The organism is Kitasatospora sp. NPDC049285 (assembly GCF_040678815.1).
Lineage (GTDB): Bacteria > Actinomycetota > Actinomycetes > Streptomycetales > Streptomycetaceae > Kitasatospora.
The window spans coordinates 226,812-342,154 of sequence record NZ_JBFAQR010000001.1 but is presented as its reverse complement, the minus strand read 5'-3'; the positions used below and the strand labels follow the sequence as shown (position 1 = coordinate 342,154).

The window sequence follows — 115,343 nt, the reverse complement described above, 5'->3', positions numbered from 1 at the left end:
GATGCCCACCCCTCATCGGTTCAAAGCAGGCCGGATGTATCGTGACAGGAATGTCCCCGAATGCGGGGGAACCGAAGCGGAAACGGTAGGGGCAATGGCGGGGACCGGCGAGGCACTCGAAGTCTGGATCGACCAGGATCTCTGCACCGGCGACGGCATCTGCGCGCAGTACGCGCCGGAGGTCTTCGAGCTCGACATCGACGGACTCGCCTACGTGAAGGGCCCGGACGACGAACTGCGCCAGCAGCCCGGCCAGACCGCGCCGGTGCCGCTGACGATCCTTCAGGACGTGGTGGACTCGGCGAAGGAGTGCCCCGGCGACTGCATCCACGTCCGCCGGGTCGCCGACCAGGTCGAGGTGTACGGGCCGGACGCCGACTGACGGGGTCTCAGGACCCGGGACCGGCCGCCCCGGGCGGCCGGTCCGGCGGTCAGCGGGCGGGGGTCTTGGTGACGGCCTTCGTCCACTGGCCGTCGTGCTCGGTCCAGGACAGCTCGATCAGCAGGTCGGGGGCGAAGCGGGGGACGTCGGGGGACGAGTAGCCGCGGGCCTGGCCGCGGATCGAACCGTCGCTGCGGATCGCCAGCGCGGTCAGCGAGTAGCCCTCGCTGTCCGGCAGCAGCGTGGCGGCCACCTTCGGCGTGCCGTTCTGGCCGTTCTCCAGCAGGAACACCCCGTCCGGCGGGGTTCCGCCGTCGGCCTGGCAGTGCGCCGCCGCCACGGTCACCGGACGGCCCTTCAGCACGGCGCTGGTCTGCAGGCTCACCGCGACCGGGAACGGGCCGCAGTCAAGCGGAAGTTCGGCCTTCTCGGCCACCGGGGCCACCGCGTCCGGCACGGCCGCGGCGCCGCCCTTCGGGGCGGGCTGACCGGCCGTCACCACGGCCCCGGTCGCCGAGTTCGCGCCCAGCGCCCCGCCGACCACCGCCGCGCACCCCGCGGCCACCAGCGCCCAGTGCTTCAAACCCGCCCGCGCGTGCCCGGGTATCCGACGCTCCGTCACCGACTCCTGACCTCCCGCTGCGCTGGCCCTTGGTCCGGGAATCCTTGCACACGGCGGGGTCCGAGTGGTGTCGGGGGTGTGCAGGTCCCGGGACGACGAGATCCGCCCGGGGCGGGGGTTCCCTCCTCGGGCGGATCTCGGGGTGGATCGACGTCAGTCGAGGTCGCGGGCGTCGTGGGACGCGGCCTCGCGCTGGGCCTTGCGCACGGCGGCGCGCTCGGCGAGCGTCAGCTCGGGCTCGCCGCCGGCGTCGTAGTCCTCGCCGTAGGAGCCCTTGGCGGGGCGGCGGCGGCGGAGCGGGGGCTCCACGCCGTCGGCCAGCCGGCGGGCGGTGAGCAGGAAGCCGGTGTGCCCGATCATGCGGTGGTCGGGGCGGACGGCCAGGCCCTCGAGGTGCCAGGTGCGGACCATGGTCTCCCAGGCCTGCGGCTCGGTGAAGGTGCCGTGGTCGCGCAGCGCCTCGACGGTGCGCGACATCTGCGTGGTGGTGGCCACGTAGCAGCAGATCAGGCCGCCGGGGACGAGCGCCTTGGAGGCGACGTCCAGGCACTCCCAGGGGGCGAGCATGTCGAGGATGACGCGGTCGACGTCCGCCTCGACCAGGTTGTCCTGGAGGTCGCCGACGGTGAGCTTCCACGCGGGGTGCGGTCCGCCGAAGTAGCGCTCGACGTTGCCCTTCGCGATGTCCGCGAAGTCCTGCCGGCGCTCGTAGGAGGCGAGCATGCCGGTGTCGCCGACGGCGCGCAGCAGGTAGGTGGAGAGGGCGCCGGAGCCGACGCCCGCCTCGACCACCCGGGCGCCGGCGAAGATGTCGGCCATGGCGAGGATCTGCCCCGCGTCCTTGGGGTAGATCACCGCCGCGCCGCGCGGCATGGACAGGACGTAGTCGGGGAGCAGGGGGCGCAGCGCGAGATACGGGACGTTGCCCGTCGTGCGGACGACCGTGCCCTCGGGAGCGCCGATCAGCTCGTCGTGCGGGAACGCACCCTTGTGGGTGTGGAACTGGTTCCCGGCCTGGAGCGTGAACGTGTAGTGGCGGCCCTTGGGGTCGGTCAACTGGACCTGGTCCCCGACCTGGAAGGGCCCGCGTCGGCGGGCGGCACCGGTCGGTTCGGACATGGGGGCCATCCTACGGGAGCCGGAGGCCTGCCCCCGACCACATGATCAGCTCAGGCCGCCGGGCGTCCCTGCAGGGCGGCGGTGAGCCGGCGTTCGAGGTCGCTGAGGGCGAGCACGCCGTAGGTGGTGCCGTCGGGGCGGACCACCAGGTACTCGGTGGCGGGGTTGCGGCGCAGCGCGTCGAGGACCTGCTCGCCGGCCAGGTCGACGGGGATGGTGAGGCCCGGTTCGAGGTCGCGGGCGACGGCGGTGACGGCGACCCAGGGCCGGCGGTGTTCGGGGACGGCGGTGACCGCGGACTCCTTGACCACGCCGACCGGGTCGCCGCGGCCGTCGACCAGCACGATCGCGCCGGCCTGGGCCTCGCGGGCGCGGCGCATCGCCTCGCCGAGCGGGGTGTCGGCGGGGACGTCGATGCTGCGCCGGGCGAGCTCGCGGATGCGCAGCTGGGGCAGCACCTGCTTGAGCCGGGCGTTGCGCAGCGAGTTGCCGGCGCCCTGCCAGATGATGAAGCCGAGGATGGCGGCCAGGACGCCGTCCAGCATGGCCTCGGTGGTGGAGCGTTCGGCGTTCTGGGAGGCGCCGATGATCGGCAGGCCGAGGACGACCAGGATGGCCAGGGCGCGGCCGGCCCAGACCGCGGCGAGGGTGCCCTTCATCGGGTTGCCGGTGACCGCCCAGACCACGGCGCGCAGCATCCGGCCGCCGTCCAGCGGGAGGCCGGGGAGCAGGTTGAAGGCGGCGACCACCAGGTTGGAGATCATCAGCCCGGCGAGCAGCACGCCGGGGACGGTAGCGGGTTCGACGGACCGCAGGCCGAGCCAGAACGCGCCGCCGAGGGCGAGCGAGAGCAGCGGGCCGACGAAGGCGAGCCAGAACTCCCGCCAGGGGGTGTCGGCCTCCTTCTCGATCTCGGAGACGCCGCCGAGGAACTGCAGCTGGATCCGGCGCACGCCGAGCCGGTAGCGCAGCCCGACCAGCGTGTGGGCGAGCTCGTGGACCAGCACGGAGCCGTAGAAGGCGACGGCGAAGGAGAAGGCGAGCAGGTAGCGCACGTAGCCGAGTTCGGGCAGCACGTCGGCGAGCCGGCTGCCGAAGATCCAGGTGATCAGGGCGGCCACCAGGAACCACGACGGCGTCACGTACACCGGCACGCCGAACGGCCGGCCCATCAGGATGCCGCCTCTGGGCTGGTCCCCGGTCCCCGGCTTCTCGGGTGCCCGCCCCTTGGTATCGCTCACCGTGCTCCCTTCCACTCCACCCTCGACTGGTCCTCGTACGCTACGTGATCTCCCCGCGGATCGACGGTGCACCCCGCACACCTTTCCTATACCCAGCCCTCCCGGGGGTTCGCCCGGGTTGTCCGTTCGGTGCAATAGGGTCGGGGCATGCAGGACACCGACCCCGCTCCCGCCGTCCGGCCGGCCTCCGCTCCGACCGGGCTGTCGCCGTCGCGGGCGGGCGACTTCATGACCTGCCCGCTGCTGTACCGGCTGCGGGTGATCGACCGGCTGCCGGAGCCGCCGAGCCCGGCGGCGACCCGGGGAACGCTGGTGCACGCGGTGCTGGAGCGGCTGTTCGACCACCCGGCGGCGGACCGCACGCCGGAGCGGGCGCGCGGGCTGCTGACCCCGCAGTGGGAGCGGTTGCGCGCCGAGCGGCCGGAGCTGGCCGAGTTGTTCCCGGAGGACCCGGCGGGCCTGGCGGCCTGGCTGGGCGACGCCGAGAAGCTGGTGGACCGGTGGTTCCGGCTGGAGGACCCGACCCGGCTGCACCCCGTGGAGCGCGAGCTGTACGTGGAGACGGCGCTGTCGTCGGGCCTGCTGCTGCGCGGGTACATCGACCGGGTCGACGTCGCGCCGAGCGGCGAGGTCCGGCTGGTGGACTACAAGACCGGCCGCGCGCCCTCGCGGGACTTCGAGGGCAAGGCGATGTTCCAGATGAAGTTCTACGCCCTGGTGGTGTGGCGCTGGAAGGGCGTGGTGCCCAAGCGGCTGCAGCTGGTCTACCTGGGCGGCGGCGGGGACGTGGTGACCTACGACCCGGACGAGGCGGACCTGCTGTCGGTCGAGCGGAAGTTGGAGGCGCTGTGGGAGGCGGTCTCCCGGGCGGTGGCCACCGGCGAGTTCCCGGCCACCCGCAACCGGCTCTGCGACTGGTGCGATCATCAGGCCAGTTGCCCGGAGTTCGGCGGCACTCCCCCGCCGTACCCGCTGCCCATCGCTGTTGTGACCAACCCCCGCAAGGAGTCGTAGGGTGACGATCCGTGTGCTGCTGGTGGACGACCAGCCGCTGCTGCGTACCGGTTTCCGGATGATCCTGGAGGCGGAGTCCGACCTGGTGGTGGTCGGCGAGGCGGGCGACGGGCAGCAGGCGCTGGACCAGGTCCGCGCCCTGCAGCCGGACGTGGTGCTGATGGACATCCGGATGCCGCGGATGGACGGCGTCGAGGCCACCCGCCGGATCGCCGGCCCGGGCCGCGACGGCCCGGCGAAGGTGCTGGTGCTCACCACCTTCGACCTGGACGAGTACGTGGTGGAGGCGCTGCGCGCCGGGGCCAGCGGCTTCCTGCTGAAGGACGTCCCGGCCGAGGAGCTGGTGCAGGCGATCCGGGTGGTGGCGGACGGCGCGGCGATGCTGGCCCCGTCGGTGACCCGCCGCCTGCTGGACATGTACGCCACCAAGCTGCCGTCCGGCGACGAGACCCCGCCGCAGGCGCTCACCGTGCTGACGGAGCGTGAGGTGGAGGTGCTGCGGCTGGTGGCCCGCGGGCTGTCGAACGCGGAGATCGCGGCCGAGCTGTTCGTCTCCGAGACCACGGTGAAGACCCACGTCGGCCACGTGCTGACCAAGCTGCAGCTGCGCGACCGGGTGCAGGCCGCGGTGTACGCCTACGAGAGCGGCCTGGTCCGCCCGGGCGCGCTCTAGGGTCCGCCCGGAAGCCGAACGGCCCGTCACCCCTCGCGGGGTGGCGGGCCGTTGGTTCGTGCTCCTGACGGAGCGTTACTTCTTGGTGCTGCCGATCTCCCAGAACCGGAAGACGCCGGTGTTGTCGACGGTGGCGTCGACGCCGGTGATGTTGTTCTTGGAGACGTAGAACGACTTGTTCTGGAACAGCGGGATCATCGGCACGCCGTCGGCCAGCATGTTCTGGATCTGGGCGTACTGGCCGCCCGCCGAGCGGTCGGTGAGCTTGATCGACTCGGGCACCAGCTTCTCGCTGATCTGCGGGTTGTCCCAGCCGTTGTGGAACGCGCCGCCGTCGACCACCAGCGGGCTGATGTAGTCGTCCGGGTCGGCGTAGTCGGGGGTCCAACCGACGGTGTAGGCCTGGTAGCTGCCGTTCTTCCAGCCGGCCTGGTAGGCGGTCCAGTCGGGCTCCTGGGTGACCGTCACCTGGAACAGGCCGCTGGCCTCCAGCTGCTTCTTGAAGGCCTCCAGCTCGCCGGCGCCGGCCCGGGCCCGGGACCAGGTCAGGTTGAGCTTGACCGGGGTGGTGACGTGGGCGTTGGTGAGGATCTTCTTCGCCTTGTTGACGTCCGGCTCGCCGTACTTGTCGAAGAAGGCGGTGTTGTGGCCGGTGATGCCGGCCGGGACCACCGAGTACAGCGGCTGCACGGTGCCGGCGTAGACGTCGTGGGCGAGCGCCTTGCGGTCGATCAGCTGGGCGACGGCCTGCCGGACGGCGGGGTTGCCGGCCACCGCGTCCTTGGCGTTGAACACCAGGTAGCGGGTCTCGCCGGTCTCGCCCTCGGCGACCTTCAGGTTGCCCTTGCCGGTCAGCCCGTCGTTCTTGATCTCGGCGGCCGCGGACGGCTCCAGGCTGTTGTCGGTGAGGTCGACGTCGCCGCTGTCCAGCGCGGACTTCAGCGCGTCCGGCTTGTCGAAGTACCGCAGCGTGAACTTGGTGTTCTGGAGCTTCGCGGAGCCCTTGTACTGCGAGTTCGGCACCAGGACGATCTTCGCCGGGGCCTTGCCGTTCATCTCCAGCGAGTCGATCTTGTACGGGCCGGAGCCGACCAGCTTGGTGTTGTCCAGCAGCCCGTCGGCCGGGAAGACCTGGTGGTCGACGATCGAGCCGGCCGCGGAGGCCAGCTTCGCCGGGAGCACCGCGTCCGGGGCGCCCAGGTGGAAGACCACCTCGAGGTCGCCCTTGGCCTCCACGGAGGTGATGGTCGACAGCAGCGCGGACGGGCCGGACGGGTCGTTGATCTTCTTCATCCGGTCGATGGAGAAGACCACGTCGGCGGCGGTCAGCGGGTGCCCGTTGGAGAACTTCTGCCCCGGCTTGAGGGTGCAGTGGTACGTCATGGTGTCCGTGCTGGTGAACTCGCACGCCTGCGCGGCCTCCGGCTGCGGCACGGTCGCCCCGGCCGGGAAGGAGAGCAGCGACTGGAAGGTGTTGTTCAGCACCAGCCAGGAGCCCGCGTCGTACGCACCGGCGGGGTCGAGCACGCTGGTCACGCTGGTGGTGCCCATGGTCACGGAGCTGCCGCCGTCGCCGCCGGAGGCGGCCTTCTCGACGGAGGCACAGCCGGCGGCCGTGGTGGCGACGAGCGCGGCGCAGCTGAGCACGGCCAGGCGGTTCGGCGTAGTCATGCGGGGTGGTCTTCCTTACTGCGTGCGGCCGGCTGTCGCCGGTGGCCCGGCGTCCGGCGCCGGGGTGGGGCGGCGGCCGCGGGTCGGTACGACCGTGCGCTCGCCCGCGGGCCGGGGTCTCCCGGCGGCGGTGCGGCGACGCGGTGTGGGGACTGATCGGATGTAGCGTGCCACATCGGCTCCGGACGGTCACCGGCCGCGCGAGGGGCCGGTGACCGGGGTCCGGACGATCATTCCGGGGCGTCCGACGAGTTGTCAGGCAATGCCCGATTTCGCCCCTGATGACGGACACGTTCCGCATACCACCGAATGCGGAACGACACCGGCATACCACCCGGCCGAGACGAACGTCACACCCTGGTGCCGGCCAGAGTGTGCAGCAGCTCCAGGTCGACCTGCTCCAGCGAGGACAGCACCAGCCGGCCCGGGGCCGGCTCGATGGCGGCCACCGAGGGCACCGCGATCACCGGGCAGCCGGCCGCCTCGGCGGCCCGCACGCCGGTCGGCGCGTCCTCGATGACGACGCAGCGGGCCGGCTCGGCGCCGAACCGGGCGACCGCGGCCAGGTACGGGTCGGGGTGCGGCTTGGTGCGCGGCACCTCGTCGCCGGCGATGGAGAAGGCGAAGTTCTCGGCCCCCAGGCTGTGCAGCACGATGTCGATGATGTGCCGGTGCGAGGCGGACACCAGGGCGGCCGGGACGCCGTGCGCGGCCAGCGTGTTCAGCAGCCGCTCGGCGCCGGGCATCAGCGGGACGCCGCCGCCGAGCAGGTCGACGAAGCGCTGGTTGATCAGCACCGTCAGCTCGGCCGGGCTGAGCTGCACGCCGGTGCGGCCCCGCAGGTAGTCGATCACCCGGGTCATCGGTCCGCCGACCACCTGGGCCCGGTCGGTGGCGTCCAGCGCGTGTCCCAGCTCGGCGAAGAGCGTGACCTCGGCCTGCCACCAGAAGTCCTCCGTGTCGACCAGGGTGCCGTCCATGTCCAGCAGCACGGCCTGCAGGCCGGTGCCGGAGCCGCCGACGCGGATGGGGGTCGAGACCGTCGTCATGCCCGCCGTCCTTCCGAGAGGTCGCCCGGAGCGCGTCCGGGGATGGCACAGGCCGGCCCGCAGGTGAGCGGACCGGCCCGTTCAGGATCATCAAGCTTACGCCCGGGGCTGGTGTTTGCACCGAACGCGCACGAGGCGAACGGATGACCCCGGGTTGAAGATCTACCTGGCGTTGAAGTACTTCGCCTCGGGGTGGTGGATCACGATCGCGTCGGTGGACTGCTCGGGGTGCAGCTGGTACTCCTCGCTGAGGATCACTCCGACCCGCTCGGGCTTCAGCAGCTCGGCGATCTTGGCGCGGTCCTCCAGCTCCGGGCAGGCGCCGTAGCCGAGCGAGAACCGGGCGCCGCGGTACTTGAGCGCGAACATGTCGCGCACGTCCTGCGGGTCCTCGTCGCCGAAGCCCAGCTCGAAGCGCACCCGGGCGTGCCAGAACTCGGCCAGCGCCTCGGCCAACTGCACGGACAGGCCGTGCAGTTCGAGGTAGTCGCGGTAGGAGTCGGCGGCGAACAGCTCGTTCGCGGCCTCGGAGATCCGGTTGCCCATGGTGACCACCTGCAGGCCGACCACGTCGCGCTCGCCGCTCTCCTCCGGGCGGAAGAAGTCGGCCAGGCAGAGCCGCCGGCCGCGGCGCTGGCGGGGGAAGGTGAAGCGGGTCCGCTCGGAGCCGTCCTCGCCGTACAGCACCAGGTCGTCGCCCTTGGAGTTGGCCGGGAAGTAGCCGTAGACCACGGCGGGCTCCAGCCAGCCCTCGGTCTGCAGCCGGTCCAGCCACATCCGCAGCCGCGGCCGGCCCTCGGTCTCCACCAGCTCCTCGTAGCTGGGCCCGCCGCTGCGCGCCGCCTTCAGGCCCCACTGGCCCTTGAACAGCGCGTCCTCGTCCAGCCAGGACGCGTAGTCCTGGAACGGGATGCCCTTGACGATCCGGTCGCCCCAGAACGGCGGGACCGGCACCCGGTTGTCGGTGGCCACGTCGGAGCGGATCTGCCCGAGGTTGACCTCCTCCGGCTCCTCCACCTCGACCCGGGCGTGCCGGCGCTGCTTGAGCTCGGGCAGCACGGCGCCGGGCACGCCGCGCTTGACGGCGACCAGGGCGTCCATCAGCCGCAGGCCCTCGAAGGCGTCCCGGGCGTAGCGGACCTCGCCCTGGTAGACGGCGTGCAGGTCCTGCTCGACGTAGGCGCGGGTGAGCGCGGCGCCGCCGAGGATGACGGGGTAGTCGGCGGCGAGTCCGCGCTGGTTGAGCTCCTCCAGGTTCTCCTTCATGATCACCGTGGACTTGACCAGCAGGCCGGACATGCCGATCACGTCGGCCTTGTGCTCCTGCGCGGCGTCCAGGATCGCCGAGACGGGCTGCTTGATGCCGAGGTTGACGACGGTGTAGCCGTTGTTGGAGAGGATGATGTCGACCAGGTTCTTGCCGATGTCGTGGACGTCGCCCTTGACGGTGGCCAGCACGATGGTGCCCTTGCCCGCGCTGTCGGCCTTCTCCATGTGCGGCTCCAGGTGGGCCACCGCGGCCTTCATCACCTCGGCGGACTGGAGCACGAACGGCAGCTGCATCTGGCCGGAGCCGAACAGCTCGCCGACCACCTTCATGCCGGACAGCAGCGTGTCGTTGATGATCTCCAGCGCCGGACGCTCCGTCAGCGCGTCGTCCAGGTCGGCTTCCAGGCCCTTGCGCTCGCCGTCGATGATCCGGCGCTGCAGGCGCTCGTCCAGCGGCAGGGCCGCCAGCTCCTCGGCCTTGGACGCGGCGTTCGAGGCCGCGGAGACGCCCTCGAACAGCTGCAGCAGCTTCTGCAGCGGGTCGTAGCCCTCGGCGCGGCGGTCGTAGACCAGGTCGAGGGCGGTGGCCCGCTGCTCCTCGGGGATCCGGTTCATCGGCAGGATCTTGGCGGCGTGCACGATCGCCGAGTCCAGGCCGGCCTCCACGCACTCGTGCAGGAAGACCGAGTTGAGCACCTGTCGGGCGGCCGGGTTGAGGCCGAAGGAGATGTTCGACAGCCCGAGCGTGGTCTGCACGGCGGGGTGACGGCGCTTCAGTTCGCGGATCGCCTCGATGGTCTCGATGCCGTCGCGGCGGGACTCCTCCTGGCCGGTGGCCAGCGTGAAGGTGAGGCAGTCCACCAGGATCGAGGACTCGTCGACGCCGTACTCGGTGGTGAGCTGCTCGATCAGCCGCTCGGCGATCGCCACCTTGGTCTCGGCGGTGCGGGCCTGGCCCTCCTCGTCGATGGTGAGGGCGATCAGGCCGGCGCCGTGCTCCCGGGCCAGCGCGGCGATCCTCCCGAACCGGGTGTCCGGGCCGTCGCCGTCCTCGTAGTTGACGGAGTTGAGCACCGCGCGGCCGCCGAGCGCCTCCAGGCCGGCCCGCAGCACCGGCGGCTCGGTGGAGTCCAGCACGATCGGCAGGGTGGAGGCGGTGGCCAGGCGGGTCGCGACCTCGGTCATGTCGGCGACGCCGTCGCGGCCGACGTAGTCGACGCACAGGTCGAGCAGGTGGGCGCCCTCGCGGATCTGCTCGCGGGCGATCTCCACGCAGGCCTGCCAGTCGCCGGCCAGCATCGACTCGCGGAACTTCTTCGAGCCGTTGGCGTTGGTGCGCTCGCCGATCGCCAGGTAGGAGGTGTCCTGCCGGAACGGCACCGACTGGTACAGCGAGGCGGCGGCCGGCTCGGGCTTCGGCTCGCGCACCGCGATCGGGCGGCCCTGCACCCGCTCGACCACCTGGCGCAGGTGCTCGGGGGTGGTGCCGCAGCAGCCGCCGACCAGCGCCAGGCCGTACTCGCGGGTGAACGCGTCGTGCGCGTCGGCGAGTTCGACCGGGCTGAGCGGGTAGTGCGCGCCGTCCTTGGTGAGCACCGGCAGGCCGGCGTTCGGCATGCAGGACAGGCCGACCTTGGCGTTCTTCGCCAGGTAGCGCAGGTGCTCGCTCATCTCGGCGGGGCCGGTGGCGCAGTTCATGCCGATGAAGTCGATGCCGAGCGGCTCCAGCGCGGTCAGCGCCGCGCCGATCTCCGAGCCGAGCAGCATGGTGCCGGTGGTCTCCACGGTGACCTGGGCGAGGATCGGCAGGTCGAGGCCGGCCTCGGCGAGCGCGGCCTTGCAGCCCAGGATCGAGGCCTTGGTCTGCAGCAGGTCCTGGCTGGTCTCCACCAGCAGCGCGTCGGCGCCGCCGGCGATCAGGCCCGCCGCGTTCAGCCGGAAGCCCTCGCGGACCACCGCGAAGGTGGTGTGGCCGAGGGTGGGCAGCTTGGTGCCGGGGCCGATCGAGCCGAGCACCCAGCGGGTGCGGCCGTCCTCGGCGGTGTGCGCGTCGGCGGCCTCCCGGGCGATCCGGGCACCGGCCTCGGAGAGTTCGAAGACCCGGTCCGAGATGTCGTACTCGCCGAGCGCGGCGTGGTTGGCGCCGAAGGTGTTGGTCTCCACGCAGTCCACGCCGACCGCGAAGTAGGCGTCGTGCACCGAGCGGACGATGTCCGGACGGGTCACGTTGAGGATCTCGTTGCAGCCCTCCAGCTGCTCGAAGTCCTCCAGCGTGGGCTCCTGCGCCTGCAGCATCGTGCCCATCGCGCCGTCGGCGACCACCACCCGGGTGGCGAGAGCCTCCCGCAAGGCGTCGGCGCGGTCCTGCTGAGTGGACGTGGGTACGGCGATGGCCATGAGGCTGCTCCCTGAGTGCGACGGCTGTCGGCTATGCGGCCCCACCTGGATCGGGGGCGCACCCCGCCAGGGTATCGGGCCGGTGCCCGGGCGGCGGAACCCGTTTCGCATCGTGGGCGTCCTTGTCCACCGGAAGGGAGCGTGACCATGACCGAACCGGGGGGACGGCGCCGGGAATTGCGGCCGTCGAGAGCGCCGAGCTGGTCCGAATGGCGGACGCTGCCGGGCCGGGCGCGTCGCCGCTGGGCGGGCCGGGTCCGCTGGTCCTGGCGGCGGCGCGCCGTCACCGCGCTCGGCCTGGCGCTCGTCCTGGCGGTACTGCCGCTGCTCGGCGCGGCGGTCGCGCTGCGCTGGGGCTACGCGGGCGAGCCGCCGGCGGACGCCCGCACCCGCGGCCGGGACGCGCTCTGGCTCGGCCACGCCTGGGTGGACGGCCGCCGCTCCCCCGCCGACCTCGGCTCGCTGGTCGCCCGGCTGGCCGGCACCGGCATCCACGACCTGTACGTGCACACCGGGCCGCTCGGCCACGACGGTTCGCTGGACCCGGCGCTGGCGCCCGGCGCCGCGGACTTCGTGCGGCGGGCGCACGCCGCGCTGCCCGGGGTGCGGGTGCAGTCCTGGCTGGGCGACGTGGTCGCCCCGGAGAAGGACGGCCTGCACCTGGACGATCCCGCGGTGCGCGGCCGGGTGGCCGACTCGGCCCGGCAGGTGCTCGACCTCGGCTTCGACGGCGTCCACCTGGACCTGGAGCCGGTGCACTCCGGTTCGCCCGGCTTCCTCGCCCTGCTCGACGAGGTCCGCGGCGTGACCGCGGCGCGCGGGGCGCCGCTGTCGGTGGCGGCCCCGCAGATCGACCCGTGGCCGGGCGTCGGGCGGGTCTCGCTGGCGCTGACCGGCCACGGCAAGTGGTGGTCCCGCGGGTACTTCGCCGAGGCGGCCCGGCGGGTCGACCAGATCGCGGTGATGTCCTACGACACCTCGATGCCGGTGGAGTCGCTGTACGGCGGCTACGTCGCCCGGCAGACCTCGCTGGCGCTGGCCGCCACCCCGCCCGGCACCGACCTGCTGATGGGCCTGCCCGCCTACTGGGCCGACAGCTCCACCCACCACGGCGACGCGGAGACCGTCCGCGCCGCCGTCCGCGGCGCCCGCCTCGCCCTCGGCCCGGACGCCCGCCAGAACTTCGGCCTGGCGCTCTACGTCGACTTCGCCGCGACCCCGGACCACTGGGCGGCCTACCGCGACGGCTGGTGCATCTGACGCCCCGCCAGGACCTGGCGTCAATCCCTAGCGGGAGCGGCGCAGGCGCCAGCGCTTGAGGGCGGGGAGGCGGCGGAGGGCCGCGCGGTCGTGGTCGTCGGGCGGGAGGCCGAGGCGTTCGCGGACGGTGCGGCGCTCCTCGGACAGCTGCGACAGCGGCCGCAGGCCCGGCGCGTCGGGGAGGGGCGCGTCGGGCTCGGCCAGCCGGAGCACCAGGGCGAGGGCGGTGTCGTAGTTCGCCAGGGCCTCGGGGAGCAGTCCGGCCCGGTCGAGGTGGCCGGCCAGTTCCCGGTGCTCGCGCCAGTCCGCCCGCCGGTCGGTCAGCCGCTGCGCGGCCGCGGCGACGGCCCGCCCCTCCTCCTCGCGGCCGGCCCTCAGCAGGGCGTACGCCAGCACGGGTGACGCGGCGTCATCCGGGTCGCCGCTCTGCTCGGCGACGGACCTCAGCAGTTCGACCGCCCGGTCGTACGCACCGGCCGTCGCGAAGTGTTCCCCGGCCTGGGAGAGGAACGCCAGGCGGTCCTCCGGGCGGGCGTCGGCCGCGGCCCGTTCGAGTGCGCGGGCCTCGGCGGCCCAGTCCCAGTCGGCTTTGGTCATGGTGGTTCTCTCGTGGTCTCGGAACGGGGCGGGTGCGGGGGCGCCTCGACGCCCCCCCACCCGGGTGGGGTCAGCGGCGGTGGCGCCGCTGGGTGGCCAGGAACAGCTTCATCAGGAGGCTGTTGCGCGGGACGTTCAGACCTCCCGCCCGCAGGACGCCGCCACAATACGTGGCGCAGCTGTTGTGCATGTAGTCGTACGTGCCGATGCTCTTCGGACGCTTCGCGTAGGCGCCGTCCATCGCGCCGTGTGCTCCGTGCGTGTTGGGGACGTGGATGTCGAAGGCCCGGTTGAACGGACCGTGGCGGTTGGTGGACGGCTCGGTCTTGGGACCGGGCTTGAGGTTGCCGTTGCTGGCGTAGCCGTGCGCGTGGCGGGAGCCCTCCTCGCCGTGGACCTGGATGCTGTAGTGCTCGTTCCCGGTATGGCCGTAGTGGAAGACGGTCGCGTTGGGGGCGCCGCGGCGGCCGGCTCGGGCGGCACCGGCAAAGGCCCGTCCGGCACTTCCGCCGCGCCTGATGCCGCTGCCGACGTGCTTGGACAGCTTGCCGAGCACCAGGCCGGTGGCGACGTCCTTGAACGCCTGCTTGTAGTGGCCGTGGTACACGTCGCCGGCGACGTGCGAGGCGTACAGGCCGGTGTTGACCGCCCGGGCCCCCTTGCCGATGGCGCCGACCACGCGGGCGGTCTTGCTGGCGGCGGCGACGCCGCGCAGCGCGATGGCGCCCTCGCCGACGGCGGGGATGTAGGACGCGACGGCGAGTACGGCCATCGCGCAGTTGCCCCAGCCCGGGTGGGTGGCGCAGCTGACCACGTCGGCGGCGCCGGAGACCTGGTAGACGAAGTTGGCGCCGGTCTCCAGGGCGCTGACCGGGTGCTCGACGACGTTGGTGACGGTGCTGGAGACCGCGTGGGCGGCCGACTTCAGCCACTTCGGCCAGTGGCCGTCGGGGTCGGTGAAGGCCAGCGGGTCGCCGTCGGCGTAGGCGTAGCGGTCCTGGGCGATGCTGGGGTTGGGGTCGGACCACCACGGGTCCATGCCCTCGACGGCGTACCGGTCGGGCAGGTCCGAGACCACGTGGTCGGGGCTGTAGGTGTCGCGGGAGGTGAAGGTGCTGGTCGACGGGTCGTACCAGCGCGCCAGCATGTCGACCTTGCCGGTCACCGCGTCGGTGTAGTCGGACTGGAAGCCGAGCGAACGCCGGGTGCCCGCGGTGGCGATGGTGTTGCCGAGCGGGTCGAAGGCGGCCGAGTCGGCGAGCGCGGTGCCCGTCGGGGCGAGGTCGCCGACGAGGTCGTCGTGCTGGTCGGTCAGGGCGATGGTGTGGCTGCCGCCCTGGGCGATGCCGGTGATCACGCCGCCGGGATCGCGGGAGTAGGCCGCGGTGCCGTCGGAGGCGACCAGGTCACCGGTTCCGGAGTAGGCGAGCGTGGTGGCGCCGGTGGTCAGCAGCCGGTCGAAGGCGTCGTAGTCGTAGGACTGGGCGCCGTCGTTTCGAAGCCGGTCGAAGGCGTCGAACTGCATCGCCTCGGTGGCTCCGCCGTGCGGGGTCTTGCCGGACATGGTGCCGCGGGCGGTGTACGTGTAGCTCGCCGTGCCGTCGTCCAGCAGCCGGTTGCGGGCGTCGAAGCTCTGCGTCCGGTTGCCGATCTGGGTGCGGTTGCCGGCGGCGTCGTACCCGTAGGCCGTGGTCGTGGTCCCGTTGTTCCAGGAGGTCAGGCGGCCGGTCTGGTCGTAGGTGTAGGTGTTGGCGGCGGCCCCGGCGAAGCCGGTGGTGGTCTTGCCGGTGAGCTGGTCGTCGAGGTTGTAGGTGTAGGTCGTCGAGGCGACGGTGCCGCCGCTGCCGGCGGTGACGGTGTCGCTGGTCATCCGGTGCAGCGCGTCGTAGCCGAAGCTGCGGCCGGCGTTGCCGACGCCGTAGCCGACGCTGACGGGCTGGGAGTCCCGGTCGTACCCGTAGCCGGCGGTGGCGCCGGAGGCCGGGTCGGTCATGGTGGCCAGTCGGCCGGCCTTGTCGTAGGTGTAGGACGAGGTGCCGGCGGCGTCGGTGCGGGAGGTCATCTTCCCGGCGCCGTCGTAGCCGAACGAGGAACTCGCGCCTCCTACGTCACCACCACCGCCGACCACGCCGAGGCCGCCCTCGGCGGGCTGTTGATCCGCGACTGCTCGCTGATCGTCACCGCCGCCGCCGACCCCGCGATCGCCCGCGCCGTCACCGAGGCGGCCGGCGCCCACCCCGCCCAGCACTTCCTGTTGATCGCCCCCGACCCCGCCACCCCCAACCTGCAGACCCTCCCCGAGGGCCCCGACCTCCCGACCAGGCTGCGCGACGCCGTGACGGCGAGCGCGAAGCACTCCTGACGGAGCGTCGACAGACGGATCCGCCCGGGGGGCGTCTCACCCCCGGGCGGACCACCCGCACGCCACGGCCCTAGCGGCGGAGCCACACCGCCGTGTCGGTCGGGAGTTGACCGTCCGTCAGTTCGCTGCTGGCGAGAACGACTTCGGCGTCGGTGGGGAGCGGGAGCGCTCCCGCGGTGAGGTTGACGAGGCAGTGCAGGTCGTCGCGGGTGAAGGAGAGGACGCCGGGCGGGGCGTCCGCGCTCCAGGTGAGGGGGCCGGTGATGGTGCGGCGGAGGTGGAGTGCGGTGCGGTAGAGCTCCAGCATGGAGGCGGGGTCGCCGGTCTGGGCGGCGACGGTGAGCGGGGCCCAGTCGGCGGGCTGCGGCAGCCAGGGGTCCTTGCCCTCGCGGGTGAAGCCGTACGGCGGGTGGTCGCCGGTCCAGGGCAGCGGGACGCGGCAGCCGTCGCGGCCGGGGTCGGTGCCGCCGGAGCGGAAGTGCATCGGGTCCTGCAGGGCGGCCAGCGGGAGGTCCTCGACCTCGGGCAGGCCGAGCTCCTCGCCCTGGTAGACGTAGAGCGAGCCGGGCAGCGCCAGCGTGAGCAGGGCGGCGGCGCGGGCCCGCCGGCGGCCGAGCACCAGGTCGGTCGGGGTGCCGAAGGCCTTGGCGGCGAACTCGAAGCGGGTGTCCTCGCGCCCGTAGCGGGTGATGGTGCGGGTGACGTCGTGGTTGGCGAGCACCCAGGTCGCCGGGGCGCCGACGGGCGCGTGCGCGGCGAGCGTGGTGTCGATCGACTCCCGGAGCGCGGCGGCGTCCCAGGGACGGGCCAGGAAGTCGAAGTTGAACGCGGTGTGCATCTCGTCCGGGCGCAGGTAGCGGGCGAAGCGCTCCGCGTCGGGGACCCAGACCTCGCCGATCAGGACCCGCGGCGGGCTGTAGCCGTCGGCGACCGCGCGCCAGGTGCGGTAGATGCCGTGCAGGTCGTCCCGGTCGACGTAGGGGTGCGGGCGGCCGGGTTCGACGTCGGCGAGCTCGGGGTCCTTGGTGAGCAGGCCGGCCGAGTCGATGCGCACGCCCGCGGCGCCGCGGTCGAACCAGAACCGCAGGATGTCCAGGTGTTCGGCGCGGACCTGCGGGTGCTCCCAGTTGAGGTCGGGCTGGGCGGCGGCGAACAGGTGGAGGTACCACTGGCCGTCGGGGAGCCGGGTCCACGGGCAGCCGCCGAACTCGGACTTCCACTCGTTGGGCGGGAGCTCGCCCTCGGCGCCGCGGCCCTCGCGGAAGTGGAACAGGTCGCGCTCCGGGCTGCCGGGGGCGGCGGCGAGCGCGGCCTGGAACCACGGGTGCCGGTCGGAGACGTGGTTGGGCACGATGTCGACGATGGTGCGCAGGCCCAGTTCGGCGGCCTCGGCGATCAGCTGCTCGGCCTCGGCGAGGGTGCCGAAGGCGGGGTCGACGTCCCGGTAGTCGGCGACGTCGTAGCCGCCGTCGGCCATCGGCGAGGGGTACCAGGGGTTGAACCACAGCGCGTCGAAGCCGAGTTCGGCCAGGTAAGGCAGGTTTGCGCGCACTCCGGCGAGGTCCCCGATCCCGTCGCCGTTGCCGTCGGCGAAACTGCGCGGGTACACCTGGTAGATCGCCGCGTTCCGCCACCACTGCTCTGACACGGTCAGGGTTTCCTTTCAGAAGTTGTCGGTGCGGGACTCAGCCCTTGAGGCTGCCCGCGGTGAGGCCCGCCATGATGTTGCGCTGGAAGACCAGGAACAGGGCGATGGTCGGGATGGAGGCGATGAACAGGCCCGCGATCAGCGAGTTCTGCGGCATGGAGGTCGCCGCGGTGTTGACCCCGACGTTCAGCGTCTCGTGCGCGGGCACGGTGATCAGCGGCCACAGGAAGTCCTTCCAGACCGCGACCAGGCCGAAGATCGACACCACGCCGAGGATCGGCCGCGACAGCGGGAGCACGACGGACCACAGCACCCGGACCGGACCCGCCCCGTCGATCGCGGCCGCGTCGAGCAGCTCGTTGGGGATCGAGTCGAAGAACCGCTTGAGCAGGAAGATGTTGAAGGCGTTGGCCACGGTGGGCAGCCAGATCACCCACGGGGTGTTCATCAGGTTCCAGTGCACCAGCGGCAGGTCGAGCACCGTCAGGTACTGCGGGATCACCAGGGCGGCCGCGGGGATCATCATGGAGGCCAGCATCATGCCCAGGATCACGTTGCCGAGCACCGGGCGCAGCTTGGACAGCGAGTACGCGGCGGCGACGCAGAACACCAGCTGCAGGAGCAGCGCGCCGCCGGCGTAGACGACCGTGTTGAGCAGCAGCTGGGCCATCCCGAGCCGGTCCCATGCCTCGGTGAAGGCGTGCGTGCTGGGGTTGCTGGGGATGAGCGTGGGCGGGGTCTGGACCAGTTCCTGGGAGGACTTGAAGCCGCCGGTCGCCATCCAGTACAGCGGGCCGACGAAGACCACGGTGGTGATCAGCAGGGTGAGGGCCAGCACGATCCGGTAGGTCCGGCGTCCGCCGGGCTGGTTGAGGCGGACAGGTGAGATCAGGGTGCGGGTGGCGGCACTGCGGGCGGTCTTGCTCATCGTCACTCCTCCCCGCCCCGGCGCTCCAGCCACAGGTAGACGGCCGAGAAGCAGCCGAGTACCAGCAGCAGGACGACTCCCAGTGCGGCCGCGGTGTTGAACTTGTCGTAGCTGAACGCGTAGTTGTAGAGCAGGTAGACCACCGTCGTGGTCGAGCCCTGGGGTCCGCCGCCGGTGAGCACGAAGGACTCGGTGAACATCTGCATGGTGGCGACCACCTGCAGCATCAGCATCAGCGAGAGGATCAGGCGGGTCTGCGGCACGGTGACGTGCCAGATCCGCCGCAGCACGCCGGCCCCGTCCAGTTCGGCGGCCTCGTAGAGCTCGCCGGGGATGCTCTGCAGGGCGGCGAGGTAGACCAGGGTGGCGCTGCCCATGTTGGCCCAGGTCGAGACGATGACCAGGGAGAACATCGCGGTGTCCTGCGAGGCCAGCCAGGACGAGGTGGGCAGGTGCAGGGCGTGCAGGATCTGGTTGAACAGGCCGTAGCCGGGGTCCATGAAGTACTTGAAGAGCAGGATGCCCGCGACCGGGGGCAGCATCACGGGCAGGTACACCAGGGCCCGCAGGTAGCTCTGCGCGTGCCGGAACTCGTTGATCACGATCGCCGAGACGAACGGCGCCACGAAGCCGAAGACCAGCGCGACGCCGGTGAACTCCAGGGTGTGGCGCCAGGCCGGCCAGAACTCGGGGTCGGCGAAGATCTGCCGGAAGTTGTCGAAGCCGACCCAGTGGGTCTCGCCGTAGCGGACCTTCTGGAACGACATGACGATCTCGCGGACCATCGGGTACCAGGTGAACAGCGCGAAGCAGAGCAGGGCGCCGATCAGGAAGGCGTGGGCCCGCAGGTTGCGCGCCAGCGAGCGGCGCAGGGCACCGCCCGGCGGCCGGGTGGCGGTGCGGGCCGCTTCGGCGCGGGCCCGGCCGCGAGTCAGCGTGGTGGTCATGGGGGTGACTCCTCGTCAGGGTGCCGGCCGCCGGCCGGACCGCGGGGAGGCGCGGTCCGGCCGGACGGCACGGGTCACTGGTTGGCCAGGATCTGGTTCGCCTGGGACTCGGCGGTGGCGAGCACGCTGTCGAGGTTCGCGTTGGGGTCGGTCATGGCCGCCGACATGGCGGTGTCGAGGACCTTGTAGAGCTGCTGGGCGGCCGGGGGCTCGGTCAGCGTGGTGGTGGGGTTCTTGACGTAGGGGTCGTAGTTGGTCAGCGGCAGGTTGCCGTTGGTCTTCAGCGACGCGGTGATCGCCTGGATCTGCGGCGAGTCGGCGCTCCAGAAGTACGGCTGCGGGACGGCGATCGCGACCGGGTCCTTGCTGCTGCCGGCCAGGGTCTTGGCGCGGGCGAAGTTGAACTGGCCGGCGTCGGGGGTCTGGTACTGGAAGTTGATCCAGGCGATCTCGGCCTTGATCTGGTTCGGGGTCTGGCCCTTCTTGATGTAGTACAGGTCGCCGCCGCCGAGGCTGTTGCCCGGGCCGCTGGCGCCCGGCATCGGGCCGAGGCCGTAGGCGTTCTTGTCCGCGCCGAGCACCTCGATCAGGTGCTTCACGACGTCGGGCGCGCCGAGGAACATGCCGACCTTGCCGGTGGCCAGCGGCGGGAAGGCGTCGGCCCACTGGGTGACCGGGGTGGCGCTGATGCTCTGGTCGGTGAAGCGCATGTCGTGCAGGCGCTTGAGGACCTGCTTGCCCTCCGCCGAGTTGAAGGCGGCCTTCTTGCCGTCCGCCGAGACCATCTTGCCGCCGAGGCTGTAGAGCTCGGAGGTGAAGTGCCAGCCGCCGGTGTTGCCGCCGCTGTAGTCCTCGTAGCCGGAGATGCCGTTGCCCAGCGCGGCGATCTTCTTGGCCGCGGCCTGCACCTCGTCCCAGGTCGTCGGCGGCTTGTCCGGGTCGAGGCCGGCCTGCTTGAACAGGTCGCGGTTGTAGACCAGGCCGGTGCTGTAGTAGTTGATCGGCAGCGCGTAGACCTTGTTGTCGACCGTCATGTTCTGCTTGACGCTCGGCAGCATGGACGAGAAGCCCGGCACCGTCTGGTCGTTGACGTACTTGGTGATGTCCTGCGCGTCGCCCGAGTTGAGGGTCTGCTCGCGGTCGGTGAAGTAGGCGTGGAACGCGCCGGTCTCGTCGTGCGCCTTGTACTGCGCGGTCTGCTGGGCCGGCACCTCGCACTGGCCGACGTACGGCTTCGCGTTGATGGTGACGTTCGGGTACTTGGTCTTGAAGAGCGCGAGGTCGTCGGCGTAGTTGGCCTTGCCCGCGGCCTGGTCCGCACCCGGAGCGCAGTCGATGGAGATGGTGACGGTCGCGTTCGGGTCGAGCGGCTTGCCGTCCGCCACCCCGCCGGCGGCATCGCTGCTGCCGGCGGAGGAGCCGCTGCTGCTGCAGGCGGCGGCGGTCAGCAGCATCCCGGCCGCGAGCGCGACGACGGCCATTCTGCTCGATCTGTTCAGCTTCATGCGTACCCCATGGGTGGGAGAGGTTTCGGTGAGGCCGGGCGAACGCCGACGTGTGAGGAACGTAGGTCCTTGAACGTCTCTACGCAAGAGGTTGACGAGAAAGCGAAAAGTTACGACTACGCATCGGACGACAATGTTCTTGCGCGCATCTGTTCTACTTTTGCGCATGAAGAGCAAGCTTTCCCTGGTGGCGCAGCAAGTGGGAGTCAGCGAGGCCACGGTCAGCCGGGTCCTCAACGGCCGGCCGGGGGTCGGCGCCGCCACCCGGGTCGCGGTGCTCACCGCCCTCGACGTGCTCGGCTACGAGCGGCCGACCCAGCTGCGCGGGGAACGCGCCCGGCTCATCGGGCTGGTGCTGCCGGAGCTGCAGAACCCGATCTTCCCGGCGCTGGCCGAGGCGGTCGCGGGCGCGCTCGCGCAACGCGGTTTCACGCCGCTGCTGTGCACCCGGACCGCGGGCGGCCTCGGGGAGGCAGGCCACGTCAGCATGCTGCTCGACCAGCAGGTCTCCGGCGTGGTCTTCGCGGGCGGCCACTGCGCCGAGGCCGACGCCTCCCACGAGCACTTCGCGCAGCTGCGCGAACGCGGCGTCCCCGTGGTGCTGTTGAACGCCTCCGTGGAGCGGCTCGGCTTCCCGCAGGTCTCCACCGACGACACGGTCGCGGTGGCCCAGGCCTTCGGCCACCTGAGCACGCTGGGCCACGAGCGGATCGGCCTGATGGTCGGCCCTGCGGACCACGTGCCGTCCCGCCGCAAACTCGCCTCGTACACCCGCCAGTACGCCCTGCAGGGCCGCGAGCCGCGCCCCGAGTGGGTCGCCCACGCCCTCTTCGGCCTGGAGGCCGGCCACGCCGCCGCCCGGCGCCTGCTGGACGCCGGCGTCACCGGCGTCATCTGCGCCAGCGACCCGCTCGCGCTGGGCGTGGTCCGGGCCGCCCGCCGGGCCGGCCTCGACGTCCCCGGCGACCTCTCGGTGATCGGCTACGACGACTCGGTCTTCATCAACTGCACCCGCCCCCCGCTGACCACCGTCCGCCAGCCGATCCAGGAGCTGGGCCGGGCGGCCGTCGACCTCCTGGTCGGCCAGATCGACGGCGGCGCCGTCGCCCCCGGCGAACTCCTCTTCGAGCCCGAACTCGTCGTCCGCGGCTCCACCGGCCCGGTCCCGCGCCGGGTCTGACGCCCCGTCGGGCCTCCGACGGCGCACCGTTCCCGGACATGCCGAACAGGGCGGGCGCTGTCAGGGGCGCCCGCCCTGTCCGGGGTCGGAGGGGGTTACGGGTTGACGGTGATGTGCATCGTGGACGTGGTGTTGCGGATGTCCACCGCGTTGTTGCTGAGCGTCAGGCGGTTGAAGGTGACGTCACCGACGGCCGGGCCCTGGCCCGACTCCGGCATCTCGTTGGCCCAGAGGCCGAAGCCGGACTTGGCGTCGTAGGCGTCGCCGCTCTTCTGCGCCCCGCTGATCGACACGTTGGTGAAGACGGTGTCCTTGATGGGGTTCTGCGGCTGACCGCCGACGTAGTTGGTCTGGAACATGATGCCGCTGTAGGTCGGGTCGACGATGTCCACGTCGCTGACCCGGATGCCCTGGAACACCTTGGAGGCGGAGAACACCCAGATGCCCGGGAAGGTCTGCGCGCCCCAGAAGTGGCCGCCGGCCCGGACGATGGAGATGTTCTGCAGGTTGGTCGGGTCCGTCCCGAAGCCGTTCATCGGGTAGCCGAAGTCCAGCGAGGAGATGGTGATGCCCGAGTAGCAGAGGGTGTCCGCGATGTGGATGTTGCGGAAGGTGTTGGCGAAGCCGCCGTACACCGCGACGCCCGCCGCGCGCCAGGTCAGGATCGACGTCAGGTTCTGGAAGACGTTGTTCTTCTCGTCCGCGCCGCCCGCGTCGATGGCGGAGAAGAGCGCGAAGGAGTCGTCACCGGTGGCCCGGGCCTCGTTGTTGGAGACCAGGTTGTCGGTCGAACCGTTGGTCATGTTGATGCCGTCGGCGAAGGTGTCGCGGATCCGCGAGTTGGTGATCGTCATGGAGTCCGTGTTGGCGCCCCAGTACATGCAGACCATGTGCTCGGTCCAGATGTTGTCGATCGTGATGTTCGCGACGTTGGAGAAGTCGAAGACCTTTCCGGGGCCGTCGATCCGCGAGGTGTAGTTGCCGAAGTAGGCGAAGCCGCTGAAGGTCGAGCCGTTGGCGGTCGACTCGGCGCGGAAGCCGACGTCGGTGTTGGACTGGCTGGTCGGGGCGTAGAACCGGGTGAACCACGGACCGGCGCCGATCACCTTGACGGCCTTGCCGTAGACCTGGAACTTGCTCGCGGTCTGGTAGTCGCCGGCCGGCAGGTAGACGCCGACCAGGGTGCCGGTGGTGTCCATCCGGACCTTGTCCAGGGCGTTCTGCACGTCCTGGTGCGAGAAGCCCGCCGGGACCACGTACTTGGCCGGGTCCGGGTTGGCGATCTGGGTGGCCTGCTCCAGGCTGACGAAGTCGATCGCGTACTGGCTGGTGTTCGCGGTGTCCTTCTGCAGCCTGATCTTGCTGCCCGCGTGCACCGTGGTGCCCAGCAGGACGTTCGCCTCGTCGTAGATGTGCCGCTGGCTGCCGGCGCTCGGGGTGTTGCCGGGGCTGGTCTCCGAGCCGTACAGCCAGGCGTACTTGGAGGTCAGGTCGATGGACTTCAGGAAGGTGCCGTCGACGTAGACGTTCAGCGTGGCGTTGGTGCCGTCACCGCCCGCGGCGTCCGGGATGGAGAACCGGGTGACCAGGGTGTTGGTGTCCGCCTTGGCGGTGAACTCCACCGACGCGCCGGTGTTGTTCAGGGTGACCGCCTTGCGGCCGGAGGCCTCGCCGGCCAGGTCGCCGATGGTGCGGTTGGGTCCGACCACCTGCGCCCCGCCCGCCAGGACGCCGTCCTCGGCCTCGTAGGTGTCGAACGGCATGTTGGCGCCGCGTCCGACGTACAGGGCCTGGCTGGAGGTGTTGTTGGTCTGCTTCACGGGCAGCTCGTCGGCGTCCGCGGCGATCACCGTCTTGACGGTGTAGCGGCCGTTCGCGGCGGTCCAACTGCCCAGCGAGACCGGGCTGCTGGTGGCGCCGGGGGCGAGCGTGCCGGTGTAGGCCCCGGTCAGGGTCTTCACCACGCTGCCGGTGGTGGCGTCCGTGACGGTCACCGTGATGCCGTGGCTGCCGGACGCGCTCGCCACCGTGCCCTGGTTCTTGACCGCGACGGTGAAGTTCACCGCGCTGCCCGCCGAGGGGTTGGACGGCGACCAGGTGCTGGGCGAGGCGACCAGGTCGGAGGAGGCGACCTGGCTGACCGTCAGCGGGCTGGTCAGCGCGTTGTTGGTCTCGTCCTGCTCGATGACCTGGTTGCCCTCGTCCACCTTGGCGGTCAGCTGGTAACTGCCCGCGTTCTGCGCCGGGATCTGCGCGGAGACGGTGGTGGAGGCGCCGGCCGCCACTGCGCCGACGTTGGCGCTGCCGACCTTGGTGGTGCCCAGGTAGAAGTTGACCGTGGTCGCGCCGGACGGCAGGGTGCCGGCGTTCTTCACCACCGCCGACAGGGTCGGGGTGTCGGTCTCCACCGGCGCGGCCGGGCTGCTGCCGACCGAGGTGACGGTAAGGTCCGGGTTGGCGGCGGGCACGCCGACCACCTGGAACTCGGCCGCCTGGCCGGCGGCGGCGCCGGAGTTGGCGGTGAACTTCAGCTGCACGTCGGCGACGGTCGCGCTGACCGGGATGCTGACGGTGTTCCCGCTCGCCGGGTCGAAGGTGTAGCTCTTCGCCGCCACCAGACTGGTGAACCCGGACGCGCTCTGCTCGCGGCCGAGCACCTCGATGGTCTGGGTGCGGGTCGACCACGCCGAGGCCGGGTTGAGCTTGACCACCACCGAGCTGGTGTTGGCGTTCGCGCCCAGCTGCACCCCGAGGGTGTTCGGGTAGCTGCCGCCCGCGCCCTCCCAGTAGGTGCTGGTGTCGTTGTCGTTGGCGTTGGTGGCCACGTACGTGAAGGTGTACGAGGACGCGGTGATCGGCTTGCCGGCCGCCAGGTTGGTGCCGGTGCCGCCGCCGCTGCCGTTGCGCACCACGGTGTTGGAGGCCGCGGACTGGTTGCCCGCCGCGTCCTTCGCCTTGACGTAGTACGAGACGGTCGCGGTGTCCGGCTGGCTGTCGGTGTACGTCAGCACGTTGCCGGCCACGCTGGTGCGCAGCGCGCCGTTGGCGTACACGTCGTAGCCGGTGACGCCGACGTTGTCGCTGGACGCGCCCCAGGTCAGCTTGATCTGGCCGGAGGCGGGCGAGGTGTACGCCAGGCCGCTCGGCGCGCTGGGCGCCTGGGTGTCGCCGGTCTGCCCGGTGCGGGTGACGGTGTTGGAGGCCGCGGACTGGTTGCCCGCCGCGTCCTTCGCCTTGACGTAGTACGAGACCGTCTCGCTGTCGGAGCGGCTGTCGGTGTACGTCAGCACGGTGCCGGACACGCTGGTGAGCAGCGAGCCGTTGGCGTAGACGTCGTAGCCGGTGACGCCGGTGTTGTCGGTGGCCGCGTTCCAGGTCAGCTTGATCTGGCCGGCGCCGGGCGAGGTGTAGGCCAGACCGGTGGGGGCGGTCGGGGCCTGGGTGTCGCCGGTCGCCGGACCGTACGCCTCCAGCTCGGCGAGCTGGCCGGCCGGCCAGGCGGTGTTGGCGGTGAAGGTCAGCCGCACGTAGCGGGTGGTCGCGGTCGACATGTTCAGGGTGACCGTGTTGCCGCTGGCCGGGTCGAACGCGTAGCCGGCCGAGGCCACCAGGTCGGTGAAGTTGGTGCCGTCGGTGGAGCCCTGCACCTTCAGGGTCTGGGTGCGGGCGCCCCAGCCGGACGGCAGCTTCATGACCAGCTTGTTGACCGGGACGGCCGAGCCCAGGTCGCCCTGGATCCACTGCGGGAACGCGTTGTTGACGCTCTCCCAGTAGGTGCTGGTGTTCCCGTCGCCGACGTTGGCCGCCACGTAGGTCTGGGAGTTGCCGCTGGCCGTGAAGGTGCGCCCGGCCAGCAGGTTCCCGGAGGCGGAGCTGGCGCCGTAGACCTCGAACTCGGAGATCTGGGCGGCCTGCCAGCCGGTGTTGGCGGTGATGTTGACCCGTACGTAGCGGGCGCTGGTGGCGGCGAAGTCGATCGTCACCTTGTCGCCGCTGCCCGGGTCGAAGCTGTAGCCGGTGGAGGCGGTGATGGTCGAGAAGTTGGTGCCGTCGTTGGAGCCGAGCACCTGAAGCGTCTCGGTCCGCTGGCCCCAGGAGCCGGGGAGCTTCAGCACCACCTGGTCGATCGAGGTCGCCGCGCCCAGGTCCACCTGGACCCACTGCGCGGAGGCGATCCCGTTGCTCTCCCAGTAGGAGTTCTGGTCGCCGTCGTTGACGTTGGTCGCGGTGTACGCCCCGTTCGCACTGGAGGCGGTGACCGTCTTTCCGAGCGCGAGGTTGGGGCCTCCCGCCGCCTGGGCCGCCGTGAGGAGCGGTCCAGTGATCATGAGCATTCCCAGTACGGCAGACGACGCCGTCAGCCGCACGAGTATGCGCTTCCTCATGATGTCCCTTCGCAAGGTCGAGAAGATGACAACGATCTGTCCATCTTTTGCGTGATGGCAGCCAAGAGTTACAGCGGCGCTACGGGCATGTCAACGGATCGGTCCAAGACTCCGCATACGAAAAACGGGCGGGTGCCGAAGCACCCGCCCGTTGGCGGACCTGCTGTGACGCCCCGCCAGGGGGCTTGTGGGGCCTTCCGATCAGCCTCGGTCGCGGACCGGGGCGGTCGAGCCGCGGACCACCAGCTCGGGCTCGAACAGCAGCTCGTCGTGGGTGACCCGGACCCCGGCGATCTCGCCGACCAGCAGGTCCACCACCGCGCGGCCCATCGCCTCGATCGGTTGCCGGACGGTCGTCAGCGGCGGATCGGTGCACATCATGAACGAGGAGTCGTCATAGCCGACCACCGAGACGTCGTCCGGCACCGCGAGCCCGGCCCGGCGCACCGCGCGGACCGCGCCGAGCGCCAGCGGGTCGCTCGCGCACACCACGCCGGTCACCCCCTGGCGCAGCAGCCGGGTGGTCGCCGCCTGCCCGCCCTCCAGGCTGAACAGCGCCCGCTCGACGTGCTCCTCCGGCAGCTCCAGGCCGAGCCGCTCCATGGTGGCGCGGGCCGCGGCCAGCTTGCGCTGCGAGGGCACGTGGTCGGCCGGGCCGAGCACGATGCCGATCTTCCGGTGCCCGAGCTGCCGCAGGTGGCCGACCGCCTGCTCCACCGCCACCGCGTCGTCGCAGGACACCCGCGGGAAGTCCAGGTGCTCGATCGCCGCGTTCAGCAGCACGGTCGGCAGGCTGCGCTCGGCGAGCCGCTGGTAGTGCTCGTGCGGGGCGTCGCCCTGGGCGTACAGGCCGCCGAAGAAGACCACGCCGGAGACGTGCTGCTCCAGCAGCAGGTCCACGTAGTCCGCCTCGGAGACCCCGCCCGCGGTCTGGGTGCACAGCACCGGGGTGAAGCCCTGGCCGGCCAGCGCGCCGCCGACCGCCTCGGCGAACGCCGGGAAGATCGGGTTGCCCAGCTCGGGCAGCACCAGGCCGATCAGCCGGGCCCGCTCACCGCGCAGCTGGGTGGGGCGCTCGTAGCCGAGCACGTCTAGGGCGGTGAGGACGGCCGCCCGGGTCGCCTCGGAGACGCCAGGCTTCTCGTTCAGCACCCGGCTGACGGTCGCCTCGCTGACTCCGACCTTCTTCGCCACCTCGGCAAGTCGTCGTGTCATGGGGCGAGTGTACGACAGAAAGCGCAAGCCGCTTGCGTTGGTTTGCAAAAGGAGACGGAACCGCCCGGTTCCGTCTCCTGCGTGCCCTCCGCGTCACCGCATGTCGAACACCAGCCGGGCCGAGACCTTGCCCGCCAGCACCTCCGCGAAGCACTCGTTGACCTCGTCCAGCTGCCGGGTCTCCCGGATCACCCGGGTGCGGCCGAGCTCGTGCAGCCGGAACACCTCCGCCAGGTCCTGCCGGGTGCCGACGATCGAGCCGACCACCTTCGTCCCGTTCAGCACGGTGTCGAAGACCGGCAGCGTCAACTCGCCGCCGGCGGGCAGCGCGACCAGCACCAGGGTGCCGCCGCGGCGCAGCGCGTCGTAGGCGGCCCGGAAGGAGTCGTTGCTGACCGCCAGCGAGACCGCGGCGTCCGCCCCGCCGAGCTTCTGCACCTCGGCCGCCACGTCCTGGGTGCGCGCGTCCACCACGTGGTCGGCGCCCAACTCCCGGGCCAGCGCGAGCTTGTCGTCGGTGATGTCCACCGCGACGGTCTCCGCGCCGAAGATCCGGGCGTACTGCAGCGCCAGGTGCCCGAGCCCGCCGATCCCGGAGATCAGCACCCGGGTGCCCGGCCGGGCCCCCGACAGCTTGACCGCCTTGTACGTGGTCACGCCCGCGCAGGACAGCGGCGCGGCGTCCATCGGGTCCACCCCGTCCGGCACCGGCACCACGTAGTCGCCGTGCGCCAGCGCGTACTCGGCGTAGGCGCCGTCCACCGAGTACCCGGAGTTGTGCTGCGCCAGGCAGAGCGTCTCCCAGCCGCTGACGCACTGGTCGCACCGCCCGCAGGCGTCCGCCAGCCACGGGATCGCCACCCGCTCGCCGACCCGCACGTGCGTGACCTGCGGACCGGCCGCCTCCACGATGCCCACCCCCTCGTGGCCGGGCACGAACGGCGGGCTGGGCTTGACCGGCCAGTCCCCGTGCGCGGCGTGGATGTCGGTGTGGCACAGCCCGGAGGTCTCGATCCGCACCAGCACCTGGTGCGGCGCCGGGCTGGGCACCTCGCGCTCCTCGATCTCCAGCGGCTGGGTGAAGTCCCGGACGACGGCTGCCTTCATGACGATCTCCTCACAGAGCTACCCGGATCAGGCCGAAAGGGAGGGCCCCCGCCCAGCCTCGCCGCTGCCGGCCCGAACCGCCGCTCGACGCGCCCGTCCTGACCCCGACCCTCGCCCGTGCCTGACCCGTCGTCCGACGCCGCTACGCTTGGCACTTCGCCGGCCTCGGTGCGCCGCGAGCGGGTGCGCCGACGACGGTGGTTCGCCGCGGGGTTAATACCCGCCGCGGCTCGCATCAATGACCGTAGGCTGGGCAGGTAGGGACGTGGGGCGGACGGCCCCGCCCGTCGGAGGGAGACACCCGGGTGATCGAGTTGGAAGACCTTCCCGAGTTGATCGATCCGGTGATGGTCTGCGCCTTCGAAGGCTGGAACGACGCCGGCGACGCGGCCTCGGCCGCCCTCGCCCACCTCGACGAGACCTGGGGCGGCAAGGTGTTCGCGGCGCTCGACGCCGAGGACTACTACGACTTCCAGGTCAACCGCCCCACCATCTGGCTGGACGGCGGGGTCCGCCGCATCACCTGGCCGACCACCCGGCTCTCGGTGGTCCGGGTCACCGAGCCGAAGCCGCGCGACCTGGTGCTGGTCCGCGGTATCGAGCCCAGCATGCGCTGGCGCTCGTACTGCAACGAACTGCTCGGCTTCGCCCACGAGCTGGGCGTGGAACTCGTGGTCATCCTCGGCGCGCTGCTCGGCGACACCCCGCACACCCGCCCGGTCCCGGTCTCCGGCGTCACCTCGGACGCCTCCGTGGCCCGCAGCCTCGACCTGGAGGAGTCCAAGTACGAGGGCCCGACCGGCATCGTCGGCGTCCTGCAGGAGGCCTGCGCGCACGCCGGCGTCCCCGCCGTCACCTTCTGGGCCGCCGTCCCGCACTACGTCTCGCAGCCGCCGAACCCCAAGGCCACGCTGGCCCTGGTCAACAAGGTGGAGGACCTGCTCGACCTGCGCATCCCCCCGAGCGAGCTCGCCGAGGACGCCCGCGCCTGGCAGCACGGGGTCGACCAGCTCGCCGCGGAGGATTCCGAAGTCGCCGAGTACGTCCAGCAGTTGGAGGAGGCCCAGGACACCGCGGAGCTCCCGGAGGCCTCCGGCGACGCGATCGCCCGCGAGTTCGAGCGCTACCTCCGCCGCCGGGAGAACCAGGGCCCCAAGGGCGAGAAGCCGATCACCGGCCACGCCACGGACCGCCCGAAGGACGAGGACGAGGACCAGTAGCCCGGCACGGCCTCCGCAACGGCGAAGGACCGCACTCCCGTGGGGGTGCGGTCCTTCTGCGTGGGTCCTTGGGCGTTCCGGTCCGGCGACGGTGCCTACAGGGCGACGCCCAGCAGCGCGTCCACCGTTCGCGACACCAGGCCCGGCGCGCCCTCGTCGGTGCCCCCGACCTCGTGCTGCAGCGCGGCCCAGCGGTCGACCGCGGCGAGCGCCGCGGGCGCGTCCAGGTCGTCGGCCAGGGCCTCGCGGACCTCCGCGAGCAGCGCGGTGGCTGAGGGGCCGTCAGGGCGGGAGACGGCGGCGCGCCAGGCGCTGAGCCGGGTGACGGCGCCGTCCAGGTCGGCGGCGGTCCACTCCCAGTCGCTGCGGTAGTGGTGGGCGAGCAGGGCGAGCCGGATCGCGGCGGGGTCGACGCCGTCGCGGCGCAGCGCCGAGACGAAGACCAGGTTGCCGCGCGACTTGGACATCTTGTGGCCGTCCAGCGAGACCATCCCGGCGTGCACGTAGGAGCGCGCGTAGGGGTGCTCGCCGACCGCGACGTGGGCGTGCGAGGCGCCCATCTCGTGGTGCGGGAAGGACAGGTCGCTGCCGCCGCCCTGGAGGTCGAAGCTCATGCCGAGGAACTTCAGCGCGATGGCCACGCACTCGATGTGCCAGCCGGGGCGGCCGCGGCCGAGCTCGGTCTCCCAGGCGGGCTCGCCCGGGCGGGCGGCCAGCCACAGCAGGGCGTCCAGCGGGTTCTTCTTGCCTGGCCGCTCGGGGTCGCCGCCGCGCTCGGCGAAGACCGGCAGCATCTGCTCGCGGCTGAGCCCGGAGACCTCGCCGAAGTGCGGGTCGGACTCGACGGAGAAGTAGACGTCGCCGTCGACCTCGTACGCGGCGCCGGTGGCGAGCAGCCGCTGGACCAGCGGGACGATCCACGGGATGGACTCGACGGCGCCGATGTAGTGCGCGGGCGGGAGCATCCGCAGCGCGGTCATGTCCTCGCGGAACAGCGCGGTCTCGCGCTCGGCGAGCTCGGTCCAGTCCTGGCCGGTGGCGACGGCGCGCTCCAGCAGCGGGTCGTCCACGTCGGTGACGTTCTGGACGTAGAGGACGTCGTGGCCGGCGTCCTTCCAGACCCGCTGCACCAGGTCGAAGGTGTTGTAGGTGGCAGCGTGCCCGAGGTGGGTCGCGTCGTAGGGGGTGATCCCGCAGACGTAGAGCCGGGCGGTCGGGCCGGTGGGCACGACCTCTCGGACACTGCTGGTGGCGGTGTCGTGGATGCGCAGGGGAAGCCCCTGACCGGGCAGGGCGGGAACTTCGGAGGCGGGCCAGGCGTGCATGGGACCGACTCTAACCTCGCGATCATTTGAAAGACCAACCTGTGCACAGATCGGCCGGATCCGGCTCGTCCCGGGTTTCGGATCGGTATCAGACCGGCGGCCAGGGAATAGACGGCCAGTCAGCCGACGGCAGCGGATGGCGTCCGGTGCGCAACAGCGCCGCCGTACGGGCCCGCAGCGCGTCGAGCTCGACCGCGGTCAGGTGCGGGCGCAGCCGTTCGCCGAGCGCCCCGTCCAGGTCGCGCGCCAGCCGGCCGAGCATCTCGACGGCCTCCGCGGTGAGCGCACGGTCCGCCCAGCCCCAGAGCAGGGTGCGGAGCTTGGGCTCGGCGTGGAAGGTGATGCCGTGGTCGATGCCGTAGATGCGGCCGTCGGCGGCGGGGATCCAGTGGCCGCCCTTGCGGTCGGCGTTGTTGAGGACGGCGTCGAGCACGGCGAGCCGGCGCAGCCGGTCGTCGTCGCGGTGCACCAGCAGGGCCTGGCGGCCCGCCTCGAGTTCGGCGCGGACGATCGGCAGCCAGCCGTCGGCGGGGCCGTCCAGGGGCTGCAGGTCGAGCAGTTCGGGCGCGTCGGGGTCGGGTTCGATCCACAGCTGGACCATGCCGGGCCCGGCGGGGGCCTCCGCGCGCAGCACGGTGGGCGGGACCAGCGGCCAGCCGGTGGCGGCGGCGAGGTCGTGGGCGGCGGTCTCCCGGCCGGCCAGGGTGCCGTCGGGGAAGTCCCACAGCGGGCGCTCGCCGGCCACCGGCTTGTACACGCAGGGGGCGGTGACGCCGTCCAGCGTGACGGTGCAGTACAGCACCGCGTTGGAGGCGTCGGTGACCCGGCCGTGCACCGCGAGGGCGCCGTCCCGCAGCAGGGCGAGCGCGGCGGCGGGGTCGGCGGCCAGGGCGGCGCTGGTGGCCGGGTCGGTGCCGGGCGGCTCGGCGCTCACCAGGTTCTCGCTCAGCGCCGGTAGCCGTTCGCGCGCGGGCACAGGTGGCCCTCGGGGTCGAGCGGGAGGTTGCAGAACGGGCAGGGCTTGCGTCCGGCGGCGACCAGTTCCAGGGCGCGCTTGGCGAAGACCCGGGCCATCACGCCGCTGAGCCGGACCCGGAGCATGTCGGGGCCGTTCTCGTCGTCGAAGACCGCGATCTCGTCCTCGTCGCTCTCCTCGGGCTCCTCGACGAACGCCTGCGCCTCGACCACCAGGCAGTCCTCGCGGGCGTCCCAGGCCAGCGCCATGGTGCCGACCCGGAACTCCTGCTCCAGCGGCAGGTCGAGCGGGGCGGTGTCGAGCATCTCCGCGGGGGCGACGGCGGGGATCGGGGCCTGACCGGAGCTGCGGCGCAGCGCCTCGTCGAGGACTTCCTCGATCCGCTCGGCGAGCGCGGCGACCTGGGCCTTCTCCAGCAGCACGCTGGTGATCCGGCCGCGCGAGCTGGCCTGCAGGTAGAACGCCCGGGCGCCGGGCTGGCCGACCGTGCCGGCCACGAACCGTTCGGGCTGGTCGTAGAAGTGGACCTGACGGGGCACGCTGCTCGCTCCGGATCGGGGGTTACGGGCTTCTCGATCTCACCCTACGGCCAAAGGGCCGTCCCGTGGGGCCGGGGTGGGCAGGTTCAGGACGGGTACGCGCGGCTTTCCCGCGGCACCCCGCCCACGACCCCGGACGGCACGCTCACGCGGTGCCGGTCTCGCCGCCGATCACCGCGTCGCGGCCGCCGTCGGCGCCCTCGGGGCGCGGGTGGGGGGCCAGCCCGCCGAGGGTGCCGGTGTCGCCGAGCCGCAGCAGGTAGGGGCGGTGCGGGGTGTAGCGGATCGCGGTGACCGAGCAGGGCTCGACCGAGATGCGCTGGAAGTGGTCGAGGTGCAGGCCGAGCGCGTCGGCGACGATCGCCTTGATCACGTCGCCGTGGGTGGCGGCCAGCCAGACCGCGTCGGGGCCGTGCTCGACCGTGATCTTGTCGTTCCACTCGCGCACCGCGTCGACGGTGCGGTGGCTGAGCCCGCGCAGCGACTCGCCGCCGGGGAAGGCCGCCGCCGAGGCGTGGTCCTGGACGGTGCGCCACAGCGGTTCCCCGGCCAGGTCGGCCAGCGAACGGCCGGTCCAGTCGCCGTAGTCGCACTCGCCGAGCCGCTCGTCCAGCGCGGGCGCGGCGAGCTCGGGGCGGGCGGCGGCCAGCGGCTCCAGGGTCTGCCGGCAGCGCTCCAGCGGGCTGCTGACCAGGTGCACGATCGGCACCCCGGCCAACCGCTCCGGCAGGGCGGCCGCCTGGGCCCGCCCGGTCTCGTCGAGGTCGACGCCGGGCGTCCAGCCGGCCAGGATTCCGGCCGAGTTGGCGGTGGACCGGCCGTGGCGGACGAGCAGCAGGGTGGGCATACCGCCAAGGGTACGGGGTGGGATCCCTCCCCGGACACGCCCGCTTCGCGCCACAATGGCGGGCATGATCGTGGATTGCGGCATCTACCGGGACGGAAAGCGCAGCGCGGGTCCGGACGACTTCTCGGACGCGCTGGCGGAGGTCCGGGCGGCCGGCGACGGCTTCGTCTGGATCGGCCTCGCCGACCCCACCGAGCAGGAGTTCGGCCACGTCGCCGACGAGTTCGGGCTGCACCCGCTGGCGGTCGAGGACGCGGTGACGGCCCATCAGCGGCCCAAGCTCGAGCTGTACCAGGACTCGGTGTTCGCGGTGCTGAAGACCGCCGCCTACCACCCGGAGAGCGACTCGGTCTCGATCGGCGAGCTGGTGGTCTTCCTGGGCGACTCGTACGTGCTGACGGTGCGGCACGGGCCGGAGAGCCCGCTGAAGAACCTGCGCGCCGAGCTGGAGGGCCAGCCCGACCTGCTGCGGCACGGTCCGGCGACCGTCCTCTACGCGGTCTGCGACCTGGTCGTCGACCAGTACCTCGACGTCGCCACCGAGCTGCAGACCGACCTGGACGAGCTGGAGGCCGACATCTTCTCCCCCGGCCGGGTCCGCGGGGCGGCCGAGCGGATCTACAACTTCAAGCGCCAGGTGGTGAACTTCCGCCGGGCCACCGCCCCGCTGATGGAGCCCGCCCTGCGCCTCACCCGCGGCACGGCGGCCGCCGAGGTCAAGGTTCCGTACGTCCCGCAGGAGCTGCGCCCGTACTTCCGCGACGTCGCCGACCACCTGGCCAAGGTCAACGAGGCGGTCGAGAGCCTGGACCGCCTGCTCTCCGACATCCTCTCCGCGAACCTCGCCCAGGTCAGCGTCCAGCAGAACGACGACATGCGGAAGATCTCCGCCTGGGCCGCGCTGGCCGCCGTCCCCACCATGATCGCCGGCATCTACGGCATGAACTTCGAGCACATGCCGGAGCTCCGCCAGCCCTGGGGCTACCCGGCCGCCCTGCTCCTGATGGGCGCCGTCTGCGTCGGCCTGCACCGCCTCTTCAAGCGGGCGGGCTGGCTGTGAGCGGCCGGGGCGGGTGGGTGCCCGCTCCCGGCGGCCGGCTCACTGGGCGCCGCGCTTGAGGGTGAAGAACTGCAGCTCGCGCACGGCCAGCGCGTGGCCCTGCTGGCCCGGGTAGACGTCCTCGACGGTGACGGTCACGGTGGTGACGCCGTGCAGGTTCAGCCCGCGGGTCTGGAAGTCGGCGGCGTCGTCGAAGGTCAGCTCGACGGCGGGGTGGCCCTCGGCGGCGATCCAGAGGCGGTGCAGCCGGGGCTGCCCGCGGAAGCCGGGCGCGGGGACTCCGGACAGCAGGCCGAGCTGGTCGAGGTCGACGGGGGCCGGGAAGGTGACGGTGAGGACCGCGCCCACGCCGTCCTTGGGGGTGCCGACGGACCAGTAGCTGTCCCCGATCCCGTCCACCGCCAGGGCGCCGCCGTGTCCCGGGTCGGCGGCCGAGCCGGTCGCACCTGACGGGGTGTCGGGCACGTAGTGGCGCGTCAACTCCGATTTCGCCGTGCCCGTCAGACGGGTGACCTGGTCGATCGCCCAGTGCCGCGCCGGGCTGAGGCTGAGTCCGGCCAGGCTGGCGAGCACCAGCAGCGGGGTCAGCCGGCGCACCGTGGTCATGGTCGGGCGGCGGAACCAGCGGCGTCCGCCGGTGCCGGGCGCGGCCGGGCCGGAGGTCTCGTGGCGCCGGAAGCCGCCCGGCCGCTCGCCCGCCGCCCGGCGGCCGTGCCGGGCGAAGACCCGCCGCCACCAGGCGGCCCGCGGCCCCGCCTCGCCCGGGTGGCCGCGCAGCGGCTGGCCGCAGGCCCGGCAGAAGGTGCGGCCGTCGGGGTTGACCACCCCGCAGGACCAGCAGTACGGACCGGTGTACTCCGGCTCCTCGGCGATCGGTTCCGGGGTCGGCCGGACCGCCTCGGCGTCCGGCTGCCGGGCGATCCGGCCTGCTCCCCCGGCCGCACCGGACCGCTCGGCCGGCGTCTCGACCGCCTCACCCGCCCACGCCAGCAGGGCCCCGCAGGACCCGCAGAAGTCGTCCCTGGACGGCGCGGCGTTGCCGCACTCCCGGCAGACGATCATGATTCCACCACCATCTCGATCCGGACCTGGTACTGCACGGGCACCGCCGCCCTGGCCGCGGCCATCACCTCCGCGCCGTCGACGGCGTTCGACGCACGGACCCGGACGCGGACCGTCCCGCCCGCCGCCGGGACGGCCGCGGCGCCGGCCACCCGGGCCCACACCACGCCGCCGGGTTCCTCCAACTCGACCTGTTCGACCGGCACCCGGGCGGCCCGGGCGACCGCCTCGCGGACCCCGGCCGGGGTGCCGCGCCGGTCGTGGGCGGCGACCGCGTCGGCCACCAGCTCCGGCAGCCGGTCGGCCGGGGCCCGCAGCTCGGCGGGGTCGAGCCCGACCAGGCCGCCGAGCCAGCCGAGGAAGTCGGCCGGGGCGAGCCGGGGGTCGAGGTAGGCCGGGAAGCAGTCCAGGGCGGCGGCGATCGGCCCGAGGAGTTCGTCCAGCGCCTCGCACCAGAGGACGAAGACCGGGTCCTCCTGGTAGACCGCCGGGGTGATCGGGGCGAGCCGGTGCGGCAGGCCGAGTGCGCCCGGGCCGGCCTCGTTGATCGGACCTCTCATCGCGGGCCACCGCCCGCGCCGCGCCGACGCACCGTCATGGCCGCACCTGCACCTGGTGGTCGTAGGAGAACGGCAGCACGTCCGGGCCGATCGCGACGTGCTGCCCGGCGGCGCCGCGGGCGCCGGTGACCGGGTCGGCCTCGTACAGCCGGGCGTCCTCGACGTGGCCGAGGCCTTCCACCTCGGCGAGCGCGGCGTGCACGTCGCCGAGGGTGACCGGACGGCCGAACGGCCAGCCGGCGCCGTCCGGCCCGCCGAGCAGCGGGTGGAGGCGCAGGTAGAGCCGGGCGAGGGCCGCGGTGCGCAGGTCCTCGGAGTCGTGGCCGGGCCGCGGGCGCAGCAGGACGGCCACCGTCACGCCCTGGTAGCGGGGCGGTTCGAGGACCACCCGCACGCCCACCAGGCGGCGGGCGTCCAGTTCGGCGGCGACCCGGCGCAGCAGGGCCTCGTCGGGGGTGAGCAGCGGGAAGGGGATGCGGCCGGGGCTCGCGGCGGCGGCGTCCGGCACGATGAGCACCCGGACCGGGTCGGTGGGCTGCGCCGGGGGTACGCAGCGCACCCGGGCGCCGGGGCCGGCCGCCTCGGCCGCGATCGCCTCGAAGTCCTCGGCGGTGACCGCCCGGCCCCGGGACCGCAGGGTGCGTGCTGCCCGCATCTTCGCCTCCTCGACGGTCTCGGCGTCCCGGCCGCCGGTCGCGGGCCGCCGGTTGGTCACCGACCTGACGAACGGGATGGGCGAGCGGAGCACGCTCAGCGCCCCGGCCGCGAGGTTGCCGGCGGCGCCGCCGCCGACCCAGTAGCCGGTCAGCCGCAGCATCGCGCCCTCCGGCGGGATCCGGCCGAAGGCGCGGACCGTGCCGTCGCCGGCCCGGACGGCGGGGCCGAGTTCGAGCTCGCCGGTGCTCTGGTCGAGGGTGTAGTGCGGGTCCTCGCGCCGGCTGTCGGCGAAGCCCGCGACCCGGGTCCACGGCTGCCAGCCGTCGCCGTCGGACACCTCCAGCAGCGGGAGTTCGGGCCCGTCGAGCACGGGTCGGCGGGCGAGCGGGTAGTGGGCGCCGGGTCCGCCGGTGGCCTCGCCGAGCAGGTCGGTGTCGACCCGTTCGGCGTGCACGGCCGCGGTGGTGCCACCGAGGCAGGCCGCGCTGAGCCGGGACAGCACGGGGGTGCGGCTGTACGGCGGCCGGTCGTCGTCCGGCTCGGTGACGACGGCGCGCAGCCAGGCCGCGCGGACGCCGTTGAGCAGGCAGCCGGCGTGCGCGGCCGGCAGGTGCAGCAGGATGTCACCGGGCCGGTTGAGGCCGCCGGTGCCGTCCTCCTCGAGCTCGCACTCGGTCCAACCGGCCGGGGTGTAGGCCTCCCAGCGCAGCGGGGGCCGGTCCGGGAGCACGCCGATGCCCTCGATCCGGCTGTCGGTGCGCAGCAGGACCAGGCCGGCGGGCGCGGGCGCGGAGAGCCCGACGTAGAGCCGGTCGCCGGGTCGGGGGACCGGGGAGAAGCAGGCCGCCTCCTCGTCCCGGGCGAGGGTGGGCAGCAGGTCGCGCAGGTCGTTGTGGCCGGCCTCGACGGCGCGCAGTTCGGTGAGCCGGACGGACGGGATGTCCAGGTCGCGCAGGGTGGTGAAGCCGACGACCTGCTCCCCGGGGGTCCGCCGGGTGGCGACGCCGGTGCGGGCGGGCACCCGGACGGCGCTCGGGCGGGGTGCGGTGAGCCGGAAGGTCACGTCGCAGGTGGCGGCGGACGGCGGGCGCAGCGTGATGCCGAGCAGGTCGAGGAACTTGCGGTGGTGCCGCTCGGGCACCTGGTTGAGCCGGTAGCCCAGCTGGTCGGCGATGGTCGCGACGGCCTCGATCAGGGTGATGCCGGGGTCGTGCACGTTGTGGTCGGTCCAGGCCGGGAGGCGGCGTTGGACGAGGCGTTTGGCGTCGTCGACGAAGTCCTGGAAGCGCCGGTCGTCCAGGTGCGGCGCGGGCAGCGGCATCGGGTCATTCCTCGGGGATGGAGTAGAACGGGAAGACGAGGTTGCGCCGGTCGTTGGTGGCCCGGATCCGGTAGCCGACGGTGATCAGCAGGATGTGCGGGTGGCCCGGGTCGGGTCCGGCGGTGACCTCGGCGACCTCGATCCGGGGCTCCCAGCGGGTCAGTGAGGCGGTGACCTCGGCGGCCACCTGCCCGGCGAGGCCGGCGTCGACCGGGTCGAAGGTCAGGTCGTGGATGCCGCAGCCGTACTCGGGGCGCATCGGGCGTTCGCCGTACGCCGTACCGAGGATCAGCCGGATCGCCTCGGCGACGTCCTGTTCGCCGTCGGCGAGGGCGAAGGAGCCGGCGGCGGTGAGCCGCATCGGGAACGCCCAACCGCGCCCGAGGTAGTCGGCGGCGGGCGGCACCGGGTCCTTGCCGAGCGCCACGTGGTCGGGGTTCACCGTCAGCCTCCGATCAGCACGGTGGCCGCGCTGCCGGTCAGTTGACCGACGGGCTGGCCGCAGCAGGTGGCGGGCGAGCCGGTCCGGGCGGCGGGGACGCCGCCGAACAGGACGGTGCCGCTGCCGGAGGTGATCACCGCCTGCTGGGTCGGCGGGGCGAGGAACGGGTCGGCGGGGTGCAGGCCGACGTGCGGCGGGGTGTTGAGGCCGGTGGCGCCCACCACGACGGCCGGTCGGCCGCCGATCAGGACGGTCGGGCAGACGCCGAGGGTGATCGGCGCGGCGAACGGCAGCGGGGGCGCGGGCTGCGGGGCGCCGGTGGCCGGGTTCGGCACCAGGTGCAGTGTGCAGACCCCGGTCACCCGGTCGCCGCTGACGGCTGCGGGCTCGGCCACGATGTCCCCTTTCCCGAAGACGAGTTGACGGAGTGTCAGCTTCAGTTCAGCTTGACGACGCCGCCGGTGACGGCGACGGACGGCCCGCCGTCGACGGTGACGCCGGCCCGGCCGGAGAGTTTCAGCTCTCCGGTGGCCTGGAGGGTGAGCCCGCCCTGGGCCTTGACGGTGAGGTCGGCGCCGCTGGAGATCTCCACGCCCCGGCTGCCGCTGATCGAGACCGTGCCGGAGCTGTCGACCACGATCCGGGTCCCGGACGAGTCCAGGGTGATGGTCAACTTGCCGTCCCCGGTGGCGAGTTCGACCTCCGAGCGGGAGTCGTCGTCGGACAGCACCAGGCGGTGCCCCTGCCGCGACACCAGGGCCCGACGCTGGACCGTCCCGGCGGTGTCGTCGACCAGGGAGCCGGCGAGCGGCGGCCGGTCGACGCCGTTGTACAGGCCGCCGACCACGTACGGGGCCCGGACGTCGCCGTGCGCGAAGCCGACCAGCACCTCGTCGCCGACCTCCGGCAGCCAGGCCAGGCCGCGCCCGTCCCCCGCACCCGGCTGGGCCACCCGGGCCCACCAGGACTCGTAGTCGTCGGCGAGCCAGGGGAAGCGCACCTTCACCCGGAACTGGTGCCGCGGGTCGCCGACGTCGGTGACCTCGGCGACGACCAGCCCGTAGACCGGCGGCCCGCCGGCCCGGTGCGCGCCCTTGGTGGCGCCCAGCGAGGCGAGCCCCAGCAGCGAGCGCTCCTGGCGGCCGCTGACGGTGAAGTCCGTGTGGTAGCCGTCCTCGTCGTAGCGGTGCCGGGTGGCGGTCAGCACGTACCGGCCGTCGTGCGGCCAGCCGGCGCAGCCGACCGAGACCGCCGCTCCCGGCACCAGCCGCGGGTCGCCGTACGCGGTGCCCTCGGCCTCGGCGTGCGCGCCGGCGATCTGCTCCGCAACGGCCCCCGCGACCGCGTCGGCCTCGCTCTGGCTGTCGACCGGCCGGTCCACCACCACGAAGGGCGCCGCGTCGAAGATGCCCGCCAGTTCGCCGGGCGTGATGCCGACCGCGGCGCTGGCGGTGGCCGCCGTGGCGCTGCCCAGCACGGCCTGCTTGGCGGCCGGGTCCCAGCCGCGCACCCGGACCTCGCCGACCTGCGCGGAGGCGGTGACCCGTGGGCGGAACCGCAGCAGGTTGCGGCCGAGCACCAGTTCGTCCGGGCCGGGCGGCGTGACCAGGTCCGCCGCGGGCGCGGGCGCGTCACCGCTCGACCGCAACGCGCGCCACTCCAACCTGCCGCCCACCGCGGCCAGTTCGTGCCCGGTCTCCTGGGCCCGGGCGCGCAGGAACTCCCAGTCGGACAGGTTGACCTGGCTGACGTGCGGGTAGACCGGCCCGTCCCGGTCGACCGCGCCGAGCGCCACCCCCGCCTCGCCGGCCACCCGGGAGACGATCTCCGCGTCGGTGGTGTCGCGGAAGCTCCGGGTGCGCCGCCCGCGGCAGAGCCGGTGGCACGGGTCGTAGCCGCGGACCACCACCCAGGTGCCGGTGGCGTCGGTCTCCTGCTCCAGCGCGGTCACCTCTCCCGTGACCAGCGCCGTCATGGTGCCGTCGCCGGCGGCGGTCGCGGCGACGGCGACCTTGCAGCCGAACCGGATCCGGCTGCGGTCGAGGACGTCCCGGCCGTGGTCCTGGAACCGCAGCACGAACATGTCGGGCAGGTGCAGGTGACCGTCGACCACCACCTGCACCAGCGCCGGGACGACGTCCGCGGCCAGCGGCTCACCGTCGACGGTGACCGCCGGCCGGCTCCCGAACCGGCCCTGGGAATCGGCCATCTAACCCACCTCCTCCCCCGCACCCGCCAGCCGGACCGCGTGCGCCCGCGGCGGCAGCAGCAACCGGGTGCCGGGCGGCACCCGGGCCGGGTCCTCGATGCCGTTGGCGATCGCCACCGCCCGCCACAACTGCGGGTCGCCGTACTCCCGGTACGCCACCGAGGCGAGCGTGTCGCCCTGCACGGCGACCACCGCCCGACGGCCGGCGATCCCACCGGACGTCGGGTTGGTGCCCTGCGGGTCGTCCGGGATCGCCTGCAGGGTGACCTCGGCCGTGGCGCGCAGCGGCAGGCCGGTCGCGCCGAACATGGTGTACTCGGCGTCGACCTGCATCACGAAGCCCGTGAAGCGCAGGCCCGCCGCCCAGGCGAAGGTGACCGCGGGCGGCTGCGGGTTCTCGGCGTGCCGGCGGTCCTCGGGCACACAGGTCCAGGCCAGCAACCGGTCGACGCTCTCCTGCACGCTCGCCGGGCCGACCCGCTCCCCCGGCCGGTCCGGGCCCTGGTCGAAGCCGTCGAACAGCAACTTGACGGTCAGTCGCTCCGGCCCGGTCCCCACGAACTGCGGCACCGGGTGGTTGGCCGAGCCGCGCGTCGGCCGCTCGGTCCAGGTGGAGGTCTTGCTGCGCCGGACCGTGGTCGGGTTGAACTGGCAACGGACGGCGGTGCCGTCGGCGCCGGTCAGGCGGGCGCGCTGGATCTGACCACCGATCACGGCGAGAACTCCTTGAAGCCCTGGAAGGAGAGTTCAAGGGTCTCCACCGCGACCGTCTCGCCCTCGGGTGTGGTGGTCAGCCGCGGACCGGTGTACCGGACGGGCAGCGCGCCGACCAGCGTCCAGCGCGCGACGACCTTGCGGTTGCCCGTGTCGTACAACTCGATGACGGCCGTCCGCCGGAACGGGGCCCGCTGCTGCGCGCCGAACCAGGACGCGAGCCGGGCACTGTGCTCGTCCACGTTGCGGTGGAGCTGCACCGGGCGGCAGGAGAGCCGGCCCGGCAGCCTGACCACGGTCGAGTTGTCGCCCCCCTCCGGCCACTCGAACTCCTCGTAGGACGCCTCCATCCCGGAGATGCCGGAGAAGGTGGCGACTTCGACACCGTCGACACGGACCCCGAAGTTCAGGGCGAGGCCGGGCTCGAGTTCCATGGTCCCTCCGGATCGGTCAGTACAGGTCGGTGAGCAGGTGCGCGCGTTCGCGGCCGACCAGGAGGTCGGCCGCGAGGTGACCGGCGAGCCGCGCGTGCAGCCGGGCCGCCAGCCGGTCCAACTCCGCCTCGTCGGACCGCACCGGGACGACGAGAGGAGCGCGGACGGGCTGCGGAACGGGTGCCGGTGGGGCGGGGGCCGGCGGGCCGACGGCCTGATGAGCGGTGGGCGTCGTCCGGACGGGCGCGGCGGAGGGTGGGTGGCCTGCGGCCGAGGTGACGGCGGAGCGGGCATCGGCGGTCGCGTCGAGCGGCGGTGCCGGGAGGCTCGGCGGTGCCGGGCGCGGCGAGGCTGTCGGGGGCGGCGAGGCTGCCGCGAGCACCGCGAACGGCCGGGCGAGGGGAAGGGCGGCGGTCGGGGCGACGGGCAGGGCCGGCGCCCACCCGGCCGGTGCCGGGGCGAACGACGACTCGGTCGGGTCGGCGGGTTCGCCCGGCTCGGCGGCGTCGGGCGGGGCGGCGGCGTCGAGCGGGGCGATCGGGCTGGCGGGCGCGGGCCGCACGGTGCTGGCGGTCGGCAGGATCGGGCGCAGGGACACCAACGGGGCTACCGCGGACGGCCGTTGGGGCCCGTGGCCGGAACCCGGAGCGGCCGGTTCGGTGGACGGGAGGGACGGCGGGCGGGAGACGGACTCGCCGAGGTTCGGCAGCAGCCGGGTGATCGGCAGCACCGACGCCGCGACGGGCCGGACGGCGACCGGACGAGCGGGGGGTTCCGGCGCGAAGGACGGGGCCGGTGCTTCAGGCGCCACGGGGGATGCGGTCGGCGCGGCCGGAACGGGGGATGCGCCCGGTGGTACGGGAGTTGGCGCGGGGAGGGCGGCCACCGCACCTCCGCCGGTCCGGTCCGGCGGCACCGTCCGCCGGACGCGTCGGATGGCCTGATCGGCGGTGGACGGCTGAACGCCTTGCCCGCGAGGGGAGTCGTCCGGGTCAGCGGACACCGCGGTCCTCACGTTCCACTCGTCCGAGGCAGCCTCGCCGAGCGACGGCACGCCCGTGGACGACGTGCGGTCGGACGTGCCGTCAGTCGTGGGGGCGGCGATCGGCCAGGGTGGCGGCGGATCGATGGCATTCGCCGGCTGGGGTGCGGTCGGCCCGGCGAGGGGCGGCCCCAGCCGGGAGCGGCGGCGGACGACGCCACGGCCGAGCGACGCCGGACCGGAAGCCGACGGCCCGAACAGCGAGGCGGGTACCTCGGGAAGACGACCGGCAGCAGCTGCGGCAGCGGCCGAGAGGCCGGTCGAGGCCGCCCCCTCGGTCGGCGCCACCCCATCGGTCGACGGTGCCCCAACGGTCGGGACCATCCCAACGGTCGGGGCCATCCCAACAGCCGATGCCGACACACCAGTTGGGGCCGTTCCCCCGGTGAGGGCCGGGTCGGCGACGGGCTGGGGATCGGGCGCGCCGAGCACGGCTGACAGCAGCGAGATGCCCGCGTGCCCGGCCGTGGCCTCGCCCTCCCCCGGCTGCGGGCCGGTCCTGGGAGCGCTCGGCGGCGCGGCGTCCGGCGTGCCGAGGCCGCGCAGTACAGCCGGCACGGCGGTCAGGTCGGCCGCCGCTCGGGCCACCCGGGCGTCGTAGCCGCGCCCGAGCAGGGGTGCCAGGAGCAGTGGCGACGGCTCCCCCGCTCGGGGCACATCAGCCGACCCGGCCTGAGGTGTCGTCACAAGTCCGCCGTCGTCGCCGAGAAGACGTTCGGCGGTGCGGCCCGACGGACGGGCGTCACGGTCGCCGGGCAGCCACGCACCACCGATGGCCCGGCCCGTCGGGCCCGTGTCACCGCCACCAGGAATGCCTTCGGCCGAGCGGCCCGACGAGCCCGCGTCACGGCGGCCGGGCAACCACCCGCCGCCGAGGAGCCGTTCGACCATCCGGGACGACGGCCGCGCGCCACCGTCGCCCGGCGACTCGGCGGAACGGGCAACCGGGCGTGCGTCAGGCGCGCCGCTCGGCCACTCGCCCGCAGGGCCGCCGAGCGGGGCCACCGCCGTACGCCAGAGCAACCCGGCCGCGCCCGACGGCGTCGCGTCACCCGACGTCGCGTCGACCGCCGCGAGCGGCGCGGCCATCGCCGAGAGCTGCCCGCCGGGCGCGTCCGGGCGCACCTCATGCCCCAATCTCCCGACCATGGTGGGAAGTTGCCAACGACTGGGCAGCGTCCGCGCGAACGTCGCGCTGCCCGCCGTGGCGACCGTGCCGAGCACCGCGCTGGACGCGCCGAGGTCGCGCCAGGCGTCGACCGGACGTGGCACGGCCCCGGAGCGGGCTGCCGAACCGGGAGCAGCAGCGGCTGGGGCGACGGGACGGCGGAACGGCCAGCGCATCCGTCACCAGCCCGGGGGCAGGTCGAGTCGCGGCCGCTGCGCGACCTCGGCCGCGGACTCGCCGAACGCGCCGGAAGCCGCGGCCGACTGCTCGTTCAGCCGTTCGTTGATGGTGCCGATCTGCGCGACGAACTCGCGGCGCAGCGGATGCTCGAGGTCGAGGATTTCGGCCATCGGCCAGTGGAAGTGGTAAGCGACGTACGACACTTCCTCGAGCAGCTGCTGCGTGCCGTACGTCACGATCCCCCCTTGCGGCTCCCGGCGCCCGACAGGTCGGCGGCGAAGTGGTGCGAGCACTCCGGGCACGACACCGCGACCCTGGTGTGGCCCTCGGCGTTGATCCGGCGGTAGAGGTCCTGCAGGAAGGCCAGGTCGGCAGCGAACATCCCCTCGACGACGGCGGGGTTGATGGTGGTGAGCGTGCCCAGCTCGGTGATCACCCGGCTGAGCAGGATCACGGTGAGGTACGCCTCGTTGGCCTGCACCCGCGGGTCCCGGAGCGGCATGATCTCGTCGCGGGCGGTGGCGAGGCGCATCCGGCCCTCCCGGTGGGGCACCCCTTCGTCGTCCAGGTAGCCGACCGGCAGCGTGAACGCGAACTCGGTCCGGATCGCCTCGACCGCTCCGTCGTACGGGGCCGGCATCAGGCGACCTCGATCCGCTCCACGGCGAGCACCACGGTCTCCAGCAGCACCTGTTCGCCGCCCGCGGTCAGCTTGCCGATCTCGACCCGGATCGGCCAGGCGCCGAAGAAGTTGATCCGGTGGATCTCGCTGGCGAAGTCGAAGTCGAGGAGGATGATGGAGCCGTCCTTGCGGGCCTGGCTGATGTGACCCTCCTTCACCTGCTTGATCCAGTTCCAGAACTCCTTGTCGCTGACCTTGCCCCGGGAGAGGTGGATGTCGTCGTACTTCACGGTGCCGGGGAGCTTCTGGAGGACGGGCTGCTGCTTCAGCTGGTTCTGCCGGTTCTCGATCACTCCGATGGACATGCCGATCCCGGAGATCTCCTTGAACTGGGCGATGGCCATCCCGTGGATCTCGATGGCGAAGCAGTAGTTGGCGAGCGGGTCCACGAGCGAGGGCATGGTGCGGTCTCCGTATCTCGGTGTGTCTCGCGGCTACTCGCTGAGCGCGGTGCCGGTGGGCAGTTGGGCCAGGCGGAACACGACGAACTCGGCGGGCTTGACCACCGCGAGGCCGATCTCGCAGACGAGTTGGCCCGCCTCGATCACCTCGCTGGGGTTGAGTTCGTCGTCGCAGCGGACGTAGAAGGCCTGGTCCACCGTGTCGCCGAAGAGCGCGCCGTCCTGCCAGACCCGGAACAGGAACGAGCGGACGGTCCGGATCACCCGTTCCCACAGGTCCTTGTCGTTCGGTTCGAAGACCACCCACTGGGTGCCGGTGAGCAGCGAGGACTCGACGTAGTTGTACAGGCGGCGGACGTTGACGTACCGCCAGCTCGGGTCGCTGGAGAGCGTCCGCCCGCCCCAGATCCGGATGCCGCGGCCCGGGAAGGCGCGGACGCAGTTGATCCCGACCGGGTTCAGCAGGTCGTGCTCGGCGCGGGTAAGGTCGCTCTGCAGGCCGAGGACGCCGCGCACCACCTCGTTGGCGGGCGCCTTGTGCACGCCGCGGGTGGCGTCGTTGCGCGCCCACACCCCGGCCACGTGGCCGCACGGCGGGATCGGCGTGGTGGCACCCGAGACCGGGTCGTGCACCTTGATCCACGGCCAGTACAGCGCGGCGAACCTGGAGTCGTAGCCGGCCTCGTGCATCCGCCAGTCGTGGACCTGCTGCGGCGTCAGGTCGGGCAGTGGGTCGAGGACCGCCATCCGGTTGCCCATCAGCTCGCAGTGGTCGATCATGCCGGTCTGGACGGCGCGCACGCCCTCGCGGTCGATCAGCCCGGCCCGGTAGGCGGCCATCAGGTCGGGGACGCACACCATGGTGATGGTCTCGATCGACTCCAGGCCGCCGAAGCCGGTCCGGTCGGCGGAGTCGCCGACGTAGTCCCGGGCCCGCGGCGCGACCTGCTGCGCGACCGGCGCGGTGAGCGCCACGGTCGCGTTGGCGGGCCGCCGCCGGGACGGCTCCGCGGCGCTCTCGGCCAACCGGACGAGCTGCGAGGCGGCGTTCACCTGCGTGACCACGTTCTGCCGGCCCCGCCGGGTGCCGACCGCTTCGTACACCTCCTCGCGGCCGCCTCCGCGGACCACCAGCCGGAAGCTGTCCTCGGGCGATCCCTCCGGCGGGTCGGCGACCTCGACCGTGATCGCCCCGGACGCGGCCTCGGCGCTGACGGCGGTGACCGTGTACGCGGCCACCGCCAGGTCCGTGGCCGCCGGCAGCTCGGCCCGCGGCGGCTCCGGCCGGCCGGCGTCGAGCACGGGGCTGCCGATCCGCACCACGTAGGCCTGGCCACCGCCGTTGAGGAAGTAGCCGTAGACGGCGTGCGCGAGGTACGACCCCGGGACCGGCTCGCCGAAGGTGTCCGTGAACTGGGACCAGTTGGTGACCAGGGTGGGCTGGTGCAGCGGTCCGTCCGAGGCGAGGCCGACGAACGCGGCGACCGCCGTCCCGACGCCCTCGATCGGCCGGACCCCGGCCTCCAGCTCCTGGACGTAGACGCCGGGCGATTGGTAGTTGGGCACGGCGATCAGCCCTCCATCGACGCGTCGGGCTGGTAGTCGAGGTACGGGTCCGCCTCGACCGGGACGGGCTCCGCGCCGCCACCCGCCTCGGGGACGACCTCCGACGACCCGGGCTGGTCGACGATGGCCCCGCCGTCGGCGAAGCTCTCGACGACGGGACCGCCGAGCAGCGGGTCGTCGCCGGCGAACGCGAACGCGTCGTGGCCCGGTTCGAGACCGAAGGCGTCCCCACCGTGGTCGCCGCCACCGACGTCGAACAGCTCGGCGCTCTCCAGCAGGTTGCTGTTGTGGTCGCCGCCGAAGACGTTGTTCCCGCCCTCGATGATGACCGTCCCCTCGAAGATCACATTGCCGTGCCCGTCCCCGTGGCCACCCGCCGGAAGACCCCCACCACCACCGGGCTCACCACCCCCGTGATGACCCCCGGGCGGCTGGTGCCCGGGCGAGCCGTGGTGGCTGCCGCCGCTGGTGTGGCTGACCGAGGTGTTGTGACTGTCAGACGTCGACAGGTTGTGACTGTCGCTCGTCGACGTGTTGTGGCTGTCGGACGTCGACAGGTTGTGGCTGTCGGCCGTGTTGTGACTGTCGTTGTGGCTGTCACTGTCCGAGCGGTTGTGGCTGTCGTTGTGACTGTCGTTGTGGCTGTCGTTGTGACTGTCCGACGTGTTGTGGCTGTCGGCCGTGTTGTGGCTGTCCGAGGTGTTGTGACTGTCAGCGGTGTTGTGGCTGTCGTTGTGGCTGTCGGCCGTGTTGTGACTGTCGTTGTGACTGTCCGAGGTGTTGTGGCTGTCGTTCACGATGACGGTGCTGCCGGGTGCGGCGTTGATCGTGGTGCCGCCCCCGCCCCCGCCCGCGGCCGGGTGGTCTCCCCCGCCGTGGTCACCGTGGCCGAGCCCGAGCGCCGGGTCCACGACCTCACGGACCGCGTCGATGCCCTCCTCGACCTTCCTCACGACCTCGCGCACCGTGTCCACGCCGGGAATCAGGTGCTCGATCCCGCCGAGAATGCTGTCGTCTTCGTCGCTCATGGCGTGCTTCCTCCAGGTACGGGGGGCTGCGGTTGGGCCGCCGGCCGGGCGCCCGCGGTCTCGGTGGCGGAGACGGCACGGGACCGGTCGGCGCCGGGCACCGGCGCCATCCGCAGTTCGGGCTCCCGGCGCACCGGGGCGGCGAGCGGCAGGACGGTGGGCGGGGCCAGCGGTACCGTGACCGAGAACTCGAAGCCGCCCTTGAGCTCGCCGCCCAGGTTCAGGAACATTCCTCGCTTGTGGCCGCTGTCGACCGACACCAGTACCTCGTAGGGGAGTTCGGCCAGTCCGGGCGGCAGCAGCTCGCGGGGAAGGGCCGTCAGCGAGCTGAAGCACTTCAGTACGGCCGCCAGGATCCGGTGCTCGACCAGGACGTTCGGCGCCGCCCACACGGTCGCCGTGTAGTGCAGGTCGAAGCGTGCCGGGGGTTTCTGACGCCCGGTCAGCACGCCGTCGGGGTTCCGGACCTCTTCGAACATGACGTCGCGTCGGCCGGTGTTCTCCTTGATGTCGAAGAGGAAGAAGTTCACCGTCGGTCCCTTGAGGCCCTGGATCCACGGCCGGTTGGGCGGATCGAAGGCGATGCCGATCGGCGAGCCCGCCAGCGCTCTGGCCTTCGCCGTGGCGGCGATCGCCTGGTCCGTCTCGTAGATCACACCGTCGAGCATGCGGCGGAAGCCGGCGCAGCGGAACGGACTGCCAGGCGGCCGAAGTTCCCCTTCCGGCTGCCCTTTCGGGAAGCCGGAAGTCCGGCGCTCAGCCCGTCATGCCCCCGTCGCCGTACCCGCCGTCCCCGTACCCGCCGTCCCCGTAGGCACCGTCCCCGTACCCGCCGCCGTCGTATCCGCTGTCCTCGCTCGCGTACATGGCCTCCCCAGGCTCCGCCGGGTCCGGTGCCAGGTCCGGCGCGCCGGGCTGCTCGCCCGGCAGGTCGGACGGCAGCAGCAGCGGGTCGAGGTGGAACGGGTCGGGGTTGAGGTGGAACGGGTCGGGGTCGGGGGCGAGATGGAACGGATCGAGGTGGAACGGGTCGGGGTGGGTGGCCTGTTGGATCGCCCGGTCCAGCGGGTTGTGCTCCGGGTCGAACGGCGTGGTGCCGTCCGGGGTGCCGCCGTCGGGCAGGTGCCACTCGTCGCTGTTCGAGGTGTCGCCCCACGGCGTGGTGACGGTGACGCTCACGTGGCCGGCCGAGTCGACGCGGGGTGTGAGGCCCACGTCCGGGCCGGGCGGCGATTCGGGGCCGACCCCGGGGTGGGCGTGCGGGTCGTCGAACGGGCCGGGGTCTGCGGTGTCGTCGGGCATCGGCATCTCCTGTACGCGCTACGGCCGGCGGGCTCCCAGTGTTCGGCGCCCAGCCTTCAGCGGCGGGCGGCCGCGGGCCAGAGTCGTTCGCGCAGTTCGCCGGGGGGCTCGCGTTGCCCGCAAGGGCAGCCGGACGGACCGTCCCGACGGCCCCGAGGGCTGCCCGGCGCACTCTGCCCCGGTCGGCTCGCCCGGGCCTACCGTCCATCAGCGTGGGAGCCAATGCAGCGTTGACACCTGCCTCCGTGCCGGTTCTGCCGGGCAGCGAGGCCACGGCGGAGATCTCCGTCACCAACACCGGTCCCGTCGTCGATTCCTTCACCCTCGAAGTGCTCGGCCCGGCGGGGGCGTGGGCCTCCTGCGAGCCGGAGTCCCTGTCGCTCTTCCCGGGGCAGAGCGGTACCGCGCGGGTGCTGTTCCGGCCGCCGCCCGGTTCGGCGGTGCCGCTGGGACGGGTGGTGTACGCGGTCCGGGTGCGTTCCGCCGAGGACCCGGCCGGGTCCGTGGTCGAGGAGGGTGCGGTCGACGTCGGCGCCCTGCCGGTCGTGCAGGCCGAGCTGTCGCCGCGCACCGGCCGGGCCCGCGGGCGGCGCACCAGCCGGCACCGGGTCGCGGTGGACAACCTGGGCAACGCACCCGTGGTGGTCCAGCTGATCGGGCGCGACGAGGACGACGTCGTGGACGTGGTGTGCGACCCGCCGGAGCTCGAAGTCGGCCCCGACAGCGCCGTGTTCGCCAAGGTCCGGGTGCGTGGCCGGCACCGGTTCTGGACCGGTGCGTCGCAGACGCACCGGTTCCAGGTCCTCGCCCAGCCGCCCGGGGCCGCGCCGGTGGCGATGCGCGGCACGCTGCTGCAGGAGGCGGTGCTGCCGCGGTGGCTGCCGAAGGCCCTGCTGGCGCTGGCCGCCGCAGCCGTCGCGCTGGCGGTGCTCTGGTTCACCGTGCTGAGCCCCGTGGTCAAGAGCGCGGCGACCGACGCCGGTGCCGAGGCGGCCCACCAGGAGCTCAACAAGGCGCTGCAGAGCGCCCAGCAGGGTTCCGGTGGTGGCGCCGGGTCTGGATCCGGTTCCGGGTCCGGCAAGGGCACCGGGACGAGTCCGTCGCCGAGCAGCGGCGCGTCGTCATCCTCCGCGCCTTCGCCCTCGCCGGTGATCGCGCTTCCGCCGCCGGTGCCGCTCGCGGTCGAGCTGGACAGTCACACCACCAGCGTCACCGCCGCCGCGAAGCACCAACTCTCCATCACCGACCTGGTGTTGCAGAACCCGGCGGGCGACAAGGGGTCGCTGACCATCAGTGTGGGCGGCAAGGTGCTGCTCAACACCAGGTTGAACAACTTCCGCGACTACGACCTGCCGTTCGTGACCCCGATCGCGGTGGCGGCGGGGCAGACCCTGCAGCTCAAGATCGGCTGCGAGAACCCCGGAGGCGCACCGTGCACGCCCGCAGTGCTGGTCAACGGCACCGACGCCACCACGGCGTTCTGACCGCGGTGCGGCTCAGGCCGGGCCGGGGGGCGGCGCTGGCCCTCGCCCTCGCCCTGGCGGGCCCGCTGTCGGGGCCGTCGGCGTCCGCGGTCGCCGCGGGGCCGGTCTACTCCCTGGTCCCGAACCCGTACATGCTCGTCGGCACCGATCTGAGCGGAGTGACCGTCAGCCTGTACGAGAGCGGCGGGGTGCCGGAGCCGGAGGGCAGCACGGCGCGGGTGTACCTGAACGGCGTGGACATCGGGCCGATGACGCTCTCCTACCCGGGCAACGGGAAGTCCGGGTCGACGACGCTGCACGCGACGGGCGTCTGCGGCACCAACACCGTCACCGTCGGCTCCCTCCGGCAGCCGCTCGCCTCCACCCGGCTGACCGTGCTGTGTCCCACGCTCGGGGTGAAGCCCGGCGTGGTCTACCCGGGCGACCTGCCCTCCTGGTTCTTCCTCACGGTCCAGGGCTTCGACAGCGGCGAGGGCAGCTCCCGGGTGCAGATCCTGCTGGACGGCGTGGCGCAACAGGTGACCTCCGGCGACGCCCTGGCCTTCAGGGCCGCCCCGTCCTGCGGTCCGCACCAGGTCAGGGCCGTCCAGCAGATCGCGGCCGGCCCGGTGACCGCGGACTCCACGATCACGGTCCGCTGCGGGCGGATCGTGCTCGACCCGGCCACCGTCGCCAAGTCCGCCGAGCCGACCGGCACGGTCGTGTCGGGGCAGGAGTTCCCACCGAACGTGCGGGTGCGGCTCGCGATCGACGGGGCGGCCGGGCCCGCGGCCGCCACCGACGGTCAGGGCGGTTTCACCGCGAAGCTGCCGGTGGCCGGCCTGGACTGCGGCCCGCACCAGGTGACGGCCACCGCGGACGGCGCGATCCCGACCACGGCCACCGCCCAACTCACCGTCGACGGCTGCCCGCCCGCGGCCGGCGCCTCGCTGACGGTCGATCCGGACGTCCTCGTCCCGGGCCTGCTCACCCACGCCACCGGACAGGGGTTCGCCCCGGGTCAGCAGCTGGTGCTGAGCTGGCAGACGCCGGACGGCGGCGCGCTGATCGGCGAGACCGAGGTCACGGCCGGGCCGGACGGCAGCGTCGACGCCTGGTGCATGGCGATGCCGCACGACCTGGTCGGTGCCCGGAAGCTGGTCGCGACGGCGAGCACCGCGCCGGGCACGGTGCTCACCTCCGCCGACCTGGTGGTGGACACGGCGGGCATGGAACCGACCGCCGGCAGCCACCTGGTGTTCCGCCGATGAAGCGTCAAGTCCCTTGGCAGGGAACTCAGATGAGGCCTTCGCGCAGCGCGTACGCCACCGCGTGGGGCCGGTTGCGCAACTGCAGCCGGACCATGACGTCGTGCAGGATGTTCTTGACGGTCCGTTCGGAGTACGACAGCGTCCGGGCGATCTCGGCCGTGTCGTGACCGTCGGCGACCAGGCGCAGGACGGCGACCTCACGCTGGGCGAGGCCGGTGAAGGCCAGTCCGCGCGGGTTGAGCACCTGCCGCTGCAGGCGGCCGACCTGTTCGAGCAGCCGGCCGAGCAGGTCGGCCGGCACGGTTCCGTCGCCGCGGGCGGCGGCGGTGATGGCCTCCACCAGCCGGTCCGGGGTGGCCTCGGAGCGCCGGACGATCCCGACCGCTCCGCACTCGATCGCCGTACCGAGGTCCGCCGCGTCGACCTCGGCGGCCACCAGGACGATCCGGGCCGCGAGGCCGGCCTGCCGGACCTGGCGCAGCGCCCGGACGCCCTCCTCCCGGGTGTTGTCGACCACGGCGACCACGACGTCCGCCTCGGCCCGGCCGGCGTCGGTGAGGACCCGGAGTTCCGGGCGTACCTTGAGTTGGCCGGCGACGCCGGCCTGCGAGATGGGATCCGTCGCGAAGACCGATACCCGGACACGATCCACCGGCACCCCCCGATGACGGGCCGCCGGATCGCCGCACGGACCCGGCAGCCTGTGGACACCGCGGACCGTGCCGCGGCTTTCGTTGCGTGAATTGTCGGGGCCCGCGCCCGGCTCGGCATCCGTAATGGACTACGGAGCCCGCCCCGGAGCACTACGCAGGTCGGGACAACTACCCACACAGGTCGACGAGTTGATCGCGGCGGGTGATGCCGAGCTTGCCGTAGGCGTGCGCGAGGTGGGATTCGACGGTGCGGACCGAGGAGCCGAGCAGTTCGGCGATCTCCCGGTTGGAGCGTCCGGCCGCGGCCAGCCGCACCACCTCGTGCTCGCGCGGGGTCAGGCCGGTGGCGACGGTGCGCTCGGCGATCACCGGGCTGAGCGCGCCCTGACACGCCACCAGGTGGCCGGCGGCGGCCGAACCGGACGCGGTGGCCCGGGCGGGCGATCCCTGCCGCCGGTGGGCGTCGGCGGCCTCGGTCGCGGTCTCGGCCGCCAGCAGCCGGGCGCCGAGGGCGGCGAAGAGCCGGGAGACGGCGTCCAGGCGGTGGCCGTCGCCGCTGTCGCGGGCGGCCGCGTGCGCCAGGCAGGCGTCGGCCAGCGGGCCGGCCGCCAGGGCGGCCGCCGCCTCCAGCCGGGTCCGGGCGGCCCGGTCCGCGCCGAGCCGCAGCGCGTCGTGCGCGGCGGTCAGCGCGATGGTGTGCAGGCCCTGGGCGGTGGCGGTGTCGGCGGTGTCGAGGGCGAGCCGGCGGGCGTCGGCGGTCCGGCCGTGGGCGGCGGCCACCCAGGCCCGGCCCAGCTCGACCTGGAGGACCCAGGCGCGTCGGGCCGGGTGCTCGGCCTGCTCGGCGGCCTCCTGCGCGGCGGCCGCCTCGGCCGCCATCGGCCGCCGGTGCTCCGGGTCCGGGGTGAGGGCGAGCGTGCGGGCGAGGGTCGACCAGGCGAGGCCGGCGCAGCCGGTCCGCTCCGAGCTGTCGAGCAGGGTGACCGCCTCCTCCAGCCAGCCCCTGGCCTCGATCACCCGGCCCGCGTCGAGGGCGATCAGACCGAGCAGTTGGGCGGCGGCGCCGACCGTGACCCGCAGGCCGCGGTGGCTGGTCTCCAGGTAGGTCTGCCGGGCCAGTCGCCGGGCCTCGGCCAGCCGGGACGCGGCGCGCAGCGCGGCCGCCACGGCGAGCGCCAGGTCGGCGGCCGCCTCGGGTCCGTCGGGGAGGTCGGGTGGGAGGTCGCCGTGGGCGTTCACCAGGGCGAGGCACCGCTCGCCCTCCGTCAGGGCCTGCTGGATACGCCCGGTGACGGCCAGCGCGGCGACGGCGGTGCGGTGCATCCGGATCCGGCTGGCCGGGCCGGACGGCGCGGCGAGCACCTCCTCGGCGGCGGCGACGGCCTCCGGGGCCCGGCCGGCGCCGTACTCGACGGCGGCGCGCAGCGCCTGGAGCTCCTGGCGGTGGTCCGCGGACGCGACCTGCCGCTCGGCCGCGAGCAGGACGGCCACCGCGGCGGCGGGCTCGCCGCGTCCCCAGCACGCCGCGGTGGCCCGGGCCCGGGCCAGCCGGACCCGTTCGGTGTCGGATCCGACCAGCGGGTCGAGGCGGGCGAGTACCTGCGCGGCCTCGGCGGTGCGGCCCTGCCGTCCGAGCGTCTCGCCGAGCAGCAGGCCGGCCGCGAGCGAGTCGGGTGCGGCCCGGACGGCGGCGCGGGCGAGCCGTTCGGCGCGCAGCGGGTCCGCGCCGGTCAGCTCGCGCTGCGCGGCGGCGAGCCAGAACGCCGGGTCGACGTCGGCGCCGCCGTCGCCGACCGTGAGCTGCCAGCCGGCGATGGCGAGCGGGTCGGTGGCACGGCGGGCGCCCTTGGCCCGGACGGCGTCGATGAGGGTGCGGCAGATCTGGTCGGCGCGCAGGCGCGGGGTGGCGGCGCGCAGCAGCTCGGCGTCGAGCGGGCGGCGCAGCCGTACCTCGCGGCGCCGGTCCGCCGCGTCGACCCGGATCAGCCGGCGGCCTTCCAGGGCGACCAGGTCGGCGTCGGGCACCAGGTCCTGAAGCAGCCGGGCGCCGAGCGTCTCGCCGTGGGCGAGCAGTTCGAGGACGGTGCGGGTGGCCGGGTCGAGTCCGGCGAGCCGGGCCGTGACCAGCTCGCCGAGGCGGGAGTCGGGCGTGACGGTGCCGCGCCAGGACCAGGCCGCGCCGCAGCGTTCCAGCGTGCCGTCGCGGACGGCGTCGTGGACCAGTTCGCGCAGCGTGACGAGGTCGCCGTCGCAGAGCCGGTGCATCCGGTCCAGGGTGTCGCCGTCGACCGGTGCGCCCAGCGCGTCGGCGAGCAGGGCCGCGAGGCCGTCCCGTGGGAGGGGTGCCAGGTCGATCCGGGGCAGGGTCTCGTCCCGCCAGAGCGCCCGCACGGGTTCGGGGGCCGGTTCCTCGGTGCAGACGGTGAGCAGGACGGCGGCGATCTCCTGGGCGGCGGCGTGCCGGATGACCAGGGCGGAGTCGTGGTCGAGCAGGTGGGCGTCGTCGACCACGAGGAGGCGTCGCCCGATCTCGGCCCGCTCGGCGAGCCGCAGCACCGCCTCGCCCACGGTCTGCGGCGGCCGGTCGGCCGCGGAGCCCGCGGCCGGGCCGGGCAGGCCGGCGAACGCGGCGAGCGGTACGGCGGTCGTGGTCGCGGAGGCCACCAGCCGGTCGACGGCTGCGCCCCGGCGCTGCGCGGCGGCGACCAGCTCCCGCGCGAGCCGGGTCCGTCCCACGCCGCGCGGCCCGGCCAGCACGAGGCCGCCGCCCTCCAACGCGGCCGCGCCCGACCGGAGTTCGTCCGCCCGTCCGACCAGCGCGGGCACTCCCCCCGGCCCCCCGTTCCAGCAGGACGCTCCCGCGCCCGGCTTCGACCCCGCCATCGCGACCCCTTCCCCCTGTGACCGCTCCCGCTGTCGGGTTGTGCCCGCAGCCCGGTCCCGGCATCCCCGGTCGAGGACACCTGCGCGCCGCGGAGCCACTGCCGCGCACCAGCCTGCCTGCCCGCCACCCGCACGACGTCCCCGCCGGGTCACCGTTCCGCCACAGACCGTCATCCCCCGGGGGAGCGCAGCGCAGCCGGCTCAGCCCGCATCGCGGGCCGTCCACTCCACCGCTCCGCGAGTGCGCGCTTCGCTACCGCTTGGTGAAGTAGCCGAAGACGTCGGCGATGACGTCGGTGCTGCCCACGTGGTTGAAGACGTCGAACCTGCCGTCGGTGCCGAGCGGGGTGACGACGTGGTTCGGGACGGTCTTCCCGGCCGTGAAGTTGACGTTGCTGGTGCCGGGGCGGGGGGCGCCGTGGGCCCAGACGGTGAGGTAGCTGTCGTCCTGGGAGTTGGTGCTGGTGACGTTCAGCACGGCGGCGGTGGCACCGGCCGGGGCACCGGCCGAGGCGGTGAGGGTGGAGAAGGGGCCGAGCTTGGCGGGGTCGGCGCCTTGGCGGGTGTCGACGGCCCGTCATGGCGGACCGGCTCCACCCTTTCGACACTGCCCCCGGGTCGCCGCCGGTGTCGTCGGCGGGCGCAACCCGAGGGCGTGGACGGTCTGGACTTGCTCCGACAGCCGCGGACCGGTCGGTTGGGCAGGTTCGGACGCCGGAGCGCGGTTCGTCAGATTGCGCCCGCAGCGCGCAGTCATCGGGTCAGCGGCCCCGGCCATCGGTCCCTACCGGTACCTTCTGGGCAGGGGACGGACGAAGTGGGGTGGGCAGTGGACGCGTTGGGGCCGGGCGACCCGCGGCGGGTCGGCGAGTACCGGCTGCTGCGGCGGCTGGGCGCGGGCGGCATGGGCGAGGTCTACCTCGGTCGCAGCCCGGGCGGGCGGACCGTGGCGGTCAAACTGGTCCGCGGTGAGTACGCGGCCGACCAGGAGTTCCGCGACCGCTTCCGCCAGGAGGTGGCCGCGGCTCGCCGGGTCGGCGGGCAGTGGACGGCGCCGGTGCTGGACGCCGACACCGAGGGCGAGCACCCGTGGGTCGCCACCGGGTACGTCGCCGGGCCGCCGCTGAGCGAGGCGGTCCGCGAGTTCGGCCCGCTGCCGCTGGCCGTCGTCCGGGCGCTCGGCGCGGGGCTGGGCGAGACGCTGGCGCACGTGCACGGCACGGGCCTGGTCCACCGGGACATCAAACCGTCCAACATCCTGCTCGCCCTGGACGGGCCGCGCCTGATCGACTTCGGCATCGCACGCGCGCTGGACGCGGCCACCGCCCTGACCCGCTCGGGGTACGTGGTCGGCTCGCCGGGCTTCATGTCCCCGGAGCAGGCCAACGGCCGCCAGGCCGGGCCGCCGGGCGACGTCTTCTCGCTCGGCGCGGTGCTCGCATTCGCCGCCACCGGGATCGCCCCGTTCGGTGAGGGCGTGAGCGCGGCCGTGCTGCTCTACCGGGTGCTGCACGAGGCGCCCGACCTCGGCGGGCTGGACGGCGCGCTGCGCGCGGTGATCCTGGACTGCCTCGCCAAGGAGCCGGAGGACCGGCCCGACCCCACCGAGCTGCGCCGCCGCCTGACCGCCGCCGGCCCGGGCACGGTCCGGCTCGGCCAGCGCGGTTGGCTGCCCACGGCCGTCTCCGAGTCGGTCGGCCGGCTCGCCGTCGAGCTCCTCGCCCTGGACGTCGAGCCCGCCGACGCGGTCCCGGCACACCCGCCGACCGTCACCGACGGCACCGCACCCGCCGAACAGCCGCCGGGTGAACAGCCGCCGGGTGAGCAGCCGGTGGTGCTCGGCACGCCGACCGCACCGCACGGCCCGTCAGGCCGCCGGACCCTGCCGATCGTCCTCGCCTCGGCCGTCGCGGTGGCCGCGACCGCCGGCGGGATCACGCTCTGGCTCACCCACGACACCGCCGCCCCCGCGGGCAACGGCGGACCCACCGCTGCCGCGCCGCCGGCCTCCCCCAGCCCGTCGCCCTCGCCGACCCCCAGCCCCTCGCCGTCCCCCAGCCCGTCCCCGACCAGTCTGGTGCCGGCGGCCTTCCTCGGCGTCTGGCAGGGCGACGTCCACCAGGTCGACAAGGACACCCAGGGCAAGTACCGGATCCAGTTCTCCCCCGGCAACCCCGGCGCCAACGTCGGCCGCGCCTCCACCACCTGGGAGACCACCGGCGTCCCCTGCGGCGCCGTGGACGAGCTCGCCTCGGTCAGCGGCAACACGGTCACCGTCCTGGAGACCACCACCTCGATCAGCGCGAGCTGCGCCGGCGACGTGGCCCTGAAGATCGTCTTCACCCTCACCGACGACGGCCACCTGATCGCCCGGCAGGACGGGTTCGACGACGTCCACATGTCCCGCCAGCAGTGACCGCCGTCAGGCCGGGCGGGGTGGATTTCCCACTCAGCTTCCAGTTCGGCGGATCGCACCACTGAACGGCCGGAACCCGACCCCGGGAAGGCTCATCGTCAGGCGAGTCCCGCCCGCTCCAGCGCCTCGACGCCCGTGCGCAGGGCGGTGATCCGCTCGTCGAGGGTGAAGCCGCTGGGGGCGAGGGTGAGGGTGGTGACGCCGGCGTCGGCGTAGGCGTGCATGCGGTCGGCGATCCGGGCGGTGTCGCCGAGCAGGGCGGTGGCGTCGATGAAGTCGTGCGGGACGGCGGCGGCGGCGCCGGCCTTGTCGCGGGCCAGGTACCGCTCCTGCACCTCGTCCGCGGCCTGCTCGAAGCCCATCCGCCGCATCAGCTGGTTGTAGAAGTTCTTCTCCTTGCTGCCCATGCCGCCGATGTACAGCGCCGCGTAGTCGCGCAGCGTGTTCGCGGCGGCCGCCACGTCGTCCCCGACGGCGATGTTGACGGTGGGGCAGAGGTCGAAGCCGTCCAGCGTCCGGCCGGCCTTGGCGCGGCCGGCGGCCAGCGCGTCGACGGAGAGCGCGGCGTGCTCGGGGGCGAAGAACAGGCCGAGCCAGCCGTCGGCGATCTCGCCGGTGAGTTCGAGGTTCTTCGGGCCCATCGAGGCGATGTACAGCGGGATGTGCTCGCGCACCGGGTGGACGGTCAGCTTGAGCGGCTTGCCGGGCCCGCCGGGCAGCGGCAGGGTCCAGTGCGCGCCGTCGTGGGAGAGCCGCTCGCGGGACATCGCCTTGCGGATGATCTCCACGTACTCGCGGGTGCGGGCCAGCGGCTTGTCGAACTTGACGCCGTACCAGCCCTCGGAGACCTGCGGGCCGGAGACGCCGAGGCCGAGCCGGAACCGGCCGCCGGAGAGGGTGTCCAGGGTGGCGGCGGTCATCGCGGTCATCGCGGGGGTGCGGGCCGGGATCTGGAAGATCGCCGAGCCGACGTCGATCCGCTCGGTCTTCGCGGCCACGTAGGAGAGCACGGTGGCGGCGTCCGAGCCGTACGCCTCGGCGGCCCAGCAGACCGCGTAGCCGAGCCGGTCGGCCTCCTGGGCGACCGCGATGTTGTCGGCGTCCATGCCGAGGCCCCAGTAGCCGAGATTGATCCCGAGTCGCATCTGCCCAAGCCTTCCAGTCGGGTGGTTCGGCGAGCGTAGCCCTGCCGCCGCCCGCCACGCTACTGGCCGGTAGTGGTGCGCCGCGTCACGCCCTCCGACGGCCGACACGACGCCGCGCGGGGCGTCCCCGGCGGCGGGGCCATTCGCCGCTACCCTTCGTCCACGTGGGGGCCGCCGGTCCCGACCTGCGTGTTTCCAGCCGACGGAGGGTCCGATGGAACAGCGACAGCTCGGCCGGACGGGCCTGCGGGTCTCCCGGCTCGGCCTGGGCACCCTGACCTGGGGCCGGGACACCGACGAGCACGAGGCCGCCGAGCAGCTCAAGGCCTTCGTCGACGCCGGCGGCACCCTGGTCGACACCGCCGACGTGTACGCCGACGGCGGCGCCGAGTACCTGCTCTCCCGGCTGACGGACAGTCTGATCCCGCGCTCCGAACTGGTCATCGCCACCAAGGCGGGCCTGCGGACCGGCGCGGGCCGCCGCCAGGACGCCTCCCGCGGCCACCTGCTGAACGCCCTGGACGCCTCGCTGCGCCGCCTGGGCACCGACCACGTCGACCTGTGGCAGGTGCAGGCGTACGACCCGGCCACGCCCACCGAGGAGACCCTGCACGCGCTGGACCTTGCGGTCTCCTCGGGCCGCGCCCGGTACGTCGGGGTCTGCCAGTACAGCGGCTGGCAGCTCGCCAAGTCCGCGGCCCGCCAGCACGCCTCCCCGGGCCGCAGCCCGCTGGCCTCCGTACAGCTGGAGTACTCGCTGCTGCAGCGCGGCATCGAACGCGAGGCGCTGCCCGCCGCGCTGGACGCCGGGGTCGGTCTGCTGGCCTGCTCGCCGCTCGGCCGGGGCGTGCTGACCGGCAAGTACCGGCACGGCGTGCCGCCGGAGTCCCGCGGGGCGTCGCCGCACCTGGCCGGCTCGGTGCAGCCGTACCTGGGCGAGACGTCCCGGCGGATCGTCGACGCGCTGGCCACCGCCGCGGACGGCCTGGCGTCCATCCCGCTGAAGGTCGCCCTCGCCTGGGTCCGCGACCGCCCCGGCGTCTGCGCCACCCTGCTCGGCGCGCGCACCGCCGCCCAGCTGCAGTCATCGCTGTCGGTCGAGGCCCTTACGCTTCCGGGTGAGATCCGCGCTGCGCTGGACGACGTGTCGGCCCCGGTGCACCGCTACCCGGACCAGGACTGGACGGAGCTGTAACCGTCCGGCCGTCGAAGGAGCCTGCCGCATGACCACCCCTGGGGAGACCCCGGCCGCCGACCAGCACGCCGGGACGGTCGCCGCCCTCGCCGAAGCCATCCGCGCGGTCGGCCAGCCGCCCGCCGGCCAGGCGCCCGCTGACGGCCCGTCGACCCCCGCCCCGCGCAGCGGCGGCCCGGCCGACGACGCGCAGCGGCGGGCCGCCCGGGCAGCGGTCGAGGAGGTGCTCGCCGCGGGCGGCGCCCCCGCGCAGCTCGCCCCGGTCGCGGTCGCCGAACTCGGCGAGGGCGCGGCCGAGCTGCTGCGCGAGGACCCGTGGGCGGTGCTGTCGCTGCCGGGCGTCCGGCCCGAGCACGCCGACGGCTTCGCCCGCGGACTGCTCGGCGCCGAGGCCACCCCCGGCGACCCGCGCCGCGCCCAGGCCCTGGTCGCCTGGCTGCTGGAGCAGGCCGCGCTGCGCGGCCACTCCGCCCAGGAGCTCGGCGAGGTCACCGAGGCGCTGAGCGCCCAGCACGTCCCGGACCCGGCGGGCGCCCTGCAGGCCGTCCTGGAGGACGGGCGGGTGATGCCGTTCCAGGAGGAGCTGCCCCTCCCGCCCGGCAGCCACGACGAGGACGAGGAGCCGCCGGTCCGCACCCTGCTGGCCCTGGAGCGGCTGGCGCTGGCCGAGGAGAGCCTCGGCGAGGGCCTGGTCCGCCTCGCCTCCACCTTCGCCCCCGGCGAGGACGACACGGAACCGGCGGACGGCCACCCCGACGAAGACGCCGAGGACGCCGAGGACTCCGAGGACGCCGCTGACGGGCCGTCAGCCGCCGACGACCGCTCCGCCGAACTCCTCGCCCCCGTCCAGCCCGGCCCCGCCGCCTGGGCGGCGGCCGCCGCCGCCGCGCCGTCCAAGTCCGCCCAGGAGCTGATCCGCACGGCGGCCGACAGCGGCCTCACCCTGCACACCGGCGGCGAGGCCGCCCGGGCCGAGCCGGCCGCGCTGCTGCACGCCGCCGCGGGGCTGGGCCTGCGGGTGTGGGGCGCCACCTGGACCGGCCAGGGCGGCGAGGCCCTCGCCGGGCTGCTGCCGGACGGCTCCCCCGCCGCGGGCCGGATCGGCGCCCTCGCCGAACTGCTGTACGGCACGGCCGTCCCGCGCGCCGCGGACGGCACCCTCGCGCTGGACCTGCTGGTGGTGCTGGACGCCCCGCTGCTGGACGTGGAGACCGCCGCGACCCTGCTGGAGGCGCTCGCCGACGGCACCCGGCTGGTGCTCAGCGGCGACCCGGGCGGCCTGTGGTCCGCAGGTCCCGGCCGGTTCTTCGCCGACCTGCTGGCCGCCAGGTCCGGGCCCGCGGTGGCGTCCCGGACACCGGACTTCGGCCCGATCGGCGAGCTGGTCTCCGGGATCGGCATCGGCGAGCTGCTGCCGGTGGACGCCCCGGACAAGGAGGTGGTGATCCTCACCGCCAAGGACGGCGGCGAGGCGGTGCACCGGGCCGTACAGCTGCTCACCGACTCCATCCCGCGGGCGCTGTCCATCCCGGCCGAGCAGACCGTGCTGCTCACGCCCGGCCACGCCGGCCCGGCCGGCACCCGGGCGCTGAACGCGGCCGCCAAGGCCCGGCTGAACCCCGGCCCGGGCCGGTTCGGCGGCTTCGACCCGGGCGACCGGGTGGTGCACTCCCCCGCGCTGGGCGTCAACCTGCCCGGCCGGGTGCTGGACGGCGACGCGAGCGGCCTGCACGTCGAGCTGGCGGACGGCGGGCGCCTGACGCTGAGCCCGGCGCAGGCGGCGAAGCTGCGGCACGGCTGGGCGGTGACGGCCCATCAGGCGGTCGGCCGGCGCTGGCCCGCGGTGGTCGTGGTGCTGCCGGAGGACGCCGCGGCGCAGCTCACCCGGCAGTGGGTGTACTCGGCGTTCGGCCGCGCCGAGCGGCACCTGTCGGTGGTGCACGCGGCGGGCCCGGCGCTGGCCCAGGCGGTCGCCGAGCGGCCCGCCCGGCCGCGGACCACCCGGCTGCGGGCGGTCCTCACCGAGCAGTAGCGGCACACAGGACCCGCGGGACGCGCGGAAGGGCCCGGGAGGCGGTCTCCCGGGCCCTTCCGCGTGTCGGTGCCGGTCAGAGCTCGTCGAGCTCGTCGTCGTAGACCTCGCTGACGTCGAAGCGGCAGATCAGCAGCTCGGGGTCGGCGCCGTCGAAGGGTTCGGGCAGCCACTCGCCGGGCTCGGCCGGTTCGGCGGCCGAGACCCAGAGCGTGGAGTCGCCCTCCTCCAGGCCGAACTCCTCGGCCCGCGCGGCGATCTCGTCCGGTTCGTACTCCCCGAACAGCACCCCGATCGCGGCCGTCACCGCGCCGCCCTCGTCGCCGCCGCCCGGGGTGAGCGAGTCGTCGACCCGCTCGGCCTGGGCCCGCAGGCGCTTGGGATCGGCGACCAGGTAGTCGCGGCGGATCAGCACGCTGATCGCCTCGGGCTGGTCGGGACCCTGGTAGCCGGTCCCGGACTCGTCGCCCGGGACCTCGAACGGGGTGACCTCGTCGTAGACCTCGTACAGGATCTGGTCGTAGGCGATGGCCGCCGCCGCGAGCTCCTCGTAGGCGTGGACGACGACCGGATCGCCGGGCTCGGTGGAGCTGGAGACGGCCTGCAGGTGGCGGTCGATGGCGGCCTTGACCGCCTCTGCGGCGGCCCGTACCTCGGTGATGGTCAGCTGCGCGGCATCAGACATGGTGCAGACGCTATCTCCACACGGCTCCGACACGCACAGCGGTTGTCACCTACAGCCGCTAAATCCGGGCAAGTTCACCCCCGATGTCCGATCCGGGTGGTTCTGCGCCCGGAATTTTCCGGGGTCGCCGGTGGATTTCCGGGGGCGCGCGGGCGGGGAGCCCCGGGTCGGCGGGCCGCGGTGCACCCGTGGTCGGGGCGGTGCGCGCATCCGATCGGGCCCGACGGGGTATCCCTGTCCGGGAGGGAAAACTGATTGACGGTCAGGTCGACCGGGCGGAAGGCTCGTCGCCGTCGCGGGGACCGACCGTGCCCGAACCGGTCGGCTGTCTGCGGCGCGCCGTAGGCTTGCAGGCAGCACAGCAGCGGAGGAGACGCCTTGATCCCTACCAAGCCGGTCCGGCAGCCGGAGTACGAGTACCAGTCCCTGCGACTCCCGCGCGGCACCACCCGCAACGCCGCGCGCCAGCTCCTCACCGAGCACGCCGAGTACGGGCACTGGGAACTCGACCGCCTCCGGCTCGATCCGGACGGCACCCGCACGGTCCGGCTGAAGCGGCGGATCATCCGGCAGCCCCGCGGCGGCTGGTAGGCCCCGCACGGGCGCGTCGGCGCCCGGGTGCCCGGCACGGTCCGTGCCGGGCACCCGGGCGCCGGCTGCTCAGCGGCCGGCCAGCACCCGCGCGCGGCGGTACAGCACGCCGCCGCCGATCAGCAGCAGGGCGCCGGTCGAGGCCAGCACCTCCAGGCCGGAGGCGCCGGTGGAGGCCAGCTGGGCCTGCTCGCCGGTGGGCGCCGCGGCCCGGGGCTGGGTGGTGGTGACCGCGGAGACCGGCGTGGTGCTCGGCGTGCCGGGCGTGGCCGGGGTGCCCGGCTGGTCGCCGCTGGGGCCGCCGGTGCGGTCGCCGCCCCCGCCGGAGGTGCTCGGCGGCGGGGTGTGGTTGCCGGGGTGGTTCGGCGGGCAGTCGTCCCCGGGCGGCGGGGTGGTGTGGTGCGGCGGCGGGGTGGTCGGGTGCTTCGGGGTGCTGACGTTGCCGCAGTCGTTGCCGAACGCCGGGTTGCCGAGGCCGACCACGTCGACCGAGTTGCCGCAGGCGTTCACCGGAGCGGCGATCGGGACCTGCACGTTGTTGCCGGAGCCGACGCCCGGGGAGCCGGTCGTGCTGCCGCTCGCCGAGGAGCCCGAGCCGGCGTGGCTGCCGCCGCCGGCGGACTGGTTCGAGCAGTCGTTGCCGTAGGCCGGGTTCAGCAGGCCGATCACGTTGATGGTGTTCCCGCAAGCGTTGACGGGGAGGTCCACGGGGGCCTGCACGGCGTTCCCGGAGCCGACGCCGGGCGAGTTGGCGGTGGCTCCGTGGGCACCTGCGGCGTGGGCGTAGCCCGCGGTCGAGGCCAGCACGCTGCCGGTGGCCATGGCCGTGAGCAGGCCCTTCTTGGCGACCTGTCGCATTGACTCCCCTTGGTTTCTCAGATAGTCGGAATTGCCGCCCGCATCGGGAGCGACATGACGGTTCAACGACGCACAGTGATGAAGGTTGAGCCGAATGCAGTCTGTTCATCCGATCGAGTGAGCACCTTCCGGGAATAGGACCGCGGCCGCCCATCTCCCAGCCCCGGAACGCGAGCGCCCCCCTCCCGGGAACGCGGACGCCCCCCGCGCGGCACAGGGACCGCGCGAGGGGCGAGAGCTGACGTCGGGTCAGCGGGTGACTCCGACTCAGACGTTCTGGCAGGCGTTGCCGAACGCCGGGTTCAGCAGGCCGATGACGCTGATGGTGTTGCCGCAGACGTTCACCGGGATGTGCACCGGCACCTGGATCAGGTTGCCCGACAGCACGCCCGGGGAGCCGACCGCGGAGCCGTCGGCGTGCGCGCCCCCGTGCGCCGAGGCGACACCGGCACCCGCGAGCAGCAGGCCACCGGTGGCGGCGGCAACGGCAGCGATCTTCTTGGCCTTCATCTGACTGTTCCTCCTGGTCGTTTCCAGCCCGTTCCCCCGGGCTGCACACGGAAGAACGAAGGCCCGGCGAGCGGGATGCGGGGGAGATCGACTATTCACCCATCACAGTGATCAACCGAACGTCTGATCGCCAGCTATCCCGCTCGCCTGACTAGTCGGAATTGGCTATCTGGCTATCAGCACAGATCCAGGAACCGGTCCAGCACCCGCACGCCGAACTTCAGCCCGTCCACCGGCACCCGCTCGTCCACGCCGTGGAACATCCCGGCGAAGTCCAGCTCCGGCGGCAGCTGCAGCGGCGCGAAGCCGAAGCAGCGGATGCCCAGGTCCTGGAAGGACTTGGCGTCGGTGCCGCCGGAGAGGCAGTACGGCACGGCGCGGGCGATCGGGTCCTCGGCGCGCAGCGCGGTCTGCATCGCCTCGACCAGCGCGCCGTCGAAGCTGGTCTCCAGCGCCTTGTCGTAGTGCAGGCTCTCGCGCTTCACCCGGGGGCCGAGCACGCTGTCCAGCTCGGCCAGGAACTCCTCCTCGTAGCCGGGCAGGAAGCGGCCGTCCACGTGCGCGGTGGCCTGGCCGGGGATGACGTTGACCTTGTAGCCCGCGCCGAGCATGGTCGGCTGGGCGGTGTTGCGCAGGGTGGTGCCGATCATCTTGGCGATGCCGCCGAGCACCCGCAGCGTCTCGTCCATGTTCTCCGGGTCGAGCGGCACGCCGAGCGCGTCGGAGAGCTCGTCCAGGAAGGCCCGCACGGTCTTGGTGATGCGCAGCGGGAACTGGTGCCGGCCGAGCCGGGCGACCGCCTCGCACAGCTCGGTGATGGCGTTGTCGTCGTTCTCCATCGAGCCGTGCCCGGCCCGGCCCTCGACGGTCAGGCGCATCCAGTGCATGCCCTTCTCCGCCGTCTCCACCAGGTACAGCCGGACCTGGTCGTTGACGGTGAAGGAGAAGCCGCCGACCTCGCCGATCGCCTCGGTGACGCCCTCGAACAGCTCGGGGTGCTTGTCGACCAGGTAGCGGGCGCCGAAGGTGCCGCCGGCCTCCTCGTCCGCGACGAACGCCAGCACCAGGTCGCGCGGGGGCTTGCGGCCGGTGCGCAGCCGGTCGCGGACCACCGCGAGGGTCATCGCGTCCATGTCCTTCATGTCGACGGCGCCGCGGCCCCACACGCAGCCGTCCATGATCTCGCCGGAGAACGGGTCGACCGTCCAGTCCGCCGCGTTGGCCGGCACCACGTCGGTGTGGCCGTGGATCAGCAGTCCGGGCCGCGAGCGGTCCTCCCCCTCGATCCGCACCACGGTGGAGGCCCGGCCCTTGGTCGACTCGTAGATCTTCGCCTCGACGCCGAACTCGGCGAGCTGCTCGGCGACGTACTCGGCCGCCTTCCGCTCCCCCGGTCCGGAGCCGTCCCCGTAGTTGCTGGTGTCGATCCGGATCAGGTCCCGGCAGATCTCGGCGACCTCCGACTCGGCCGTCACCGTCCGCTCGCTGCCCACGCTCATCGCTCCCACCTCGTCTCCAGCCCGCCCGGCGCTCCACTCGCCCTCGCGCCGCCCGGTCCTCCGGGTACCACGGGCACCATCCCGCCATCCTCCCCCACCCCTCGCCCACCCCCAAGGGCATTCCCGGCCCGCCGCCCCGCCTTCCAAGCCGCACCCGCCCCGGCACCCCCGGTTTTGGGTCTGCCAGGCGATCTTTGCTACTGTTATCCATGTCAGCGCGGGCACGGTCCCGCACCGACGACACCCCGTCCGGGTGGCGGAATGGCAGACGCGCTAGCTTGAGGTGCTAGTGCCCTTTATCGGGCGTGGGGGTTCAAGTCCCCCCTCGGACACCAGCGGTGAAGAGCCGGTCGAGATCTCTCGGCCGGCTCTTCGCGTTCCCGCCGCCCGTTCGCCGGCGCTCCGCGCACCCTTTTCCCCCGGCTCCGCTCGGACTAGTGTGCGTTGGCGCATGCAGACGGGGGTGGGCAGCGGCATGGGCAACCAGATCGTCAAGGCGCTGGAGGACAGCGCGCAGAAGCTGGGCAAGACGCTGGTGGAGGACGCCGGGAAGGCGTTGAAGAACTTCTACCGGCACGCGGGCGACAACCTGAAGAAGGTCGCCAAGAACGTGCGGGACATCGAGGAGAAGCACGCCAGGGACCTCGAGAAGATCTTCAAGGGCGAGGGCGGCAAGGGGTTGCCGCACCCGCGCACGGGCGGCGGTCGGCGCGGCCGGGGCGAGCAGCCGCTCGGCCGGGGCGGCAAGCGCGGACAGGGCGTCGGCGGGAACATCGGCTGCCACACGGCGGGCGACCCGGTGGACGTGGTGTCCGGTCAGATGATCACGTCGGAGACGGACCTGGTGCTGCCGGGTCTGCTCCCGGTGGTGCTGCGCCGCGCGTACGCCTCCGGGTACGTCGGCGGGCGGCTGTTCGGGCCGGGCTGGTCCTCGACGCTGGACCAGCGGGTCGAGATCGACGCGGACGGCGTGCACTTCGCCGGCGACGACGCGCAGATCCTGCACTACCCGCTGCCCGCCCGCCCGGGCCAGACCGTGCTGCCGAACGGCGGCGCCCGCTGGCCGCTGACCTGGGACGACACCGACGGCGCGCTCCGGATCGAGGACCCGGACCGGGGGTTGGTGCGGCACTTCGCGGCGGCCGGCCCCGGCGCCTACCGGATCGGTGAGGTGCGGCCGCTGACCGCGCTGAGCGACCGCAACGGACACCGCGTCAGTTTCCTGCGCGACGAGCACGGGGCGCCCGTCGAGGTGAGGCACAGCGGCGGCTACCGGGTCGCCGTCGACACCGTCGCCACCGCGGCCGGCCCGCGCGCCGAGGCCCTGCGGCTGCTGGACGGCACCGCGCACGGGCACGGCACCACCGTGGTCGGCTACCAGTACGACCCGGCCGGCCGGCTGACCGGCATCGTCAACTCCTCCGGCCTGCCGTACGTCTACGAGTACGACGACGCCGACCGGATCACCGCGTGGATCGACCGCAACGGCGAGAGCTACGAGTACCGGTACGACGAGGCGGGCCGGGTGGTGAGCGGTGTCGGCGTGGACGGCAACCTGTCCGCCGAGTTCGCGTACGACGACGGCGGCCGGGTGACCACGACCACCGACAGCCTGGGGCAGCGCACCGAGTTCCACTTCGACGAGCAGCACCGGGTGGTCCGGGTGGTCGACCCGCTCGGGCACTCCACCCGGACCGAGTACGACGAGCAGGGCCGGGTCACCGCGTACGTCGACGAGTTGGGCCGCACCACCCGCTACCGGCTCGACGAGCACGGCAGCCCGACGGTGATCACCGCCCCCGACGGCAGCACCGTCCAGCTCGCCTACGACGCGCTGCGGCTGCCGGTGTCGGTCAGCCGGGCCGGCCGGGTGCTGGGCGCCTTCGAGTACGACGAGCGCGGCAACCTGCTGACCCACACCGACGCGGCCGGGGCGCGCTCGGTCCGGCGCTACGACGAGGCGGGCCGGCTGCTGTCGCTGACCGACCCGCTCGGCCACACCCGCACCTTCACGCACGACCCGGCCGGACTGCTCACCTCGGTGACGGACCCGCTCGGCAACACCGCACGGGCCGAGCACGACGCCTTCGGCCGGATGGTCGCGGTCACCGACCCGCTGGGCCTCACCACCCGCTTCACCCACCGGCTGGAGGGCGGGATCACCGAGCGGGTGTTCCCCGACGGCTCGCGCGAGCAGTACGACTACGACCCGGAGGGCAACGTCACCGAGCACCGGGACCAGATCGGCGCGGTCACCCGGTTCACCCTCGGGGCGTTCGGCCGGCTGCGCTCCCGGACCCTGCCCGACGGCGAGGAGCAGCAGTTCGGCTACGACACCGAGCTGCGGCTGACCTCGGTGACCAGCGGCGCGGCGGCGTGGCGCTACCGCTACGACGCGGCGGGCCACCTGGTCGGGGAGAGCGACTTCAACGGCCGCGACCTGACGTACCGTCACGACGCCGCCGACCAGCTGCTGGAGACCGTCGACCACACCGGCCGGCGCACCGCCTTCGCCTACGACCTGCTCGGCAACCTGGTGGAGCGGGTCTCCGGCGACGGGTCGCGGACCACCCTGGACTACGACGAGCACGGCGAGCTGGGCCGGATCACCGGCCCGGGCGGCGTGCTGACGTACCGTCGGGACGCCGTCGGCCGGGTGCTGTCCGAGGAGGCCGACGGGCGCGCCACCAGCTACGCGTACGACGCGCTCGGCCGCCGCACCCGCCGCACCACCCCGTCGGGCGCGGTGTCCACCTGGTCGTACGACGCCAACAGCCGTCCGAGCACGCTGGCGGGTGCGCTCGGCACGCTCTCCTTCGGCCACGACGCCAACGGGCGGGAGACCTCCCGGCGGCTCGGGCGCGGCGCGGCCCTCAGCCAGACCTGGGACGACTGCAACCGGCTGAGCGCGCAGGCGATCTGGGCGCTGGACGCGCCGCCCGCGGGCTCGCCGGAGGGGACGGCGGGCAGCTACCGCAGCCTCCAGCAGCGCGGCTACGGCTACCGGGCCGACGGCATGCCCGCGTACGTCACCGATCTGCTGCGCGGGCGGCGGGACTTCGAGCTCACCCCGGCCGGCCGGGTCACCCGGGTCTCCGCCGAGACCTGGACCGAGAGCTACGCCTACGACCCGATCGGCAACATCACCAGCGCCGCGGACAGCCGCCGCCCGGACGGCGCGACGCTGGGCGAGCGCCGCTACACCGGCTCGCTGCTGCGGACGGCCGGCCGGACCTCGTACGAGTACGACGAGCTGGGACGGCTCTCCCGGGTGCTGGTGCGCACCCTGTCCGGTCAGCGCCGCACCTGGCAGTACACCTGGAACGGCGACGACCAGCTGGTCCGGGTCGACACCCCGGACCGCGGGGCGTGGACGTACCGCTACGACCCGATCGGCCGGCGCAGCGCCAAGCAGCGCGTCGATCCGGGCGGTGGCGCCGCCGCCGAGCAGGTGGTGTTCACCTGGGACGGGACCTGGCTGATCGAGGAGGCCGCCGCGCTGCCCGACGGCTCGGTGCGCAGCCGCACCTGGGAGCGCCAGCCGGGCGCCTGGGAGGTGGCGACGCAGACCGAGCGCACCTCGCGCCCGGGCCCGGGCGGAGCGGGGTCCGGGCCGGGCCTCGGGCAGGCCGAGGTCGACGAGCGGTTCTTAGCGATCGTCACCGACCTGGTCGGCGCGCCCAGCGAGTTGGTGACCGAGGACGGCCGGATCGTCTGGTCCTCGTCGACGGACCTGTGGGGGCGACGGGCGGCGGGCGGCTCGGGCGGTGACGCGCCGTCATGTCCGCTGGGGCTGCCCGGGCAGTACCACGACGAGGAGTCCGGCCTCGAGTACAACTATTTCCGCTACTACGACCCGTCCACCGGCCGCTACCTGAGCAGCGACCCGCTGGGGCTGGGCGCCGGGCCGAACCCGCACGGCTACGTGCCCAACCCGCTGGCGTGGATCGACCCGCTGGGCCTGAAGGGCGCGCCCTCGGGCATGGGCGGCTGGTACTACAAGCTGCAGCCGGCCAACTGGAAGACCGGGCCGAACGCCGCGCAGAAGTACGAGATCAACCACATACCGGCCCAGGGCTCCTACAAGAACCTCGGCACGACGGCCGAGCTCAATCCGGGATACGGCCCGTCGGTGCGGATGGAGTACGACGACCACCGCAAGTTCATCAGCACCGGTCGCGGTGCGGGCCCGGACGCCTGGCGGGCGGCGCAGCGCAGCCTGATCCTGCAGGGCAAGTGGGACGAGGCGATGAAGAAGGACATCGACGAGATCCGGCGCGTGCACGGCACCAAGTACGACAGCGCGATCAGGGAGATGGTCGACTCGCTGCCGCACAACGCCGAGTTCCAGAAGTTCCTCAAGGACAACAACTGGAATGTCAGGACCTGCCTCCTACAATGACGGCCATGGAGATCACCCTCGATCCGCCGCACGGCATCACCGGCTTCCCGCTCGGCATGCCCGCGGAGGCGGTCAAGGAGGCGGCGCGCGCGCTGGGTTCCGTCCAGGTCCAGGACGAGGGCGCCGCGGACCGGTTCCGGTACATGAAGGTGCTCGCGGTGCACCCGCAGTTCGAGATCGTCTTGCACCTGGAGGACGGGAAGACGCTGCGGGCGGCCGAGGTCTGGATCCCGCGGCCGGGGCCGGAGCAGGTCACCGTCCGGTTCCGCGGGCTGGACGTCTTCGGCACGCCCGCCCTGCAACTGCTGGACCGGCTGGCGGAGATGGGCGAGACGGTGCTGCGCGACGACTACGGGGCGACCGTCCCCGGGCTGCCGCTCGGCTTCACCCGGGAGGCCGGCCACGAGGTGCCGCTGGACACCGACGGCGAGCCGCTGTACTTCCAGGCGGTGCTGGTCGGCCCGACCGGCTACTACGACTACCTGCTCGCGGAGTAGGCCCCGCGAGCGGCCGAGCGCCCCGCCCGCACCCCGCTGAGGGGGTGTCGGGCGGGGCGCTCGGCGTGTGGCCCCGCGGTCGGCGTCAGGAGACGTTGACGTTGACGTCGTCGAGGACGAACGAGGTCTGCTTGGTGTTGTCCTCGGTGCCGGTGAACTTGATCGTGACGCTCTGGCCCGCGTAGGCGGCGAGGTTGAAGGTGCGCTGCTGGTAGCCGGCGGCGGCGTTGGTGTTGGAGTAGGTGGCGAGGGTGGTGCCGTTGGCGGTGACGGTGAGCTTGTCGAAGACGGTGGTGGTGGAGGCGGCGCTGTCGATGTGCAGCCAGAAGCTCAGGTTGTAGCTGGTGCAGCCGGTCGGCAGGGTGACGGTCTGCGCGAGGGTGTCGGTGTTGGTGGTGCCGTAGCCGTCCAGCCAGGCGTCGTAGCTGCCGCTGTGCGCGGGTTCGCTGGAGCTGGAGTTGATGGTGCTGGCGCCCCCGCTGTTGGTCTCGGTCCAGGACGAGGTGGAGCCCGTCTCGAAGCCGGGGTTGGCGATCAGCTGGGCGGCGGTGCAGCTGCCGCCGCCGGCCGGGTTGACCGTCCAGGTGAAGGTGGCGGTGGCGGTGGGGCCGGTGGAGTCGGTGGCCTTGGCGGTGACGGTGTAGCTGCCCGCGGTGGTGGGGGTGCCGCTGATCAGGCCGGTGGCGGAGTTGACGGTCAGTCCGGCGGGCAGGCCGGTGGCCGAGTAGCTCAGGGTGCCGCCGGCGGTGTCGGTGGCGGAGAGCTGGAGGCTGGTGGCGGTGCCGGCGGTCGCGGTGCGGGTGCCGGGGTTGGCCAGGGTGACGGTGCCGGTGCTGCTGCCGCTGCCCTGGGCGAGCCAGGCGGTGGCGTTCAGCGCGAGGGCGGCGTCGGTGCCGGCCGGGTCGTCCCAGCCGTTGAAGAGGGTGTTGCCGGACTGGCCGGTGCCGTCGTCTATCGGCGAGGAGTCGCCCCAGATCGCCACCCGGCCGCTGCCGAAGGTGGAGGTGGCGAACGCGGCGCCGGTGTTGCCGCTGTAACCGGTCCGGTAGAGCAGGCCCTTGACGGCGGAGTTGTCGGCCGGCTTGAGGGTGAAGGTGGTGCCGTTGCGGATGATCGAGCCGGTGACGGTGCCGAACGGGCCGCCCAGCACCGGGTCGCCGGCGGAGCTGATCGCCCGCGGGTTGTCGGTGGTGATGTTCAGCAGGTCGACCGAGAAGCCGAACGGGTCGGTGCTGTCGACGCTGTTGGTGGTCAGCAGGTCGTTGATGATGGCGGGCGAGTCCCAGCCGTCGTTGTTGCGGTCGCTCTGGGTGTGGTCGGAGATCAGGAAGAGCCCGCCGCCGTTCTGCACGAACGTCATCACGGCGGTCTTCTCGGCGTCGCTGAGCCGGACGTTGGGCTCGGGCAGCACGAACTCGTCGAAGTTGGCGAGGTCGAGCGCGCCGCCGGTGCCGTAGGTGATGGTGGAGCCGGCCGGGAGGGTCTTCAGGCTGTACTGGCCGGTCTTCTGCAGGGCCACGCCCCAGGCGGAGAGCGCGCCGGTCCAGGACGTCTCGGTGGTGGGGTTGGCGTTCTGGGCGAGCGGGTCGGGCTGGCTGGTGGAGATGATCCAGTCCGCGTTCCCGGCGGTCTCGGCCTTGCTGTTGTCGAACAGCACCCGCTTCGGGGCGGTGGTCGCGGCGGCGGCCGCGGTGCTGTGCAGGGGGACGGTGGCGGCCGCCGCGAGGGCCACCAGGGCGGCTGCGGCGAGAGCGGCCGGTCGGGTCGTCTTCCGAGCTCTGATCATCTGTCAATCTCCTCGTGCCGTGGGGGGAAAGAGACGGTGCGCTACGCGCGTAGGTGCGCGGGACACCGTCCCATGGTGGGGTAATCGGAGCTTGAACGGAACACGTCGAGTCGGCGCGGGCCGAAAGTTCTCGCTACGTGCTGGAACCGGGGCAAACTGCTCCCGGAACGGCCCGGATATAACGGTGTTTTGCAACACTGGGGGCATGAGCCCCCGTCGATCCGATCCCAACACCCGTCCCGCACTGGTGGACGTCGCCGCCCGGCTGCTCTCCGAGGAGGGCCCGCAGGCCCTCTCGGCCCGGCGGATCGCCACCGAGGTCGGCAGTTCGACGATGGCGCTGTACACCCACTTCAACGGCATGGGCGGGCTGGTCCGGGCGATGGTGCACGAGGGATTCGCAAGACTGCAGCAGTACTTCACCCGGGTGTCGCGCAGCGACGACCCGGTGGCGGACCTGGCGCTGCTGGGCCGGGCGTACCGGTGCAACGCGCTGGCCAACCCGCACCTGTACGCGGTGATGTTCGGCGGCTCCTCGCTGGCCGGCTTCTCGCTGGACGGCGAGGACCGCCAGTACGGCCGGTACACGCTGGCCGGGGTGGTGGAGTGCGCGGGCCGGTGCATCGAGTCCGGCCGGTTCCAGTCCGGCGACGCGGACCTGATGGCCCACCAGATGTGGTCGGCGGTACACGGGTTGGTGACGCTGGAACTCGGCGGCTACCTGATCGGCCCGTACGACGCGGACCGCTGTCTGGACGCGCAGCTGATCGGCCTGATGGTCGCCGCCGGCGACAACCCGGAGGCCGCCACCAGGTCGGTGGCGGCCTCGGCCCGCCGGCTGGATCCGGAGGTGGTCGCCGCGGGGTGACGGGCGATCACCAGGCGGACTAGAGCGGGATGTTGCCGTGCTTGCGCTGCGGCATCGGTCGGCGCTTGCCCTGGAGCATGGCGAGCGAGCGGGCGATCGCGGCGCGGGTGTGGGCGGGGTCGATGACGTCGTCGACCAGGCCGCGCTCGGCGGTGTGGAAGGGGTGCATCAGGCTGTCGGCGTAGTCGGCCATCAGTTCGGCGCGCAGCAGTTCGGGGTCGGGGGCGTCGGCGAGTTCGCGGCGGAACAGCACGTTGACCGCGCCGTCGGCGCCCATCACGGCGATCTCGTTGGTGGGCCAGGCGAGCGAGACGTCGGTGCCGATGGAGCGGGAGTCCATCACGATGTAGGCGCCGCCGTAGGCCTTGCGCAGGATCACCTGGATCCGCGGCACGGTGGCCTCGCAGTAGGCGTAGAGCAGTTTGGCCCCGCGCCGGATGATGCCGCCGTACTCCTGTTCGGTGCCGGGCAGGAAGCCGGGGACGTCGACCAGGGTGATCAGCGGGATGCCGAAGGCGTCGCAGAAGCGGACGAAGCGGGCGGCCTTCTCGGAGGCGGCGATGTCCAGGACGCCGGCCAGCACCAGCGGCTGGTTGCCGACCAGCCCGACGGTCTGGCCGTCGATCCGGGCGAAGGCGCACAGCACGTTGCCCGCCCAGTCCTGGTGGACCTCCAGGTACTCGCCGTCGTCGACGATCTCGGCGACCACGTCGCGCATGTCGTAGGGCCGGTTCGCCTCGACCGGGACGATCTCGGCGAGGCCGGGCCGCTCGTCGTGGCCGGCCCCGGTGGGCTGGTGGGTCGGCGGCGCCTCGAGGTTGTTGGACGGCAGCATGGACAGCAGGAAGCGCACGTCCTCGAGGCAGGACTCCTCGTCGTCGTAGACGAAGGAGGCGAGGCCGGTGCGGCCGCCGTGCACGTCGGCGCCGCCGAGTTCGTTGTGGGTGACCTGCTCGCCGGTGACGGCGGCGACCACGTCCGGGCCCGTGAGGTACATCTGGGCGGTCTCGCGGACCATGAAGGTGAAGTCGGCGAGCGCCGGGGAGTAGGCGGCGCCGCCGGCGCACGGGCCGAGCACCACGCTGATCTGCGGGATGACGCCGGAGGCCTCGACCATCCGGCGGAAGATGCCGCCGTAGCCGTCGAGGGCGGTGACGCCCTCCTGGATCCGGGCGCCGCCGGAGTCGTTGAGGCCGATCAGCGGCGCGCCGGTGGCGATGGCGAGGTCCATCACCTTGTGGATCTTCGCGGCGTGGGCCTGGCCGAGCGAGCCGCCGAAGACGGTGAAGTCCTGGGCGTAGACGAAGACCCGGCGCCCGTCGACGGTGCCGGAGCCCACCACCACGCCGTCGGTGTGCGGCCGGTTCTTGGACAGCTTGGGGCCGTCCGCCTGGTGCCGGCGGTACATCTCCAGCTCGGTGAACGAGCCTTCGTCCAGCAGGAGTTCGAGGCGTTCGCGGGCGGTGCGCTTGCCGTTGGTGTGCTGGCGCTTCACCGCCTCGGGCTCGCCCGCGAGGATCCGGGAGCGCAGTTCGTCGAGTTCCTCGCGGGCGGTGCCCATCGGCCGGACCGGGCGCGGCGGCGGGACGGTGCGCAGCTTGCGGCCGTCGCCGGGGGCCGGGACTGCGGGGGTGGCGGGGGCGGTTCGGCTGCGGGGCTTGGGCAGGACGATGGGGCCGACCTGCTGTTCAGCGGTGCTCATCGGTTCTTCTCCCCTGCGATCGCGCCGGCCTGTCGGTCGGTCAGCAAGCCCTGGCCGTGGAGCCAGCGCACGGTGTCGGCCATGGTCTCGGCGGCGGGCCGCGGCTGCAGCCCGCCGGTGCTCGCCCCCGGCTCGACCGGCACGGCGGTGGCGCAGGTGTAGACGGCGCCGTACTCGGCGGGGATCTGCCAGGGCCAGGCGCGTTGCAGCAGGTCGGCGGCCGCACCGATCGGCAGCATGGCGCGCGCGGGCAGGTGGAGCGCGGGCAGCGGGCGTCCGGTGACCTCGCGCAGGGCGTCCAGGTACTGACGGGTGGTCAGGTGCCGGCCGGGGCCGAAGTGCCGGTCGGTGCCGGTCGGCTCGGCGGTGAGCAGCCGGGCGTGCAGTTGCGCGGTGTCGCGGACGTCGCCGACCGGGAACCCACCGGTGGGCCAGAACGGCATCAGGCCGCGCAGGGTGTTGCGCAGCCGCCGGGTCTGGTCGCCCAGTCGCGGGTCGGCGGGGCCGAGCAGGGCGGGCGGGTAGCTGATGACGACGGGTGCGCCGGCCGACTGGTGGCTGCGGGCGATGTGTTCGGCGGCGGCCTTGGTGGCCATGTAGGTCTCCCGGGGGCGGCCGACCGGGGAGTGCTCCCCGATCGTCCGCCCGCCGGCGGGCAGCAGCGCGACGATGCTGGAGACGTGGATGATCCGGCCGGCTCCGGACCGCCGGGCGGCGGCCAGGACGGTCTCGGTGCCGTGTTCGTTGGTGCGCCGCATCTCCTGGTGACGGCGGCTGTCGAACGAGTAGACGGACGCGGCGTGCAGCACGGCGTCGGCGCCGCGGACCGCGCGTTCGACGGACGGGGTGTCCGTGGCGTCACCGGCGGCCACGTCGACCGCGCCGGGGGCGATCTCCGCACGGGCCAGGGCCCGTTCGGCGGCGGCCGGGTCGCGGGCGAGCAGCCGCACGCGGTGCCCGGCGCGGACGATCGCCGCGATCGAGTGGATGCCGAGGAATCCGGTGCCTCCGGTGACGCTCACCAACATCGGGGTGTTCTCCTCCGGTTCAGCCGTTGCGGTCGGCCGGCCCGCGGCCGACCCGGTGGAAGCCGCCGCCGTAGAACAGCAGCGCGTCGTCCCCGGTGTTCCAGTCCGAGGCCAGCACCTCGCCGAGGAAGATGGAGTGGTCGCCGCCGTCGTAGGCCTCGGCGAGCTTGCACTCCAGTCGGGCCACCGCCTTGCCGAGCAGCGGGGCGCCGGTGAGCGGTCCCGGCTGCCAGTCGAGGCCGTGGAACTGGGCGGCTCCGAGCGGGCGGTCCCGGCTGGCGAAGTACCGTGCCAGCTGCTCCTGTTCGGCTCCGAGGACGGAGACCGCGAAGCTCCGGGTGGTGGTGATGGCCTGGTGCATGACGGCGGTGCGGGCCACGCAGCACAGCACCAGCGGCGGTTCGAGCGAGACCGACGTGAACGAGTTGGCCGTCATCCCGTGGACCTGTTCGCCGCCGGTGGTCAGCACCGTGATGCCGGTGGCGAACCGGGACATCGCCTCCCGCAGGGCCGCCCCCGAGGTGGCGGGCGGCTGCGGGGAGCGCGGCGCCGGCACGGTGGTGCCGGCCCGGGGATGGCCGCTCATCACGCCCGCCCGGGGGCGGCGGCCGCGGCCAGGGCGCGGGCCGCGGCGGCGTTCTCGGCGTACGGCACCAGGGCGCGGCGCAGTTCCTCCGGGACCCGGGCGGGGACGGTGGCGGTGTTGGGTCCGCGCATGCAGGCGATCCGCTGCCGCCCGCGGGCGACCAGGTTCTCCTGGTCGTCCGCGACCCGCAGGTAGTCGAAGCTGAACTGGATCTGGGTCTGGGTCAGCTCCTCCAGCCGCATCCGGATCGACAGCTCGTCGAACGCGGTGATCTCGGCGAAGAAGTCGCACTCGACCTTGAGGGTGAACAGCTTCAGGTCGTCCTGCAGGTCGGCGAGCACCTCGGGGGCCCGCTCCTTCAGGAACATCTCCCGGCAACGCCCCTGCCAGCGCAGGTAGTTGACGTAGTAGACGTTGCCGACGAGGTTGGTCTCCTCGAAGCCGACGGTGTGTCGGATCTCGTAGTAGCCGGTCATCGGGCCTCCCTTCCGGCGAGCACCGCGAACACGGTCTTCTCGTCCCGGTCGTTGATGGTGGTCACCCAGGTGGCGATCCGGGCGTCCCCTGCGGAGAGCAGGGCCCAGCCGTCCGGGTGGACCTTCTCGACGGTCAGGGCCTGGCTGGTGGCGCCGGCCTTGCGCAGGCACTCCAGCGCGCTCCAGACCCGGGTGGCGGAGATCGCCGGGTCCTCGCCGGCCTCGGCGGCCAGCAGGTCGCGGACCGGGAGTTGGGCGGCGCCCAGCAGTCCGGCCCAGTCCTCGGCGGTGCGGTCGAGGACGGCTTCCAGGTCGCAGGCGAGGCGGCCCTGGCCGACCATGGCGAGGGTCATGCCCTGGGCGTGCGAGGCGGTGACGGTGTGTCCGTCGACCTCGGGCCGCCCGTCGGGCCGGTGGCGCAGTTCGGCGGGCCGGCCGAGGGCCCGGCTGACGGCGGTGGAGGTGCCGGCCCGGCGCTCGTCGGCGGAGGTGATCGGTGCGGCCTGCGGTTCGAGGACCACCGCGCGGCTGCCGCCGAGGACCTTCTCCAGCGAGCGCTCCAGGTAGGAGCCGAGCATCGACGGGACCCAGGGCCCGGCGCCGTCGCGCTTCTGCACGGCGACCAGGGTGAGCCCCTGCCAGCGCTCCACCAGGGTGCCGTCGGGGGTGCGGACGTCCAGGTCGTAGACGTAGGTGTCGCCGTCCTGGGAGCGTTCGCGGGCGTCCAGCAGCACGTACTCGGTGTCCTGGGCGGCCCGTTCGGCCAGCCACAGCCGCTCGATGCGCTGCGGCAGCAGGGTGGCGTCGGGGACGCAGCACTGGATGCCGTGCATCATGGCGTCCCGGGTGCCGGGGTCGGCGAGGCGCTGTTCCTGCGGGAGGAAGGCGCCGAACCAGGGGGCGGGCGCGGCGGTGCCGATCTCGGCGAGGGCGTGCCGGGCGGAGGCCCGCCGGTAGCCCATCACCCGCTGGAACCGCTTGCCCTGGAAGAGCACGCTGCCGTACAGCTCGGTGACCGGGTCGACCGGGACGGGCGGCAGTTCGAACTCCACCGGCACCGGGGTGGCCGCGAGTTCGGGCCGGGGGTAGCGCAGCCGGGCCCGGAAGTGGTCGGCGGCGTACCCGGTGGACTCGGTGCGCAGCACCACGTCGACGGTGCCGGGCTCCTGGACGAGTGCGGCGATCCGCACGGTGGCGGTGGTGCCGGGGCGGACCACCACCGGCCGCTGGAACTCGACGTCCTCCAGCAGCGGCGAGCCCTCGTTGCCGCTGACCGCGGCGGCGACCTGGGCCATCGCCTCCATGCCGAGGACGGCGGGGAAGAGCAGGTCGCCCTGGAGCTGATGGTCGCTCAGGTACGGGTCGCTGCCCTCGGAGAGCTCGGCCTCGGTGATCAGTTCGATGCCCGGGTAGTGCGCGACCACCCGCTCGACGAAGCGGGCGAGCGGCAGTTCGCGGCGTTCCAGGGCGAGGGTGGGCAGGCCGGCGGCGCGGCCGGAGACCACCAGCACGGGGCCAGCGGCGGGGTCGGCGAGGATGTCGCGGAGCACCTGGATGCCGTTCTCGGTGGAGATCGGGGTGATGCCCTCGCGGATCAGCGCCTCGACCACGCCGAGCCGCTCGCCCATGCCGGCGCCGGACCACACCGACCATTCCAGTGCGAGCGCCCGGGAGTGCGGGTTCTCCTGCTGGAAGCGGACGGTCAGTTCGGTCATCCAGTCGTTGGCGGTGGAGTAGTGCGCCTCGCCGCGCAGTCCGGCCCGGCCGATGATCGAGCCGAAGGTGATCAGCAGCTTGATCCGGGCCGGGTCGACCGCGGTGAGCACCGCCTTCAGGCCGTCGATCTTCGGGGCCAGGGTGCGCGTGAAGTCCTCGGCGGTGAGGCTGCCGAGCGCGGCGGGCTCGTTGCGGCCGGCGCCGTGCAGGACGGCGGTGACCTGGCCGAGCTCGGTCTCCAGCCGCTCCACCGCGGCGGCGACCTGTCCGGCGTCGGTGACGTCGGCGCGGTCGTAGCGGAACCGCAGCCCGGCGGCGGTCATCCGGGCCAGGTTGTCGGCGAGTTCGGCGTCGGCGGCCGGGTCGGCGCGGCCCAGCAGGGCGAGCGCCGCGCCGGAGTCCTGGGCGATCGCCATGGCGCACTCGGCGGTGATGCCCTTGCCGCCGCCGGTGACCAGCAGGACGTCCTGCGGGCCGAGCGGGGAGGCGCCGTCCGCGGTGGCGGGCAGCGTCGGCCGCAGCACCGGGACGGTGCGCCGGCCGTCGGCGTCGTAGCGGACCTCGGCGAAGCCGTCGGTGGCGGCGGCCTCGGCGACCACCCGGGCCACCGACTCCTCCACCTCGGTCGTCAGCTCGTCGAGCTCGACCACGGTGACCGGGATGTCGGGGTGCTCCAGGTGCAGGGTCTTGGCGAAGCCGGAGGCGCCGAGCCGGCGCTGGGCGACCACCAGGCGGCTGTTGTGCTCCAGCACCACGCGCCCGGCCTCGACGAAGAGCTCGGCGTGTTCGCTGCCGCACTCCTCGGGCAGGCAGAGCAGCACGCCGTCGCCGAGGCCCGCGCCGGCCAGCGCCGCGCGCAGCGGTTCGGCCAGCGGGTGGCCCGGGGTGCTGACGGCGGTCCACTCGGCGGCCGGGGCGTCCGGCAGCAGGACCGGCACCAGTTCGGCCGGGACGTACTCCAGGGCGAACGGCCGCACCCACGGCGCGACTCCGGGGACCTCCGCCTCGGTCGTCCCTCCGTCCTGTGCGGTGGCCGCCAACTGGTCGATCAGGTCGGCCAGTTCGCCGAGTCGCACGGTGGCGAAGTTCGGCGTGGCGGCGAGCACGGGGTGGCCGAGCGCCCGGGTGACGTCGTTGACCAGCTGGCCCACCGTGATCGAGGACAGGTGCAGGTCGTCCATCGGGTGGGTGTCCGCGGTGACGGACTCCGGCGGCAGTTCGACGCGTTCGGCGGTGAGCCGGCGCAGCAGTTCCAGGGTGGATTCGCCGCCCGCCTCGGCCTGCCCGTCCTGACCGGTCGTCACCTCGACCGCCTCGTAAGCGGCGAGGTCGAGGTCGAGGGCGGGCGCGGTCTCGCACGGGCTGGCGAGGAAGGACATCTCGCCGTCCTCCGGCAGCGGCCGGATGACGCGGTCGGCGTACAGTTCGCCGGCGGCGACCGGGACGCCGAGCACGTAGGCGGCGCCGGCCACCCGCAGCAGCGCGCCGAGCGAGCCGCTGTCGGTGTCGACGGCCAGCACCGGGCGGTCCGGCGCGATCTCGGCCAGCAGGCCGGAGAGCACCCGGCCGGGGCCGACCTCGACGGCGAGGTCCGCGTCGGCGACCGCCTCGGCGGCGGCCTCGTGGAAGCGGACCGGCAGCAGCACCTGGTCGCGCAGCACGGTGCGCAGGTCGGCGGCGGCGTCGAGCCTGGTGCCGGTGACGGTGGAGGCGACCGGACGGTCCGGGGCCTGGAAGTCGACGCCGGCCAGGTGCTCGCCCATCGCGACCGCGGCCTGTTCGACCAGCGGCGAGTGGAAGGCGTGCGAGACGTTCAGCCGGGTCGCGGTGGTGCCCTCCGCGGCGGCCCGGCGGACCACCTCGTCGACGGCCTCGGCCGGACCGGAGACGACGGTCTGCCGGGGGCCGTTGTAGCCGGCGATGACCACGTCCTGGCCGGCGGCGAGCCGCTCGGCCTGCTCGGGCGTGGCGGCGAGGCCGGCCATCGCGCCGCCGCCGCGGCTGGCCTGGGCCATCACCCGGCCGCGCACGGTGGCGAGCTCCAGCACCTGGCGCTCCGTCATGGCACCGGCCCAGTGCAGGGCGGTGAGTTCGCCGAGGCTGTGGCCGACGGCGGTGGCGGCCTGGATGCCGAGCCGGTCGAGCACCCGCAGCGCGGCGAGCGAACCGGTGACGATCCGCGGCTGGGCGAACTCGGTGGCGACCTGGTCGTCGCCGGCGGGCAGTGCGGCGTACAGCTCCTCGGCGGCGGCGAACCGGTTGCGCAGCGCGCCGGTGGTGCCGCGGCCGGAGCCCTGGCCGGGGAACAGGTAGGCGATCTTCGGTGCGGTGCGGGCCCGGCCGAGGAAGACGCCCTCGCCGGTGGAGAACGCCTCGCGGGCGCCGGAGTCCAGCAGGGTGACGAGCCGCTCCAGCCCGCGGACGGCGTCGTCCGGGGAGGTCGCGACGATCGCGGCGCGCACCGGCGCACCGGTCAGACGCTGCGTCAGCTGCGCGGCCAGGTCCGCCAGTTCGGCCATCGCGAGCTTGGCGGTGACGGCCAGCAGGCGTTCCGCGTCGGCGCGCAGCGAGGCCGGGTCGGCGGCGTCGAGCAGCAGCAGTTCGGCGTCCTGCCGGCCGGCCACCAGGCGCTCGGTGCCGGCGTCCAGGCTGGTGCGGCGTTCCGCTCCGGGGGCCTGGGTGACGGCGATGTGGGTGTTGATGCCGCCGAAGCCCATCGCGGACACGCCGGCCCGCACGGGCTGGTCGGCGGGCCAGAGTTCGGCCCGCCGCGGGATGTACATCGCGGCGTCCTCGCCCTGCAGCTTCGGGTGGGTCGCGAAGTGGCCGGTGGCCGGCGGGATCACCTGGTGGTGGACGGCGAGCGCGGCCTTGATCAGGCCGGCGACGCCGGCGGCGGCCTTGGTGTGCCCGAAGTTGCCCTTGACGGTGCCGAGGGCGGCCGGGCGGGCGGTCGGGTCGGCGCCCCGCCGGGCCGAGGACAGCGCCTCGATCTCGGTGGCGTCGCCGAGCGCGGTTCCGGTGCCGTGGCCCTCGAAGTAGGAGACGCTCTCCACGCCGTAGCCGGCCCGGCCGTAGGCGCGGGAGATGGCGAGGCGGTGGCCGCCGGCCTCGGGCCGGGTGATGCCGCCCTTGCCGTCGGAGGAGATGCCCCAGCCGGCGATGGTGGCGTAGATCCGCTTGCCCTGCGCGAGGGCGTCGTCCTCGCGCATCAGGACCAGCATGCCGGAGCCCTCGCCGGGCCAGAAGCCGTTGGAGTCCTTGTCGTAGACCTTCATCTCGCCGGTGGCCAGCGCGCCGGTCTTGGCGAAGCCGATCACCTCGAACGGGTCGATCGACAGGTCGACGCCGCCGGCCACCGCCACGTCCAGGTCGCCGTCGTCCAGCGCCTTGGCGGCGGTGACCACCGACAGCAGCGAGGACGAGCAGGCGCCGTCGACGGTGTAGCCGCCGCCGCGCAGGTCGAAGTAGTTGCAGATCCGGCCGGCGATGGTGTTGGCCAGGCCGCCGGCCAGCGAGTCCTCGTCGATCGCCGGGAACGGCGCCTTGTACTGGACCTCGAGGCCCTTGAGGAAGGTCGCGGTCTCGGTCTCGTCCCAGCCCTGCCCGGCCAGTGCGGCGGCGACCGTGCGCCGCACGTACGGCCAGCGCAGCCGCATGATGTTGGCCCGGGAGAACTCGCCGGTCAGGCTGTTGCCGACGACCACGCCGGTGGCCTGCCGGGGCAGTCCCTCGCCGTCCGGGAAGCCGGCGTCCGCGAGCGCCTGGGCGGCCACGTCCAGCGCCAGCCAGTGCGTCAGGTCGGTCGATCGATAGGTACTTCCGGCGACACTGTATTTGATCCGGTCGAACTCGAAATCCCGCAGAACCGCGGCCTTCGACGCGTAGAAGCGGTCCGGTGCATTGCGGTCCGCCGACCAGTAGTCGGCATGGTTCATGCGTTCGTCCGGCAGCCTCCGGAATGCCCTTCGACCACCCAGAACGTTTTCCCACAGTTCACCCGGAGAATTCGCGTCCGGATAGCGGAGGCCGATTCCGACGATAGCGATCCGCTGACTGCTCATATATTCACCGCCCCCTGGAGATGAATTGCCGGCGGGTCTCACTGCGCCCCTTATACCGATCAAGCCTGCGCCCGACGCCCGCCGGATGCCATCTTCCGGAGTGCTTTCCCCCTCCACCGGGGGGTCTCGCCAATTCCATAACGCCGTGATTCCACTGCGCCGGGATTCCATAACGCCGTGATTCGCCGGGGCCCGGCATTCCATAACGGTGTCATCACGGCCGCCGGGATTCCATAACGCCGTGATTCCCGATTACCCGTCAGGGCGCACACGACGGAGCCCCCGCCGGTCGGCGGGGGCTCCGGGGCCGCGCTGCGGGCCGCTGACGGCCCGTCAGGCGGCGGCCAGCCGGGCGCCCAGCTCGCGGGCGGCCGACAGCGCCGCCCAGGAGGTGAGCTCGATCAGCGGCCGATCGCCGGCGTGCTGCCGCCGGAACGCGGCGATCAGCTCGTCGTCGACCTGGTAGGCGGCGATCGCGGTGAGCAGCGCCAGCCGTCCGGCCGGGCGGTGCTCCTCGGGTAGCCCGGCGACGGCCCGCTCCACCCAGCCGCGGCTGATGCCCGGCGGGCGGCCGTCCCAGGCGGCGAGTTCGGCGGCCAGCAGCTGCCGGACGGGGTCGGCGACGGAGCGGTCCGCGGCCTGCTCGGCGACGGCGGCGGCGCGGGCGAACGCCCCGGCGACGGTCGGGGTCGCGGCGGCCCAGCTCAGGTCGGCGGGGAGCGGCGCGGAGGGCAGCAGGTCGAGCGACCCGCCGGCCACCGGGGGCTGCCGGACGCCCTCCCGGACGATCCGGCCGAGCACCGCGGCGAAGATCCGGCGGGCGGCCGCCGGGGCCTTGTCGGGGACCGGCTGGGCGGCCAGGAACAGGCTGACCATCCGGTTCAGGTAGTGGAAGGTGACGGCGGTGCCGACCAGTTCGGGGGTGTGCGCGGCGGGGAACGGCGGTGCGCCGCCGCCGAGCCGCAGCCACTCGGCCGACCCGTCGAGGGTCTTGGCGGCGTCCGCCTCGGGCAGCAGGGCGGCCAGCGCCGCGCCGTGCACGGTGACGCAGTAGGGGCACTCGTTGGCGGCCGACACGGCGGCGGCCACCGCCTCCTTCTCGGCGCGCCCGACCCGGCCGCCCGCGACCAGGGTCTCCCGCAGGATCACCCAGGCCGCGGCGAGCACCGGCGGGGCGGGCGCGTGCAGCGCGATCGGCGGGGCGAGCAGGCCGAACTCCCGCTCCACGTCCCGGTAGACGGCCGCCACGTCGGGTCCGGCCCGGCCGGGCCGGACCGGGGCGACGTGCCGGATCTGCGCCAGCGCCCGGCGCATGGCCGGCCGCAGCAGGGGTGAGGTCATGACGCACTGCCTTCCTGCGCGGCCGCTCCCGGCCGCACGGGGTCGGGAACTGACGGACCCTCGGAACCGGTCCGCCGGGCCGTCCGACCGGAGCCGCTGGACGGCTCCGGCCCGGGGACGGCCCGGCGGGTGGTGGTGTCGCTGCGGAACGCCGTGCCTAGTCCCGCATCAGCAGCGGGAGCTGGGACTGGACGCCGCGCCGGCCGCTGGTGGAGCCGTCCGGGGAGGGGGCGCCGTAGCTGACCTTGACGCCGCGTTCCTGGGCGGCCTTGACGATGCCCGGGATGGCCCGCTCGGCCAGCGCCGAGATGGTCAGCGCCGGGTTGACGGTGAGCGCGCCGGGCACCGCGGAGCCGTCGGTGACGAAGATGCCCGGGTGGCCGCGGAGTTCCTGGCGGTCGTCGAGGGCCGAGGTGGCCGGGTCGTCACCGATCCGGCAGGAGGCCAGCGGGTGGACGGTGTAGGCGCCGACCACGTCGTTGGTCCAGGGCATCACCTTGGCCAGGCCGTCGCGCTCCATGATGTCCTTGACCACGGCGTCCGACTCCGCCCAGCCGCGCAGGGTGTTGGCGGTCGGCCGGTAGCTGATGGTGCCGCGGCCGAGCATCTGCTGGGAGATCCGGTCGGCGTTGCCGCGGGCCGGCGGCGGGCCGAAGACTCCCTCGTTGTCGTCCTCGACCATGGTGAAGATGGTCAGCCAGGACTGCCACTGCTTGACCAGTTCCTTCTTCTCCTTGCCGAACCAGCTCGGCCCGGTGGCGTCCGGCACCTGCGCCAGGATGGTGCCGAAGCCGGGCGGGAAGTACAGCTGCTCCAGGGAGAAGCGGGAGTGCTCGGGCAGCGAGCCGTCCAGGTTGTCCCAGCTCGCGACGACCGGGCCCTTGCCGATCTGGTTGGCCGCGTAGGCCTGGCCGTTCTCGCGCTTGAGGCCGAGCAGGTTGGCGGCCTTCTCCTCGTCGATGATGGCCGTGTTGAGGCGCTCGCCGTTGCCGGAGAAGTAGCGGCCCACCGCGTGCGGCATGGTGCCGAGGGTCGCCTCCGAGCGCTGCAGGATGACCGGGGTGGCACCGGCGCCGGCCGCCAGGATGACGATCTTGGCGTCGATCGCCCCGGAGTCGGTGTGCACCCGGTAGTCGGTGTCGTCGATGACGTTGTAGTGCACCCGGTAGCTGCCGTCGTCCAGCCGCTCCAGGTGCTGGACCTCGTGCAGCGGGCGGATCTCGGCGCCGTGGGCGAGCGCGGCCGGCAGGTAGTTGAGCAGCAGCGAGCGCTTGGCGTCGAACTTGCAACCGGCCATCATCCAGTTGCAGTTGGTGCACAGGCTGCGGTCGACGGCGGCCGGCACCGGGTTGGCGGTGCGGCCGGCGTGGTTGCAGGCCGCGGCGAACAGGCCGCCGGCGTAGGTGACGTCGTTCCAGTCCTGCTGGGTGATCGGCAGGGCCTCGACGACCCGGTCGTACCAGGGGTCGAGGGTGTCCCGGTTGATGACGCCCGGCCACATCCGGCGGCCGATGCTGCCCTGGCGCTCGAAGACGAAGCGCGGGGCGCGCGGCATGGCCGCGAAGTACACCACGCTGCCGCCGCCGACGCAGTTGCCGCCGAGCAGGCTCATCCCGTCGCCGACCACGAAGTCGAAGATCCGGGTGTAGGAGGAGCCGAGCAGGAAGTCGTGCTCGAAGTCGTCGGCCTCCAGCCACGGCCCGCGCTCCAGCACGGTGACCTTCGCCCCGCCGGCCGCCAGGTGGTAGGCGGCGATGGCGCCGCCGAAGCCGCTGCCCACGATCAGGACGTCGGTGCTGTCGCCACGGGTCATGCGGGGCTCCCTGTGGGTGTGGTGTCCGGGTGGAGGTCGGCCAACTGCCGTCCGTAGGAGAAGGCGGGGAAGCGCCACAGCCCGTCGGTGTCCGGCTGCGAGAAGCCCATCGCGGCCAGGCCCGGGTGGCCGTTCGCCATCGCCTCGGAGGTGTGGATGTGGGCGCCGGTGTCGAAGGCCATGTTGCTGAACAGGGTCAGCAGCACCCAGAGTTCCTTCTCCGGGTGCTCCGGCGCGACCAGCGAGCGGACCAGCGCGGTGCGGTCGTCGAATTCCAGCGCGACGAACGGCGGCACGTCCTGATCGAGCGTCAGCCCGTGCTCGTCGGCGTACGCCAGGGCGTGCCCGTTGAGCGCCTCGGTGTAATTGTCGAGCGCGTCGGAGACTCCGGTGGCCGGGGTTTCCAGCAACGCGACGGCGCCGGCCTCGACCGCGCCGCCGCCCGGGGCGACACCGGCCACCGCACGGTCTTCGGGGGATCGTTTTTCGCCGGGCACGATCGTGTCGGCGAAGGCCTCAAGTGTCATGATCCGGTCAGGCCGGTCATCTGGGGTACCCGCACGCACGGGCGCCTCCTCAGCTCTCGATCGGGTAAGCGGGTCGCATCGCGGGGGCGCCCAAACCGCTGACGCGACTCCAGCATCATGCTGAGCCCGCCCGCCCTGGGGCACCTTCGGCGTTGCTGAGGCTCTTCAAACCTTCCCCCCCGGTATGACCGGTTTTCGAGCATCGGCGGTGAACGCCCCATCGAGCGTTGCACTTGGCATGTGCGCCCTGCTACGGTCGTCAATCGTTATCGCCGCGATATCTTCGGCGCCTTTTCCACCCAGAGAGGACTCTCAAGTCGTTCGCTCTGGCATCTCCGACAACAGCCGTCACATGGCTGCGAACCGTGTCCCCCATCCGGTGTCGGAGTGGCACGTCGCCATACCCGTGGAGACCCTGGAGGCGAAATGAAGACAGCCATCGAGCAGGCCGTGATCAGGGCCATCGATACCATGCACGAGAACCTCGGTGAACTGCTGACCATTGACGATATGGCGCAGGCCGCGATGTACAGCAAATTTCACTTCTCCAGAGAATTCCAGCGGGTCACCGGGGTTTCGCCCAGGCGTTTCCTGTCGGCCATTCGCATCGAGGCGGCCAAGCGGTTGCTGCTGGAAACCGATTCCACCGTGACCGAGATCAGCCACCGGGTGGGCTACAACAGCGTCGGGACGTTCAGCTCCCGGTTCGCCAGCAGCGTCGGGGTCTCCCCCACGATGTACCGCCAACTCGGCGGCTACACCGAGCAGATCGTCGTGGACTCGCGCCGCCGCTCGGCCGCCGGGTACTCCACGGTGCGGGGCGAGATCCGCGCCCAGATCGCGGACGAGCTGGGCCGGGTGTTCGTCGGGCTGTTCCCGACCCGAATACCGCAGGGGAGGCCGGCCGCCTGTACCGTCCTGCCCCGCCCCGGACACTTCACCCTCGACCGGGTGCCCCCGGGCACCTGGTACCTGCTCGCCCACTCGGTGCCGGCCTCCTGCGACGAGGTGCTGACCGGGGACCGCGAGGTCTTCGTCGGCTCGATCGGCCCGATCGAGGCCCGGCCGAACGTCCCCCTGCTGCCGATCGAGCTGCGGCTGCGCCCGATCCGCGCGCTGGACCCGCCGGTGCTGCTGGCCCTGCTGGACGTCCGCTCGGCGGCGTTCGAGGCGATCGCCGCCATGGAGCAGGACCACCCGGTGGCGGACGTCGGCTGACCCTCCGTCACAGCTGCGGCGGGACGGGCAGCCGCCGACATCTGCTGACCGGCCGTCGGCCACCCGACTGAGCGTCAGATCCGAGTGAGGGAGCGTCAGAGGCGGGGCCCGTCCGGCCGGTTGGCCGGACGGCCCCCGCCTACGCACTGCCGCATGGCCCTGCACGGGCCCGCATAGCCCTGCAGAGCGCCGCCCGGGCCCCGCTGGGGCCCGGCCCACGTGGAAGCCCCCCGCAGCAGGCTGCGGGGGGCTTCCAGGTGGGCCCGGCGACGGCCGCGCACCCAGCGGCCGCCGGCGGAGAACGGGGCGTCAGCGCGCGGCGTGGACGGTGACCGGCATGCCGCCGCCCATCCGCAGCGACAGCATCGGCTCGGCCACCACGCGGTGGCCGGGGACCTTGGCGAGCCGCAGGTCCCGGGCGATCAGGGCGACCGTGAAGGTGGCCTCCATCAGCCCGAGGTGGTTGCCGACGCAGAAGCGCGGGCCGGCACCGAAGGGGATGTAGGCGTAGCGCGGGCGGTCGTGCGAGCGCACCGGGTCGAACCGCTCCGGGTCGAACTGGTCCGGGGCGTCCCAGAATCCGGGGTGCCGGTGCAGGGTGTAGGGGCAGATCAGCACGTCGGATCCGGCCGGCACGTGGTAGCCGCCGACCTCGTCGTCGGCCTGCGACAGCCGCGGCAGGATCCACACCGGCGGGTAGAGCCGCATGACCTCCTCCAGCACCATGCCGGTGTACTTCAGCTTCGGCAGGTCCTCGAACTCGGGCAGCCGGTCGCCGAGCACCTCGACGGCCTCGGCGTGCAGCCGGTCCATCACCTCGGGGTGACGGTCCGCCAGGTAGAAGGTCCAGCCGAGGGTGGAGGCGGTGGTCTCGTGGCCCGCCAGCAGCAGGGTGACCAGTTCGTCGCGCATGCGCTGGCGGCCGACGGCGGGGTCGGCCTCCTCGCGGGTGGAGACGATCAGCCGGCTGAGCGCGTCGTCGCCCTGGTCGGCGCCGGGGCGTGCCATCCGGTCGGCGACCAGCTGGTCCACCACGACCTGCAGGCTCTCGCGGGCCTGGCGGGAGCGCCGCTGCTTGGCCAGCGGCACCCACTCCGGGACCATGCCCATGGTGACCATGTCGAACATCGCCTGGTCCTGGACGGCCTCGAAGTCGTGGCCGACCGACTCGAAGGCGGCGAGGTCGACGTCGAGCAGGGTGCGGCCGAGCACGCCGAGGGTCAGGCCGGTCAGCTCGGTGGTCAGGTCGACCGGTCCGCCGCCCTCGTGCGCGCGCAGCCGGCTGACCAGCTTGGCGGCCTCCTCGGCGACCACGTCGGCCTGCTGGACGATCCGCTTGTGCTGGAACGCGGGCTGGATCAACCGCCGCTGCTTGCGCCAGAGTTCGCCCTCGCTGGTGAGCAGCCCGTTGCCGAGGGCGCGGCGGGCCTGGATCAGCCCGATGCCCTTGTGGTAGTTGGCGGCGTTGTCGGCGAGCACGTGCTTGGCGTGGTCGGGGTGGTTGAAGAAGTACAGCGTCTTCGGGCCGATGTCGATCTTCACCGCGTCGCCGTACTCGGCCCCGGCGAGGCGCATCAGCGCGAGGCGGTCGCCGGCGAGCTTGCGCAGCAGGCCGAGGGCGGCGGTGCGCGGCGGTCCGGGCGGCACCTTGCGGGTGGCGGCGGCCACGGTCAGCACCCCCCGCGGGCGACCAGCGCGTCGGCGATGGCGCGCCGCCAGACCTCGTAGGCGGGCAGGCCGTCGCGGGTGTCCAGGGTGATGGTCTCCTGGGTGATCCGGGCGGCGTCGGCGGCCTCCAGGCCGCACAGCACCCGGGTGGCGAGCTCGGTGTGCGGCATCATGTTGCCGGCCTTCAGCCGGGCCTCGGCGGCGAAGGCGCTGCCCTGGGCGAGCAGCGGGCGGTACTCGCCGGCCCGCTCCTTGAAGGCGCGCAGTTCGCGCTCGTCGACGCCGCCGGCGTAGGTGGCGGCGAGGCCTGCGCCGGCCCACATGTCGGCGTGCCGGGTGCTCGGGTACTTCTCGATCATGGTGGCGACCAGGTCGGGGTCGGTGCCGCCGACGAACCACAGCGCCCGGCCGACGCCCTGGTCGATGGCGTTGCCGGTGTAGGCCGGGGTGTCGTGGGCGGGCCACGGGAAGTCGGTGTCGCGGTACTGCTCGTGGACGTACTTGGCGGTGCGGAAGTACGCCTGGTGGAAGCCGTAGCCGTCGAGCACCAGCCAGCGCAGCAGCGGGTCGAGGGCGTCGATGTCGGGCCAGCAGAACTTGGGCAGTCGCGCCATCGCCCAGCCGATGCCGACGTAGACCATGTAGACGTGGTCGCCGCCTCGGCCGGCCAGGAAGCGCTCGACGTGGCCGCGGCCCTGGGTGGGCAGGCCGTCGAGCATGGCGAAGCCCATTCCCGCGCCCTCGTAGGCGAAGCCGCGGAAGCGGGCCGGGATCTTCTCCAGGCTCGCCTCGGCCTCGGCGGAGGTGCTGGAGGCCATCGCGTATCCGTAGCCCTCCAGGAAGCGGCTGCCGACGGACTCCAGCAGCTGCTTCGCCTCCGGGGTCTTCTCGTGGAAGCCGCGCTTGGCGAGCAGGGTCTCGGTGGTGCTCGGCGTCAGCAGGCGTCGCCGCAGCGACAGGAGTGCACTGGCCATCGCCATCTCCCCTCGGGTAGTGGTCTGATCGGGTGTCAGTTCGCCAGCCGGGCGTGCAGCCTGCTCCGCCACAGCTCGTAGGCGGGCCGGTCGGCGCTGCCCGCACCGGCTTCGACGGCGCACTCGTCGGCGAGCGCGGCGGCGGCGGGGACGGTCAGCCCGGTGAGCGCGGCGCAGGCCGCCGCGCTGTGCTCGGGGACGTGCCCGGCGTAGTGGCGGGCCTTGGTCGCGAAGACCGAGCCCTGGGCGAGTTCGGCCCGGTGCAGGCCGGCCTCGGCGTGCAGCACGTCCAGTCCGGCGGCGTCGCTGCCGCCAGCGAAGGTGGCGGCCAGGCCGACGCCGCTCCACAGGTCAGCCTGCCGGCTGCCGTCGAACTTCCGTACCGCGGAGCCGACTTGTTCGGGGTTGCCGCCGTTGATGAACCACAGCGCCCGCCCGATGCCCTGGTCGACGGCCCGGTGGAAGTAGCCGGGTGCGCCCTGCCACGGGTACGGGGCGGGGCGGCGCTGCTCGTCGATCCAGCGGCGGGTGTGGAAGTACGCGAGGTCGAAGCCGTAGCCGTCGACCGCGAGCCAGCTCATCACCGGGTGGTAGGGGCTGCTCAGCTCGGGCAGCACCTTCTTCCACACCGGCCTGGGCAGCCGGGCCATCGCGAAGCCGATGCCGATGTACGCCAGGAATATGTGCGGCTTGCCGGGGCCGTCGAGCAGGTCCCGGGTGCGGTGGCCGCGGCCCATGGTGTCGAGGATGGTGAACGCCATGGTCGCGCCCTCGTAGGCGAAGCCGCGCTGGTCGGCGTCGACCAGCTCGAGGCGGCGTTCCACCTCCCACTGGCTGCGCGCGTCGATGCCCCACTCGAATCCGCAGACGACGGCCTGCGGGACGGCCTCCAGCCGCCGGGTGGCGGGGGTCGGCGTCACCGGGAAGCCGCGTCCCTCGAAGGTCACCGATGCGAGCGACGGCGCCAGCAGCAGCCGGCGCAGCGATCCGAAAGTGGTCGGCACAATGCCCTCCCTGCCCGGCCGCCCCGAGTGACGGCCCCTCCATGCTCGCGGAGCGCCGGACGGCGACGCATCTCCGCGGTTGCGCCGGGCGGCCGGGGGCGTCTTCGGGCTTGCCGGGCGGGCCGGGCCGCGTTGTCGCGGGCGGCATGTGCAGGGTGCAATTACTGGCCCGTGGAGCGTTTCTGAGGTGGGATCAGTTCCGCGTTCCCCAACCGTCGACCCTAAGGAGTACGACAGATGACGTCCCGTCAGAGCCAGGCCGAGGCACCGGCGCCGGAGCACTGGGAGCGGGTGCCGGGCGCGCTCGCCTACCGCCGGGCCCGGCAGAACGTGACCGCCCTGCTGCAGGCCCGTCCGGAGGCGGCCGGACTTCCGGTACCCGCCTGCCCGGGCTGGACCGTGTCCGACGTGGTGGGGCACCTGGTGGAGGTCGGCCGCTCGTTCGCCGCCCAGGACCCGGTCGACCTGTGGCTGGTGCCGCACCAGCAGGTACCGGGCCTGGCCGGCCTGTTGGAGGAGTGGGAGCGGCTGGAGGAGCCGATCATCCGGGTGCTCGGCAACGCGTGGGAGCTGCGGCACGCGATGCTCACCATGGACGCGTTCACCCACGAGATCGACGTCCGGTTCGCGCTCGGCGAGCCGGTGCCGGTCGACCATCCGAGCTACCCGACCTCGATCGACCTGGTGGTCCGGGGGCTGGCCAACTCGGTGCGCACGCACGGGCTTCCGGCGGTGCGGCTGGCCACCCCGGGCGCCGGGTGGGTGGCCGGGGACGGCGAGCCGGCCGTCACCGTGACCGGGCACCGGCACGACCTGCTGCGCTCGCTGACCGGGCGGCGCACCGCCGAACAGATCGCCGCGCTGGAGTGGAGCGACGCGCCGGAGGCCTGGCTGCCGGCCTTCACCTGGGGGCCGTTCACGGTGCCGAGCACCGCCAGCGAGCCGCTGGCGACCGGGAGCTGACGGGGGGTGACACGCGGCGGGGCCGCCACCGCTGGAATGCGGTGGCGGCCCCGTCTCCCCTCCGGGTGGCGGTCGGTCAGGCGGCGACGGCGCCGGTCTGGTTGGTGCTCTCGACCCGCGCGGTCTGCTGGGTCGGGGCCCAGGACGCGGCGGCCCGGCGCTTCTGGATCAGGTGGGCGACCCACCAGCCGAGGCCGCGCAGCAGGCAGACCAGGCTGGTGGCGAAGAACAGCGTGTAGACCACGTTGAAGACCATCAGGATGGCGTACACGAAGGCGACCGAGGAGCCGAACATGAACTGCGCCATGCCCTTGGTGGGCGTGGTGCCCGGGTCGCTGATCATGTAGTTGGTGAACAGCACGAAGGCCACACCGGTCATCACGCCGAGCGCGGAGAACAGCGAGACGTCCCAGATCCAGTGGCGGAGGAACGCCTGGATGGCGAACGCGCCGAGCCAGCCGACGATCAGCGGGGTACGCTTGGTGAGCAGCGCGTTGATCACGGTGCCGGCGGTGGCGATGATCAGCGGGATCATCACCCGGAAGTAGGTGTTGGCGTTCTCGGTGAACTGGTACGGCGGGGCGATCGAGAACCACGAGCCGAAGCACAGCAGCAGCACGGTGATCCCGAAGTTGGACGGGTTCATGAAGTGCCGCATCCGGCCGGCCACCGGGGCCTGCAGGGCGTGCTTGCCGCCGACGCCGATGATCACGCCGAAGATGATCGGCAGCAGCTGGTTGTTGCCGTACGTCAGCATGTTGACGGCCAGTGCGGTGATGTGGGCCGGCAGCAGGAACTCGTACAGGCCCCGGAAGCCGCGGCCGGTGAAGCGCGGCGGGCGGCGGTAGGCCCAGGAGCTGATCATCTCGAACACCAGCTCGGCGGTGTAGCCGGTGGCGACCGCGATGAACGGCCACAGCCAGGGCTGCTCGAAGCCGAGCAGCGTGTAGCCGAAGGTGTTGAAGACGCTGATGGAGATGGCGAAGTTGCGCAGCGCCAGGTAGCGCGGATCGGGTTTGGGCTTGGCGGCCGGCGCGGGCGCCGGGGCCGTGGTGGCGGGTTGGGCTGTCGCGGTCATCGGGTCGTAACCTCCTGGGCGGCGTCGCCGTTCAGCATCAGGGTGTGGGTGCCGGGGTCGAGCTTGAGGGTCTTCTCGTGCATCCCGGAGGCGTCCCGCCAGCACACCATCGCGTCGACCGGGCCCATGTAGCTGCCGAGGCCGAAGTGGACGTCGAAGGAGCGGAAGCCGCCGTGGCCGCCGCCGCCGTCGAGCTGGGAGACCTGGGTGCCGTTCGGGGTGGTGACCTTCACCGTGGCGCCGTAGGCGGGGATGCCGGTGCCGGCCAGGCCCTGGCCCGCGGTGCTCTTGTCGGTGGGGTGGAACAGCCGCAGGTTCAGGTAGTCGCCCACGCCCGGCGAGGTGTTGGCGTAGAAGGCGGGCGGGCCCCACTGGCGGGCGACCGCGAAGTCCAGCACGCCCTTGCCGGTGGTGTCGCCGGTGGCCAGCGCCCGGGTCGGGATCTTCACGTCCAGGCCGAGCTGCTCGCCGATGTTGGTGTACTCGCCGCCGTCGGTCTTGGCGTAGAAGGCCAGCGACTCGTCGCCGGCGATGTCGTCGCCGGGCTGGACGTTGGGCCACATCGCCGGGTTGGAGAGCAGGTCGTCGTTCATCATGGCCATCTCCTGCAGCCACGGCCAGCGGTCGATGTCGCCCTTGACGAAGCCGTCGGTCTGCACGACGGACAGGTCGCCGCTGTTGTTGAAGTCGGCCATCTTCACGTCCCAGCCCCAGCCGGTCCAGGCCATGCCGTGCTCCTGGGCCTCCTGCTTGAACGGGGCGACGCCGTCCTCCAGCTTGGCCTTCATGTCCGCCTCGTCCTTCGCCTTGTTGATCCAGACGAAGTTGGACTCCTCCAGGCCCCAGGCCACGGTGATGTTGCTGACCACCATGTCGAAGTTGCCGTTGTGACCGAGGTCGCCGAAGTCGACGCCCATGCCCTTGAACGAGCCGTTGCCGAGCTGGAAGGACTTCGGGGTGCCCGGGTTGCGCTCGCCCTTCGCCTCGGAGAAGCGGATCTTCCCCGGCGTGGAGCGGTTGTACAGCAGGTGGCCGTGGCCGAAGTCGTTGGCGATGTACAGCTCCGGCAGCGCGTCACCGGTCAGGTCGGCGCCGGAGACGGCCAGCGTCCAACCGGTGGACAGCGCGTACGGGATGGCGTCCTTCTCCTCGATGTACGAGGCGGTCGGCGCGGTGCCCGACGTCGCGTCGTACCAGCGCAGCACGTGGTCGCCGCCGGCGTTCTTGGCGTTGGACAGCGAGGTGTTCATCACCACGTTGTTCAGGCCGTGCGGGTCGAGGACGTCGGAGTCCGGGAAGTAGTTGCCGATCACGATCGCCGGGTGGCCGGAGCCGTCCAGGTCGCCGACGTACGCGGCGTCGGTGTTCCACCGCGGGCCGTGGTACTTGCCGTCCAGCGACTCGCTGGCGACCAGTTCGCGCGGCTGGTAGGCGGTCGGGCTGAGCGCGGTCGCGTCCGACTTGGCCAGGAACAGGATCGGGGTGCGGCCCCAGTACGTCACCAGCAGGTCGGTGCGACCGTCACCGTTGAAGTCGCCCGGCGTGCAGCCGGTCGGCGCCATGGTGTTGTCGATCGGCAGCGGCGCCGCGTCCAGCGTGAACGGCGTGAACTGGTCGGCCTGCCGCGCGGTCGGCGTGTAGGTGACCACCACCGCGTTGGTACGGGTGTCGACGATGCACATGCCGTCGGCCAGACCGTGCCCGGTCAGGTCGTTGATGGCGATGCTGGCGCCGACCGAGGAGATCCAGGACCGGATCTTCTGGTACGCCGGATTGACCTCGCGGACCGTCGCCATCGGCCGGTTCTCATAACCCGGCGGCATCGCGATCGGCATTTCCTTGAAACTGTACTTCTTGGCGACCGCGTCCCCGTCGGCCGCCGCCACCGAGGTTCGGACCGTGAAAAACAACGAGACGGCGACGAGAATCACCGCCAGGCCCGGAATCAGTTTTCGGAATCGCTCACGAGAAGCCACCGAGTTCCCCTCTCCACTGGTCAACGTGGTCCATAGCTCGCGCCGTGCGCACGGGCGCGGTGAATCCCTCCGGCTGTCTGGAAATCGACGCACCCCGGGAATCCGCAGCTGCACGACCATGACGAAGGAGAACCGCGACTCCACTCGCCAGGCTCACGGTTGAGGATGCCCGGGGCCCGGGACGGCGGCTTCTTCCGCGTTGCTCACCGGACGCTCCGTGCAGGCAGCGCCCCCTTCTTCAGCACTCGGGAATAAATCCGCGAGCCCTTTGCGCGCCTACGCTCACCAGTGACGAAGGGAGGGCGCGCATCATGGCGCAGCACGCACCGGCCCGCCTCGGGCTGCGGGCAATGGCGGACCTGGCGACCCCGATGGCGGTCCGCACCGCCGCCACGCTGAGGGTCGCCGACCACCTCACCGGGGAGCCGCGCACCGCCGCGGACCTGGCCGCCGCGATCGGCGCGGACACCGACGCACTCGACCGGTTGCTGCGGCACCTGGTCACCCTCGACCTGCTGGTCCGCGACCGCGAAGGCCGCTACGGCCTGACCGACTTCGGCCAGCAACTGCGCGACGACCATCCGGCCGGCCGCCGCAAGTGGCTCGACATGGACGGCGCCGTCGGCAAGGGCGACCTGAGCTTCATCGACCTGCTGCACACCGTCCGCACCGGCGACCCGGCCTACCCGGTCCGCTTCGGCCTCGGGTTCTGGGACGACCTGGCCGCCGACCCGGCGCTGTCCGCCTCCTTCGACGACCTGATGGGTCATCACCAGGAGCTGGACAACCCCGAGTTGATGGACCTGTTCGACTGGGCCGCGCTCGGCCACGTGGTCGACGTGGGAGGCGGCAGCGGCGCGCTGCTCGCCGCCCTGCTCGGCGCGCACCCCGAACTGCGCGGCACCCTGGTCGACCTGGCCGGCCCGGTCGCCGCCGCCCGTCGGCGCTTCGCCGAACTCCGGCTCGCCGGACGGGCCGAGGCGGTCGAGGGCAGCTTCTTCGAGCAGCTGCCGGCCGGCGCGGGCGGCTACGTGCTGTCCGCGATCATCCACGACTGGGCGGACGAGCCCGCGGTCGCGATCCTGCGGCGGTGCGCGGAGGCGGCCGGCGAGAAGGGCGCCGTCCTGGTCATCGAGGCGATCGGCGCGGACGGCGAGTCCCCCAGCACCACGATGGACCTGCGGATGCTCGCCTACTGCGGCGGCCGCGAACGCGGCCTGGACCAGCTGCGCGCCCTCGGCGCCCGGGCGGGCCTCGCGGTCCGCGCCGTGCACCCCTACGGCTACATGTCGGTCGTCGAGTTCCGCGCCGCCTGATCCGCCGAACCGCAACGCGAGAGATGACCGGCCACCGCCGGTCGGACCACGATGCAACCAACCGACCCGCTACGAACGAGAATTGGGGATCCCCATGACGACCACCGCAGACCAGCAGGCCGTCGGCGCCGTCCCGCAGCGGATGATCGCCGCCTGGGCCGACAACGACGCCGTCGCCTTCGCCGCCCTGTTCGCCGAGGACGGGACGATGATCCTGCCCGGCGACATCTTCCAGCAGAGCAGCACCGAGATCGAGCAGTTCATGACCGCCGCCTACGCGGGCCCGTACAAGGGCACCACCGTCTTCGGCGCCCCGCGCTCGGTCCGCTTCCTGAACGCCGACACCGCCGTCCTCGTCACCCAGGGCGGCGTCATCGCCCCGGGCGAGACCGCCGTCGCCCCCGACCGCGAGATCCGCGCCACCTGGGTCCTCGCCAAGCAGCCCACCGGCGAGTGGAAGATCGCCGCCTACCACAACTCGCCCGTCCGCATTCCCTCCTGACCTACACGCCCCGGCAGGGGCGCGGGGAACTGCGCGAGCAACCACTGAACGTCAGAGATCCGCCCGAGGAGGGAACCCCCCGCCTCGGGCGGATCTTGCTGTCGGTGTCCTTCCGCTCCGCGCAGTTCCCCGCACCCCTGACGGGGCACCTCCCGGGGCGCACAAAAGAGCCGGCCGGCCCTCCCCCGGAGGGGAGAACCGGCCGGTCGTGGGCTGTCGTGGGTCAGGCTGCGACGGGGACCGTCAGGGTCTCCAGGACGTGGCCGGACAGCGCGGAGACGGTCGGCTTGGCCCACAGGATCGTGGGCGGGAGGTCCAGGCCGAAGCGGCGCTGGAGGCGCACTCGGAGGGCGACCGTCATGACGGAGTCGACGCCGAGTTCGACCAGCGGACGCTTGAGGTCGACGTCGGCCGGGTCGAGGTTGAGCTCGGCCGCGACCTGCCCCCGCACCTCGTCGGTGACCTTGGCCAGCGCCTCCTCCTCGTCCAGCCCCTCGACGGTGAAGAGCTGTCCGGTCGCGGGCCCGGCCGCGTCGTCGGAGACCGTCAGCTCCCGGAACATCGGCAGCTTCGGGCTGTGCGGCGGGGTCGGGATGACCCGCAGGATCGCCTGGTAGGAGGCCTGGAACCGGTCGCCGAAGGCCCAGGCGCGGAGCGCTTCGGAGGTGGAGACGGCTTCCAGGCCACGGGAGTTGGCCTCGAACATGGTGGTGGCGATGTCGGCCGAGAGGCCGACGCCGCGCCAGGCCGTCCAGCCGAGGCTGACGGTGTCGTTGTGGCCGCCGGCGTTGCGGTGCGCGGCGAGCGCGTCCATGAAGGAGTTGGCGGCCGCGTACGAGGTCTGGCCGGAGAGCCGGGCGAACTGGCCGCAGGAGGAGAACAGGACGAAGAAGTCCAGCGACCCGGGCGGGAACATCCGGTGCAGCACCAGGGTGCCGTCCACCTTGGGAGCCAACACGTCGCGCAGGCCGTCGAGTTCGACCTTGTCGACGAGCGCGTTGTTGACCACGCCGGCGGCGTGCACGATGCCGCGCACCGGCGGCAGGCCGAGCGCGCCGGGGGCGAGCGCGGCGGCGACCGCGTCCGCGTCGGTGATGTCCAGGCCCAGCGCCTGGACGGTGACGCCGAGGGACTCCAGGGCGAGCACGGCGTCGATCTGCCGGCGCACCTCGGGGTTCTCGACGCTCGCCCACTCGGCGCGCGGCGGCAGGCCGCGGCGGCCGACCAGGAGCAGGCGGCGGGCGCCGCGTTCGACCAGCCAGCGGGCGACCTCCAGGCCGAGGGCGCCGAGACCGCCGGTGATCATGACGGTGCCGCCCGGGTCGCACTGCAGCGGGGTGCCGTCGGCACTGCGCTCGATCCGGCTGAGCCGGGCCGCCTGGGTGCCCTCGGCGGTCAGCGAGATGACGTCCTCCTGGCCGGCGGCGGTGCGCAGGACGGTGAGCAGCTGGCTGCCGGTGTCCTCGCCGAGGTCGGTCAGGTCGACGGTGCCGCCCCAGAGTTCGGGGTGGTCGCCGGCCACGATGCGGCCGACGCCCCAGAGCGGGCCGTGGGCGACGGTGGCCTCCTCGCGGGCGTCGCGGACGCCGTTGGTGATGGCCCAGATCCGCTGCGGGGCGAGCTCGGCGTCGGCGTGCAGTCCGGCGAGCCGCTGGACGGTGCGGATCAGCGTCCAGGTGGAGCGCTCGGTGGCCCGTTCCAGGCTCTCGTCGCCGTCGACGAGCGACGGGGCGACCAGGACCGCGCCGGGCCGGGAGAACAGGTCGGGCCGCAGTTCGCCCTCGGCGTCGGGGCCGAGTTCGACGCTGGGCACGCCGGCGATCTCCAGCTGCTTGGCGAGTACCGCGGTGACGTCCGGGTCGCCGATCAGCACGGCCTGCTCGACGGCGGCCAGCTCGGCGGCCTCCTCGGGCAGCGCGCGCCAGACGATCTCGTGCACCAGGTCGCGCGGCAGCACCGCGGTGCCGAGGTGGTCGACGGCCGCGAACTTGAGGCCGAGCACCTCGCAGATGATCTCGCCGTGCTCGTCGCCGACGTAGACGTCCACGGTGTCCAGCGGGGAGCGCGGGGAGCGGACCGAGTAGACGGTGACGGTGGCCGGCGGCTCGCCGCGCCAGGCGACCTTGTCGATCGCACGGCTCATCCACAGCGTGGTGGCGTCGCCGGGCGAGACCACCATGGCGCTGATGGTCAGCGCGCCGTCGATGACGTGCGCCCAGCTGGTGGCGCGGGTGGCGGGGGCGGGTTCGATGGTGAGCAGCGAGAACTGCTCGCGCTCGTCGTAGCGCAACTCCTGGAAGTCCCAGGGGAAGGCGTAGCCCTCGACGCCCATCCGGGCGAACATCTCGTCGGCCTTGGTCAGGGTGCCGTGCGGCAGCCGGCTGCGGATGCCGGCCATGTCGATCCGGCCGGTGGGCTGCGCGGCGGAGAAGTCGAAGGCGGCGGTGGTGTGGGTGATCCACTCGTCGCCGTCGGCGTCGGCCGCGTCGGCGAGCCGGGTGGACAGCGACAGCGCGCGGCCCTCGCGGACGATCTGGACGATGCGCGGCGGCTGCACGGCGAGCGGGGTGCGCAGCACGATGTCGGTGAGCGCGGGCGGCTCGTCCTGGCCGGCGGCCAGGGCGAAGGTGTTGATGATGGAGGCGGCGGGGGTGACCTCGACGCCGACCAGGCCGTGGCTCTGCGGGTAGGGGCGGACGTCCATGTCGAGGCGGGTCTGCCAGACCTGCCGGGCCGGGGAGCCGCTGACCGTCATCCGGCCGCCGAGCAGGCTGTGGCTGAGCGGGTCGTGGCCGGCGCCGAGGCCGGCGGAGCCGGTCTGCTCGGGGAAGATCCAGTACGGGCGGTGCTGCCAGACCGCGGCGGGCATCTCCAGCGGAAGGCCGGTGCCGTGGTCCGCGGTCCAGTCGAACTCGGCGCCGTGGCAGTGCAGGACGGCCAGGTTGCCGAGCAGGGTCTCCACCTCGTCGAGGCCGCGGCGCAGCGTGCCGGCCACGGCGGCGTCCTCGATGCCGTGGTGCAGCAGCGTCTCGGTGACGGAGTGGGAGACCACCGGGTGCGAGGAGATCTCCAGGAACAGCCGGTAGCCGTCGGCCGCGGCGGCCTCCACGGCCTCGGTGAAGCGGACCGGGCGGCGCAGGTTGGCGGCCCAGTAGTCGCCGTCCCGGAGGTCGGCGCCGCGCGGGTCGTCCAGGGCGGTGGAGTAGAGCACCACCGCGGGCTGACGCGGAGTCAGCTGCCGTGCGGCGGCCTCCACTTCGGCCAGCACCTCGTCGACCTGGCTGCTGTGGAAGGCGATGTCGGAGTCGACGCTGCGCACCCACAGGCCGGCCTCGCCCCATTCGGCGACCAGCCGTTCGACGGCGGCGCGGTCGCCGGAGACGACGGTGGAGTCGGGGGCGGCGGAGATCGCGGCCTCGACACCCTCGATGCCGGTCAGGCGCTGCGCGGCGTCGGCGAAGGACAGGCCGACCATCGCCATCGCGCCGCGCCCGTCGAGGCGCTGCAGGGCGGCGGCCCGGCGGCAGGCGAAGCGGGCGGCGTCCTCGAGGTCGAGGGCGCCGGCCGCGACGGCGGCGGCGATCTCGCCGACCGAGTGGCCGATCACCGCGGCGGGTTCGGCGCCGCGCGAGCGCCACACCTCGGCGAGGCCGATCTGGACGGCGAAGGTGAGGGCCTGGATGTGCGCGGCGGTCCACGGGCCGCCGCTCTCCAGGGCGGTGCGCGGGGTCCAGCCGAGCTCGGCCTCGAAGACCGCGCCGAGGGCGTCGATCGCGGTGGCGAACACCGGTTCCTCGGCGAGCAGTTGACGGCCCATACCGGACCACTGGGCGCCGTGGCCGGAGAACACCCAGACGGTCCGGCCGGTGTTGGCGGTGGCGGTGCGGGCGGTGGCGATGCCCGCGGCGCTGCCGCCCTCGGCGAGGGTGCGCAGGCGCTCGGCGAGCTGCCCGGTGGAGGCGGCGGTGATCGCGGCCCGCTGGGCGAGGTGGGAGCGGCGCACCGCGAGGGTGTGCCCGATCGAGGCCAGGTCGGCCTCCTGGTGCTCCGTCAGCCAGTCGGCGACCGAGCCGGCCAGGTCGCGCAGACCGGCCTCGGAGGCGGCGGAGAGCGGGAAGACCGCGGGCACCCGACCGGCGCGGGCGGGCGGCTCCGGCGCGGCGACCGGGCTCTCCTCGAGCACCAGGTGGGCGATCGAGCCGCCGACGCCGTAGGACGAGACGCCGGCCCGGCGGGTGCGGCCGCCGGCCTGCCACGGCTTGACGCCGTCGATCAGCCGCAGGCCCACGCCCTGCCAGTCGACGTCGGAGCGCGGCGCGGTGTGCAGGCTGGGCGGCAGCTGCTCGTGCTGCATGGCGAGCACGGTCTTGATCACGCCGGTGATGCCGGAGGCGCCCTCGACGTGGCCGACGTTCGGCTTGACCGAGCCGATCAGGCAGGGGTCGGCGGTGTCCCGGCCCTCGCCGAACACGGCGGCCAGCGCGACGAGTTCCTCGCGGTCGCCGGTGGGCGTGCCGGTGCCGTGCGCCTCGATGTAGTCGACGGTCGTCGGGTCGACGCCCGCCCGGGAGTAGATCTGCCGGAGCATGTGCTCCTGGGCGCTGCCGTTCGGGGCCATCATGCCGTCGGAGCGGCCGTCCTGGAACACGCCGCTGCCGCGGATGATCGCCTTGACCGGGTTGCCGTCGCGCAGCGCGTCGGAGAGGCGCTTGAGCACCACCACGCCGGCGCCCTCGCCGCGGCCGTAGCCGTCGGCGTGCTCGTCGAAGGCCTTGCTGCGGCCGTCGGGGGACATCGCGCCGGCCGCGTAGAGCGCCACGTTCAGCGCCGGGGTGGCCATGATGTTGAGGCCGCCGACGATGGAGATCGGGGTTTCACCGGACATCAGGCTCTGCGCGGCGATGTGCAGCGCGGTGAGCGAACCGGCGCAGGCGGTGTCGACCGCCATGCTGGGTCCGCGCAGGTCCAGGAAGTAGGAGACCCGGTTGGCTATGCCGTAGAAGGTGGTGCCGTTCACCGCGTAGGCGCCGGTGAGCGGGATGTCCTCCAGCAGCCGGCGGCCGTAGTCGTTGGTGTTCGCCGCGACGTAGACGCCCGCCTCGCTGCCGCGCAGGGTGTGCGGGGCGACGCCGCCGTCGGCGAGCGCCTCCCACGCCAGCTCCAGCATGAACCGCTGCTGCGGGTCCAGGAAGTCGGCCTCCCGGGGGGAGATCCCGAAGAAGTCGGCGTCGAAGCCTTCGATGTCGTCGAGGAACGAGCCGCGCTTGACGGTCTCCCGGATGATCGCGGTCGCCTGCGGGCTGCCGGCGGCGTAGGACTTCCAGCGCTTCTCGGGCATCTCGCCGACGGTGCTGCTGCCGTTGACGAGAAATTCCCAGAACTTCTCGGGAGAGTCGAGGTCCGGGGCGTACCTGCAACTCATGCCGATGATGGCGATCGCTTCTTCGAATTCTGCTTTCTCCGCCAAGTCCTCGCTCCTCTTCAGCTCACCGAACGGAAACGACGCGAATCTGAATCGGCGATCGCCACATCCGGCATGTAGCCCGTGGCGGAATTCCCGCCCTTCGCGTGTGCTTGGGAAGAGCCCACCCGACGGCGATCGGCCCCCCGCTGAGTGACAGGTTCTGCCTGACGGGGCCACGCTGACAACTTCCGGCGTGCGGGTGCCCGGGCCGGGTACGGGGCGGGTGGTGGTGAACAGGCGGGGTGGGCGCATACTGGTGCTCGACCGACGTAAAGTATGCACTGTCCACATCGACGATGTTTACACCGTAAACCCGAGCAGGAGGCATCGCGACCATGGCCGCCGGTACGCGCTCGTATCATCACGGCAATCTGCGCGCTGCTCTGGTGGAGGCAGGCCTGCGCCTGGCCCGGCAGGGCGGCGAGGCGGCCCTGGGGCTGCGCGAGGTGACCCGGTCCGTCGGCGTCACGCCGAACGCCGCCTACCGGCACTTCGCGGACCGGCGCAGCCTGGTGATGGCGGTCGCCGCGGAGGCCCACGAGCGGCTCGCCCGGGCCATGTTGGAGCAGATGCACGCCGCGCCGCCGGACGACGACCCGGCCGAGACCGCGCTGCGGCACCTGCGCGGCGTGGGCCTGGGCTACATCCAGTTCGCGCTCTCCGAACCCGGCTGGTTCTCGCTGGCCATCCTCACCCAGGAGGAGCGCGGCGAGGGCGACCCGTCGGCGGTCGGCGAGCACGTCCCGCCGCCGTTCCAGCTGCTGCTGGACGCCCTGGACGGGATCGTGGACGCGGGCGCGCTGACGCCCGAGCGCCGCGTCCACGCCGAGTGGGCGTGCTGGTCCGCCGTGCACGGCTTCGCCGACCTGGCCACCCGCGGACCGCTGCGCTACCAGGACCGCGCGGTGATCGACAAGCTGGCCGAGCACGTGGTGGAGACCATCATCGACGGCATCCGCAAGGTGGGCTGACGGCCCATCAGGAGGCCCGGCCGCGCCGCGGTGGGCCCGGCCGTGCCCCCGCACCGTGGTGAGGCCCGGCCGCGCCCCCGCGACGGCCGGCCGCGCCGCCGGCCCGGGGGCAGGCCGACGGCCCGCCGGGCGGATGCCTGACGGGCCGTCACAGGGTCAGCGGGCGGGCCGCAGCACCCGCGCCATCACGCGCGGCCGCATCAGCGCGGTCGGCGGGTCGACCAGCCCGGCCGCCCGCAGGAAGGCCTCCGACAGCTGCTCGTCCTTGACCGCGGCGGCCTGCAGCCGCGGGATGTACTGGTTGCCCAGCCACCACTTCAGGTCGCGCTTGCCCTCCACGCCGTCGAAGCCGAGGTCGGCGCCGGCCGCCATGTCCCACGGCCCGTCGACCACCTTCGCCAGGTCGCGGAAGAACGCGGCCGGCTGCGGCACGCCCTGCTCCAGGTGCCGGCGCAGCACCAGCGACTCGATCGAGGCGACCGTCATGCCCTGCCCGTACACCGGGTTGAAGACGCTCGCCGCGTCACCCATCACCAGCAGCCGCTCGGGGTGCCGGGCCTGCCGCTCGTAGCGGCGGCGGATGCTGGCCGGGAAGTGGAAGGTCATCGCCTCGCCGATCGGCTCGACGTCCTTCACCGCCTTGGCGATCTCCGGGACCGGCAGCGACTCCACGTACGCCATGAACCCGGCGTAGTCGGTGGGCGGCTTGTCGCCGAGGATGCCGGTCAGCGAGATCGCGTACGAGTCGGGCATCCGCGCGAAGATCGCGCCGCGCCGCATCGCCGGGGTGGCGACCGGGATCAGCGCGATGTCGTCGCCGATCGGGTCGAAGCTCAGCGGGCCCTTGAACCACATGGTGGTGTAGGTCAGGTCCATCTTGACCCGCTCCTCCTGCACCTGCGGGTACCCGAGCTCGGTCAGCCAGCGCGGGGTACGGGTGCCGCGGCCGGTGCAGTCGACCACCAGGTCGGCCTCCAGCCGCTGCTCCTCGGAGCCCTCGGCGCGGGCCTGGATCCGGACGCCGGTGATCCGGCCCCCGTCGGGGGTCGCGGTCAGCCCGAGCACGTCGGTGTGCTGAAGGTACGTCACGTTGTCGAAGGCGTTGACCCGCAGCCGGATCCGCTCCTCCAGCAGCGGCCGGCCGGCCGCCACGCAGACCAGTCCGGTCTCCGTCTTCTTCATCATGGAGCCGTTGAAGTACCAGCTGAGGCTGGTGCCGAAGTCGCCGACCGGGACGCCGAGCGAGACCAGCTCCTCGGTGAAGCCGGGGAAGACCTCGTCCAGGATCTGCTTCCCACGGGCCAGCAGCGCGTGGATGTGGTGGCCCTGCGGGATCGCCCGGCGCGGACCGGTCGGGCCGAACAGCTCGTCGCGGTCCACCACCGTGACCTTGCGGTAGGCGTCGGCGAGCATCCGGGCGGCCAGCGACCCGCCTATGCTCCCGCCCAGAACCACCGCGTGATCGCCGACGTAATTGCCCACTGCACGGCCCTCCGAATCGGCTGGAAACCCTCGATGTGGTTTCTCAAGGTACCGGCCGCCGGGCGGAGGCAATTCTTCCAGAATGCTCACTGGACCGACCGCTCTTGTCACCCCGTCAGGCCACTCCATACCGTGGCCCGGGGACGGCGCGGCGGCATCCGGGAATTCCCCGTGAACGGCCGTTGAACCGTCATTTTTCCGTGGGTGCATTGACGATGGAAGGGGCTGTTGGTGGAACCGTTCCGCATCGAGATCCCGCAGGCCGACCTGGACGACCTGCACAGGCGTCTGGACTCGGTCCGCTGGCCGGGCGAGCTGCCGAACCAGGGCTGGAGCCGCGGCGTGCCGCTCTCCTACCTCAAGGACCTGGTCGGGTACTGGCGCACCGGCTACGACTGGCGCAAGCAGGAGGCGCGGCTGAACTCCTTCTCCCAGTTCACCACCGAGATCGACGGGACCCGGGTGCACTTCCTGCACGTCCGCTCCCCCGAGCCGGACGCCACCCCGATGATCGTCACCCACGGCTGGCCGGGCTCCTTCGTGGAGTACCTGGACGTGATCGGCCCCCTGACCGACCCGCGCGCGCACGGCGGCGACCCGTCCGACGCGTACCACCTGGTCATCCCCACCCTCCCGGGCTTCGGCTTCTCCGGCCCGTTCCCCGAACCGGGCTGGAACCTGCCCCGGGTGGCCGGCGCCTGGGCCCAGCTGATGGCCCGCCTCGGCTACGACCAGTACGTGGTCCAGGGTGGCGACCTCGGCGCCTGGACCAGCCTGGTGCTGTCCGCCATCGACCGGCCGCACGTGCTCGGCACGCACGTCAACTTCCTGATCACCCCGCCGTCCGACGACCCGGCGGACCTCGCGGACCTCACCGAGGCGGACTTCGGCCGGCTGGGCCTGCTCGGCCGGTTCGCCACCGAGCTGTCCGGCTACATGAAGATCCAGTCCACCCGCCCGCAGACCCTCTCGTACGCGCTGACCGACTCCCCCGTCGGCCAACTCGCGTGGATCGTCGAGAAGTTCATGGAGTGGGCGGAGACCGAGAAGGTCCCCGAGGACGCGGTCGACCGGGACGCGCTGCTCACCAACGTGATGGTCTACTGGCTGACCAACACCGCCGCGTCGAGCAACAACTTCTACGTCGAGATCGCCGACATCCTGCCCACCGCGCCGGTCCCGCCGGCCGCGCCGCCGCCGCTGGACGTCCCGTTCGGCGTCGCCGTCTACCCGGCGGACCCGGCGCAGCCGATCCGCAAGTTCGCCGACCGCGGGTTCCCGAACATCATCCACTGGGCCGAGTACGACCGCGGCGGCCACTTCCCCGCCCTGGAGGAGCCCGACCTCTTCGTCACCGACCTCCAGGCCTTCAACCGCGCCCTCCGCGACACCCACTGACCCCGCCCACCGAAGAGCCCGCGCAGCATCCCACCCCTGCGCGGGCCCTTCGCCGTACCTCCGTCAGCTCCCGCGCAACGCCCCATCTCCCCGAAACCCCCAGGCCCGCGCAGCGGCACACCCGCGCAGCGAAAAGCCCGCGCAGCGGCACACCCCTGCGCGGGCTCCTCGCCGTATCTCCGTCAGCTCCCGGGCAGCGCCCCCATCTCCCCAAACCCCCAAAGCCCGCGCAGCGTCCCACCCCTGCGCGGGCCTTTCGTCGTACCTCCGTCAGCTCCCGTGCAGGGTGCGGTGGTACGCGGTCGGGTACGTGTAGTCGACGCCGCCGAGCCGGCGGACCGTGGCGCGCAGTTCCTCGTTGCCCAGCCGCATCCGCTCGATGAGCTCCGCATCGCCTGGCGGGGCGGTGCGCTGCAGGCCGAACAGCCAGGTCACCGGGTCGGCGGCCTTCGGCATGCCGGGTGCGCCGAGCAGACCCGTCGGCACGGGGTAGAGCAGCACGTTGCCGCCGAGCCCGAGGTCGCGTTCGCGCAGCCCGGCGAGGCTGTCGGCGATCACCGCCTCGGCGTGCCGCCCGGGCAGCAGCACGTTGCACCGCGGGTGCGGATGGTCCTGCCAGGAGCCGAGCTCGCGCAACTGCGCCTCGAACGGGACGAGCCGGTACAGGAACTGACGGAGCGTCATGTCCTGTCGTTCGAGGGCCTGGTGGGCGAGCCCGTCGAGCAGCGTCGCGTCGTCGGGCTCGTCCGGCGGGTCGTAGGCGGCGAGCGCCTCCAGGGTGTAGCTCCAGCCGTCGGCCTCGGTGTGCCGGGCCTGGCCGATCGTCTGGTCGAAGCGGCGGTCGGCCATCACCCGCAACTGGTCGGCGAGGAACGGCCCGAGCTCGCGGTAGGTCAGCACGTACCGGCGGGCCAGCACGCGGGCCGGGGCGAGGGCGACGGTGGCGCGGGTGATGATGCCGTGCTCGCCCTGGGTGCCGCGCACCGCGTCGAACAGCTTGTCGTTGTGCTCGGCCGAGCAGCTGGTCAACTCACCGTCGGGGGTGACCACTTCGAGTTCGAGGACGCGGTCGGCGATGGCGCCGTGCCGGTGGCTGGCGCCGCCGAACCCTCCGGCCGAGAGGATGCCGCCGACGGTGAGTTCCAGGTAGTCGGGCAGCACCGGCGGGACCAGGCCGACCAGCAGCGCGGCGTCCACCACGGTGCTCCATCGGGCGCCTGCGTCCACCTCGATGCGGTCCGCGCCGATCCGGTGGACCGCGCGCAGCGCGGTCAGGTCGATGACGATGCCGTCGGTCTGCGCCTGCCCGTCGACGGCGTGCCCGGCTCCGCGCGGCACCACGGGGATCCCGCAGCGCCGGCCGAACCGGACCATCGCCGCCACGTCGGTGGCGCCGCCGGGCCGCAGCACGGCCAGCGGCCTGCGGTGCACCCGGTTGCCGAAGTCGCGTGCGGCGGCGTCGAGTTCGGCCTCGCCGACGGACAGTTCACCGCGCAGCGGGGGCAGCTCGACGACGCCCGGGCCGGGCCAGTCGGCCCAGGCCCGGGCGGCGGGCTCGAACCCGATGATCACCTGTCGAACCCGAACGAGCCCAGCAGCGTGGCGCCGCTGGCGTCCGGCGCACCGGCGGCCCGGTCGCCGAAGCCCTTCTGGAACTCCTGGAACGCGGCGGTCTCGGCGAGTCCGTTGCTGCCCTCGTCGATCATCCCGACGTGCACGAAGGTCACGCCGTCGTCGAGCCGGAAGGAGGCGTAGCGGACGCCCTCGGGGTTGTTCTCGGCGAGTTCGGCGAAGACGTTCTCGATGATGCCCTGGTTCTGGTCGGCGGTCTCCGGGCGCATTTCATAGCGGATGACGAATGCCTTGCCCACGGTGGCTCCTGAAGTCGCGAGTAATGGGTCCATCGGATACGCGGTGCCGCAGGGGTATTCCCGCCCCATGCTCGCCGTTCCGGCCGGGGGCGGGAATATCCGGAATTGCTGGGCCGCGAAAACGGCCCGGGGCGAGCCGGGCCGCTTTCGTGACGGGGTGTCAGGAGTGGCGCTCCTGCAGGTGGACGGTCACCTCGGCGCCCGCGTCCTTGCCGACCTGCTTCTTCAGGGCGGCCTTGACGGGCAGCCAGTGCGGTCCCTGGCCGGAGGGCATCAGCGTGGCACTGAACGGGTGGCCGTCGATGGTGCCGGAGACCTTGACCGGGCGGCGGGTGCCGAGCAGTTCGGCGGAGCCGGGAACGGTCACGTAGGTCGGGTAGGCTCCGTCGACCTCGATCGGCGCGGTGAAGGTGGTGTCGAGCACCTGGGCGGGCTTCTCGGTGGCGGCCATGGGTGTGTCCTCCAGGGTGTGGCAGCGGTTCGGGTGGTACGGGGGTTCGTCCCGGCCGGGGGCCGGGACCGGTCAGGCGGCCTGCTTCTCGACCATCTCCGCCATCGGGTTGCGCAGCGTCGGGTCGACCTTCTCGAACAGCAGGAACACCAGGATGCCGCCGATCACCATCAGCGCTCCGCCGACCGTGAAGGCCAGCGTGTAGCCGGAGGTGAACGCGACGTCCGGCGCGGTGCCGTCCATGATCGCGCTCTTGGCGTGCCGGAAGGCCAGCGTGACCAGGGTCGCCAGACCGAGCGCGGAGCCGACCTGCTGCATGGTGGTCTGGACGCCGGACGCCAGGCCGGAGTCCTGGGCGGTGACGCCGTGCAGGGCGGCGTTGGTGGCGGCGGGCATGGTCGCGCCGGCGAAGACGCCGAACACCAGCATGCCGGGCAGGATCCCGCCGGCGTACGAGGAGCTCACGGCCAGGTTGCTGGTGAGGAACAGGCCCACGCCCGCGCCGATGAAGCCGACGCCGACCACCGCCTTGACGCCGACCTTCTGCACCAGCGCGGTGCCCGCGCCGATGCCGATGCCGATGCCGACGCTCAGCGGCAGCCAGGCCAGGCCGCCCTGGAGCGGCGAGTACTTCAGCACCTCCTGCTCGAACAGGGTGAGCATGAAGGTGTAGGAGATGAAGGAGGCCATGAAGAACAGCGAGGTCAGGTTGATGACCGAGCGGGTCCGGTTGGCGAAGAACTCCAGCGGGATCAGCGGGTTCTCCACCCGGCGCTCGATGATCAGCATGGCCAGCAGCAGGGCGACGCCCGCCACCAGCGGGACGACCACCCGCGCCGAGCCCCACGGGTGGTCGGCGGCCTGGAGCAGGCCGAAGACGATGCCGAACAGGCCGAGGGTGGAGGTGATCGCGCCGCCCGCGTCGAGTCCGGTGGAGGCGTCGCGCGCCATCCGGCTCTCGGCGACCATCCGCGGGAGCAGCAACAGGACGACGACGGCGACCGGCAGGTTGATGTAGAAGATCCAGCGCCAGCCGCCGAGGTCGGTCAGCACGCCGGAGAGCACGTAGCCCAGGGTGCCGGCCAGGGCCGCCAGGCCGCCCCACAGGCCGAGCGCCTTGGTGCGCTCCTTGGGGTCGGTGAACAGCAGGGCGAGCAGGCCGAGCGAGGCCGGGGCGGCGATCGCCTCGGCGAGGCCCTGCCCGAACCGTCCGGCGATCATCATGCCCTGGTTGGTGGCGGCGCCGCAGACCGCGGAGGAGACGGTGAAGATCACGACACCGGTGAGCAGCAGCCTGCGCCGACCGTAGAAGTCGGCGAGCCGGCCGCCGAGCAGCAGCAGGCCGCCCGCCATCAGCAGGTAGCCGTTGACCACCCAGGCCAGGCCGGACTGCGAGAAGCCGAGCGACGCCTGGATCTTCGGCAGCGCCACGTTCACGATGGTCATGTCCAGCAGGATCATGAACTGCAGCCCGGCGAGCAGGCCGAGGGCCTTCCACCGCCGGGGGTCTCCGGTGGTCTCCGCGGCGCCTGGCGCCGTCACCTCGGCCCCTTCCGCGGCCGAGCTGGAGTCTACGGTGGACACTCTTGTCTCCCTTGGGTGTGGAATGGGCGTGCCGTCTGCCGGCAGGGCCCGCGCCCGGCGGGCCGGACCTGGATGGATCGGATCAGGGGCCGGTGAGACCGACGGTGTTGCCGTCGGGGTCGTCGAAGACGGCGATCCGGCCGCGGCCGGGCACGGCAACCGGGTCCAGCCGGCGGGTCCCGCCGAGCTTCACCGCCTGCTCCAGCGCGGCCTCGACGTCGTCGACCGGGAAGTACACGACCACCCCGGTGTACGGGCTACCGGGGCCGGCCTGGCCGATGCCGCCGCTCAGCGTCCCGCCCTCGCCGCCGACCAGGGCGTAGGTGTCGTCCAGGACGTGCACCGTCCAACCGAGCAGCTCTTGGTAGAAACCCCGGATTCGCTCGGAGTTCGGAGTCGAGATGTCGAACCACGAAGGCACGTGCGAGTGACTTCCCGGCGCAGTGTCTACGCTGTCTACATTAGCCATGTTCACACCGTATACGCGGGTGCGGCAGTGCGCAACGACCGAGGCCGGCCACCGGTTCCCGCGGCGTGTCGCCCCCGGGCCGGGACCGCCCCGAGTGACTGACGATCAGTCAGTCTCCGTGTCCCACGCCCGCTTCGCGCCCCGGGGACCACTCTCGCACCGAAGGTCAGCAACCCGGAAGGTGCCCGGGATCGACGCGGAGTGATCGGATCTCGCTGATTTCCGCACACACGGATGGGGCACGACATGACGGGTACCTTCTCGCCGCCGAAGCAGCTCAGACCGGAGCAGGTCGCCACCCGGCTGCCGTCACTGACCGGCCTCCGGTGGGTCGCCGCGTTCGCCGTCTGGATCTACCACTCCACCCAGAACGTGGAGAAGCTCACCCTCTTCCGCGACGGCCACTTCAACGACCGACTGCACGCCCTCGCGCTGCCCGGCGGCGGCATCGGCGTCCAGACCTTCTTCGTGCTCAGCGGCTTCGTGCTCACCTGGTCCGCCCGGCCCGGCGACACCGCGCGGGCCTTCTGGCGCCGGCGGCTCGCCAAGGTCTATCCCAACTACCTGTTCACCTTCGCGCTCGCCGCGCTGATGTACGCCGCGGCGATCACCCCGCTCTGGGTGCTGCTGCTGAACCTGGCGATGCTCCAGCCCTGGGTGCCGGACATCAACGCCTTCTTCAGCGTCAACATGCCCAGCTGGTCGGTCGGTGTCGAGGCGCTGTTCTACGCCTCCTTCCCGCTCCTGTACGCCTTCCTGCGCCGCGTCCCGGCCGAGCGGCTGCGGCACTGGATCACCGGCCTGGTGGCCGCCAACGTCGCCGTCCCCGTCCTGCTGTCGCTCTCGCTGCCGAGCAGCCCGCACGTCATCACCGGCCCGGCCTCCGAGCTCCAGCTGTACCTGGCCTACATCTTCCCGCCCTCGCGGCTGCTGGAGTTCGCCCTGGGCATCCTGGTCGCCCGCGCCGTCCAGACCGGGCGCTGGCGCGACATGGGCACGCTGCCGGCCGGTCTGCTGATGGCGGCGAGCTACGTCCTCGCGATGTTCGTCCCGTACCTCTACGGCCTGCGCGCCGTCAGCGTCCTGCCGATCGCCCTGCTGATCGCCGCCGCCGCCAACGCCGACCTCCGGGGGCACCGCACCGTGCTGCGCAGCCGGGTGATGGTGTGGCTCGGCAACATCTCCTACGCCTTCTACCTCTCGCAGTTGCTGGTCTACATGACGGTGCGGTTCTCGCTCGGCCCGGACACCTTCTCCACTCCTGTGAGCTTCGGCATCCTGGCCTTCGACCTGGCCCTCACCCTGGCCGTGTCCACGGGCATGTACTACGGCATCGAGCGCCCGCTGATGCGGCGCTTCGCCCGCCCGCGGCCACGCGCCGGACGGTCCGTCACCGCCTGACGGACCGTCATCGGACGCGCCGGGCAAGGGAATCGGGCGCCCGGCGCGAGCCGGGCACGTAGGATGGCGGCATGGCTGATGGAAACAGCGTCGACGCCACGTCGACCGGAAATGTCCCCGTTCCCGTGTGGTTCGACCTGTCGACCCCCGACTCGGAGCGCGCCCGGAACTTCTACCAGGAACTGTTCGGCTGGCAGGTGAACGCCCTCGACGAGAACTACGCCCTCGTCAGCGGCACCAACGCCCCGCCGACCGGCGGAATCGGCCAGGCCGGCCCCGGGGCCCCGTACACCGGGCTGGTCGCGTACTTCCCGGTCGCCGACGTCGAGGCGGCACTGGCACAGGCCGAGAAGCTGGGCGCCACCCGCACCATGGAGCCCACCCCCACGCCGATGGGCAAGATCGCCGCCTTCACCGACCTCGACGGGAACGTCGTCGGCCTCAAGAGCGCCTGAACCACGACACCGGGGCGGCGCACTCCTCGTCGAGTGCGCCGCCCCGGTGTTGCGTCGCCGCCCGCGCCGAGCACGGTCGCGGGCCTCACCACGTCACGGGCAGGCTCCGCAGCGCGTAGACCACGGTGTCGTCCGCGAACTCCAATTCGCTCTCCGGAACGGCCAGTCGCAGCTTCGGGAAGCGCCGGAGCAGCGCCGGAAAGGCCTCCCGCAGCTCCAGCCGGGCCAGCGGGGCGCCGATGCAGAAGTGCACGCCGTGCCCGAAGGCGAGGTGGCTGGTGGGCGGTCGGGTGACGTCCAGCCGGTCGCCGTCCGCGAGCAGCCGCGGGTCCCGGTTCGCGGTCGCGAGCGCGGGGATGACGAGTTCGCCGGCCTGGATCTTGTGGTCGCCGATGACGGTGTCGCGGGTGGCGATCCGGACGAAGCCGCCGTGCAGCACGCCCACGTAGCGCAGCAGTTCCTCGACCGCCCCGGGGACGGCCGCGGGGTGGTCCCGGACCAGGGCGAGCTGCTCCGGGTGGCGCAGCAGGGCGAGGGTGCCGAGCGAGAGCATCTGGGTGGTGGTCTCGTGGCCGGCGATCAGCAGTGCGTTGGCGAGGCCGACCAGTTCGTCGTCGGTGAGCTCGTTGCCGCCGGTGCCGGGGCCGTACTCGCGCAGCAGCATCCCGATCACGTCGTCGCTGGGGTTCTCGCGGTGATGGGCGATCAGTTCCCGGTTCACCCAGCCCGCCTCGCCGAGGCGGCGCAGCTCGTTGAGCGGGCTGGACGGGCCGTCGGGCGGGGAGTAGGTGGTCCAGAAGCGTTCGCGCTCGGCCTCGGGGACGCCCAGGAGTTCGCAGATCACCATCACCGGGACGACCTTGGAGAACATCGCGACCAGGTCGACCGGCGGGCCGGCCTGCTCGATGGCGTCCAGCGCGGTGTTGATGATCTCCACCACGCGGGGGCGGAGCCGCTCGACCCGCCGGGAGGTGAACCAGGCGGTGACCATCTTGCGCAGCCGGGTGTGCTCGGGCGGGTCCAGCATGATCAGGTTGCCGACCTTGCGGCGGCGGTTGACCTCGTCGAGGTCGAAGCCTCGCTCCAGGAGCACGGGCGGGAGCGGCACGGTCCCGACGTGGAAGCCGTCGGTGTCGGAGAGTTGGGCCCGCACGTCGTCGTAGCGGGTGATCAGGGTGGCCTCCTGGCCGAACGCGTCGACCACCTGGCCGAGTTCACCGCCGTCGCGGAGCCGTGCGACCTCGTCGGCGAGGTCGAGTCCGCGGCGGGTGCCGGACAGCAGCATCGGGCATCCGCCCGTCGGAGCGGGTGCCCCGCTGTCGCCGTCGGCAGTGTCCTGGAGCTGTGTCATGCCGTTCATGGTGTGCGTACCCCTCGATCGCGCCGTGGTGCCCGGTCGTGCGCGGATGCGTCGGCGTCGGGCCGCACGTGCGGCCCGACGCGGTCGCTCCGTCCCTCAGGCGGCCTCGCCCGAGAAGAACTCCGTGTAGACCGGTGCTCCGCTCTTCTGGTTGAACAGGTGGCCCTCGCCCTCCATGACGATCAGCTTGGCGCCCGGGATCTCCTTGGAGACCTCGGCGCAGGCGTTGCGGATCGCGGCGGAGGAGTCGGTGCCGGTCAGGATCAGGGTCGGGACCTGGACCTTGGGCAGGATCGCGTGCGGGACGTCGTTGTACTCGACGCTGATGATGGCGTCGTAGAGCGCGGACGGCGCCATCGACTCGAAGGCGGCCCACGCCGGGTGCTGCTTGAAGTAGTCGAGGCGGTCCTCGGTGATGAACCGGA

The 115,343-nt window shown here is 73.0% G+C and carries 91 protein-coding genes and 1 tRNA gene (1 of these 92 only partly in view); 26 read left to right on the top strand and 66 right to left on the bottom strand.

Features of this window, described 5'->3' with window-relative positions; translation table 11 throughout:
* Positions 1-94: 94 nt before the first annotated feature.
* Complete coding sequence (locus tag AB0K51_RS01445) at positions 95-382, top strand: ferredoxin (RefSeq protein WP_363449198.1); 288 nt, start codon at positions 95-97, stop codon at positions 380-382.
* 49 nt (positions 383-431) lie between these two features.
* Here AB0K51_RS01445 and AB0K51_RS01440 read toward each other — a convergent pair whose 3' ends face one another.
* The 3 genes from AB0K51_RS01440 to AB0K51_RS01430 all read right to left on the bottom strand — a co-directional run bounded on the left by AB0K51_RS01440 (position 432) and on the right by AB0K51_RS01430 (position 3,295).
* Positions 432-1,004, bottom strand: a complete 573-nt coding sequence (locus tag AB0K51_RS01440) for a hypothetical protein (RefSeq protein ID WP_363449196.1) — start codon at positions 1,002-1,004, stop codon at positions 432-434.
* Between the two features lie 153 nt (positions 1,005-1,157).
* Positions 1,158-2,123: a tRNA (adenine-N1)-methyltransferase gene (locus AB0K51_RS01435; protein WP_363449194.1), complete on the bottom strand. Its 966-nt coding sequence runs from the start codon at positions 2,121-2,123 to the stop codon at positions 1,158-1,160.
* A 50-nt stretch (positions 2,124-2,173) separates the two neighbouring features.
* Positions 2,174-3,295, bottom strand: coding sequence for a site-2 protease family protein (locus tag AB0K51_RS01430; protein ID WP_363449348.1), 1,122 nt, complete (start codon positions 3,293-3,295; stop codon positions 2,174-2,176).
* A gap of 216 nt (positions 3,296-3,511) precedes the next feature.
* On the opposite strand from AB0K51_RS01430, the gene AB0K51_RS01425 reads away from it, so the two are divergent.
* Entirely contained in the window at positions 3,512-4,378 is an 867-nt protein-coding gene (locus AB0K51_RS01425) for a RecB family exonuclease (protein WP_363449192.1), read from the top strand.
* A 1-nt stretch (position 4,379) separates the two neighbouring features.
* A complete protein-coding gene (locus tag AB0K51_RS01420) occupies positions 4,380-5,051 on the top strand; it encodes a response regulator transcription factor (protein WP_363449190.1) in 672 nt (223 codons plus the stop codon).
* Between the two features lie 75 nt (positions 5,052-5,126).
* Here AB0K51_RS01420 and AB0K51_RS01415 read toward each other — a convergent pair whose 3' ends face one another.
* The 3 genes from AB0K51_RS01415 to metH form a co-directional block, all read right to left on the bottom strand.
* Complete coding sequence (locus AB0K51_RS01415; RefSeq protein ID WP_363449188.1) at positions 5,127-6,722, bottom strand: ABC transporter substrate-binding protein; 1,596 nt, start codon at positions 6,720-6,722, stop codon at positions 5,127-5,129.
* A gap of 350 nt (positions 6,723-7,072) precedes the next feature.
* Complete coding sequence (locus AB0K51_RS01410; protein WP_363449186.1) at positions 7,073-7,771, bottom strand: HAD family phosphatase; 699 nt, start codon at positions 7,769-7,771, stop codon at positions 7,073-7,075.
* A gap of 162 nt (positions 7,772-7,933) precedes the next feature.
* Positions 7,934-11,437, bottom strand: coding sequence for a methionine synthase (gene metH / locus AB0K51_RS01405; protein WP_363449184.1), 3,504 nt, complete (start codon positions 11,435-11,437; stop codon positions 7,934-7,936).
* 147 nt (positions 11,438-11,584) lie between these two features.
* On the opposite strand from metH, the gene AB0K51_RS01400 reads away from it, so the two are divergent.
* Complete coding sequence (locus AB0K51_RS01400; protein WP_363449182.1) at positions 11,585-12,697, top strand: glycoside hydrolase family 18 protein; 1,113 nt, start codon at positions 11,585-11,587, stop codon at positions 12,695-12,697.
* Between the two features lie 27 nt (positions 12,698-12,724).
* On the opposite strand, the gene AB0K51_RS01395 is transcribed toward AB0K51_RS01400, so the two are convergent.
* Both AB0K51_RS01395 and AB0K51_RS01390 read right to left on the bottom strand, forming a co-directional pair.
* A complete protein-coding gene (locus AB0K51_RS01395; RefSeq protein ID WP_363449180.1) occupies positions 12,725-13,294 on the bottom strand; it encodes a hypothetical protein in 570 nt (189 codons plus the stop codon).
* 70 nt (positions 13,295-13,364) lie between these two features.
* On the bottom strand, positions 13,365-15,422 hold the full coding sequence (locus tag AB0K51_RS01390) for an RHS repeat-associated core domain-containing protein (protein ID WP_363449178.1): 2,058 nt from the start codon (positions 15,420-15,422) through the stop codon (positions 13,365-13,367).
* A 24-nt stretch (positions 15,423-15,446) separates the two neighbouring features.
* Here AB0K51_RS01390 and AB0K51_RS01385 point away from each other — a divergent pair, with 24 nt between their 5' ends.
* Positions 15,447-15,656: a hypothetical protein gene (locus tag AB0K51_RS01385; RefSeq protein ID WP_363449176.1), complete on the top strand. Its 210-nt coding sequence runs from the start codon at positions 15,447-15,449 to the stop codon at positions 15,654-15,656.
* Between the two features lie 70 nt (positions 15,657-15,726).
* On the opposite strand, the gene AB0K51_RS01380 is transcribed toward AB0K51_RS01385, so the two are convergent.
* From AB0K51_RS01380 to AB0K51_RS01365, 4 genes are all read right to left on the bottom strand, one after another.
* The gene (locus tag AB0K51_RS01380) at positions 15,727-17,304 is read right to left on the bottom strand and encodes a glycoside hydrolase family 13 protein (protein WP_363449174.1); all 1,578 of its coding nucleotides are present in this window, start codon (positions 17,302-17,304) and stop codon (positions 15,727-15,729) included.
* Between the two features lie 37 nt (positions 17,305-17,341).
* Positions 17,342-18,232 carry a carbohydrate ABC transporter permease gene (locus AB0K51_RS01375; RefSeq protein WP_363449172.1) on the bottom strand — a complete coding sequence of 297 codons (891 nt, stop codon included), beginning with the start codon at positions 18,230-18,232 and terminating at the stop codon, positions 17,342-17,344.
* Positions 18,233-18,234: 2 nt separating this feature from the next.
* A complete protein-coding gene (locus AB0K51_RS01370) occupies positions 18,235-19,179 on the bottom strand; it encodes a sugar ABC transporter permease (protein WP_363449170.1) in 945 nt (314 codons plus the stop codon).
* A gap of 74 nt (positions 19,180-19,253) precedes the next feature.
* On the bottom strand, positions 19,254-20,684 hold the full coding sequence (locus tag AB0K51_RS01365; RefSeq protein WP_363449168.1) for an extracellular solute-binding protein: 1,431 nt from the start codon (positions 20,682-20,684) through the stop codon (positions 19,254-19,256).
* 166 nt (positions 20,685-20,850) lie between these two features.
* On the opposite strand from AB0K51_RS01365, the gene AB0K51_RS01360 reads away from it, so the two are divergent.
* Positions 20,851-21,864: a LacI family DNA-binding transcriptional regulator gene (locus AB0K51_RS01360; RefSeq protein ID WP_363449166.1), complete on the top strand. Its 1,014-nt coding sequence runs from the start codon at positions 20,851-20,853 to the stop codon at positions 21,862-21,864.
* A gap of 95 nt (positions 21,865-21,959) precedes the next feature.
* Here the strand turns inward: AB0K51_RS01360 and AB0K51_RS01355 are convergent, their stop codons facing one another.
* The 3 genes from AB0K51_RS01355 to adhP form a co-directional block, all read right to left on the bottom strand.
* Positions 21,960-26,192, bottom strand: coding sequence for a discoidin domain-containing protein (locus AB0K51_RS01355; RefSeq protein ID WP_363449164.1), 4,233 nt, complete (start codon positions 26,190-26,192; stop codon positions 21,960-21,962).
* Positions 26,193-26,450: 258 nt separating this feature from the next.
* Positions 26,451-27,464 (bottom strand): LacI family DNA-binding transcriptional regulator, encoded by a 1,014-nt coding sequence (locus tag AB0K51_RS01350; protein WP_363449162.1) that lies wholly within the window; start codon positions 27,462-27,464, stop codon positions 26,451-26,453.
* Between the two features lie 93 nt (positions 27,465-27,557).
* Positions 27,558-28,571, bottom strand: a complete 1,014-nt coding sequence (gene adhP / locus AB0K51_RS01345; protein ID WP_363449160.1) for an alcohol dehydrogenase AdhP — start codon at positions 28,569-28,571, stop codon at positions 27,558-27,560.
* Between the two features lie 305 nt (positions 28,572-28,876).
* Here adhP and AB0K51_RS01340 point away from each other — a divergent pair, with 305 nt between their 5' ends.
* Positions 28,877-29,791 (top strand): PAC2 family protein, encoded by a 915-nt coding sequence (locus tag AB0K51_RS01340; RefSeq protein WP_363449158.1) that lies wholly within the window; start codon positions 28,877-28,879, stop codon positions 29,789-29,791.
* A gap of 95 nt (positions 29,792-29,886) precedes the next feature.
* On the opposite strand, the gene mshC is transcribed toward AB0K51_RS01340, so the two are convergent.
* The 4 genes from mshC to AB0K51_RS01320 form a co-directional block, all read right to left on the bottom strand.
* Complete coding sequence (mshC, locus tag AB0K51_RS01335) at positions 29,887-31,116, bottom strand: cysteine--1-D-myo-inosityl 2-amino-2-deoxy-alpha-D-glucopyranoside ligase (RefSeq protein ID WP_363449156.1); 1,230 nt, start codon at positions 31,114-31,116, stop codon at positions 29,887-29,889.
* Positions 31,117-31,204: 88 nt separating this feature from the next.
* On the bottom strand, positions 31,205-32,050 hold the full coding sequence (locus tag AB0K51_RS01330) for an SCO1664 family protein (protein WP_363449154.1): 846 nt from the start codon (positions 32,048-32,050) through the stop codon (positions 31,205-31,207).
* 11 nt (positions 32,051-32,061) lie between these two features.
* Positions 32,062-32,631, bottom strand: a complete 570-nt coding sequence (locus AB0K51_RS01325; RefSeq protein ID WP_363449152.1) for a DUF3090 domain-containing protein — start codon at positions 32,629-32,631, stop codon at positions 32,062-32,064.
* Positions 32,632-32,776: 145 nt separating this feature from the next.
* The gene (locus AB0K51_RS01320) at positions 32,777-33,478 is read right to left on the bottom strand and encodes a histidine phosphatase family protein (RefSeq protein ID WP_363449150.1); all 702 of its coding nucleotides are present in this window, start codon (positions 33,476-33,478) and stop codon (positions 32,777-32,779) included.
* A gap of 64 nt (positions 33,479-33,542) precedes the next feature.
* Here AB0K51_RS01320 and AB0K51_RS01315 point away from each other — a divergent pair, with 64 nt between their 5' ends.
* Positions 33,543-34,538, top strand: a complete 996-nt coding sequence (locus tag AB0K51_RS01315) for a magnesium and cobalt transport protein CorA (protein WP_363449148.1) — start codon at positions 33,543-33,545, stop codon at positions 34,536-34,538.
* A gap of 39 nt (positions 34,539-34,577) precedes the next feature.
* Here the strand turns inward: AB0K51_RS01315 and AB0K51_RS01310 are convergent, their stop codons facing one another.
* The 16 genes from AB0K51_RS01310 to AB0K51_RS01235 all read right to left on the bottom strand — a co-directional run bounded on the left by AB0K51_RS01310 (position 34,578) and on the right by AB0K51_RS01235 (position 49,306).
* Complete coding sequence (locus tag AB0K51_RS01310) at positions 34,578-35,600, bottom strand: zinc ribbon domain-containing protein (RefSeq protein ID WP_363449146.1); 1,023 nt, start codon at positions 35,598-35,600, stop codon at positions 34,578-34,580.
* Entirely contained in the window at positions 35,597-36,160 is a 564-nt protein-coding gene (locus AB0K51_RS01305) for a phage tail protein (RefSeq protein ID WP_363449144.1), read from the bottom strand. The genes AB0K51_RS01310 and AB0K51_RS01305 overlap by 4 nt, the downstream gene beginning before the upstream one ends.
* A gap of 34 nt (positions 36,161-36,194) precedes the next feature.
* Positions 36,195-38,138 carry a putative baseplate assembly protein gene (locus tag AB0K51_RS01300; protein ID WP_363449142.1) on the bottom strand — a complete coding sequence of 648 codons (1,944 nt, stop codon included), beginning with the start codon at positions 38,136-38,138 and terminating at the stop codon, positions 36,195-36,197.
* A 4-nt stretch (positions 38,139-38,142) separates the two neighbouring features.
* Positions 38,143-38,499, bottom strand: coding sequence for a GPW/gp25 family protein (locus AB0K51_RS01295; RefSeq protein WP_363449346.1), 357 nt, complete (start codon positions 38,497-38,499; stop codon positions 38,143-38,145).
* An 83-nt stretch (positions 38,500-38,582) separates the two neighbouring features.
* Entirely contained in the window at positions 38,583-38,975 is a 393-nt protein-coding gene (locus AB0K51_RS01290; RefSeq protein WP_363449140.1) for a PAAR domain-containing protein, read from the bottom strand.
* Positions 38,976-39,016: 41 nt separating this feature from the next.
* Positions 39,017-40,789, bottom strand: a complete 1,773-nt coding sequence (locus AB0K51_RS01285) for a VgrG-related protein (protein WP_363449138.1) — start codon at positions 40,787-40,789, stop codon at positions 39,017-39,019.
* The gene (locus AB0K51_RS01280; protein WP_363449136.1) at positions 40,790-41,503 is read right to left on the bottom strand and encodes a peptidase M23; all 714 of its coding nucleotides are present in this window, start codon (positions 41,501-41,503) and stop codon (positions 40,790-40,792) included. It abuts the gene before it with no gap.
* Positions 41,500-41,937 (bottom strand): phage tail protein, encoded by a 438-nt coding sequence (locus tag AB0K51_RS01275; protein ID WP_363449134.1) that lies wholly within the window; start codon positions 41,935-41,937, stop codon positions 41,500-41,502. The genes AB0K51_RS01280 and AB0K51_RS01275 overlap by 4 nt, the downstream gene beginning before the upstream one ends.
* A gap of 16 nt (positions 41,938-41,953) precedes the next feature.
* Entirely contained in the window at positions 41,954-42,748 is a 795-nt protein-coding gene (locus tag AB0K51_RS01270) for a hypothetical protein (protein WP_363449132.1), read from the bottom strand.
* Between the two features lie 1,578 nt (positions 42,749-44,326).
* Complete coding sequence (locus tag AB0K51_RS01265; protein ID WP_363449130.1) at positions 44,327-44,563, bottom strand: DUF6760 family protein; 237 nt, start codon at positions 44,561-44,563, stop codon at positions 44,327-44,329.
* Complete coding sequence (locus tag AB0K51_RS01260) at positions 44,560-44,967, bottom strand: hypothetical protein (RefSeq protein WP_363449128.1); 408 nt, start codon at positions 44,965-44,967, stop codon at positions 44,560-44,562. Before AB0K51_RS01260 ends, AB0K51_RS01265 begins: the two co-directional genes overlap by 4 nt.
* A complete protein-coding gene (locus AB0K51_RS01255; RefSeq protein WP_363449126.1) occupies positions 44,967-45,410 on the bottom strand; it encodes a phage tail protein in 444 nt (147 codons plus the stop codon). Before AB0K51_RS01255 ends, AB0K51_RS01260 begins: the two co-directional genes overlap by 1 nt.
* Positions 45,411-45,443: 33 nt before the next feature.
* Complete coding sequence (locus tag AB0K51_RS01250) at positions 45,444-46,976, bottom strand: phage tail sheath subtilisin-like domain-containing protein (RefSeq protein ID WP_363449124.1); 1,533 nt, start codon at positions 46,974-46,976, stop codon at positions 45,444-45,446.
* A 5-nt stretch (positions 46,977-46,981) separates the two neighbouring features.
* Positions 46,982-48,004, bottom strand: coding sequence for a hypothetical protein (locus AB0K51_RS01245; RefSeq protein WP_363449122.1), 1,023 nt, complete (start codon positions 48,002-48,004; stop codon positions 46,982-46,984).
* Complete coding sequence (locus AB0K51_RS01240; RefSeq protein ID WP_363449120.1) at positions 48,001-48,660, bottom strand: Pvc16 family protein; 660 nt, start codon at positions 48,658-48,660, stop codon at positions 48,001-48,003. Before AB0K51_RS01240 ends, AB0K51_RS01245 begins: the two co-directional genes overlap by 4 nt.
* Before the next feature lie 100 nt (positions 48,661-48,760).
* Positions 48,761-49,306, bottom strand: a complete 546-nt coding sequence (locus AB0K51_RS01235) for a hypothetical protein (protein ID WP_363449118.1) — start codon at positions 49,304-49,306, stop codon at positions 48,761-48,763.
* A 245-nt stretch (positions 49,307-49,551) separates the two neighbouring features.
* On the opposite strand from AB0K51_RS01235, the gene AB0K51_RS01230 reads away from it, so the two are divergent.
* Both AB0K51_RS01230 and AB0K51_RS01225 read left to right on the top strand, forming a co-directional pair.
* Positions 49,552-50,790: a hypothetical protein gene (locus AB0K51_RS01230; RefSeq protein ID WP_363449116.1), complete on the top strand. Its 1,239-nt coding sequence runs from the start codon at positions 49,552-49,554 to the stop codon at positions 50,788-50,790.
* A 5-nt stretch (positions 50,791-50,795) separates the two neighbouring features.
* Entirely contained in the window at positions 50,796-52,040 is a 1,245-nt protein-coding gene (locus AB0K51_RS01225) for a hypothetical protein (RefSeq protein WP_363449114.1), read from the top strand.
* Positions 52,041-52,065: 25 nt separating this feature from the next.
* Here the strand turns inward: AB0K51_RS01225 and AB0K51_RS01220 are convergent, their stop codons facing one another.
* The 3 genes from AB0K51_RS01220 to AB0K51_RS01210 form a co-directional block, all read right to left on the bottom strand.
* Positions 52,066-52,698 carry a response regulator transcription factor gene (locus tag AB0K51_RS01220; protein ID WP_363449112.1) on the bottom strand — a complete coding sequence of 211 codons (633 nt, stop codon included), beginning with the start codon at positions 52,696-52,698 and terminating at the stop codon, positions 52,066-52,068.
* Between the two features lie 163 nt (positions 52,699-52,861).
* Complete coding sequence (locus AB0K51_RS01215) at positions 52,862-55,576, bottom strand: LuxR family transcriptional regulator (protein ID WP_363449110.1); 2,715 nt, start codon at positions 55,574-55,576, stop codon at positions 52,862-52,864.
* 253 nt (positions 55,577-55,829) lie between these two features.
* Positions 55,830-56,054, bottom strand: coding sequence for a hypothetical protein (locus tag AB0K51_RS01210; protein ID WP_363449108.1), 225 nt, complete (start codon positions 56,052-56,054; stop codon positions 55,830-55,832).
* Between the two features lie 339 nt (positions 56,055-56,393).
* Between AB0K51_RS01210 and AB0K51_RS01205 the strand changes: the two genes are divergently transcribed.
* Entirely contained in the window at positions 56,394-57,992 is a 1,599-nt protein-coding gene (locus AB0K51_RS01205) for a serine/threonine-protein kinase (RefSeq protein WP_363449106.1), read from the top strand.
* A gap of 98 nt (positions 57,993-58,090) precedes the next feature.
* On the opposite strand, the gene AB0K51_RS01200 is transcribed toward AB0K51_RS01205, so the two are convergent.
* Positions 58,091-59,137, bottom strand: a complete 1,047-nt coding sequence (locus AB0K51_RS01200) for an LLM class F420-dependent oxidoreductase (RefSeq protein ID WP_363449104.1) — start codon at positions 59,135-59,137, stop codon at positions 58,091-58,093.
* 214 nt (positions 59,138-59,351) lie between these two features.
* Between AB0K51_RS01200 and AB0K51_RS01195 the strand changes: the two genes are divergently transcribed.
* Entirely contained in the window at positions 59,352-60,332 is a 981-nt protein-coding gene (locus tag AB0K51_RS01195) for an aldo/keto reductase (RefSeq protein ID WP_363449102.1), read from the top strand.
* 28 nt (positions 60,333-60,360) lie between these two features.
* Positions 60,361-62,364: a helix-hairpin-helix domain-containing protein gene (locus AB0K51_RS01190; RefSeq protein ID WP_363449100.1), complete on the top strand. Its 2,004-nt coding sequence runs from the start codon at positions 60,361-60,363 to the stop codon at positions 62,362-62,364.
* 76 nt (positions 62,365-62,440) lie between these two features.
* Here AB0K51_RS01190 and AB0K51_RS01185 read toward each other — a convergent pair whose 3' ends face one another.
* Positions 62,441-63,049 carry a hypothetical protein gene (locus AB0K51_RS01185; protein WP_363449098.1) on the bottom strand — a complete coding sequence of 203 codons (609 nt, stop codon included), beginning with the start codon at positions 63,047-63,049 and terminating at the stop codon, positions 62,441-62,443.
* Between the two features lie 381 nt (positions 63,050-63,430).
* Here AB0K51_RS01185 and AB0K51_RS01180 point away from each other — a divergent pair, with 381 nt between their 5' ends.
* The gene (locus AB0K51_RS01180; protein ID WP_363449344.1) at positions 63,431-63,640 is read left to right on the top strand and encodes a DUF5703 family protein; all 210 of its coding nucleotides are present in this window, start codon (positions 63,431-63,433) and stop codon (positions 63,638-63,640) included.
* A 69-nt stretch (positions 63,641-63,709) separates the two neighbouring features.
* Here the strand turns inward: AB0K51_RS01180 and AB0K51_RS01175 are convergent, their stop codons facing one another.
* The 3 genes from AB0K51_RS01175 to AB0K51_RS01165 all read right to left on the bottom strand — a co-directional run bounded on the left by AB0K51_RS01175 (position 63,710) and on the right by AB0K51_RS01165 (position 66,507).
* Positions 63,710-64,498 (bottom strand): chaplin family protein, encoded by a 789-nt coding sequence (locus AB0K51_RS01175; protein WP_363449096.1) that lies wholly within the window; start codon positions 64,496-64,498, stop codon positions 63,710-63,712.
* Positions 64,499-64,765: 267 nt separating this feature from the next.
* The gene (locus AB0K51_RS01170; RefSeq protein ID WP_363449094.1) at positions 64,766-65,008 is read right to left on the bottom strand and encodes a chaplin; all 243 of its coding nucleotides are present in this window, start codon (positions 65,006-65,008) and stop codon (positions 64,766-64,768) included.
* 176 nt (positions 65,009-65,184) lie between these two features.
* Positions 65,185-66,507 (bottom strand): M20/M25/M40 family metallo-hydrolase, encoded by a 1,323-nt coding sequence (locus AB0K51_RS01165; protein WP_363449092.1) that lies wholly within the window; start codon positions 66,505-66,507, stop codon positions 65,185-65,187.
* A 247-nt stretch (positions 66,508-66,754) separates the two neighbouring features.
* Between AB0K51_RS01165 and AB0K51_RS01160 the strand changes: the two genes are divergently transcribed.
* The 3 genes from AB0K51_RS01160 (at position 66,755) to AB0K51_RS01150 (ending at position 71,406) form a co-directional block, all read left to right on the top strand.
* Positions 66,755-66,842 (top strand) — tRNA-Leu (locus AB0K51_RS01160).
* A gap of 116 nt (positions 66,843-66,958) precedes the next feature.
* Positions 66,959-70,909, top strand: a complete 3,951-nt coding sequence (locus AB0K51_RS01155) for a DUF6531 domain-containing protein (RefSeq protein WP_363449090.1) — start codon at positions 66,959-66,961, stop codon at positions 70,907-70,909.
* A 5-nt stretch (positions 70,910-70,914) separates the two neighbouring features.
* Positions 70,915-71,406: a hypothetical protein gene (locus AB0K51_RS01150; RefSeq protein WP_363449088.1), complete on the top strand. Its 492-nt coding sequence runs from the start codon at positions 70,915-70,917 to the stop codon at positions 71,404-71,406.
* A gap of 85 nt (positions 71,407-71,491) precedes the next feature.
* Here the strand turns inward: AB0K51_RS01150 and AB0K51_RS01145 are convergent, their stop codons facing one another.
* Entirely contained in the window at positions 71,492-73,192 is a 1,701-nt protein-coding gene (locus AB0K51_RS01145; RefSeq protein ID WP_363449086.1) for a putative Ig domain-containing protein, read from the bottom strand.
* 205 nt (positions 73,193-73,397) lie between these two features.
* Here AB0K51_RS01145 and AB0K51_RS01140 point away from each other — a divergent pair, with 205 nt between their 5' ends.
* Positions 73,398-74,060, top strand: coding sequence for a TetR/AcrR family transcriptional regulator (locus tag AB0K51_RS01140; RefSeq protein ID WP_363449084.1), 663 nt, complete (start codon positions 73,398-73,400; stop codon positions 74,058-74,060).
* Between the two features lie 19 nt (positions 74,061-74,079).
* On the opposite strand, the gene AB0K51_RS01135 is transcribed toward AB0K51_RS01140, so the two are convergent.
* The 8 genes from AB0K51_RS01135 to AB0K51_RS01100 all read right to left on the bottom strand — a co-directional run bounded on the left by AB0K51_RS01135 (position 74,080) and on the right by AB0K51_RS01100 (position 87,313).
* Positions 74,080-75,621, bottom strand: coding sequence for an acyl-CoA carboxylase subunit beta (locus AB0K51_RS01135; RefSeq protein WP_363449342.1), 1,542 nt, complete (start codon positions 75,619-75,621; stop codon positions 74,080-74,082).
* Between the two features lie 137 nt (positions 75,622-75,758).
* A complete protein-coding gene (locus tag AB0K51_RS01130; protein WP_363449082.1) occupies positions 75,759-76,790 on the bottom strand; it encodes an NAD-dependent epimerase/dehydratase family protein in 1,032 nt (343 codons plus the stop codon).
* Positions 76,791-76,809: 19 nt separating this feature from the next.
* Positions 76,810-77,376: a flavin reductase family protein gene (locus AB0K51_RS01125; RefSeq protein ID WP_363449080.1), complete on the bottom strand. Its 567-nt coding sequence runs from the start codon at positions 77,374-77,376 to the stop codon at positions 76,810-76,812.
* Complete coding sequence (locus AB0K51_RS01120; RefSeq protein ID WP_363449078.1) at positions 77,376-77,852, bottom strand: acyl-CoA thioesterase; 477 nt, start codon at positions 77,850-77,852, stop codon at positions 77,376-77,378. Before AB0K51_RS01120 ends, AB0K51_RS01125 begins: the two co-directional genes overlap by 1 nt.
* A complete protein-coding gene (locus AB0K51_RS01115; RefSeq protein WP_363449076.1) occupies positions 77,849-83,632 on the bottom strand; it encodes a type I polyketide synthase in 5,784 nt (1,927 codons plus the stop codon). The genes AB0K51_RS01120 and AB0K51_RS01115 overlap by 4 nt, the downstream gene beginning before the upstream one ends.
* A gap of 333 nt (positions 83,633-83,965) precedes the next feature.
* Entirely contained in the window at positions 83,966-84,973 is a 1,008-nt protein-coding gene (locus AB0K51_RS01110) for a carboxymuconolactone decarboxylase family protein (RefSeq protein ID WP_363449074.1), read from the bottom strand.
* A gap of 157 nt (positions 84,974-85,130) precedes the next feature.
* Positions 85,131-86,786: a GMC family oxidoreductase gene (locus AB0K51_RS01105; protein WP_363449072.1), complete on the bottom strand. Its 1,656-nt coding sequence runs from the start codon at positions 86,784-86,786 to the stop codon at positions 85,131-85,133.
* On the bottom strand, positions 86,783-87,313 hold the full coding sequence (locus tag AB0K51_RS01100) for a DUF5987 family protein (protein WP_363449070.1): 531 nt from the start codon (positions 87,311-87,313) through the stop codon (positions 86,783-86,785). The genes AB0K51_RS01105 and AB0K51_RS01100 overlap by 4 nt, the downstream gene beginning before the upstream one ends.
* 426 nt (positions 87,314-87,739) lie before the next feature.
* Between AB0K51_RS01100 and AB0K51_RS01095 the strand changes: the two genes are divergently transcribed.
* A complete protein-coding gene (locus AB0K51_RS01095; RefSeq protein WP_363449068.1) occupies positions 87,740-88,531 on the top strand; it encodes an AraC family transcriptional regulator in 792 nt (263 codons plus the stop codon).
* Positions 88,532-88,840: 309 nt separating this feature from the next.
* On the opposite strand, the gene AB0K51_RS01090 is transcribed toward AB0K51_RS01095, so the two are convergent.
* Genes AB0K51_RS01090 through AB0K51_RS01080 form a run of 3 tightly spaced genes read right to left on the bottom strand, consistent with a single transcriptional unit; the run spans position 88,841 to position 92,177 of the window.
* Positions 88,841-90,205 carry a cytochrome P450 gene (locus AB0K51_RS01090; RefSeq protein WP_363449340.1) on the bottom strand — a complete coding sequence of 455 codons (1,365 nt, stop codon included), beginning with the start codon at positions 90,203-90,205 and terminating at the stop codon, positions 88,841-88,843.
* A complete protein-coding gene (locus tag AB0K51_RS01085; RefSeq protein WP_363449066.1) occupies positions 90,202-91,173 on the bottom strand; it encodes a DUF1702 family protein in 972 nt (323 codons plus the stop codon). The genes AB0K51_RS01090 and AB0K51_RS01085 overlap by 4 nt, the downstream gene beginning before the upstream one ends.
* Before the next feature lie 35 nt (positions 91,174-91,208).
* Positions 91,209-92,177: a DUF1702 family protein gene (locus AB0K51_RS01080; RefSeq protein ID WP_363449064.1), complete on the bottom strand. Its 969-nt coding sequence runs from the start codon at positions 92,175-92,177 to the stop codon at positions 91,209-91,211.
* Between the two features lie 237 nt (positions 92,178-92,414).
* Here AB0K51_RS01080 and AB0K51_RS01075 point away from each other — a divergent pair, with 237 nt between their 5' ends.
* Positions 92,415-93,140, top strand: coding sequence for a maleylpyruvate isomerase family mycothiol-dependent enzyme (locus AB0K51_RS01075; protein WP_363449062.1), 726 nt, complete (start codon positions 92,415-92,417; stop codon positions 93,138-93,140).
* Positions 93,141-93,216: 76 nt separating this feature from the next.
* Here the strand turns inward: AB0K51_RS01075 and AB0K51_RS01070 are convergent, their stop codons facing one another.
* Positions 93,217-94,218, bottom strand: a complete 1,002-nt coding sequence (locus AB0K51_RS01070; RefSeq protein WP_363449060.1) for an enediyne biosynthesis protein — start codon at positions 94,216-94,218, stop codon at positions 93,217-93,219.
* Entirely contained in the window at positions 94,215-96,053 is a 1,839-nt protein-coding gene (locus AB0K51_RS01065; protein WP_363449058.1) for a CRTAC1 family protein, read from the bottom strand. The genes AB0K51_RS01070 and AB0K51_RS01065 overlap by 4 nt, the downstream gene beginning before the upstream one ends.
* A gap of 452 nt (positions 96,054-96,505) precedes the next feature.
* Between AB0K51_RS01065 and AB0K51_RS01060 the strand changes: the two genes are divergently transcribed.
* Together AB0K51_RS01060 and AB0K51_RS01055 are read left to right on the top strand one after the other, a co-directional pair.
* On the top strand, positions 96,506-97,510 hold the full coding sequence (locus AB0K51_RS01060) for a methyltransferase (protein WP_363449056.1): 1,005 nt from the start codon (positions 96,506-96,508) through the stop codon (positions 97,508-97,510).
* 94 nt (positions 97,511-97,604) lie between these two features.
* Entirely contained in the window at positions 97,605-98,012 is a 408-nt protein-coding gene (locus AB0K51_RS01055) for an SgcJ/EcaC family oxidoreductase (RefSeq protein WP_363449054.1), read from the top strand.
* Between the two features lie 223 nt (positions 98,013-98,235).
* On the opposite strand, the gene AB0K51_RS01050 is transcribed toward AB0K51_RS01055, so the two are convergent.
* Positions 98,236-103,479, bottom strand: coding sequence for a beta-ketoacyl synthase N-terminal-like domain-containing protein (locus AB0K51_RS01050; protein ID WP_363449052.1), 5,244 nt, complete (start codon positions 103,477-103,479; stop codon positions 98,236-98,238).
* Positions 103,480-103,811: 332 nt separating this feature from the next.
* On the opposite strand from AB0K51_RS01050, the gene AB0K51_RS01045 reads away from it, so the two are divergent.
* Positions 103,812-104,447 carry a TetR/AcrR family transcriptional regulator gene (locus AB0K51_RS01045; protein WP_363449050.1) on the top strand — a complete coding sequence of 212 codons (636 nt, stop codon included), beginning with the start codon at positions 103,812-103,814 and terminating at the stop codon, positions 104,445-104,447.
* A gap of 156 nt (positions 104,448-104,603) precedes the next feature.
* Here AB0K51_RS01045 and AB0K51_RS01040 read toward each other — a convergent pair whose 3' ends face one another.
* On the bottom strand, positions 104,604-105,929 hold the full coding sequence (locus AB0K51_RS01040) for an FAD-dependent oxidoreductase (RefSeq protein WP_363449048.1): 1,326 nt from the start codon (positions 105,927-105,929) through the stop codon (positions 104,604-104,606).
* A 231-nt stretch (positions 105,930-106,160) separates the two neighbouring features.
* Here AB0K51_RS01040 and AB0K51_RS01035 point away from each other — a divergent pair, with 231 nt between their 5' ends.
* Entirely contained in the window at positions 106,161-107,327 is a 1,167-nt protein-coding gene (locus AB0K51_RS01035; RefSeq protein ID WP_363449338.1) for an epoxide hydrolase family protein, read from the top strand.
* 270 nt (positions 107,328-107,597) lie between these two features.
* On the opposite strand, the gene AB0K51_RS01030 is transcribed toward AB0K51_RS01035, so the two are convergent.
* From AB0K51_RS01030 to AB0K51_RS01010, 5 genes are all read right to left on the bottom strand, one after another.
* Positions 107,598-108,899: an FAD-binding protein gene (locus AB0K51_RS01030; protein WP_363449046.1), complete on the bottom strand. Its 1,302-nt coding sequence runs from the start codon at positions 108,897-108,899 to the stop codon at positions 107,598-107,600.
* Positions 108,896-109,198: a hypothetical protein gene (locus tag AB0K51_RS01025; protein ID WP_363449044.1), complete on the bottom strand. Its 303-nt coding sequence runs from the start codon at positions 109,196-109,198 to the stop codon at positions 108,896-108,898. The genes AB0K51_RS01030 and AB0K51_RS01025 overlap by 4 nt, the downstream gene beginning before the upstream one ends.
* 160 nt (positions 109,199-109,358) lie before the next feature.
* On the bottom strand, positions 109,359-109,649 hold the full coding sequence (locus tag AB0K51_RS01020; protein ID WP_363449042.1) for a DUF1905 domain-containing protein: 291 nt from the start codon (positions 109,647-109,649) through the stop codon (positions 109,359-109,361).
* 72 nt (positions 109,650-109,721) lie between these two features.
* Positions 109,722-111,233, bottom strand: a complete 1,512-nt coding sequence (locus AB0K51_RS01015) for an MFS transporter (RefSeq protein ID WP_363449040.1) — start codon at positions 111,231-111,233, stop codon at positions 109,722-109,724.
* An 82-nt stretch (positions 111,234-111,315) separates the two neighbouring features.
* Complete coding sequence (locus AB0K51_RS01010) at positions 111,316-111,654, bottom strand: VOC family protein (protein ID WP_363449038.1); 339 nt, start codon at positions 111,652-111,654, stop codon at positions 111,316-111,318.
* Between the two features lie 294 nt (positions 111,655-111,948).
* Here AB0K51_RS01010 and AB0K51_RS01005 point away from each other — a divergent pair, with 294 nt between their 5' ends.
* Positions 111,949-113,103 carry an acyltransferase gene (locus AB0K51_RS01005; RefSeq protein ID WP_363449036.1) on the top strand — a complete coding sequence of 385 codons (1,155 nt, stop codon included), beginning with the start codon at positions 111,949-111,951 and terminating at the stop codon, positions 113,101-113,103.
* A gap of 71 nt (positions 113,104-113,174) precedes the next feature.
* Positions 113,175-113,558, top strand: a complete 384-nt coding sequence (locus AB0K51_RS01000; RefSeq protein ID WP_363449034.1) for a VOC family protein — start codon at positions 113,175-113,177, stop codon at positions 113,556-113,558.
* 85 nt (positions 113,559-113,643) lie between these two features.
* Here AB0K51_RS01000 and AB0K51_RS00995 read toward each other — a convergent pair whose 3' ends face one another.
* Together AB0K51_RS00995 and AB0K51_RS00990 are read right to left on the bottom strand one after the other, a co-directional pair.
* Entirely contained in the window at positions 113,644-114,909 is a 1,266-nt protein-coding gene (locus AB0K51_RS00995) for a cytochrome P450 (RefSeq protein WP_363449032.1), read from the bottom strand.
* A gap of 105 nt (positions 114,910-115,014) precedes the next feature.
* Positions 115,015-115,343, bottom strand: partial view of an alpha/beta hydrolase gene (locus AB0K51_RS00990; protein ID WP_363449030.1) — the 3' end only. It continues 550 nt past the right edge of the window; only the last 329 of its 879 coding nucleotides appear in the window; its start codon lies off the right edge, out of view — the gene reads right to left on this strand; the stop codon is at positions 115,015-115,017.

Coding starts and splice junctions, on each gene's coding strand:
- AB0K51_RS01155 (WP_363449090.1), top strand. CDS start 66,959: ATGCAGACGGGGGTGGGCAGCGGCATGGGCAACCAGATCGTCAAGGCG.
- AB0K51_RS01185 (WP_363449098.1), bottom strand. CDS start 63,049: ATGTCTGATGCCGCGCAGCTGACCATCACCGAGGTACGGGCCGCCGCA.
- AB0K51_RS01285 (WP_363449138.1), bottom strand. CDS start 40,789: ATGGCCGATTCCCAGGGCCGGTTCGGGAGCCGGCCGGCGGTCACCGTC.
- AB0K51_RS00995 (WP_363449032.1), bottom strand. CDS start 114,909: ATGACACAGCTCCAGGACACTGCCGACGGCGACAGCGGGGCACCCGCT.
- AB0K51_RS01000 (WP_363449034.1), top strand. CDS start 113,175: ATGGCTGATGGAAACAGCGTCGACGCCACGTCGACCGGAAATGTCCCC.
- AB0K51_RS01360 (WP_363449166.1), top strand. CDS start 20,851: ATGAAGAGCAAGCTTTCCCTGGTGGCGCAGCAAGTGGGAGTCAGCGAG.
- AB0K51_RS01370 (WP_363449170.1), bottom strand. CDS start 19,179: ATGACCACCACGCTGACTCGCGGCCGGGCCCGCGCCGAAGCGGCCCGC.
- AB0K51_RS01005 (WP_363449036.1), top strand. CDS start 111,949: ATGACGGGTACCTTCTCGCCGCCGAAGCAGCTCAGACCGGAGCAGGTC.
- AB0K51_RS01410 (WP_363449186.1), bottom strand. CDS start 7,771: ATGACGACGGTCTCGACCCCCATCCGCGTCGGCGGCTCCGGCACCGGC.
- AB0K51_RS01110 (WP_363449074.1), bottom strand. CDS start 84,973: ATGACCTCACCCCTGCTGCGGCCGGCCATGCGCCGGGCGCTGGCGCAG.
- AB0K51_RS01305 (WP_363449144.1), bottom strand. CDS start 36,160: ATGAGAGGTCCGATCAACGAGGCCGGCCCGGGCGCACTCGGCCTGCCG.
- AB0K51_RS01430 (WP_363449348.1), bottom strand. CDS start 3,295: ATGGGCCGGCCGTTCGGCGTGCCGGTGTACGTGACGCCGTCGTGGTTC.
- AB0K51_RS01020 (WP_363449042.1), bottom strand. CDS start 109,649: ATGGCCGCCACCGAGAAGCCCGCCCAGGTGCTCGACACCACCTTCACC.
- AB0K51_RS01255 (WP_363449126.1), bottom strand. CDS start 45,410: ATGCCCTCGCTCGTGGACCCGCTCGCCAACTACTGCTTCGCCATCGAG.
- AB0K51_RS01070 (WP_363449060.1), bottom strand. CDS start 94,218: ATGACCGCGACAGCCCAACCCGCCACCACGGCCCCGGCGCCCGCGCCG.
- AB0K51_RS01395 (WP_363449180.1), bottom strand. CDS start 13,294: ATGACCAAAGCCGACTGGGACTGGGCCGCCGAGGCCCGCGCACTCGAA.
- AB0K51_RS01140 (WP_363449084.1), top strand. CDS start 73,398: ATGAGCCCCCGTCGATCCGATCCCAACACCCGTCCCGCACTGGTGGAC.
- AB0K51_RS01150 (WP_363449088.1), top strand. CDS start 70,915: ATGGAGATCACCCTCGATCCGCCGCACGGCATCACCGGCTTCCCGCTC.
- AB0K51_RS01295 (WP_363449346.1), bottom strand. CDS start 38,499: ATGCGGCTCACCGCCGCCGGCTCCTTCGCCCTCGCCGACGGCGAACAG.
- AB0K51_RS01105 (WP_363449072.1), bottom strand. CDS start 86,786: ATGACCCGTGGCGACAGCACCGACGTCCTGATCGTGGGCAGCGGCTTC.
- AB0K51_RS01375 (WP_363449172.1), bottom strand. CDS start 18,232: ATGAGCAAGACCGCCCGCAGTGCCGCCACCCGCACCCTGATCTCACCT.
- AB0K51_RS01100 (WP_363449070.1), bottom strand. CDS start 87,313: ATGACACTTGAGGCCTTCGCCGACACGATCGTGCCCGGCGAAAAACGA.
- AB0K51_RS01055 (WP_363449054.1), top strand. CDS start 97,605: ATGACGACCACCGCAGACCAGCAGGCCGTCGGCGCCGTCCCGCAGCGG.
- AB0K51_RS01125 (WP_363449080.1), bottom strand. CDS start 77,376: ATGAGCGGCCATCCCCGGGCCGGCACCACCGTGCCGGCGCCGCGCTCC.
- AB0K51_RS01115 (WP_363449076.1), bottom strand. CDS start 83,632: ATGAGCAGTCAGCGGATCGCTATCGTCGGAATCGGCCTCCGCTATCCG.
- mshC (WP_363449156.1), bottom strand. CDS start 31,116: ATGCACGCCTGGCCCGCCTCCGAAGTTCCCGCCCTGCCCGGTCAGGGG.
- AB0K51_RS01060 (WP_363449056.1), top strand. CDS start 96,506: ATGGCGCAGCACGCACCGGCCCGCCTCGGGCTGCGGGCAATGGCGGAC.
- AB0K51_RS01175 (WP_363449096.1), bottom strand. CDS start 64,498: ATGCGACAGGTCGCCAAGAAGGGCCTGCTCACGGCCATGGCCACCGGC.
- AB0K51_RS01365 (WP_363449168.1), bottom strand. CDS start 20,684: ATGAAGCTGAACAGATCGAGCAGAATGGCCGTCGTCGCGCTCGCGGCC.
- AB0K51_RS01045 (WP_363449050.1), top strand. CDS start 103,812: ATGGCCGCCGGTACGCGCTCGTATCATCACGGCAATCTGCGCGCTGCT.
- AB0K51_RS01445 (WP_363449198.1), top strand. CDS start 95: ATGGCGGGGACCGGCGAGGCACTCGAAGTCTGGATCGACCAGGATCTC.
- AB0K51_RS01310 (WP_363449146.1), bottom strand. CDS start 35,600: ATGATCGTCTGCCGGGAGTGCGGCAACGCCGCGCCGTCCAGGGACGAC.
- AB0K51_RS01315 (WP_363449148.1), top strand. CDS start 33,543: ATGATCGTGGATTGCGGCATCTACCGGGACGGAAAGCGCAGCGCGGGT.
- metH (WP_363449184.1), bottom strand. CDS start 11,437: ATGGCCATCGCCGTACCCACGTCCACTCAGCAGGACCGCGCCGACGCC.
- AB0K51_RS01260 (WP_363449128.1), bottom strand. CDS start 44,967: ATGCCGGCCCCGTACGACGGAGCGGTCGAGGCGATCCGGACCGAGTTC.
- AB0K51_RS01165 (WP_363449092.1), bottom strand. CDS start 66,507: ATGAGCGTGGGCAGCGAGCGGACGGTGACGGCCGAGTCGGAGGTCGCC.
- AB0K51_RS01170 (WP_363449094.1), bottom strand. CDS start 65,008: ATGAAGGCCAAGAAGATCGCTGCCGTTGCCGCCGCCACCGGTGGCCTG.
- AB0K51_RS01135 (WP_363449342.1), bottom strand. CDS start 75,621: ATGGGCACCGCCCGCGAGGAACTCGACGAACTGCGCTCCCGGATCCTC.
- AB0K51_RS01130 (WP_363449082.1), bottom strand. CDS start 76,790: ATGTTGGTGAGCGTCACCGGAGGCACCGGATTCCTCGGCATCCACTCG.
- AB0K51_RS01350 (WP_363449162.1), bottom strand. CDS start 27,464: ATGACACGACGACTTGCCGAGGTGGCGAAGAAGGTCGGAGTCAGCGAG.
- AB0K51_RS01400 (WP_363449182.1), top strand. CDS start 11,585: ATGACCGAACCGGGGGGACGGCGCCGGGAATTGCGGCCGTCGAGAGCG.
- AB0K51_RS01320 (WP_363449150.1), bottom strand. CDS start 33,478: ATGCCCACCCTGCTGCTCGTCCGCCACGGCCGGTCCACCGCCAACTCG.
- AB0K51_RS01425 (WP_363449192.1), top strand. CDS start 3,512: ATGCAGGACACCGACCCCGCTCCCGCCGTCCGGCCGGCCTCCGCTCCG.
- AB0K51_RS01145 (WP_363449086.1), bottom strand. CDS start 73,192: ATGATCAGAGCTCGGAAGACGACCCGACCGGCCGCTCTCGCCGCAGCC.
- AB0K51_RS01355 (WP_363449164.1), bottom strand. CDS start 26,192: ATGATCACTGGACCGCTCCTCACGGCGGCCCAGGCGGCGGGAGGCCCC.
- adhP (WP_363449160.1), bottom strand. CDS start 28,571: ATGAAGGCAGCCGTCGTCCGGGACTTCACCCAGCCGCTGGAGATCGAG.
- AB0K51_RS01215 (WP_363449110.1), bottom strand. CDS start 55,576: ATGGCGGGGTCGAAGCCGGGCGCGGGAGCGTCCTGCTGGAACGGGGGG.
- AB0K51_RS01085 (WP_363449066.1), bottom strand. CDS start 91,173: ATGGCCAGTGCACTCCTGTCGCTGCGGCGACGCCTGCTGACGCCGAGC.
- AB0K51_RS01195 (WP_363449102.1), top strand. CDS start 59,352: ATGGAACAGCGACAGCTCGGCCGGACGGGCCTGCGGGTCTCCCGGCTC.
- AB0K51_RS01200 (WP_363449104.1), bottom strand. CDS start 59,137: ATGCGACTCGGGATCAATCTCGGCTACTGGGGCCTCGGCATGGACGCC.
- AB0K51_RS01275 (WP_363449134.1), bottom strand. CDS start 41,937: ATGGAACTCGAGCCCGGCCTCGCCCTGAACTTCGGGGTCCGTGTCGAC.
- AB0K51_RS01075 (WP_363449062.1), top strand. CDS start 92,415: ATGACGTCCCGTCAGAGCCAGGCCGAGGCACCGGCGCCGGAGCACTGG.
- AB0K51_RS01095 (WP_363449068.1), top strand. CDS start 87,740: ATGAAGACAGCCATCGAGCAGGCCGTGATCAGGGCCATCGATACCATG.
- AB0K51_RS01435 (WP_363449194.1), bottom strand. CDS start 2,123: ATGTCCGAACCGACCGGTGCCGCCCGCCGACGCGGGCCCTTCCAGGTC.
- AB0K51_RS01300 (WP_363449142.1), bottom strand. CDS start 38,138: ATGCCGCTGCCCGCGCCGCACCTGGACGACCGGCGCTTCCAGGACTTC.
- AB0K51_RS01065 (WP_363449058.1), bottom strand. CDS start 96,053: ATGCCGATCGCGATGCCGCCGGGTTATGAGAACCGGCCGATGGCGACG.
- AB0K51_RS01120 (WP_363449078.1), bottom strand. CDS start 77,852: ATGACCGGCTACTACGAGATCCGACACACCGTCGGCTTCGAGGAGACC.
- AB0K51_RS01235 (WP_363449118.1), bottom strand. CDS start 49,306: ATGCCCGACGACACCGCAGACCCCGGCCCGTTCGACGACCCGCACGCC.
- AB0K51_RS01190 (WP_363449100.1), top strand. CDS start 60,361: ATGACCACCCCTGGGGAGACCCCGGCCGCCGACCAGCACGCCGGGACG.
- AB0K51_RS01245 (WP_363449122.1), bottom strand. CDS start 48,004: ATGAGCGACGAAGACGACAGCATTCTCGGCGGGATCGAGCACCTGATT.
- AB0K51_RS01415 (WP_363449188.1), bottom strand. CDS start 6,722: ATGACTACGCCGAACCGCCTGGCCGTGCTCAGCTGCGCCGCGCTCGTC.